The following is a 112,550-nucleotide window of genomic DNA, read 5'->3' on the forward strand; positions in this document are numbered from 1 at the left end:
CGGCGACGCGATCTGAGCGTCGACTACCGCGCGCTCGGCGCCGCGGCGTTCATGGGCCTGGGTGCGGTGTGGGCACTGGGCATGTCGTCGTCCGCGGCGCAGCTCCAGGCCACCGCGAGCTCGCTCCCGCCGGCTCTGCTCCGGATCACCGGAGTCCTCGATTTCGGCACCACCATCTTCACGTGGCAGTCACTGGTCATGTGCGTGATCATCATCGTGCTGACCGTGATCATCGCGCACTTCTCCGCGCCCACCGGTGCGGCGATCAAGACCGCCGAGGCCTTGAAGGTCGACCTCGACGACACGATCTCCGAGCCGCCGACGCGCACCCGTCCGGGCGAGTGGCTCGAGTACAGCCGCATCCTGCCGATCCTCGCCGGGGCGATGACGCTGGGTTGGCTGGTGTCGCAACTGCTCTCGAAGCCCGTGCTGTCGGTGGTGAGCAGCCTCAACGGCTACTTGCTGGTGTTCCTGATGCTGGGACTCGTGCTGCACGGCACACCGCGGCGGTTCCTCGATGCCGTCGCCAAGGCCGTGCCCGCCACGGCGGGCATTCTCGTGCAGTTCCCGCTGTACGCCGCGATGGCCGCGATTCTGACCAAATCCGAAGGGCGGGGCGGAGTCACGGTGTCCGAGCACCTCGCCACGTTCTTCACCGAGGTCGGTGGCGGCGGAGCCTTTGCCGTGGTCATCGCCGTCTACACCGTGATCCTGGGGCTGTTCGTCCCGTCGGGCGGTGGCAAGTGGTTGGTCGAGGCGCCGTACGTCATGCAGTCCGCGACGGACGTGCAGATGAACCTCGGCTGGACGGTGCAGATCTACAACGTGGCCGAGGCGCTGCCCAACCTGATCAACCCGTTCTTCATGCTGCCGCTGCTCGCCGTGCTGGGTCTGCGGGCACGCGATCTCATCGGGTTCACGTTCCTGCAGTTCCTCTTCCACTTCCCGGTGGTGTTGCTGCTCGTCTGGTTGCTCGGGATGACGTTCACCTTCGAGCCGCCCGTCATCCCGGCCTGAGCGCTGCCGGCCGCGTCGCGCTCCCGCGCGCAGCGAGTCGTACGCTGATCGCCATGTCGGAAATCCTGGTGACCGTGTCGGAGTTGTCCGCAGCGCTGACGTCGCCGCGCCCGCCGGTGCTGCTCGACGTGAGGTGGGCACTCGGTGATCCCGACAACCACCAGCACTACCTCGACGCGCACATCCCCGGCGCCGTCTTCGTCGACCTGGGCTCGGAACTCGCCGGTCACGGAGAGCCCACGGACGGGCGACACCCCTTGCCCGAACTCGACGATCTGCAGATGCATGCGCGGCGATGGGGCATCGACGCCGACTCGTTCGTCGTCGTCTACGACGCCACCGGCAACATGGCTGCGGCTCGGGCGTGGTGGCTGCTGCGCTGGGCGGGCGTCGAGACCGTGCGCATGCTCGACGGTGGACTCGGCCTGTGGCGGGCGGCCGAACTACCCACGCGGTCGGGCGAGGAGACGGCGCCGCGAGCTGGGGACGTGACGCTGTCCGAGGGCCATCTGCCGACGGTGACGGCGGACGATGCCGCGACATTCCCCGGCCGTCTCCTGGACGCACGTGCGGGGGAGCGGTACCGCGGCGAGGTCGAGCCCGTCGACCCCCGTGCCGGCCACATTCCCGGTGCTGTCAGTGCGCCGACCTCGGACAACGTGACCGGCGACGGAGCGTTCGTAGCGCCTGATGTACTGCGAGATCGGTTCGCGACCATGGGTATTCGGCCCGGCGACGAAGTGGCCGTCTACTGCGGTTCCGGTGTGACCGCGGCGCACGAGATCGCAGCGCTCGCACTCGCCGGTATCGATGCGGCCTTGTTCCCGGGATCGTGGTCCGCGTGGTCGTCGGACGCCAGGCGACCGGTCGAGACGGGACCGGGCGACTCCTGAACGGCCCGCGATAGGCTGGCCTCGAGCTGGCCCCTATAGCCCAATTGGCAGAGGCAGAGGACTTAAAATCCTTGTGTTCCGGGTTCGAGTCCCGGTGGGGGCACCGACGTCCTCTCGGCACGCCACGTCGATGCGCTCGTGGTGTTTACGGCCCCTCCCTACGGGTATCGACGTGTCCCCGCGCGGTCGATGCTCCGAGCCGCGAGCTCGTTCCCGGCCGCTCGACGGCCGAAGACCAGGTATCGGCCCGACTGTCTCACGACGCGTCCGGTGCCGGAAAGGAAGAACGCCATGGTGCCGAGAGCAGACGACATGGACCGGACGGCCGACGTGGACTACGTGGTGGCGATCGTGCAGAAACGACGCGCTGCCGTACGGGAGAACGCCCCCGCCGAAGAGGTGTTCAGACTGATGGCACTCGAGCGACTGCTCGCCGAGCGCCGTCGACAGGGCGGTGGACGGCCCGCGACGCTGAGCGATGCGTCATGACCGGGGACATCGGCGTCGAGGTGGACCAGGTGTTCGAGGCCCGGCCGTCACGGGGATCGATGTACATCCCGGTCGACCTCATCCCGTTGCTCAGCGCCCACTTCGCATCGCAACGCACCAGATTGCTCGAGTGCGGTGACACCTGGCGCGCTGCGCGAGCGGAGCGCGTGCTCGACGAGTTGACGAAGGCCTTCACCGTGGGCGTGGCCCGATCGGACACCGGAGACGCGGCAACCGACGAGCCCTGAAGGGACTCGTGAAGTCCTGTCCGGGAAGCAATTCGATGACGCTGCGCGGCCGGGGAGGTCCACCGAGGCGTCGGCGCGCTGGTCGAGCGGGTTGGCGTTCCGCCTCGTCGGGTACGCCGGTGGCATGGCAGAGCGCGCTGGTCCTGATGTCGTCGTCTTCGATGTGGTCGGCACACTCGCCGATCTCGAGATCGTCCGCGACAGGTTCACGGCGGCGGCGCCGACATCGTCGTTCGACGGATGGTTCGCGCACCTGTTGCGCGACGGCATGGCGCTGACCCTGTCCGGTGCGTACGAGCCGTTCGCCACAGTGGCATCGTCCGCTCTGCGGGCGTACACCCGTGGGTCCGTCTCCGATGCTGACATCGAGCACATCATCGGAGCGTTCGCGGAGACGACACCGCACCCCGACGTTGTCGCGGCACTCGACGCCGCCATCGCCGGTGGTGCGCGAGTGTTCACCCTGTCGAACGGGAGCGCGGACTCCACAGCAGGGTTCCTCGACCGGGCCGGTGTGTCCGATCGGGTCGAACGAGTGCTCAGCATCGACGACGTCCGCGCGTGGAAGCCGGCAGCAGCGCCGTACGAGCTGGCGGTGTCGAGCGCCGGAGTCACCGCGGACCGGTGCGCGATGGTGGCGGTGCACTCCTGGGACCTTCAGGGCGCCGGACGCGTGGGAATGCGCACCGGATGGTGCCGCCGTGAGGAGAAGGTGCCCACGGCCGCATTCCGCGAGGCGGACGTCTCGGCGCAGACGCTCGACGGTGTGGTGCGCGCACTGTTCGACTCGACCGACGAGTGACGAGTCCGCGGATCACCGACCGCGTCGCCGGCGGATGACGATCCCGACCCACACACCCGCAGCAGCTCCGATCACGGCGCCGGATCCGACGGTGAACAGCCATTGCCAGTCGACGACGAACAGCGGCTCGCGCCCGGAGACGAATGCGTAGTTCACCCGCTTCGGGGGCATGAGAATCGAATACAGCACGGTGGCCGTGAGCGCCCCGATCGCTGCGCCGAGGCATGCCGACAGAAACCTCACGTGTCGTTCCTCGGGATGGGTGCGAGTACGACGCGCCAGCCGTCGGGGTCTTCGAACGTGACGGCGTCGATAAGCGTCCAGTAGGGATTCGACGCGGCCACCGGTGCGCTTCCGGTATCTCGACAACGCTGATTCACGACCTCGAGCGCGGCGCGAGAGTCGAAGTACAGAACCAGCAGGTTGTCGTCCGATGGAGGCGGGCAGGGGCCTTCGTCGACGTGCGATGTGAATTCCAGTTGATACCCGGCGTCGGGCATTCCGAGGATGACACCGTCGTATCCCGCGTGGTCGGCGAAGTGGGCCACTTGCGGGAGGCCGATTGCGTCCCGATAGAAGGCGACAACCTCGGTGAGGCGACCGGTCGGACGTGCGACACGCACTCGAGCGACGGGAAGGTCGCGGGGCCACCGCGCCGGACTCGTCACTTGTCGGACCACACCATCGTCGTGATGCAGAACGGGTGTCCGGCCGGATCGAGGAGAACAGCCCACCGAGAATCGAACTGCGGTTCGGACGGTCGCGCGCCACAGGTTTCTGCGTACTGCACCGCACCGGCCAGATCGTTGCCCGCGTCGATGTCCAGATGCACCACGGCGGTTCCGGGCCACTCGGGCGGTGTGCACTTCTCGACCTTCTGTGCCACCAGGACGAGCCCCTCATCGGTGCGCATCCCGCACGCCTGTTCGTCGCGCCAGAGTCGACGACCACCGAGAAGGGCCAGATAGAACCGAACGAGTTCTTCCGGATCCGCACAATCCAGGGAGATGCCCGCGGTGCGTAACGGCCCGCTCGTCGTCGGGGTGGGTGCCTCACCGCGCGCTCGCTCCACGACATATCGCCGTTCGATGCCCGCCGTCCGTGTGCCCCACTCACTCGACGTGACTCGGTCCTGATGTCGCGCGAAGGCGGCCTCGTCGGCGAAGTACTCGTCCACCAGCCACACGAGGGGATTACCGCTCTGGTGGACGTCGAAGGACACGCAGCCGGGTTCGGCCCGCGTCAGCTCGACATGACGGGGCAGGCATTCCGACACGACGGCCAGCTCGGCATCGTCCCGACAGACCAGCTGACCGCTGAGGTGGACGTACGGGCTCATGCGTGGCTCCTCGTCGACGTGCCGATGAAGGGTGTACGACGACCATCCTCTCCTGCGGGCGCTGAAATCCCGGTGTTCGCGCACCCATCCTTGCGAGCCGCACGCGTGTTGCTCGGCGTGGTTGCGTGCGAGGGCCGAGAAGCAGTGCGGGAACCCAGCCCGCGGGTCACCGGGCGGCGCGGTCCACGGGCTCGAACCCCTACAGTCGACAGGTGCTCGAACCCCGAGACCACCTCGACCCGCCACCGCGACGCATCCTGATCGGGGCGCCGGCGGGTGCCGGGAAGACCACGCTGGCGCGAGAGATCGAGAACCGCACGGGTCTGCCGCACACCGAGATCGATGCGCTCTTCCACGGACCGGGATGGACTGTGCGACCGCGCTTCCACGCCGAAGTCGACGCGTTCACGGCCCGCGAGCGGTGGGTGACCGAATGGCAGTACACGACGCTACTGGGCCCGCTGCTGCCGGAGCGCGCCGACACTCTGGTGTGGCTCGACCTTCCCGTTCACGTGCACATGGTGCGGCTCGTCCGTCGTACGCTGCATCGCCGCCGACATCGAGTTCCGTTGTGGAGCGGCAACATCGAGCCGCCGCTGCGGACGATCCTCACCGACCCGGAACATATCGTCCGGTGGGGCTGGAAAGGCAGAAAGAAGATGCGCGGGCGCGTGGTCGACGCAGTGAGTGTGTACCCGCATCTTCGAGTCGTCCGATTGCGATCGAGCCGCGAGGCGATGCTCTGGGTGCGGGGTCTGCCGAGAGCTCAGGTCTGACCCGTCGGCACCGAGCGACTCACCCGCGCCGCCCGGACCTTCCCGCACCCATCGTCGCGTTCCGCACGCGTGTTGCTCGGCGAGGTCGCGTGCGGGAACCGAGAAAGGGTGCGGGCGAACATGGTTCACCGGTGTCAGGGCAGCGTGTGCCCCGCAGCGCGGAAGAGGCGGTACCACTGCTCTCGGCTCAGAACCACGTCCGAGCCGGCGGCAGCTTCGCGCACGCGGCCGGGGTTCGTGGTTCCGAGCACCACCTGAATGTTTGCCGGGTGCCGGGTGATCCACGCTGTGGCGATCGCGGTGGGCGTGGTTCCGAACTCGGAGGCGAGCTCGCGGAGCGCGTCGTCGAGTTCGGGGTAGTTCTCGCGATCACCGAGGAACACGCCGTCCGACGTTCCCTTCTGGAACGGTGACCACGCCTGCAGAGTGATGCCGTTCAGTCGGGCGTGGTCGAGCACCCCGTTATCGCGGTCGACCGACTGCTCGAGCCCGGCGATGTTCGCCGCGAGACCGGCAGCCACGAGCGGCGCATGCGTGATGCTCAGCTGTACCTGATTCACGATCAGGGGCTGTCGCACCGCGGTCTTCAGCACCTCGATCTGTCCGGGAGTGTGGTTGGAGACGCCGAAGTGTCGTACCTTGCCCGCCGTGTGCAGCGTGTCGAAGGCCGCCGCGACTTCGGCCGGCTCCACGAGGGTGTCCGGCCGGTGCAGCAAGAGGACGTCGAGGTGATCTGTACGCAAGGCGGCGAGAGACTCGTCGACGGTGGTCAGGATGTGCTCGGACGAGAAGTCGTAGAACCCTTCTCGGATGCCCACCTTGCTCTGGATGATGACGTCGTCTCGATCCGACGCGAACGACACGGCGTCGCCGAACCTGCGCTCGCAGGCGTGACGCTCGCTGCCGTAGATGTCGGCGTGGTCGAAGACCGACACTCCCGCATCACGCGCGGTGCCGACGAGGGTTCGGATCTCCTCGTCGCTCAGCGTCTCGATGCGCATGAGGCCGAGAACAATGCTCGACGCTCGAATGTCGGTTCCGGGGAGCTCGTAGGTCTTCATCTGCACCTGACTACCCGCCGCGAACCGTCCCGCGCAACCGCATCGTCAGAAACCGCCACCCGACGGCGGGGTTCCTCCACCCCGACCTGCGCCGCCGCCCATGCCGGTCGATTCCTGCTGCGTGACGCTGCCCGCGTAGTCGTTGCTCGGGTCGCGGTAGATGGTGTGGACGTGGCCCCAGCCCGAGGTGGTGACGCCCGCGACATCTGCCCCGGCCGAGCCCTGCTGTGCTGCGAACTCGACGTAGACGTCCGGTCCGCTGATCTGGAAGTAGATTCCGTCGCCCTGGCTCATGTCGTAGGTCGTCGCGCCGGACCAGTTCACGTAGGTCGTGTCGAGCGTCGCCCCGATGGCCGCGAGTGCGTCGGCGGTGGTCTCCTCGTCGGCCATACCGGCCCAGTTCGCGATGACCTGGAGGAGCAGCTGCCTCTGCTCGTCGGTGAGGTCGGCACCGGAAAGCCCAGTTCCGGTGGGGAAGTCGCAGGTGCTGCCGGGCGCGCACACCATGGTTGCGACGTCCGATCCCTGGTACAGCGTGGCTTTCTGCTCGTCGGTGAGGCTGTCGTAGAAGGTGAAGGCGTCGGTGTAGATGCCGTCGAACGGCTGCACGTCGGTGCCGTCGGCAGTGGTGTACTCGGCGGGTTGGACGCCGAGGTGGGTGGGGGCGAAGGTGACGGCGTCGGCGGCGCCGTCGAGGGTGGCGTTGATGCCGAGGTGGTGTCCGCCGAACTGGATCTCCCAGGGGCTGGTGTCGGACGGGTCGCCGAAGAAGGCGATGGAGTACTGGCCGAGTGAGTCCTCGGTGGAGGTGCTGTTCTCGTGGAGGTACTCGTCGCCGCCCATGATGCCGGTGACGGTCGCGTAGGCGTCGTCGCTGAGCAGCGACTCGAGCACGGCCATGGCGGCGGCGCGCTGCTCGTCGGTGAGGTCGGCGAGGTTCAGTCCGGCGCGGTCGACGAACGTGACGGGGAAGTTGGACCAGGACGTCGTCTTCGTCTCGTCGTCGTAGGCGTAGGTGACTTGCTCGCGTTGTTCGTCGGTGAGCGTCGCCAGGAAAGCGTCGGCGGCCGCGGCGCTGTCGCTGATCGTGGCTGCGGTCGTGGTCGCCCCCTCGGTGACGGAGGCAGTGGACACTGCGGCCTCCTGGCTCGTGGTGGTGGAGGCCGGTGTCGCAGTGTTCTCGGCCGCGGCGCTGCAGCCGCCGAGCAACAGGCTGCCGGCCAGGAGTACCGAGGCGAGTGCTGTACGGCCACCTCGTGGGTAGCCGGGGGGTGTGGGAGTTCGGTAGAAGAACATGAGACGGACAGTAAGCAGGGTGTCTGCATCCCCGGTGCGAGGATGCTGGACGTTTCCTGTGAACACTCTCGGCAGGCGACCTCGGACGTCAGCGATTTCCGTTCCCGTTGTTCCCATTGCCGGAGTTGCCGTTCCCGCTATTGCCGTTCCCGGAGTTGCCGTTCCCGGAGTTCCCATTGCCGGAGTTGCCGTTCCCGGAGTTGCCGTTCTCGGACGGAGCGGGTTGCGGGACGACGGGCGCGGGAGCAACCGTGGTCGTCTCCGCGACGGGCGGAGCGACCTCCGGGACCGTCTCGGGAACAGGGACGGGGGTGGCCGTCGGCGCCGGTGTCGTCGCCACCACAGCGGACGTGCTCGATGGCGGTGGCTCCGTTGTCGGTTCACCGTCCGACCCCGCTCCGCGGACAGCGAGCGCGGTGACGAGCACCGCGCAGATCGCCAGCGCGGCGAGTACCCACGGCACGGGGGAGCGCCGACCGGACACGGCTGCGGACGGCGTCGCCACCGGGGTCGCGAGAACAGCGGTGTCGGTGTCCTCGGTGAGGATGTGCAGCCGGCGAGCCACGTCCGCGGCGGTGGGACGGTCGGCCGGTGCACGGGAGGTCATGTCGGTCAGCAGTGCGACCCACGCGGGCCCGAGCCCGTCGGGGATCACCGGGTCGCGGTGCAGACGAGCTATCGCGGCGGCGATCGCGCTGCCCTCGAACACCATTCGTCCCGTCAGGCACTCGGTCAGGACCAGGCCCAGCGAGTAGACATCCGAGGCCGGCCCCGTCGGCTCGCCCGTCGCCTGCTCCGGGCTGAGGTAGTGCGCCGTCCCGACGGCGGTGCCGTGCTCGGTCAGCGGATCGGAGTCGACGATGCGCGCGATGCCGAAGTCGGTGAGCTTCGCTCGCAGTTCCGCTTCGTCGTGGGTGATCAGGATGTTGGCAGGCTTGACGTCGCGGTGGACGATGCCGACTGCGTGGATGTGTGCCAGTGCCTGCGCCACCTGGTGCCCGATCTGCCGGACCACCTCGGGCGGTAGGGCGCCGCCCGCGCGGAACGTGGACAGCGTGGCGCCGTCCACGAATTCCATCACCAGGTAGGGGCCGTCGTATCCGACGACATCGGACTCGGCGCCGGCGTCGTGCAGCGTGACCAGCCCGGGGTGGGTCAGTGAGGCGAGGGTGCGCATCTCGCTCTCGATGCGTCGACGGTCGTGCGGCGTGTGGTCGTCGCTGCGGAACAACTTCACCGCCACGGCCCGACCCAGCGTTCGATCGGTCGCCCGGAACACGTCGGACACACCGCCGCGACCGAGCACGGGCCCCAGGGCGTAGCGACCGGCGACGAGGCGCGGTGTCCCCGACTGCGGGGACGTCACCTGCTCAGCCATTCCCCGCGCCTTTCACTCGATCGACACTGCACACCGATCCTAGGGTGGCCGCGCCCTTGTTCCCGCAGCGCCGCGATGTCCGACCGGAACGGAACTCGAGGCACACTGTGTGGCCGGGTGGGGACGTCGGACGCAGTTGTGGATCGGGAAGGACACGTGGTGGACGCACCCCCTCTTCTTCCCGGCCCGATCGACACCGTCTACCAACCCATCGTCGATCTGCGGGATCGGTCGATCGTGGGCTACGAGGCCTTGACCAGGCCGGCGTCCGGGGGCTCGCCCGAGGAGTTGTTCGCCGAGGCCGAGCGCCGGGGTGTGACCGCCGAGTTCGATTGGCTGTGCCGCGTGTCCGCTGTGCGCGGGGCCGTGGCGGCGGGACTACCGACTGAACTGGCGCTGTTCGTGAACTCCGAACCTGCCGCCCTCGACGCCCCAGCGCCGGACTTCGCGCTCGCCGCACTGGCGGACGCCGCCGAGCAGTCCATCGTCGTGGAGATCACCGAGCGTGACCTGATGGCGGATCCGGCCGGGGTCCTGAGCGCGGTCTCGCACGCCCGCGACCTCGGGTGGCGTATCGCCGTCGACGACGTCGGGGCGGATTCGTCGAGCCTCGCGCTGCTGGCGTTGCTGCGACCGGACGTCGTGAAACTCGAGATGCGCTTGATCCAGCAGCCGCCGACGCCGGAGACGATCGCGCTCCTCGCCGCGGTGGCCGCGGAGACCGCGCGCACGGGATCCGTCATCGTCGCCGAGGGGATCGAGAATGCTGCGCACGAAGCCCGTGCGCTCGAGCTCGGTGCCTCGTGGGGGCAGGGGTGGTACTTCGGCGTGCCCGGCCCGCTACCGCGTTTCGACGCCGCGCGGCGCCGACCGCATCGGGGACTCGCCGGGCCGGCTCTGACGGTGCGTGCCCCGGTGGCCGTGACACCGTTCGGGCTCACCCACGGACGCGGTGCCGCGACGCGGACCACACCGGCCGCGCTGAACGACGTGGAGGAAGATCTCCTCCGTCGTGCGCTCGCGTGCGGGCCGGCGTCGCTCGTGCTCGCCACGGTCCCGCAGCCGGAGACGATGACCGAGGCTGTGCGTCGCCTGCTCGATCAGGTGGCCGAGCGCAGTGCTCTGACCGTGCTGTTCACCGCGGGGGACCCGCGATCACTGGCCGGCCGTCATCGCGTCGTCGTGATCGGCCCGGGCGAGCCGCTGGCGAGAGAGCATTCGGTCGTGGTGGTGGACCCGGCGTTCACCGCGGCGCTGACGGCTGTTCCGTGCACCGCGGACGGCGCGCCGTGTGTGGAGTATCGGCTCACGCACGACCGCGATCAGGTGCTCGACGCCGCGACGCTGCTACTGCACCGGGTGCCGCCGCGCTGAGCGGTGTCGTCACATCTGCACGCCGGCGATCTTCTCCACGCCGCCCCGGCCGTCGAAGGCGAGTTGGCGGAACGCGACCTTCTCGATGAAGAAGCGGTCGTGGCTCACCACCACGACGGCTCCGGGGAACGCCGTGAGCGCCCGCTCGAGGATCTGCGCACTCGGCAGGTCGAGATGGTTGGTCGGCTCGTCCAGCACGATGACGCCGGCTCCGAACAGGAGACACTGCGCCAACGCCACGCGTGCCCGTTGGCCTCCGGACAGTGTTCCGATGCGCTGCTTCTGTTCGGCCTCGGAGAACTGCAGCAGAGCGAGGAAGCGCGCCACGTCCTTCCTGGTCGCCGTCAGTGCCAGACTGTCCGGCATCGCGTTGACCGCGTGCGTGACGGTGTCGTCCGGATCGAGGTTCTCGAGCACCGTGTTGTAGTGAATGAACGCCGGCGCCTTGACCTTCCACTTCACCGTTCCGGAGTCGGCGGGTGCGAGCCCGGTCAGCACGTCGAGGAGCGTGGACTTTCCGCAGCCGTTCGGGCCGGTGATCGCGATGCGGTCGCCCCGATGGATCTCGAAGGACAGATCCGCGAACAGTGGATCCCCGCCGTGCCCCTTCGTGACGCCGTCGACGACGCAGAGGTCGTCGTGCACGTGCAGTCCGCCGTAGATCGACGTGATGATCTGATCGACCGGGCGAGGGGTCTTGCTCTTCTTGATCGACGCCAGTCGCCGCTTCAGTACGCCGCTCGGATTCTTCGCGGCCTCTTTCCGGTCGGTGATCGCGTCCTGCTCGTAGGCCAGCAGTTGCTGCTCGGTGCTGAACTCCTTCTCGAGGTTCTTCAGTCGGAACTGCTTCTGCTGCACGTACTCCGAGTAGCTCCCGTCGTAGGTGTGCAACCGGTTGTTCTCGATCTCGACGATGGTGGTCACCACCTGCTCGAGGAAATGGCGATCGTGGGAGACGAGGAGCAGAGCGCCGCGGAAGTCACGGAGCCACCGCTCGAGCCAGGTGATCCCGGCGACGTCGAGGAAGTTGGTCGGCTCGTCCAGAAGGAGGACGTCGGGCGATTCGAGGACGATGCGGGCCAGCGCGGCTCGGTTGCGCCATCCACCGGACAGCTTGTCCACCGGCAGTTCTCGACGCTCGGCGTCGAAACCGAGCATGGACAGGGCGGTGTCGATCTGCTGGTGGTACGTCCATCCACCGCCGACCTCCATCTGCTCGAGCAGCTCGGCCTGTCGGTCGACGAGGCGGTACATCTCCTTCTCGTCGATGTCGCCTCCGAGCGACGTCTCGACCTCGGCCAGTTCGCTCTCCACCGCCCTGATGTCCCCGAAGAGCGACTCGAGCTCGGCGGTGATGCTGCGATCGCCGTCGAGCTCGGAGAACTGGGAGAAGTAGCCGATCCGAGCGCCCTCGGTGACGTCCACCGTGCCGGAGTCCGACGCCACGCGTCCCAGGAGCAGCTGCAGGAGTGTGGTCTTGCCTGACCCGTTGCGGCCGGTGAGGCCCACCCGGTCGCCCTCGGAGAGACGAAAGAACACTTCGCGGAGAACGACTTTCTGTTCGTAGCCGGCGGTGACGTCGTTCATGCGAATCCAGCTCATCGCGACGACGCTACCGGCAGCCGCCGTCGATCAGTCGACGGGAAGGGTGGCCACGATCTTTCCGCGGTTCCCGCCGGCGGACATCGCCGACAGTGCCCGGGGGATCTCGTCGAAGGTGATGGTGCGGCCGACGACGGGACGAAGCGCCCCGTTCTCGATCAGGGCGGCGATCTCGCGGAGCTGACCGCCGTCGGCGTGCATGAACAGGAACTCGTACGACACATCGGCCTTCGCCGCGTGTCGACGAATCTTCCGGCTGATCACGGCGATGGCCGTGCGGACGACGATGTTCAGGCCGGCGTCGGAGGCGAAGGCGGGATCCGGCGGGCCGGTGATCCCGATGGCCTTGCCGCCCCGCTTCAGGACGCGCAAGGACTTCTCGACGGTGTCGCCGCCGACGCTGTCGAGCACGAGGTCGACACCGGACAGAGTCTCGAGATCGTCGGTGCGGTAGTCGATCACGACGTCGGCACCGAGTTCCCGCAGGAAGTCCGCGTTGCGAGCACTGGCCGTGGTCACCACGGTCGCTCCCAGATGCTTCGCCAGCTGGATGGCGACAGTGCCCACACCGCCGGCCCCCGCATGGATCAGCACCGTCTGGCCGGCCTGCAGACCGCCTCGCTCGACCAACGCCTGCCATGCGGTGAGCGCGACGAGGGGCAGCGATCCGGCCTCGGCCATGCTGACGCCGGCCGGCTTCGGTGCCACGTCGGACTCGGGGACGGCGATGCGCTCGGCAAAGGTGCCGATGTGGTCGGTCGGTGGCCGCGACCAGACCTCGTCCCCCGGTGCGAAGGACCGCACTGCCGCGCCGACCGCGAGAACGGTGCCGGCGACGTCGTGGCCGAGTGTGCGGGGAAGGTCGTACGGAAGGATCTGCTGGAACTCGCCGAGACGGATCTTCTCGTCGAGCACGTTGAGACCTGCCGCCTCCACTCGGATCAGGACATCGTGATCACCGACGATCGGCTGCGGAACATCCCGTTCGACGAGAGGGTCCTTGTAGCGGGTGAGGACGAGTGCGCGCATCGTGAGTCTCCCGAGTTCTGTTCGGTCGGTCGAATCAGACTGTGGTGGGGCGAGATCCGGGGTACAGGGCGTCGAGTGGTCCGGCGAGTGCGGCCTTGGTGCCGACGGTCAGCTCGTCGGCGAGCACCTCCGTCTCACCCGCCTCGACCCCGTCGAGAACAGCCGCGACGAGTTGCTCGGTCGTCAGCTTCGGCCCGTCGGCGTCCGCCGCCATCGCGGTGTCGACGTACCCCATGTGCACACCGGTGACGAGCACGCCGTGGGGCGCCAGTTCGAGGCGCAGAGAATTGGTGGCCGCCCAGAGGGCCGCCTTGGACACGCTGTACGCGCCACCGAAGTGGTACCAGCTGGCGACCGAGTGCACGTCGATCAGCACGCCCGCGCCGTGGGCGATCAGTGCCGGCGCGAATGCTCGCGCCACGAGCAGGGGACCGAAGAAGTTCACCTCCATGGTGGCGCGGATGTCGGCGACCTCGACGTCGAGCAGGCTGGCGCCGGGCGGAAGTGCGCCCGCGTTGTTGACCAGCACCGTGACGTCCGCGGCCTGTGCGGCGGCGGCCTCGACGGACGGGGGGTCGGTCACGTCCAGAGTGAGGGGAACGATGCGCTCGTCCTCCCAGTAGCGCGGCGAACGGGCGCTCGCGTACACCTTGGCGGCGCCGCGGGCGAGGGCGTCGTGGACGAACTGCGTACCGATGCCACCGTTGGCTCCGGTGACGAGGACGACGGATCCGGCGAGAGTGGTCATGACGAGCTCGATTCTGTGCGGTTTATATGACTGTACTCAGAACCGAGCATAGTCATGTTTTGTCCCGCGCTGCGGCACCGTCGTCTTTCCCGCGTGACGCGACTCGCACCCCCCTCGGAGGTAGTTCGTGCCGGTGCGGGGTACACCCCGCTGGTGACGAGACGAGTGACGTTCAAGCGATCCGTCGCGCAGGCGATGGCCTTGTTCGCGGTGCTGGGCCTGTTCTGGGCGCTCGTCGGTGCACGCCTCGACCAGGACCATCCGTTGCGCACCATGGTCGTGGTCGGCTGCAGTGTGATCGGCGCCGGGTGGTTGTTGCTCGCCGTGGTCGTCGTCGTTCGTCTCCGGCGTCTCCGCGCGCGTCGTGATGCGGTGAGCGACACCTGACACAGCGACGTCAGGGCGCGGTCGTGAGATCGCGTATCAGGGCGTCGACGATGCTGCGCCGCGCGCTCGCCCCCTCGGGTGTGGGAAGCAGGGGGTAGACGTGGATCGCCCCGGGACACTCGGTGCTGCGGATGTCGACGCCCGCTGCGCGCGCCTCGTCCACGAACGCCCGGACGTCGGGCAGGAACAGATCTCGATCCCCGATCAGGACGTGAACGGGCGGCAGTCCGCGCGTGGGCCCGCGCAGTGGACTGACCGCGGGATCGTCGAGGTCTCGACCGTTCGACCACGTCCGCGCCACGTGTCGCAGGCCGACGCTCGACAACCACGGGTCGCGTGCCTCGACATCGGGGATCGCCGGGTTCGTCAGCGCGAGATCGAGCCACGGGGAGATCAGGCAGAGATGAGACCCCGGTCTGCCGGCCGCCGCGAGCCGTTGCGCGAGCCCGAGGGCGAGGGTGCCGCCGGCGGAATCGCCCATGATCGCGGTGTGGTCGATCCCGTGCTCGGCGACCATCCGTTCGTGGACCGACGTCAGGAGGGGGTAGGCGTCGTCCACGGTGTGATCCGGAGCCAGACCGTAGTGCGGTACCGCGACAGCGAGCCCCGCCTCGGTGAGCTGATCGACGAGCGACCAGTGCTGAGCGGCGATCTCGCTGACGAACGCTCCGCCGTGGAGATACAGGACGCCGCCGATGCAGGGTCGGTCGCACGGACGCACCACGTCGATGGGCCGTCCCGCGACCTCGAACCGCTCGATGTCGTGCCGTCCCGCCATGCGCGTCGGCCGAGTCGGAGAGTCCTTCGGCCGCCGCATCCGGCGGTCGGCACGAGCCTCGGACGCCATCGTCCGCTTCGCCGTCGCCCGCATGTACAGCGCCACCGCGCGCATCTGCCACGTCGCCATGAAAAAGTCTCCTGGTCGGTGATCGTCCGGCGGCCATCGTGTCACGAGAGGAAAGCCCATGAACGTCACCCGAACTCCCGTCGCGGTCACCGGATCGACCGGCGCGCTCGGCGGCGCCGTCGCAGCGTCGCTCGCCGCCGCGGGCGCGTCGCAGCGCCTGCTGGTGCGCGACGCCGGCCGCGCGCCGTCACATCCGGGTGCCGACGTCGCGCAGTGTTCCTACTCGGACACGACCGCCGCGGTGCAGGCGCTCGCCGGTATCGAGGTGCTGTTCATGGTCTCGGCCTCCGAGAGCGCCGATCGTGTCGACCAGCAGAGGACGTTCGTCGACTCGGCCGTCGCCGCCGGCGTGCGCCACATCGTCTACACGTCGTTCGTCGGCGCCGCGCCGGACGCCGTCTTCACCCTGGCCCGCGATCACCACGCCACGGAGAGTCACATCCGGGCCACGGGTGTCGGGTTCACGTTCCTCCGGGACAACTTCTACCTCGACGTCATGGAGCACTTCGTCGGGGAGGACGGTGTCCTGCGCGGACCCGCGGGGGAGGGACGTGCCGCGCTCGTCGCCCGCGTCGACGTCGCGCGTACCGCCGCGGCTGTGCTGAGTGACCCCGCGCGGCACGTCGACCGGACGTACGATCTGACCGGCCCGCAGGCGTTGTCGATGACCGAGGTGGCCGCCACACTGGCCGAGGTCCGGGGAGTCGACGTGCGGTTCCACGACGAGACGGTGGCGGAGGCCTACGAGTCGAGGGCACGGTGGGCGGCACCCGACTGGCAGAACGACGCGTGGGTGTCGACGTACACGGCCATCGCCTCGGGTGCTCTCGCCGACGTGTCGGGTGACGTGGAGGCGATCACCGGGCGCCGACCGCTCTCGTTCCGAGAGTTTCTCACCGTCGGCTGAGCATCCCCCTGGTCGGTATAGTGCGGTGCATAGAACGAGAGGATTCCCATGCCCAGACAGAGCACCGCCCGTACCGACATGTTGCGCAGCGCGGCGCTGCTGTTCCGGGAGAAGGGCGTGGAGGCGACCTCGGTGGCCGACGTCATCGAGCACGCCCATGCGCCCCGCGGATCGATCTACCATCACTTTCCCGGAGGGCGCCCGCAGCTCGTCGAGGAAGCGACACGCGGCGCGGGTGATTTCATGGGATCGCTCATCTCGGCGGGTCTCGCGTCGCAAGGACCCGAGCGCACCATGGCCTCCATCATCGGCTCGTTCCGCGAAGGGCTGGTCGCGACGGATCACGCTGCGGGGTGTCCCGTCGGAGCGGCAGCCGTCGAGGGTCCCAACACCCCGGGTGCGCGCGACGCGGCGGGTGCGGCCTTCACGTCGTGGGAGGAGACCATCGCGGCGTCTCTGTGCGAGCGTGGGGTGGCTCGTGACGACGCGGAACGTGCTGCGACCCTTGCTCTGTCGGCCATCGAGGGCGCCCTCCTCATGTGCAAGGCGCAACGCAGCACGCGGGCACTCGACGTCGTCGAGGAGTGGCTCGGCGGCATGATGACCGACCTGCTGGGCACCGCCTCTCGGTGAATCGCGCCGCGCGGCCCGGAGCCTTGTTACTGTCGGTCGAATGTTCGTCCCGTTCGGTGTCACCGACTTCCTCGACCGCGCCGCGACCGTCTACGGAGACCGGATCGGATTCGTCGACGAGCCCGATCAACCCGCTCCGAGCCTCGGATCACCGACCTATGCCGAGATCGCGGACCTCGCCCGGCGGCAGGCCGCGAAACTGGACGAGTGGGGGATCGGTACCGGAGATCGGGTGGCGATCGTCAGCCACAACGCGGGCCGACTGCTCACGTCGTTCTACGGGATCAGCGGCTGGGGCCGCGTCATCGTTCCCGTCAACTTCCGGCTCCGCCCGGACGAGGTGCGGTACATCGTCGCGGACTCCGGGGCGCGCGTGCTCTACATCGATCCGGAGCTGAAGGACACGCTCGGTGATGTGGAGTGCGAACACGTCGTCGTTCTCGGTGACGACGACGACCTGTACGCCCCGCCGGGGTCGACTCCGCGGCCGTGGGATGCGGACGAGAACGCGACTGCCGCGATCAACTACACCTCGGGGACCACGGCTCGCCCCAAGGGTGTCCAGATCACGCATCGCAACATCTGGGTCAACGCGGTCACCTTCGGCATGCACGTCGGTGTCAGCGATCGCGACGTCTACCTCCACACTCTGCCCATGTTCCACGCGAACGGCTGGGGGCAGCCGTTCGCGATGACGGGAGTCGGTGCGCAGCACATCGTTCTACGCAAGGTCGACGGCGCCGAGATCCTGCGCCGGGTGCGTGATCACGGCGTGACGGTGATGTGTGCGGCCCCCGCCGTCGCGGCGGCCGTGCTCGAGGCCGCGCAGTCGTGGGAGGGCGAGATCCCCGGCCGGGATCGGGTGCGCATCATCATGGCCGGTGCGCCGCCACCGACGAAGACCGTGGCGCGCGTGGAGCGTGAACTGGGGTGGGAGTTCATCCAGATCTACGGGCTCACCGAGACATCGCCTCTGCTGACCGTCAACCGCACTCGCCGGGAGTGGGACGATCTGGAACCCGAGGAGCGTGCCGCGAAGCTCACTCGGGCCGGCGCCCCCGCACTGGGTGTCCGGCTCGACGTCGACCCGACCGGCGAGGTGCTGGCGCGATCCAACGTCGTCATGGAGGGCTACTGGGGTCGGCCCGAGGAGAGCGCCAGGACGCTGGACGGCGGCTGGTTCCACACCGGTGACGGCGGCGTCATCGGCGACGACGGGTATCTCACCATCGCCGACCGCAAGAAGGACGTGATCATCACCGGCGGCGAGAACGTCTCGTCCATCGAGGTCGAGGACTGCCTCTTCTCCCATCCCTCGGTGAGCGAGGTCGCCGTCATCGGGGTGCCGAGCGAGAAGTGGGGCGAGACCATCAAGGCGTTGGTGGTGCTCGCTCCGGACGTGGATCCCGGCCCGGAGACGGAGGCCGACCTCGTCGCGTGGTGCAAGGAGCGACTGGCCGGGTACAAGGCGCCGACCACCGTGGAGTTCCGGGACGAGCTGGCGCGCACGGCCACCGGCAAGCTGCAGAAGTTCAAGCTCCGCACCCCCTACTGGGACGGGATGGACCGCGAGGTCAACTGACTCGCCGGAGCCGATCTCTCTCAGGGAGGCTGTTTACACTCGGGGACTCGACCACTCTCCGACTCTCCGACTTCCGACTCTCCGACGGGATCTCACGATGACGATGTCCTCGCTGTCCGACGACGACGTCGACGTGGACCGTCCGTCCCGCGGCACCCCCGCCCGCGTGCTGCCGTGGGTCCTGCTGATCGGCGGGGTCATCGGATTCGCGGCCGCCTGCGTGCTGACCTACGAGAAGATTCGTCTGACGGCGGACCCGTCGTACGCGCCGACGTGCAACCTCAATGCCGTGGTCAACTGCGGCTCGGTCATGGCATCGCGCCAGGCGGCCGTCCTCGGATTTCCCAACTCCTTCATGGGGGTGGGCGGCTTCGCCATCGTCGCCATGGTGGGCGTGGCCCTGCTGATGCGCACGCGTCTCGACCGGTGGTTCTGGGCCGGGCTGCAGGTGGGGGTGACGGCTGCTGTCGCCTTCGTGCACTGGCTCATCGTGCAGAGCCTGTACGAGATCGGGGCACTGTGCCCGTACTGCATGGTGGTGTGGGCCGTCACGGTGCCCGTCTTCTGGTACGTGACGGTGGTGAACGTGTCGGCTCTGGCGGGGCCGGGCCGGACGAGGGACCTGCTGACGCGGTATCACGCCGTCCCACTCGGCTTGTGGTACCTCGTGCTGGCAGGGCTCGTCGTGCAGAGGTTCGTGCTCGGCTGACCGCGGTCGGTGCGCTACTCTGCGCGCAGTGATCTCTTCATGACGTCCTGACCAGGCCCTGTCGCTCCGACCGAACGCACCCCGTGTGTTCGGTGGTGACTGCGTGCGTCCGTGTCGGCGGACCCTTCCGAGGGTTCCGCCGCCTCCGGCCCCTGTCGCTTCGTCCCGGAGTACCTCATGAACGAGCCGTTCTCGGCCCCTGTCCCCGATCCGTCCACACTGCGTGCCGACTGCGCGCGGTGTACCGCGCTGTGCTGCACCGCCCTCGGCTTCTCGCGATCGGTGGAGTTCGCGACCGACAAACCGCCGGGCGTCCCGTGTGTCCATCTGGACACGACGTTCCGGTGTTCGATCCACTCCGCGCTGCCTCGACGTGGTTACCGCGGCTGCGTGTCCTTCGACTGTTTCGGCGCGGGACAACTCGTCAGCACGACGATGTTCCCGACCACGTCGTGGCGGGAGGGTGGCGCGACCGCGCGCACCGTCTTCTCGACGTTCGAGGTCGTCATGGACCTCCACGAGATGCTGTGGCACCTGACGCGTGTGCGCACGCGCTGCCACGACTGCGAGCTGACCGACGAGATCGACCTGCTGTGCGCCGAGATCGGTGGCGTCGTCGACGCCGGCGCCGCATCGGTTCTCGCGGTCGACGTGGCGTCCGTGCGAGGACGCGTCCGGCAGGTGCTCGACGAGGTCAGCGACGACGTGCGCGCCGCCTACTTCGCGGACGGGGCGAGGACGGACGCTCGACTCGTCCCGCGAGCGGATCTGGCGGGTGCCGACCTCCGCGCCCTGCGGCTCTGCGGCGCGAACCTGCGTGGGTCGTCTCTGGTGGGTGCGGACCTGCGCCGTACCGATCTGGCCGGGTGCGACCTTCTCGGGGTCGATCTCCGTGGCGCCGACGTCCGGGGCGCGGACCTGCGTGACGCGCTGTTCCTCACCAGGACCCAACTCGCGTCCGCGCGCGGGGACCGGGACACCCGCGTTCCCCTCGATCTGGAGGGCCCGTCCGGGTGGTGACCGGCGGAGCCGCCCGTCAGGCGGGGCCCGCGCCCGTCATCTCGGCCGGCGCCACGTCCGTCACCGACGACACGAACTCGCGGGCGATGTCACGCAGTCGGCGGTTGGTGCGCTGCGACTCGGTCGAGAGCACCTCGAACGCCGCGGCGTCGTCGATGCCGCGCAGGGCCATGAGAATGCCCTTCGCCTGTTCGATGGGGGCGCGGTGCGCCATGGCATCGCGGAGGCCGTCGACCGTGGTCGACAGGTCGCGGTGCTGGTCGTCGCGCTCGAGCGCGTCGGAGACGGCGCCGACCAGCGTGCTCAGGACCTGGCGGTCCAGGTCGTCGAACGAGTGCGGGGTGTGGGCGAACAGCGTGAGGGAACCGATGGTGCGGTCACCCACCCGCACCGGGGTGCACATCATCGCGGCGATCCCCGCGGCGCGCGCGGTGATGCCGAACTCCGGCCACCGGGCATCTCCCGCGAGGCAGTCGACCAGCACGGTCTCGCCCTCGCGTGCGGCGTGCAGGCACGGACCGCTGTCCGCGTCGTACTGCTCGAGGTCGATGGCGGACACGGTGGCCGACGACGTCGCTGCGGCGAAGGGCGCGCCGTTCAGCTCGACGGTGACTCCGCACATGTCCGTGTCGGGGATGCACGCGCATGCGGCGTCCACCAGACGGTGCATCAGCTCCGCAGCATGGTCGTCGTCGGTGCCCGACGCGCTCAGCGAGCGCACGGCATTGCCGATCACGACCGCGAGCGGCAGGGAGTCAGAGGGATTCACCGCACCATTGCACCACGTCGGCACGACACATCTTTCCGACGACCATCTTCCGACGACGAGGTTCGAGGCGTCATCCGGCCAGTTCGTCGAGAACAGTCGACAGAATGTCGACGTACCGCCTGTGCTGCGGAACGGACACCGCAGAGGTGAGCACGCCGAACGCGATGGTGTCTCCCAGACCGAACACCGTGTGGTTCAGACCGTCGGTGGGAGAGAGTGCGGCGAACGCCGTCATGAAGAGGGAGTGCCTGTCCGCGATCTCCAGGTCGTTCGCCCCGCACCTGACACTCGAGACCGTGGTGTGCGCCGAGGCCGTCGAACGGTCTGGTTCACTCCGTCGGATGCCCCACCGAAGCAGCGGTGCCGGAAGGTGATCCGCCACTCGTACCGCATCGAGAACGGCGGGGTGTGTTCCTCGAACACGTTCGGCTGCAAGGCTCGCGGCGATCCCGTCGGTCTGTTCGCGCGGCCCGGTCGCCAGAGGGCAGAGATCCACGTTGGCGGCCGCCAGTCTGTTCACGCCCGACCAGCTCGCGTTCGGTGGCAGCGCCATGGTCACGTGAGCGCCGAGGTCTCGCGGAACGTCGAGGCCTTGTTCGCGGAGGAAGAGGGCCATCGCGCGGGCGACCACGGTGAGACTCGCCGCAGTGACGGAGACTCGGGTGCCGGCCACCGTCGTGACAGCGTCCCGCGACCTGACCACGACGTGCGCGACCCGATCGTTGCCGGGATCGTCGTTGAACATCGTGGGCCGACGGGCCGGTGGGCGAGCGGTCACCGTGCCGACCGCGAGTCGGCGGCTGAAGTCGCGGCTCGACCGCAGGCTGCGGACGACGTCCGAGACGATGCCGACCACCTGCCCGGGCACGCGGCCGACTCCTCGCAGTGCTGCGACGGCTCGCGAGTGTGGCTCGCCGATCTCCGGGGCGGGGACCTCGTCGAACGACGCGTCGTCTCCCAGCAGGAATCGAGTCAGTGCCACGGCCCCGGATCCGTCGGTCAGACAGTGCGAGATCTGGACGACCACCACGTCCGCCGATCCCGAGGAGCAGGGCACGCCCTGGAGTTCGGGCAGGACGTGCACCCGCCACGACGACCGTTCGGAGTCCAGAGGACTCGCGAGGACGGACCCGAGCACGGATGCGGCCCGGCTCCAGGTGCCACCCGGTACGTCGTGGACGACGACGTCGTCGTCCAGCGGTGCCGTGCGGTGCACCCACGAGGGATAGTCGAGATGCAGAGCAGGTGCCGAGAGACGGGCTCGCAGAGCGACGACACGCGAGACGCGCGAGCGGATCTGTGCTGTCAGGTCTTCCGTCGTCGAGCGGCCGTTCCCGTGCTGGAGCGCCGTGGTGATGTAGTGGTCGGTCGAGTGTCCTGGACGAGACGCGTAGAAGAACGCGGAGTCCTTGGGGTCGATCGTCGTCGTTGCCATCGCTCACGAACGATAATCGACCGAGTTCACCCCCGGTCGACCGCAGGCGTACGGATGAAGAACGAGGCGCCCACAGCCAGCAGAGACACGGCACCGCCGCACAGGAACGCGGTGTGGATGCCCGACTGCTGCGCCGCCACGTCGCCCACTCCACCGGCCAGTCGGGACGCTGCGGCGCGCGACATCACGGTCACGAACAGCGCGGTTCCGGCCGCTCCCGCCAATTGCTGCACGGTGTTGAAAATAGCACTGCCGTGCGAGTACAGCTGCGGCGGAACCGAACCCAACGAGGAGGTCATCAGCGGGGTCATGATCAGGGCGAGTCCGACACTGAGCAGCGAATGGATCGCGACCACCACGGGCAGGGCGGTGTCGGCCGTGAGGATCGTCATCGACCACAGCGCAGCGCTGACGACGATTGCGCCGGGGACCACCAGTGGCCGCGGACCGACACGGTCGAAGACCCGTCCGACGACGGGGGCGAGGCCACCCATGATCAGCCCGCCGGGGAGAAGCATCAAGCCCGTGGTCAACGTGTCCAGCCCGCGAACGTTCTGCAGGTACATCGGCAGCAGGATCAGTGCTCCGAACAGCGCCATCATGCTGATGGACAGCATGCCCAGGCCGATGCTGAACGTGGGGGTGCGCAGCGGACGCAGGTCGAGCAGCGCGCGGCCCGAGTCCTGCCGGGCGATCTGCCGGAGGACGAACACGATCAGTGCGACGACGCCGACACCCAGCGGGATCCACACGGGGACCGAGGATCCCTCGGCGGCGTGGCCGAGGCTGCCGAGTCCGTAGACGATGCCGCCGAACGCGAACGCGGACAGCACCACCGAGACGGCGTCGAACGGGGCGACCGCGCTGGACGCGGTGGCGTTCTCCACCAGGCGGGATCCGATCGCGAAGGCCAGCAACGCGATCGGGAGTACGAGCCAGAACATCCACCGCCAGTCGAGCGCGCTGAGGATGACGCCCGAGATGGTCGGCCCCACTGCCGGAGCCACGGCGATGACGATGGAGATGACGCCCATCATCCGGCCGCGTCGATCGGCGGGGACCAGTCGGAGCACGGTCGTCATGAGCAGGGGAAGCATGATCGCGGTGCCGCCGGCCTGCACGACGCGACCGGCGAGCAGTAGCGGGAAGCCGGGAGCCGACGCGGCGAGGACGGTGCCGACCGAGAACAGCGTCATCGCCGCGAAGAAGACCTGGCGGAGAGTGAAGCGCTGGAAGAGGAAGCCCGTGGTCGGGATGACGATGGCCATGGTCAGGAGGAAACCGGTGGTGAGCCACTGCGCGGTACCGGCGTCGATGGCGAGATCGACCATCAGGGTGGGCAGTGCGACACTCATGATCGTCTCGTTGAGGATCATGACGAACGCCGACACGACGAGCACCGCGATCAACAGCCGACTGCTCCGTGGCAGAGGCCCGTCCGTGACGCGTGGCGCGTCCACCTCTGTCTGCTGAACCTGCATCGTCGTGGGACCTCTCTGTCGTTCGGTGTGGTAACAGTGTCTTCCTGCATGACAGTCACTGTCAAACTGGTTGTTGATGTAAGGTTGCGGCCATTCGGAGAGGAGTGATGTCGTGAGTGAGGACGGTCCGGCCGAGGCCGCGGCGACCCGAGCGCCCGATCTGCGTGAACGTCGGCGCCGCGACATGTGTTCCGAGATCTCGCTGGCGGCGCTCGAACTCTTCGAGCGACAGGGTTTCGCCGCCACCACGGTCGGCGACATCGCGCGCGACGCGGGCATCTCGCAGAGCACGTACTTCCGGCACTTCCCCACGAAGGAGCAGTCCGTCGTGGGCTTCGACGCCGGGCTCGAGCGCGAGATCCTGGCGTGGGTGACGGACGCCGAGCCCAGTGATGTCGGTCTGGCCGGGATCGAGACCATCGTGGAACGATTCCTGGCGCGCATGAGTGCAGCGAACACGGCGTCGTCCGAACTCGTGATGCGCATCCGTCGGCTGATCGTCTCGGACGCGCACCTACGGTCTGCGGCGATCGCTCTCGACGAGGTGGTGATCGCACGCCTCGCCGCCGCGCTGGCAGCGCGAGTTCCACGATCACCCTCCCGACTGACCGCCGAGACCGCGATCATGACCGTCCGGATCGCGTTCGACACGTGGGCGGCGCGCGTGGACGACGGGGATCGGAACGCCGACCTGGCAGAGATCTATCGCGTCGCGTGCCGTGATCTGCGGACCGTCGTGACCGGTGTCGCCCCGGACGTCACGACGTAGCTCTCGGTGCGCCGGTGGTCGACCGTGGTACCAGGCTGGGCGTCAGTACGATGCTCGGCGCACTGTCGTCGACGGTGAGGGCGAGTGCGGTGTCCACCGCGGCGCCGGCCAGGCTCTCGGCGTCCTGGGACACCGTGGTGAGTGCGACGTGGTCCAGTCCGGCGACGCGCGAATCGTCGTACCCGATCACCGACATGTCCCGCGGCACGGCGAGTCCGCGAGCGACCAGCGCGGCGAGAACGCCTGTGGCGCAACGGTCGTTGAAGGCGATCACGGCGGTGGGAGGGTGCTCGGTGTCGAGGAGTCCCTCGACGGCTCGCGCGCCGTCGTCCTCCGTGAGGCCGCCCCGCACCACCTCGGCTCGGGCGTCGTCGATGTGGGACAGGGCATCGAGGAAACCGGCGGATCGGTCCTCGCTGCCCGGTGCGCCGTCGCCGTCGACGAAGGCGATGCGCCGATGGCCGAGCTCCGCGAGATGCCGTACCGCCAGCGTGATGCCGGCGACGTCGTCGCTGCGCACCGTCACGGTGTCCGGGGTGTCGACACGGCGAGCGACGACGACGGTGGGAACGGTGCGGGCGAGCGCGGCCAACTCGTCCTCCGGCAGTCGGCTGCCGAGGAGGATGGTCGCCTCGCAGCGATCGTGCCGTAGGGAGTCGATGGCCGCCGTCTCGTCTCGGCTGGGCGCGACGGCGCTGAGCGCCACCTCGTATCCCCGTCGGGCCGCGGCCGCGTAGACGTGCTCGACGAGATCCCCGTGGAACGGTTGTTGCAGTTCGAAGACGACCCCGAGCAGCCGGGAGTGCGACTGCCGCAGACTGCTCGCCCGTCGATCGCGGACGTACCCCAGCTCGTCGGCGATCTCGCGGACCCGCGCGCGGGTCGTGTCGCTGGCGCCGGGGGAGTCGCGGAAGACGATGGACACCAGTGCGGTGGAGACGCCCGCCGCCCGCGCCACGTCGCTCATCGTGACGGGACGTTCGATTCGTCTCCTGGTGGCCACACGCCGATCGTACGGGGGTGTTGACGACGGCGTCTAGTACGTTCTAGCCTCTGCGAGCAGCATAACTAGAACGTACTAGTAGGAGGCGTCATGGCAGTCGATCGTCCGGAGGTGGTGGGCATCGCGGTGCTCGGTGCGGGCAGGATCGGCGCCAATCACGCCGAGATCGTCGCGCGCAGGGTTCCGGGGGCCGCGCTGCGGGCAGTGGCGGATCCGGTGCCCGGCGCCGCGGACAGGCTCGCCGGAGAACTCGGTGCGCCGACGGCGTCCACCGACATCCACGAGACCCTGCAGCGTGACGACGTCGACGCGGTCGTGATCTCCGCCCCCGCGCGGAGTCACACCGATCTCGTCGTCGCCGCCGCGGAGGCCGGGAAGCACGTGTTCGTCGAGAAGCCGATGGCCGTGACCCTCGAGGACGCGGACCGTGCCATCGCCGCCGCACGGGCCGCGGGAGTGACACTCCAGGTGGGCTTCAACCGCCGTTTCGCGCCGGGATTCGCGGCGGCACGTCGGGCCGTCGACGAGGGCAGGATCGGTACCCCCCAGCTGCTGCGCTCGCTCACCCGTGATCCCGGCCCGTGGGGTGGAGATCCGAGCCGAGTTCCGCCGTGGACCATCTTCCTGGAGACGCTGATCCACGACTTCGACACGCTGTGCTTCCTCGATCCCGGAGCCGCTCCGGTGCGGGTGCACGCCATGGCCGACACGTTGATCCGGCCCGAGGCCAGGGACGACGGCTTCCTCGACACCGCCGTCGTCACCATCGCGTTCGACAACGGCGCCCTCGCGACGGCCGAGGCCAACTTCTCCGCGCTGTACGGCTACGACGTCCGCGGGGAGGTGTTCGGATCCGGCGGCATGATCACTGCCGGCACCGCGGCGTCGAGCGACATGACGCTGTACGACGCTCGCGGGATCACCGTGGACACCGCCCGTCGCGACACCGATCTGCTGCGCGAGGCCTACGTCGGCGAGTTCATCGCGTTCGTCTCCTCGGTCCGCGACTCGACGCCCGCGATCGTCGGTGGTTCCGACGCTCGGGTCGCCCTGTCGATCGCGCTCGCCGCGATCGAGAGCGTGCGGTCCGGTGCCGCGGTCGCCGTCGCGGACCTCGACGCGGACGTCGTCCGATGACGTACACCCTGGCGGCCAGCGCCGAGATGCTCCATCTTGATCTGCCGTTCGTCGATCGGGTGCGACGGATCGCCGACCGCGGCCTGGAGGTCGAGATCTGGAACTGGTCGACGAGGAACATCGACGATCTGCGCGCCACGGGCGCCAGGTTCTCCTCGATGACCGGGTATCTGACCGGGAGCCTCACCGATCCGGACGGCATCGACGCGTTGCTCCGCACGGCCTCGGAGTCGCTGCGCGTGGCCGATCGGCTCGACTGTCCGCGCCTCAATCTGCACGGCACCGGGCTCGATTCCGAGGGTTTGCCGGTTCGTCCCGAGCACACGGTGACCCCCGACATGTGGCTCCGAGCGGCCGACACACTGCGCCGGGTCGCCGAGTTGGGCGAGCGTGCCGGACGCGTGTTCACCCTGGAGAACCTCAACACCGCGGTGGATCACCCCGGCACACCGTTCGCCACTGCGGCGGACACACTCGCTCTCGTGTCCGCGGTGGACAGCGAGGCGCTGCGCTTGAATCTGGACCTGTACCACGCTCAGATCGGCGAGGGGAACCTGATCGAGACCGTGCGGCGCTCGCTTCCCTGGATCGGCGAGATCCAGGTGGCCGACGTTCCCGGGCGGTGCGAACCGGGCACCGGAGAGATCGCCTATCCGGTCGTCGCCGCGGCACTGCGGGAGATGGGCTACGACGGCGTCGTCGGCCTCGAGGGGTGGGCGCGCGCCGATCCCGACGAGGCACTCGACGCCTTCGAGGCGGCGTTCGCGGCGCCGTGATCGTCGGTCAGCTGTCCTCGGTGATCCGGCGGGCCACGTCGACGAGTGGCAGTTCCGCTGCGGCAGAGGCTTTCTCGAGTAGTGCTCGGGCCTCGCCCATGTCGAGATCGTCCCGCACCATGAGGATGCCGACCGCGATGCCGACGACCCGGCGGTCCGCCATGGCCGCACCGATCCGTCGGACTCCGGCGTCGAGGTCGCGCCCGCGGCCGTAGGACCACAGGGCGGTGTCGAGGTGGTCGACGAGGACGCAGACCAGATCGTCCTCGGCCTCGACCTGCGCGGAGGTCAGGGGTGGACCCGCGGCGTACAGGTTGACCGACCCCGCAGCCGCTCCGTCGACGGTCAGCGCGGACGCGTGCACCCGCTCCACCCCGGCTCGCGCAGCCAGCGCAGCCAGGGGAGGCCAGAGCCGGGCCACCTCGTCGTGCGAGAAGCGCAGCGCGGAGTGTGTCCGCAGCGCGCGCAGACAGGGGCCGTCGTCGAGGTCGTACTGCTGGGCGTCGAGCGCGAACACGACCGCATCGGTGGGGGACACGGTGAACGGGTGCCCGTCCACCGTGGCGGTGATGCCGGCGTGCGCCACGCCCTCGAGTGATCGGACGGCCGCCGCCGCGCCCTGCTCGAGCACGACGAGCAGAGCGGCGTCGTCGTCCACCGAGCCGGTGAGGAAATCGGAGACCGTGGTGGTCGCCGTCGCGTTCTGTGCGAGGGCGCGAAGGAAATGGGGGAGGCCGCGCAGTGCGAGAAGACGTCGCGCGAGTTCGTCGTCCATGGTCGCGCTCCTCCCGCTGATGTCGAGTCGTCCGGGGACGAGACTACGCGGCCGAGGTGGTTCAACCGAGGTGGTTCAACCGGGGTGGTTCAACCGGGGTTGCGCGGATCGATCTTGTAGTAGGCCATCTTTCGGTAGAGCGTGGCGCGGCTCATCCCGAGTTGCCTGGCCGCCTGGCTCATCGTGACCTTGCCCGAGGCGAGCACCCGGACGATCTCACCGTGCTCGAAGGCTTCGATGCTCGACAATCGGCGGGTTCGGCCCGCCAGCAGTTCGGCGGGCAGCATCGCGACGTCGACGACGTCCGCCCGTGACGCGACCCGGGTGACGACGTCACGTAGCTCTGCCGCGCCCTGTGGCCAGTCATGATGCTGCAGAGCGCGTTCCGCCGCGTAGGTGATGCGTACGTCGCGGCCGCGCACCGCCCGCGCGAACTCGTGAGCCAACGGCACGACGTCGTCCGGTCGGTCCGACAGCGGGGGCAGCGACACGACCGACGCGACAGCGGAGGCGAGAGCGGCCGGGATGTCGTGCAACCGTTCGGCGGTGACCGCGAAGGGCATCCGAGCCTCGGCGGACCGCAGCAGGTCGACGAGAGACTGGGCGGCGAAGTCGGGAAGCGTGTCGACGTCGCGCAGGACGACGACCGTGTCGGTGCGATCCGCCTCGTACGTCCAGAGATCGAGCCACGTGTCGACGTCGTCGGGTGCGGGGGCCGCTGCGGACAGGATGCGGTGGCGCGGGAAGGCGCGCCGCGCAGCGTGCGTCACCAGCGCGGAGCGGCCGGAGCCGGGGCGGCCGATCACCGCGACGGTCGATCCCGCCGCCATGGCGGAGTGGGCGTTTGCCTCCAGTCGCGACCACTCCGCGCCGAGTCGAACACCGGTGCCGGTGGAGCCGTGCTCGATACGGAAGAGGCTGCGCCGCGCGGTCGGCCGCTCCCGTCTACCGGTCGACCGCGCCGACATCGCCAGCGAGATGGTGCTCGCGGCCGACCGTGCGAGTGTGAGCAGGAGGTCGCTCGACGTCCGAGACCAGGTGGTGAGGTTCACGGCACCCTGCAACCGACCCGTCGCGGGATCCAGCACCGGGGCGGCTGCACAGGTGAAACCGGTGAGGCTGTGGGAGTAGTGCTGCTCCGCACGCACCAGGGTGGGTGCCAGGTCGGCCAGCGCGAGACCCAGACCATTGGTCCCCACCTCTCGTTCCGAGTAGCCGAAGCCGGGGGCGAGGTGGACGTCGTCGAGCGCGCGCAGCAGGGTGTGGTCACCGCTCAGGCGGGACAGCACGAGGCCGTCCGCGTCGGTGAGCATGAGGCCGACCGGCTCGGTCGTGAGAGTCCGCTGCAGGTCGGCGAGCACCTCGTCACCGCACTGCAGAAAGAGCGATTCCTGCCGCTCCGTCCCGGCGAAGACCGGCTCGACGTGGTCCACCGGGATTCCGTAACGCCGGCTCCGGAGCCAGGAGGCGCGGAGCCGAGGAGGTACCGCACCGGCGATCGCGTCCACCTCGCGGCCGGACCCGGTCCGGTGTTCGGGCAGTGATGCGGGCACGGGCGTCCTGACGGTGGGCGGGATGGTTGTGATCCAGATTACAGCGTGATGCGAAGTCCGACCGTCTCAGATTGAGACGCCGGGGTCTCTCGAGCCATGCCCGCCGCGCCCTACCGTCGAACCAGTGAAGGTGACGCCAGTCACATGACGAAGGGATTCTCGATGTACACCAAGGGCGACAACAGCTTCTTCATCGTCGATGCGCACGTCGCGCTGTGGGACGCGAGGGCCGAGAACCAGCGCAACATCCACGGCAAGCAGTTCATCGACTGCTTCTACGACTACCACCGCAACCTGTCGCCCGAGAGTGAACTGTGGCCCTACGACGAGTACCTCTACCAGGGCGGCGACCGGTTGATGAAGGATCTCTTCGAGGACGGGTACGTCGATCACGCGATCTTCCAGCCGGCCCACCTCGGGGAGTTCTACGTGAACGGGTTCGGGCAGACGGAGGAGGCCTGGGCCCTCACGGCACAGAATCCCGACAAGCTCACCTACAACCACCATTTCGATCCGCGCAACGGTGAGCGTGGGCTCGATCAGCTCCGCGCCGATGCCGAACGGTTCGGACTCAAGGGCGTCAAGCTCTACACGGCGGAGTGGCACGGAGACTCGCGTGGCTACAAGCTCGACGACGACTGGACCCGTCGCTACCTGGAGGTGTGCCGCGAGCTCGGGATCACCAACATCCACGTCCACAAGGGACCGACCATCAGGCCGCTCGATCGCGACGCCTTCGACGTCGCGGACGTCGATCATGTCGCCACCGACTTCACCGATCTGAACTTCGTCGTCGAGCACTGCGGCCTCCCGCGGCTCGAGGACTTCTGCTGGATCGCCACCCAGGAGCCGAACGTGCACGCCGGCCTCGCCGTCGCGATGCCGTTCATTCACTCCCGGCCGAAGTACTTCGGCCAGATCATGGGTGAACTGCTCTACTGGCTCGGTGAGGACCGGATCCAGTTCTCGTCCGACTACGCCCTGTGGACACCGCGCTGGCTGATCGAGTCGTTCGTCGACTTCCAGATCCCGGCGGAGCTGAGCGAGTACCCGGAGATCACGATGGACCAGAAGCGCAAGGTGCTGGGCCTGAACGCGGCGAAGATGTACGACATCCCGGTTCCGGCCGAGCTGCAGATCGCCGATGCGGACGAGACCGCCACCGGCCCGCGCGGTGCCGACCGGGCGGCAGACGACGTTCTCGTGGGTGCGTGAGATGACCACCCGCGCCGACTCGGCCATGCGGGCCCTGGACGTGGTCATCGATCCCGAGCTCGACCAACCCATCACCGACCTCGACTTCGTGCAGTCGCTCACCGTCTCCGAGGACCGAGACGTCGTGGTGCACCTGCGCTTGCCGACGTCCTTCTGCGCGCCGAACTTCGCCTACCTCATGGCCTCCGACGCGAAGGACGTGCTCACCGGCCTGCCGTGGACGCGGAACGTGACGGTGGAACTCGACGACCACCACGACTCGCCGATCATCAACGCGGGACTCGCCGCGGACGCCGGGTACCGGGGCACCTTCGCGCACGAGGCGGAGAACGACCTGGAGGAGCTCCGGACGACGTTTCAACGCAAGGCTCACGTCGCGGCGATGGAGCGATGCCTGACCGCACTGCTGAAGCGGGATCCGTCCCGCCGCATGGAGGACATGGGAACCGTTGTGCTGGGGGATCTCCCGGACGACGAGACGACCATGGCGCTGCTCTCGCGGCGCCGGTCCCTCGGCCTGGACGAGGCGCCCGGCAGCATCGTCATGGTCGATCACACCGGAGCCTGCTACGCGCAGCTCGACGTGCCGCTCGCGCTGCGTCGGGCTCGATCGACCCGCATCTCGATCGACGGCAACGCCCACTTCTGCCGTGGACTGCTCCGTACCCGCTACGACGATCCGGACCGTACGACGGTCGACGCCTGACCTTTCCGAGAACCGAGGAGACATGACATGAGCACCATGCGCGCAGTCCAGGTCGTGGGGTACCACGAGAAACTCCGAATGACCGAGGTGCCCGTTCCCACCCCGACAGGGCCGTTCGACGTCGTCGTCCGGATCGGCGGAGCGGGGGTGTGCCGTACCGATCTGCACATCCTCGAGGGGCAGTGGGCCGAGAAGTCGAACGTGACGCTGCCGTACACGATCGGCCACGAGAACGCCGGGTGGGTCCACGCCGTCGGCTCCGCCGTGACCAACGTGCAGGAGGGCGACAAGGTCATCGTCCACCCGCTCATCACGTGCGGGCTCTGCCGCGCCTGCCGATCCGGCGACGACGTGCACTGCGAGATCAACCAGTTCCCCGGCATCGACACGAACGGCGGCTACGCGGAGTACCTGAAGACGTCGGCACGCAGTGTGGTCAAGCTCGACGACTCGCTGGAGCCGGCGGACGTGGCTGCCCTCGCCGATGCGGGACTCACCGCGTACCACGCTGCCGCGAAGGCGTCGCGACATCTCACCCCCCGCGACCGCGTCGTGGTGATCGGTGCGGGTGGATTGGGCCACATCGGCATTCAGGTGTTGAAGGCTCTGACCGCGGCCGAGATCGTCGTCGTCGACCGTAACGCCGACGCGGTGAAACTGGCACTCGCGATCGGCGCCGATCACGGTGTCGTCGCCGACGGTACCCACATCGAGCAGGTGCTCGAGCTCACCGGCGGGCAGGGCGGCGAAGCGGTCATCGACTTCGTCGGTGAAGGCGGCGCGACGGCGGAGGGCATCGCGATGTTGCGGCAGGCGGGCAATTACCACGTCGTCGGATACGGCGAGAACATCGACGTGCCGACCATCGACATCGTGTCGTCGGAGATCAACGTCATCGGCAACCTGGTCGGGTCCTACAACGACCTGTGCGACCTCATGGCTCTCGCGGCCCGCGGGTCCGTGGTTCTGCACACCGCGAAGTACGCACTCGACGACTTCCAGAGCGCCATCGACGATCTGGACGCGGGAACGGTGCGGGGGCGGGCCATCCTCACGCCGTGAGAACGGCCCGCCGCCGGTCAGTGCGTGACGAGGTCGTCGGCGTCGGTGAGGGTGGCGCCGGTGGCGTCGTGCACCTGCGCGGCCGTGACACCGGGCGCGGTCTCCCGTAGGACGAGGGTGCCGTCGCCGACGACGTCGATGACGGCGAAATTGGTGATGACTCGGTCGACGACGGCCTGACCGGTGAGGGGGAGGGTGCACGCGTCGACGATCTTGGGGTTGCCGTCCCGGTCGGTGTGCTCCATGACGACGATGACACGCGCGGCGCCGTGGACGAGATCCATGGCGCCGCCCATGCCCTTGACCATCTTGCCCGGGACCATCCAGTTGGCCAGGTCGCCGGTCGACGAGACCTGCATGCCGCCGAGCACGGCGGTGTCGATGTGGCTGCCGCGAATCATGCCGAAGGACAGCGCGGAGTCGAAGAACGCCGCGCCGGGCAGGGTGGTGACGGTTTCCTTGCCGGCGTTGATGAGATTCGCGTCGACCTCGTCCTCGGTGGGGTAGGGGCCGGTGCCGAGGATGCCGTTCTCGGAGTGCAGCGTGACGCGGATCGCGGGATCGAGGAAGCCGGGAATCAGTGTGGGCAACCCGATCCCGAGGTTGACGTAGTCACCGTCGCGCAATTCGGCCGCCGCGCGCCGGGCCATGTTCTCGCGGGTCCATCCGGTGTCGGTGCTCATCGTGCGTCTCCTGCGGGTCGGGTGGTGCGCTTCTCGATGCGGGGTGTCTGCGGGCCGGTCTCCACGATGCGCTGGACGAACACGCCGGGCAGGTGTACGTGCGCCGGGTCGATCTCACCCGGCTGCACGAGACGCTCGACCTGAGCAACGGTGATGCGGCCGGCCATGGCGGCGAGGGGGTTGAAGTTCATGGCTGCCTTGTCGAAGACGAGGTTGCCGTCGGTGTCACCCAGATGCGCGTGCACGAGCGCGAAGTCGGCGCGGATGCCCTCCTCGAGGACGTACCGCTTGTCGCCGAAGACACGAGTCTCCTTCGGGGGTGAGGCGAGTGCCACGGATCCGTCGGCGGCGTAGCGCCACGGGAGCCCACCATCGGCGATGGGGCTGCCCACCCCGGCCGGGGTGAAGAACGCCGGGATGCCCGCTCCGCCGGCACGAAGACGCTCGGCCAGAGTGCCCTGGGGGGTGAGTTCCACCTCGAGTTCACCGGAGAGGTACTGCCGGGCGAACTCCTTGTTCTCGCCGACGTAGGACGCGGTGACTCGGCGAATGCGATGGGCCGCGAGCAGGATGCCGAGACCGTGGCCGTCGACACCGCAGTTGTTGGAGTAGACCTCCAGGTCGGTGATGTCGGTGGCGACGAGCGCGTCGATCAGCGCGTCGGGGATGCCGCACAGGCCGAAGCCGCCGACGGCCAGGGTGGCGCCGTCCGTGACGCCGCGGACCGCGTCGGCGGGGGTGGACAGGACTTCGGTGGCCACGAGTTCCTCCTGAGATCGAGTACTGATCGGACGCGCGAGTCCGGTGAGTGGACGCGCACACTCTCTGCATTCGACCAGGGATGCCGTGTCTGCGCAGGCGATGAGGGGTTTGGGTCACGAACTGCTCGACCGGTGGAACGATCAGCGGCGCGGCGTTCACTGAGTGGACAACCGCCGAGCACTAGACTGCGGTGATGGCGGAGGCAGCGAGGTCGGTCATCGCGCGAGTCGCGGCGGTGATGCGAGCCATCGGTGATCACGAGCCGGACGGCGCATCGACCACCGACATCGCCAGGACCGCCGGGTTGGCCAGACCCACCGTGCACCGAATGGTCACCGCGCTGGCGGCGGAGGGCTTCGTCGATCGGCACGAGTCGGGCCGGTGGGCGCTGGGGCCCGAGACCTTCCTTCTCGGATCGATGGCAGCGGAGCGGTACGACATCACGTCGAGTGCGGGAGACATCCTGCGCGATCTGGCCCGAACGACGGGGGAGAGCGCCTTCCTGTCGGCACGTCGGGGCGACGAGACGGTCTGCATCGCGAGCGAGGAGGGCAGTTTCCCGCTGCGCTCGCACGTCCTGCAGATCGGCCTGCGCATGCCCCTCGGAGTCGCGTCCGCCGGGTTGGTCATCCTCGCGCACCTGCCCGAACGTGAGCGGGTGGAGTACCTCGACCGTGCAGATCTCGGCGGCTGGGGGAAATGTCACGCGCCGAGCGAGATCGCCGAACGGGTGGAACAGGTTCTGGTGCAGGGATACTCGGTGAATCCCGGGTTGTTGGTGGAAGGTAGCTGGGGGCTCGGGGCCGCGGTGTTCGATCGACGGGACGCCCCGGCGTGGGCGCTGAGTCTGACGGGCGTCGCCGGCCGTTTCGACGATGCCCGGCGTCCCGTTCTCGGCGAACAGCTGCTGCGGGCCGCACACGCGTTGACCTCGCGTCTGCGGTGATCGGAGGTCGATGCGGCCGGTCGGACAGAACTCGGGCGGTACATCCAAGTTATTCGCCCGTTATATCGTGAATGCATGCCCGATATCGTATCGATGTCGATATCAAAGTCCGAGAATTGTTGTCGCACAGTGATGTCAGGCGTCCATCACATGATTGTCCGGACTGGACACATGGCGCAATTCCGGCATGCATTGACATTACCGTTATCGTCCTGTTCACTCTCGTTTATGCCGTAAATCTACGTCGCATTCGACGGAGTCGGCTCGATCTCACACCTGCCCCCGCCACATCTCGGCGCCGTGGTCGTCTCTTCGGACGGTCACCGACGCGCCGGCGTCGCCGGGGCTCCATCGCACCGCTCTGCGTCGTCGGGGACAGAGTCTGCGCACCACACGTGCCGCATCTCGGATGCGGCACATTCACCACATCGCGCAAGGAACCGCATGACCAGGACACACCTCGACCATTCTCCCTTCGATGCCGCCAAACGAGGCCGTCTCCCCGCACTGGGTACCGTCGCCGTCGCCACGGCGGCTCTGATGATCGTCGGCGCGAGCACCGCCGACGCCGCCACTCCGGTGGGACTCGGCACCGCTGCCAGTTACGCGGTCCTTGCCGGTGCGGGCGTGACCAACACCGGCCCGTCGGTCATCTCGGGTGATCTCGGAACCAGTCCGACCGCGGCCGTCACGGGGTTCCCGCCCGGTCTCGTGAACAACGGCACGATTCATGCCGCCGACGCGGTTGCGCTGCAGGCGCAGTCGGACCTCACCACGGCATACGACCAGGCGAGCGCGGAGCCGATCTCGGCGAACGTCGCTGCCGACATCACCGGCAGCACCCTCGCCCCCGGGGTCTACAAGGCTTCCAGCGCACTGGCCCTGAACGGCACCGTCACGTTGGACGGTGGATCGGATCCCGACGCCGTCTTCGTCTTTCAGGCGCCGTCCACATTGATCACGGGCTCCGGCAGCAGAGTGGCACTGATCAACGTGAACCCCTGCAACGTCTTCTGGCAGGTGGGCAGCTCGGCGATCATCGGTACCTCCACGACGTTCGTCGGAACGGTACTGGCGCTCACCTCGATCAGCGTGCAGAACGGTGCGACCGTCTCCGGACGTGTGTTGGCGCGCAACGGCGCGGTCACCCTGGACAACAACGTGATCACGGCGAACGACTGCTCCCCGCGGACGACCACCACCCCGGTCGGCGACGGGGGAGTCGTGGTGCCTCCCATCGTGATTCCGATCCCGTCGATCCCGGGACTGCCGTCGATCCCCGGTGTCCCGCCCGTGATCACCATCCCGGGTCTCCCGAGTGTGCCGGGTACACCGCCCACCTCGTCGGTGCCCACCGCACCGGTGGTCCCGCCCACCTCGGACACGCCCGGTACGCCGGGAGCCCCGAACACGCCCGGTACCCCGAACACGCCCGGTACCCCGAACACGCCCAGTACCCCGAACACGCCCGGTACCCCGAACACGCCGGGAACCCCGAACACACCGGGAATCCCGATCACGCCCGGAACTCCCGATGTCCCAACAGGTCCGGACGCTCCCGGTCAGTACTCGCCGGGCAGCCAGATCACTCAGGTTCCGGGTGGTGGCGTCGACACGGGTGACGGCAGCACCGTCCGGTCGGCAGACCACTGGCAGCCCGTGTCGGTCGGCCTCGCGGCCGCGGCGATCATCGGGTCTGTCCTGGTGCTGCGTCGTCGAAAGAGCTGACATGCCCCAACGTTCCGCCGCCACCGCGGCGCGCGCACTGTGCGCTGCGGTGCTGCTCGCGCTGGCGCTTGTCTCCGGATGCTCCACTGTTGCCGGCACGCCGCCGCCGGCCGCGACCGCGCAGGCGGACGTCGGCGCGGTCGACGAGGGCGCCACCGGTGTCTCCGATGCCGAGGCCGTCTCGTCACCGCCGATTCGCATCGACGTGCCCGCCATCGAGGTGAGTTCCGACCTCATGGGCCTGGGTCTGCAGCAGGACGGGACGATGGAAGTACCGCCCGGCGCGTTCCCGGCCGGGTGGTACACGGGTTCACCGACTCCCGGCGCGATGGGGCCGTCGGTGATCGCCGGTCACGTCGACTGGAACGGTGCGCCGGGCGTGTTCTCCCGGCTCGGTGACCTCACCTCGGACGACGACGTGATCGTCACCCTGCAGGACGGCACCACGTCACGCTTCCGGGTCACTCAGGTCGAGCAGTATCCGAAGGCGGAGTTCCCGACGACGACGGTGTACGGCGACATCGATCACCCGGGTCTCCGGCTGATCACGTGTGGGGGCCTGTTCGACAGCGGTGCAGCCAGTTACGACGACAACATCGTGGTCTACGCCGATCTGATCAGCTGATCCCGTCGCGGATCCGGTCGATGATCTCCAGGGTCGCGACCGCGTCGGCGAGGGGATGGACGGCGGACTCGACCTCGCCGACGGAAATCCTTCTCGCAGCCTCCACCGCGGCGAGATGCAGTCCGTCGACCTGGAGGCCGGGGGTCTCGTCGTAGGCGAGGGTGATGCCGTCGCGAAGCGCGACGGTGAACGGCCCCGGCATGAAGAAGGGCCCGGCGATGGTGAGTGTGCCGTCCCGGCCGCACACGACCGCCGTCGTCGGCGTGTTCGTCAGGATCGTGGTGTTGAGCACCGCATGTCCGGACTCGCCGGTGAGAAGGGCCGAGATCTGACCGTCGATCTCGCCGTTCGCCGGCTGACTCCGGGCATCCACGGTCTCCGGGGCACCGAGAACCGAGTGGGCGAAGGACGCGACGTACGTTCCCAGATCCAGGAGCGGGCCACCGGCCAACGCCGGGTCGTAGATGCGGTGATCGGTGGTGAAGAACTCGCCGTGATCCGCGAGCACCGTGTGGATCGGTCCGAGGATGCCACTGCCGAGCACCTGCTCGATCACGTCGAACTTCGGCAGGAACCTCGTCCACATCGCTTCGCCCGCGAACACCCCCGCAGCCCGTGCTGCCTCCGCGATCCGGGCCGCGCCGGCCGCGTCGACGGCGAGCGGCTTCTCCACGAGCACGTGCTTTCCCGCGGCGATGGCGTCGACGGCGTTCGCGAGGTGCTCGGTGTGCGGCGTGGCGATGTACACGATGTCGACGTCGTCGTCGGCGAAGACGGCCTCGTACGTGCCGTGCGCGCGGTCGACGCCGTGCTCGTCGGCGAAGGCGCGTGCGCGCTCCGGTGAGCGGGATCCCACCGCGACGACGGACTGGGTCGTGTGCCGGTGCAGTGACTCGACGAACCGGTGCGCGATCCACCCCGGCCCGAGGACTGCCCATCGGAGCACGGGCGCGTCACGGGGATCGGGAACTCGTGACAGGGGGAGGGAGGCGCTCTGCGTCATGTGGCAGAGCCAATCAGACGAAAGCGCATTTGTCAGGACATTAAGATGTAATACTTCCGATCATGACTGTGCGGGTTGGAATCATCGGTGTCGGCGTCATGGGGGCGGACCATGCCCTGTCCCTCGATCGGCGGGTGTCGGGCGCGGCGGTGACCGCTGTCGCCGACTTCGACGCAGCACGGGCGAGTGCAGTCGCCTCCACCCTGCGCGGCGCCACCGTCGCGGCGGACGGCCCGGCGCTGATCGAGCGTGACGACGTCGACGCCGTCGTCATCGCCTCGCACGATTCGACCCATGCCGAACTGGCGCACCTGGCGCTGGCCGCGGGCAAGCCGGTGCTGTGCGAGAAGCCTCTCGCACCCACGGCGGCGGAGTGCCGCGAGATCATCGCCGCGCAGGGCGATCGCACCTTGATCACGGTCGGCTTCATGCGTCGGTTCGATCCGGCCTACGTGGAACTGAAGCGCGTGGTGTCGTCCGGCGCACTGGGTGCACCCCTCGTCGCCCACTGCGTGAGTCGCACGGTCGAGGCCTACCCCGGCGGCACGTCCGCGTCGACCATCACCAACTCCGCGATTCACGAACTCGACATCGTGCCGTGGTTGCTGTCGTCGCCGATCACGGAGGTGAGTTGGCACGCGGGTCGCACGTCCGCGCACTCCGGAACGCGGCAGGATCCGCAGATCATGCTGTTGCGGACCGAGTCCGACGTTCTGGTGACGGTCGAGATCTTCCTCAACGCCCGCTACGGATACGACACGAGGTGCGAGGTGGTGGGCGATATCGGAGCGTCCGCGCTCGTGCTGCCCACTCACGTGATAACCGACAGCGACCGCCGGCGGTCCGTGGCCTACCCGGCCGACTGGATCCCCCGATACGCCGACGCCTACCGCCTGCAACTTCAGGAATGGGTGGATTCCCTCGAGGCCGGCCGGGTGTCGGAACTCGCCGACGCGGACGCGGGACTGCGTGCGGGGCTCGTGGCCGACGCTCTCGTCGCCTCGATGAACGACGGCGGCCGAACCGTCGTCGTGGAGTGAGCTCGGCGATCCTCGCCCGCGTAGGGTGACCGCGTGGCCCATTCCGACGCAGCGCACGCCGGAGCGGCCGCGCCTCGGAACGCGGCCATGGACGTCCGCCGACTCCCCGTCTACCGCTCGGGAGAGCTGGACGTCCCGTTCGTGATCGCGGGCACCCACGAGTCGGTGGTGCGAGAAACCCTGTGGGAGAATCACTCTCACCCCACTCACGAGTTGCTGTGGAACGACCGAGGTGCTTCGACGGCGACCGTGGGGACCCGGACGTGGACCGTCACGGCCACCACCGGCCTCTGGATCCCGGCGGGGTTGCTGCACCGGGGACGGATGTCGGCCGGAACCGTCTCCCGCGCTGCGCAGTTCAACGTGTCCGAGGCCCAGCCTCTGTCGGATCGACCGGTCGCGGTGGACATCACCCCGTTGCTCCGACTGTTGCTGGATCGCGTCTCCGAGGAGGCTCTGTCGCCGCGGTCGCGTGCGACGACGGAGGCGATGATCCTGGACGTGCTGGTTCCGTCGCCGCGGGAGGTGGTGCTGCGAGTGCCGTCCTCGCATCGGCTGGCTCCGCTCGTGGCCACGATCCTCGAACGTCCCGACGACACCACGACGTTGGCGCAGTGGTCGATTCGACTGAACCTCAGTACCCGGACGTTGACCCGGATGTTCCACTCCGAGACGGGAGTGGGATACACCCGATGGGTCGCGACCGTGCGAGCACAGCGTGCGATCGATCTCCTTGCCCGCGGTGAGGACATGCACGACATCGCCACAGCGGTGGGATTCGCGTCGGCCAGCTCGTTCGGTGCTGCGTTCCGGCGGGTCACCGGAGTGAACCCCGGAGCGTTTCGCGACATGTGACCCGGAGCGTTTCGCGACATGTGACCCCCAGCGTTTCGCGACGTGTGACCCAGAGTGTGCTGCACGTGACCGTCGTCACGGTATGTCGCTTTCGATGGTCGGTACGTCCTGTTCGCACGATTGCGAAAGCCCTACCGGTCCTTTACTGTCCCAAAGGTAAGGCTACCCTGTGTCTGTCGACGCCTGTCGGACACCGATTTGAGGAATACATGTCTCGCATAGCGCATTTCGCCGTCCTGTCCGCTGCGGCGGTGCTCACGACCGGTCTGGTGGCCTGCTCGTCCGACTCGACCGGCGGCGCCACCACCGAGTCGTCCACGACGGCCGACTGGACGCCCGTGACCATCGAGCACGCTCTCGGCACCACGGTGATCGAGTCCCGGCCGGAGCGAGTGGCGACCGTCAACTGGGCCAATCACGAGGTGCCCCTCGCTCTGGGCATCGTGCCCGTCGGCATGGCCGCCGCGAACTTCGGTGACGACGATGACGACGGCGTGCTGCCGTGGGTCGACGAGAAGCTCCAGGAACTCGGCGCCGAGACGCCGGTCCTGTTCGACGAGACGGACGGCGTCGACTTCGAGGCCGTCGCCGACACGGACCCGGACGTCATTCTCGCCGCGTACTCCGGTCTGACGCAGGAGGACTACGACCAGCTCAGCGAGATCGCGCCCGTCGTCGCGTACCCGGAGACCGCGTGGGGAACGCCGTGGCGCGACATGATCGAGGTCAGCAGCACGGCTCTCGGCAAGGCCGACGAGGGGCGGCAGTTGATCGCCGACCTCGACGAGCGTATCGACGCGGCGGTGGCAGAGCATCCCGGAATCGCGGGCCGCTCTGCCATGTTCCTCACCCACGTCGACACGACGAATCTCAGTGAGGTGAGTTTCTACACCACCCACGACACCCGCACCATGTTCTTCGAGGACCTCGGCATGACCACGCCGCCGAGTGTGGCGACTGCCTCTGCGGCGACGGATCGCTTCAGCCTGAAGCAGAGTGCGGAGCAGGCCGACGCGTTCGGGGACGTCGACATCATCGTCACCTACGGCGGCGACGAACTGGTCGCCGCTCTCGAGGCGGATCCCCTGCTCTCGCAGATGCCGGCCGTGCAGAACGACGCCATCGTCGCGCTCCCCGGCACGGGGCCGCTGGGAACGGCGTCCAACCCCACGCCGCTCTCCGTCGACTGGGTGCTGGACGACTACCTCGACCTGCTCGACGGCGCCGCTGCCTCGTCTCGGTGATCACCGACACCCGAGCGTCGGCTCCGCCTGCGTCGAGCACCGCGGGCCGCGTCCTCGTGAAGGGTGCGGCGCTGCTGGTCGCCTGCGGGGCGTTGCTGGCGCTCGTGGTCGCGTCGGTCATGATCGGGTCGAGGAGCGTCGGAGTGTCGGACGTCCTCCTCGCCCTCGGAGGTGGAACCGACGGATTCGATCAGGCGGCGGTGGCCACGAGACTCCCGCGCACGCTGCTCGCGGTGGTGGCGGGCGCCGCTCTGGCCGTCGCAGGCACCGTCATGCAGGGCGTGACCCGTAACCCGTTGGCGGACCCCGGAATTCTCGGTGTGAACATGGGTGCATCCCTCGCGGTCGTCGCCGGAATCGCCTTCTTCGGACTCGCCGGCGCCACGAGCATCGTGTGGGTGGCCATCGGGGGCGCAGCTGCTGCCGCCGCGTTCGTGTACTCGGTCGGCTCGCTGGGCCGGGGCGGCGCGACCCCTCTGAAACTGGCACTGGCCGGCGCGGCGACCTCGGCGGCGCTGGTGTCGTTCGTCAGCGCCATCGCGTTGCCGCGCAACGACATCGCGGGCGGTATCCGCTCGTGGCAGATCGGCGGGGTCGGGGGAGCCGTCTTCGATCGCATCTGGATCGTACTGCCGTTCCTCGTCGTCGGCTTCGTGGTCTGTCTCCTGTCCGCCCGCGGTCTGAACACCCTCGCGCTGGGCGACGACCTGGCGGCCGGTCTCGGTGAACGCGTGGCCGTGGCCCGCGCCACCGCCGCGATCGGTGCGGTGGTCCTGTGCGGCAGCGTCACCGCGGTCACGGGCCCCATCGCCTTCGTCGGACTGGTCGTCCCGCACGTGTGCCGCCTGCTGGTGGGCGTGGACCACCGCTGGACGCTGCCGTTCTCGGCCGTGGGCGGGGCGATCCTGTTGACCGGCGCCGACATCCTGGGCCGCATCGTGGCGCGGCCTGCCGAGATCGACGTGGGGATCCTCACCGCCGTCGTGGGTGCTCCGTTCTTCATCCACATCGTCCGTCGTCGAAAGGTGTCGGCGCTGTGATCACCCACGCTGTGGCCACCGGCTCGGGATCCGGCACGGTCACGACGGTGGTGCAGGGCCGGCGCCGCCGGGCCGCACGTCGACGCACGGTCGTGGCGCTGTTGTCGATCGCGCTCGTGGCGGTCTTCGCTCTGTCGCTGATGGCCGGGAGAACGTTCTACCCAGCGAGCGACGTGCTCGATGTCGTTCTGGGTCAGGATGTTCCGGGAGCGTCCTACACCGTGGGCCGGTTGCGCCTGCCACGCGCCGTGCTCGCGGTGGCCGCGGGTCTGTGCTTCGGGATCGCCGGTGTGACGTTCCAGACGATGCTGCGCAACCCGTTGGCGAGTCCCGACGTGATCGGCATCAGTGCGGGAGCGGGAGCCGCCGCGACCTTCGCCATCGTGACGTTGTCGTGGACGTCGACGCAGGTGTCCGCATTCGCGATCGTCAGTGGGCTGGCCGTCGCGCTGGTGATCTACGTGCTCTCGTTCGAGGACGGCGTCGTCGGTACCAGGCTCATCCTGATCGGTATCGGCATCGCGGCCGTGCTCGAGAGCGCCACCGCGTACATCCTCTCTCGCGCCGCCGAATGGGATCTGCAGGAAGCGACACGCTGGCTCACCGGCAGTCTGAACGGATCCTCATGGGACGCCGCTGTTCCCGTGCTCCTCGCCGCGGTGATCCTGACGCCCGTTCTGATGCTCCTCGACCGTGACCTCGCGATCACCCGCCTCGGCGACGACATGGCTCCCGCCCTCGGGGTCCGCGTGAGCCGCACCCGGCTCCTGGCGATCGTCGCCGCGACAGGCCTGATCGCTTTCGCCACGGCAGCAACCGGGCCCATTGCCTTCGTCGCATTCCTGTCCGGTCCGATCGCCGCCCGCATCGTCGGCCCCGGTGCGTCACTGCTGGTCCCGTCTGCTCTCGTCGGTGCGCTGCTGGTGCTCGTGGCCGACTTCTGCGGCCAGTACGCCTTCGACACCCGCTACCCCGTGGGCATCGTCACCGGTGTGCTGGGCGCGCCCTACCTGGTATACCTGATCGCTCGTTCCCATCGTGGGGGAGGCTCCCTGTGACATCGACCCACTCTCTCGCCGTCGAGGACCTGACGCTCGGCTACGGCGACCGCACGGTGATCGAGGGGCTCACTCTGACGGTCGTCCCCGGAGCGATCACGTCGATCGTGGGCGCGAACGCCTGCGGCAAGTCGACCCTGCTGCGGGCGATGTCCCGATTGCTGAAACCGAGGGTCGGCCGGGTGTTGCTCGACGGGCGGGACGTGCACCGACTTCCTGCCAAGGCGGCCGCCCGCACGATGGGACTGTTGCCCCAGTCTCCGGTCGCGCCGGAGGGGATCACGGTGAGCGATCTGGTCGGTCGAGGTCGGCACCCCCACCAAGGGCTCTTCGCGCGCTGGAGTGCGCAGGACGATCTCGCGGTGGCCACCGCGCTCGACATGACGGACACGGCCGCGCTCGCCGACCGCGCCGTCGACGAGCTGTCCGGCGGCCAGCGTCAACGAGTGTGGATCGCGATGGCTCTGGCGCAGGACACCGACCTGCTGCTGCTCGACGAACCCACGACCTTCCTCGATGTGAGTCATCAGATCGAGGTGTTGGATCTGCTGACCGACCTCAACCGCGCCCGCGGTACCACCATCGTCATGGTGTTGCACGATCTCAACATGGCAGCGCGGTACTCCGACCATCTGATCGCCCTCGCCGACGGTCGCGTCCACGCCGGCGGTGTCCCGACCGAGGTGCTGACGGAGGAGACGGTGCGTGCCGTCTTCGGTCTGGAGAGTCACGTCATCGTCGATCCGTCGTCGGGTGCGCCCCTCATGCTCCCCCTGGGGCGGCATCACGTCCGGTCGACGATCGAGTCGAGCTGACCCGGGTCAGATGATCGTTCCGACGTCCGTGGCCACGATGCTGTCGAGAGCGTGCTCCGCGACGGCAGCGATGGTCATCGACGGATTGCAGGCCGCGCAGTTTCCGGGTATCAGGGCACCGTCGAGAACGTAGAGGCCACGCTGTCCCTGGACACGCCCCTCGAGATCACAGACAGTTCCCATGTTCGCCCCGCCGAGCGGATGCCAGGTGGAGGGGAACACCGCGTTGGTGTCCACGACGAGGCTGTTCGGTCCGGCGATCGCGCGCACGCGCGGATCGATGTGACTCTGGATGGCCGCATCCCCCTCGTGCGGCCAGCGCAGAATCGCATCGTCCCGCGCACCGTCGTAGACGAAACGCCCACGGGCGTCGCTGACGCCGTAGCCGACCAGAACGGTGGTTCGGGCATCCACCCCGAGAGGGGGGAACGACGCCTGGATGACCGTCATCGCGCGGGACGGGTCCGCCCAGTCGAGACTGCCGAAGACCACCGGACCGCCCTGAGCGGGTCCGAAGTCCTGGTCGAACGTCGTCCACGAGTAGATCCTGTCCGCATTCGTGCCCCAGCCGTCGCCGAGCGCGTCCGGCATGTCCGGGATCCGGCCGGACGCTGCCGCCCGCATGAGCAGTCGCGTGGTGTTCATGCTGCCCGCAGCCATGATCAGGGTCGGCGTGGTGAGGATCTTGTTCTCCACGACCGCACCGGAGGTGTCGATGCGGTCGACGTACACCGTCCATCGGCCGTCGGGCGCGCGCTCGACGTCGGTGACCTGGTGCAGTGTCCGGACCGTCGCCAGGCCGGTCGCCTCCGCCTCGGCGATGTACGTGACGTCGACGGAGAACTTGCCGCCGTTGTTGACGCCGATGGCACCGTCGCCGTTGGTGTAGGACGGGGACATCACTCCGCGGAGCTCGTCGAGGGCGAAGTTCCAGTCGATGGGCATCGGGATCTTCGACACGGGGAGTCCGAGTCGTCGTGCGCTGTCCCGGAATGCCCGTGGAGCAGCGTAATTGGGGCTGTCTACCAGCGCGTCGGGTGCGACCGCGAGGTGCAGCATCCGGGCGACCCGCGGGTAGTGGACGCGATCGAGCAGGCCCCAGTCCAGTGCGCCGGGGAACTGCGACGCGAACACCGCCTCGGCCGGCTGCAGCGTCATCCCCTGATAGACGAGGGACCCGCCGCCGACCCCGGCCGCACACAGCGCGGTCATGTTCTCGCCGGGAACCGCCTCGACGAGGCCGGTGTACGCCGGGACGTCGATCGGACGTCCGAACACGTTCTTCGCGGATCCGTACCAGAGGAAACGACCGTCGGGTGAGCGAGCGTGCGGAAAGGTCTCGGCGTTCGGACCGGTCGGCCATCGCAGACCGCGCTCGAGCACGGTCACCGGAACGCCTGCCTGTGCGAGGCGCAGTGCGGCGACGCCGCCGCCGAACCCGGAGCCGACGATCACCACGCGGTGATCCTCGCGGGAGAGCGGAACTCGTTGTGTGCGTGCGGCGATGCCGTGAGCAGAGGCGCGGGCGGCGTGGTTGCCGGCGATCAGCGCACCGCCGGCCGCGGCGGCGCCGGAGAGGAACGTGCGGCGAGTGAACGGTGACATGCGGCTTCCCCCGGATCGTTCGTGGAGTCCGCCGATACCTGTGGGTACCCCCCGGCGAACACCCGATCTCGATGCCGGGTGCTCAGAACCTAGACAGTTCTGTCCACGAGTGTCAAGGTTTCGTCCCGACTAGGCTCGAACGATGGCTACCAGACGCATCGCAGTGATCCCGGGTGACGGCATCGGCAAGGAGGTGGTTCCCGCCGGTATCGGAGTACTGGACGCCGCGGCGGCGGCGTTCGACCTCCACCTCGAGTACGAGTACTTCGACTACGCCAGCGCCGATTACTACGTCGAGCACGGAAAGATGCTTCCCGACGGCTGGTTCGACGAGCTTCGACCGTTCGACGCGATCTTCTTCGGAGCGGTGGGCTGGCCGGAGGTGGTGCCGGACCACATCTCGTTGTGGGGCAGTCTGCTCCAGTTCCGACGGCACTTCGACCAGTACGTGAATCTGCGCCCCATCCGGCTCATGCCGGGCGTCACCAGCCCACTGGCGGGACGCGAGGTCGGCGACATCGATTTCTACGTCGTCCGTGAGAACACCGAGGGTGAGTACACCGATCTCGGCGGCCGGATGTTCGCGGGGACCGAGCGTGAGACGGTGATCCAGGAGACGGTCATGTCGCGCATCGGCGTCGATCGAATCCTGAAGTACGCCTTCGAACTCGCCGAGACCAGGCCGAAACGCCACCTGACGTCCGCGACCAAGAGCAACGGCATCTCCATCTCGATGCCGTACTGGGACGAGCGGGTCGCCGCCATGGCGTCGCATCACCCCACGGTGGACGTCGACAGCTATCACATCGACATCCTCACGGCGAACTTCGTGCTGCACCCGGACTGGTTCGACGTGGTCGTCGCGAGCAATCTGTTCGGGGACATCCTGTCCGATCTCGGACCGGCGATCGCAGGCACCATCGGCATCGCCCCGAGTGGAAACATCAACCCGGAGGGACTCTTTCCCAGTCTGTTCGAGCCGGTGCACGGATCGGCACCGGGCATCGCGGGCAAGAACATCGCCAACCCGATCGGGCAGATCTGGAGCGGCAGCATGATGCTCGATCACCTGGGCGAGCCCGATGCCGCGCGCACGGTCCTGACCGCGGTCGAGAACGTGCTCGCACGGGGCGGCGCTGCGCTCACCGCCGACATGGGCGGAACGTCGGGGACCGACGAGTTGGGCCGGATCATCGCGGACGAGGTGACCGCTCTCGCCCGCCGGTGACGTCTCGACGCCGACGGCCGGGCGGTTCGTCCCGGCCGGCCGTCTCCTCCGGTCTCAGCGAGGAATGATCCGCGCGTCTCGGTACCGGGCGAGGTTCTCCGCGAAACTCTCACTGGTCGAGCGGAATCCGAGGAACCCCGCCTTGCGGCTCTTCGTCATGTCGGTCAGGCACTCCATGTCGCGGCCGAGGTCGCCGTCGGTGTGCCACCACGATGCGAGTCGAGTCACGTCCGACTCGACGAGGTCGTACTTCTCGGCGATGCGCCGCCACGCATCGGGTGCATCGTCCATTCGCGTCGCCAACGGTCGCGGTTCGGTGTCGAAACCGACGGGTTCGATCCCGAAATGGTCGGCGATGCGCGGCCACAGCCATCGCCACCGGAACACGTCACCGTTCGCGACATTGAACGGCTCGTTCGCGCCGTTCTCGTTCGTCGCAGCCCAGATCATCTGCTCGGCGAGCAGGTCGGCGTCGGTCACATCGGTCAGACCGTTCCACTGGGTCTCCGACCCCGGGAAGACGAAAGGTTGCCCGGTCTCCTTGCAGAGAGTGGCGTACACCGACAGTGTGAGTGCCATGTTCATGGCGTTGCCCACGGCGAACCCGAAGATGGTGTGTGCCCGGTGCACGCTCCAGGTGAAACCCAGTCGCTCTGCGCCGGAGAACAACTCGTCCTCCTGGGCGTAGTAGAAGTTCGGTGTGTCGAGGCGCTCCTCGCTCTCGTGGAACGGGGTCTCCGCCGTCACCGCGGCGCCGTAGGCGTCGAACGGGCCGAGGTAGTGCTTCAGACCCGTCATGAGCGCGACGTGCTTCACCGAGTTCTCCGGTGCCAGCGCGTCAAACGTGTTCCGGAGGGTGGCGGTGTTCACCTCGATGTTCTCCGCCTCCGAGTCCTGCATCATCCACGCCGTGAAGAACACGAGGTCGGGCGCCGTTCCGCGCAGTGCCTCACGCAGCGCATCGGCGTCGAGAAGGTCGGCCGTCACGGGTGTCACGCCGTCGACCGGCAACTCGGTCTTGCGCGACAACCCGTAGGTGCGCCACCCCGCGTCGACGAGTCGTCGACAGATGGTCTGGCCCGAGATGCCGGTGGCTCCGACGACGAGCGCCGTGCCCGGACTTCGTGCTGCCATGTGTGTCATGCCTCCGATCGGTGATCGTGTCTCGATCCTGCATGGGCTACCCGTGGCGGCGACGGAGCAACCAGTGGGGGGTGAGTGGCGCGGCGCACTGGTCCGCTACGACGTGGCGCCGGAACAGCTCGAGTGGTGCGGCGCACTCGTCGACGTCACGGCCGATCGCCTCTCATCGAGCCGGGCGAAGTGGACAACTTACCGGCGAGTAAGGAAGCTTCAGCGCATCCGCTGCCCGTCCGCGACACCCGCGATCACCTGCACCGGGTGGAGAGAAGCGTCGAGATGCAGTGGTCGAGGAGGCAGTTCCTGGGCGCAGTGGGCGTCACGGGTCTGATCGGGTCGACGGGACCGGGAGCGGTGTCCCGCGCGGCTCCGGTGCTCGACGGTCTGTACCGGTCGGCGGTGCCCGAGCTCTACGCACCGATCGATCCGGCGCCGGCACATTCCGAGGCCGTGGTGGTCGGGTCGGGCTTCGGTGCCGCGGTCACCGCGCGGCGCCTCGCCGAGGCCGGCGTTCGCGTCACCCTCCTGGAGCGCGGGTCGCAGTGGCCCACGGATCCGCGTCGACAGATCTTCGCCAACGACTTCCTGCCGGACGGGCGCGCGTTCTGGCGTCGCGGTGGCACTGCTCCGCTGACCGGACTGCCCACGGTTCCCACCGACCGCTTCGGCGGCATCTTCGACGTGAGTGAACACGGCACCATCGACGTGTGGTCCGGAGCCGCGGTCGGCGGTGGTTCGTTGGTGTTCACCGGCGTGATGATCGCCCCCGAACAACGGTTCTTCGACCAGCTCTTCACCGGGCTCGTCTCGTACGACGAGATGCAGGCTCTGCACTACCCGCTCGTCCGTTCCGAGCTGCGGCTCGCACCGATGCCGGAGGACGTCTATCAGTCGCTGCCGTTCACGCATTCACGGGTGTGGGATCACCAGGTCCGCCGCGCCGGGTACACACCACAGCGCATCGACGGCATCTGGGACTGGGACGTGGTGCGCGGAGAGATGGCCGGTCGGTCCCGTCCGTCCGCGATCATCGGGGAGTCGAATCTCGGCAACTCCAACGGCGCCAAGTTCGAACTCAACCGCAACTATCTGGCCGCTGCTCGCGCCACTGGCCGGTGCACGATCCATGCGCGTCACGAGGTCACCGCCGTGACCAGGGAGGCGGACGGTCGCTACGCGCTGACCGTGGATCTGCTCGACCCGTCCGCCGAGGTCCTCTCCACCCGCACGGTGACCTGCGACGACCTGTTCCTGGGCGCCGGGTCGATGGGAACGTCGCGGCTTCTCGTGCATGCCCGCGACACCGGATTGCTCCCCGACCTGAACGAACACGTCGGTGAGGGATGGGGCACCAACGGTGACGCGGCACTCGTCCGGGGCATGAGCCCGGAGGGCAACGGCATCGTGCAGGCGTCGCCCTCGGCGTCGAGGATCTCCGACGACTCGGGCGCCCCGCTCACCCTCGAGAACTGGTTCGTCCCCGGATCGCCCGTCGATCTGACGCTGATCGGCTCGTTGGGCATGGTCATGGACCCGACGAGAGGGCGGTTCGTGTGGGACGAGTCGACGCGGTCGGTGCGGCTCGACTGGCCGGAGGCCGGCAACATCGCCGTCTCGGACGCCCTGCGACCGGTGCACGACCGCATCGCGGAGCGCTCCGGAATCGGTGTGGGGTATCCGCCCCTGCGGGTACCGGACGTGAACACCTCGTTCACGGCGCACCCGTTGGGAGGGGTGGTGCTGGGCCGAGCCACGGACGCGCACGGCCGCGTCCTCGGCCACGACCGGTTGCACGTCGTCGACGGAGCGCTGATCCCGGGCAGCACCGGCAGAGTCAATCCGTCGCTCACCATCGCGGCGCTCGCCGAACGCAACATCGCGACGGTGATCGCCGATCGCTGAGCGCCCCGTGGAGCGAATGACGGGAATCGAACCCGTGTGCACGGCTGTGCAGGCCGTTGCCTCACCACTCGGCCACATCCGCAGTGAGTTCCACGCCAGGGGGTGCGGACCTGCCGGAACATGTTTGCGCTCACGGTGATTCTCGGGCGAGCGCGCTGAGGTACCTCCCGGCCGCCGTCGGGTCCTCGTCCGCCAGCGATGCCAGCGCTCGACACAGTGCGCCGAGTGAGGTTCCCTCGGCGTGCGCGGCCGACTGCAGGAGTGCCGCCGCGGTGTCCCGGTCCACCGCGAGGTGTTCCATCGCCATGCCGATGCTCTGATCGAGCGCGGCCGCGGAGCGCAGTGCCGCGGAGTATCGATCCGAACGGGACGTCGTCGCCACGTCCATCTCCGTCTCGAGGCGCCGAGACAGCATCGCGAGTCGGACGGCCGTGTCTTCAGGCCCGTGTCCGCGGGTCTGGAGCGCGACGAGGGTGGCAGCGACCGCCGCGGCGGCCTCGGTGCGCGCGCGTCTCTGCACAGCCTGCCGTCGACGGGACCGGAGGTGCTCAGACGACCGTGCTCGCAGCAGTGACGGCGGGCGGAACCGGGTCGTGTCGCCGTGCTCGACGCGGTCACGACCGAGACGCTTCGCCCGGTACATCGCATCGTCCGCGCAGGAGATGAAGGAGTCGAGCGTCGACTCGACGTCGCCGAGGGCGAGCGCGGCGCCGTCGGGAGCCGTGGCCACGGCCGTCGTGGTGCCGATGCTCACCGTCACCGAGCACCGTGTGCGCACCGATCGCAGGACACGGTCCGCGAGATCGGCCGTACGCGCACCGCGGGCGACGACCAGGAACTCCTCGCCGCCGAGGCGGGAGACGACGGCGCCCGCCGGAGTCGCCAGCACCACCGCTCGCGCGACGGACTGCAGCGTCCGATCACCGTGGGTGTGTCCGTGGGTGTCGTTGACGGCCTTGAAGTTGTCGATGTCGATGACGAGGGTGGTGACCAATTCGTGCCGCGACGCCGCGGCACCCAGCAGTTCTGTCAGACGGGGGAGTACGCCCCGGCGGTTCAACAGGCCGGTCAGGACGTCCGTGCGCGCGAGCACGTCGAATCGGTGACTCACCCGCACCATCGACCGCCGCAGGCCCCACACCAACACGACGGGGACGACGACGATGGTCAGAGACGCGCCGGCACTGATGAACGCGATGGCCGCAGACCCTGCCGAGGCGAACGACACGACGACGGCGGCTCCACCGGCAGCCACGGTGAACGACCACGCGGTCGCGGGCGGCGACGCGGCCGCGGAGAGCACCGGGACGATGGTGAGCAGCGCGGCGATCGCGAGGGAACCCGCCGGATCGGTCACCGCCACCGCGGAGAACGTCGTACCGCACAGCATCACCATGCCCATGGCGACGAACTGGCGTTCGGTCAGCAGCCCCGAGCGCCAGATGATGCCGGCTCCCACCACGGCCGCAGCGACGGCGAGAGCGGTGGCGAGCATCGGGGCGATGCCGGGGAAGAACAGCCCGGGCACCACCCAGCCCGCTCCCAGTGACAGGGCGGAACCGGTGATCGCCGTTCCCATCGCGATCGACCGGATGTCGAGCACCTGCCGTGCGGGTGTCTCGAGAGGCGACTCGGTGGGCGACGTCCGCGCGCCGCGGTGCGCTCTGTCGATGTGTGGCGTCACGCGAGCACCCCGGTCCCCGTCACCGGTGATCCGTCGTCGGCTGACCTCCACCGTGTACCCCGTGAATGTACCGACCGGGACGGTTCCGTCGCGGCGATCCGGCGCACGTCCGGCCGTGAGACCTCGGGCGCGTGACCACCGCGAACACGCGGTCGGTGCGGTTGTCACCCTTTCCGGTCATCGTGATTCGAACTCGACATGGACGAAACCACGGGCGAGTGGTCGAGTCCGGGTCGGCGGAGGACGTGTTCAATCGACCGCAGCACGAGTACACGAGGGAACTGCGCAACGCCGTTCCGGGAACGGGAGTCGACGCACGACCGTCGTGACCGTCGGATCACGCCGAGCAGATGTGTCTCCACGCGCCGCGCGGCTCCAGCGTCGGGCCATGACCTGGAACTCGATCATCGATCCGATCCGTCACTGGGTGTCCGACTGGAGCGACGAGTCTGCCGCCGGCTGCGTCGAGGCAGCGGTGCGCACCTCTGAGGGCGCGCGACGACGCGGTCAGCGTACGGCTCTCGGCCGGGTCGCCGCGACGACCGCGGCCCCCAGCGCGGTGATCGCGATGACGACGATCACGGCGTGGTTCCAGCCGTCGAACACCGCGGACGGCGCGGTGCCGGCCGACAGGACCACCACCGACACCACGGTCACGCCGATCGCCGAGCCGAGATAGCGCGCGGTGTTGTTCGCCCCGCTTCCCATGGCGGCGCGCCCGGCAGGGACGCTCGCGACGGCCTCGCGGCCGAGGGCGGCGTTGACTATTCCTGTCGCGGCGCCGGCCAGGACGAGACCCGGCACGAGGCGCAGGGGCGACGACGTCTCGGACAGTCCGAGTAACAGCCCCGTCCCGACGGCGACACCGACGAGGCCCAGGGCCAGTTGCGTTCGGCCGGAGACGGACGCGGGTATGCGCCGCGCGAGCAGGGCGGTGATCACGCTCGTCGCGGACCAGCCGAAGAGCAGGAGGGCGCTGTGGAGTGCGTCCAGACCGAATGCGGCGCCGACGAATCCGGCCATGTACGACATCAGCGCGATCACCCCGGCTCCGGTGGCGAGTGCGGCGACGGTGGCGGCGAGGAAGGCGGGTTGGCGCAGCAGCGTGAGATCGAGCATGGGCGACGCGGTCCGGCGTTCGTGCAGAACGAAACCCGCGAGCAACAGCGCGGCCACGGCGAGCAGGACCAGGGGTAGGGGTCGCGTCCACCCGGCACGGCCCTCGACGAGCGCGGCGAGGAGGGCCGACAGACCCCCGGACAGGGCGACGGCGCCGATCAGGTCCAGCCCGCGCGGTGTCTCCGTGCGGGATTCGGCGAGGAGGCGCCCTGCGACGACCGCGGCGACGAGTGTCAGCGCGGTGAGCAGCCAGTACCCCTCGCGCCACGTGGCGAGACGATCCGAGGTCGCGGACAGCAGGGGCCCGAGGGTGATGCCCGCGCCGACGGCCGCGCCCCAGATGCCGCTGGCACGGGCGCGCAGCGGGCCGGGTTCGAAGGCGTGCGCGATGACGCCGAGACTCGACGCCAGCACCGCGCCCGCCCCGACGCCCTGGACCACGCGGGCGAGGACGAACACGAGCGTGGACGGCGCGGCCGCGCACACAGCGGACGCGAGGGCGAGGACGACGAGACCGAGAACGAAGGTGCGGCGACGGCCGATGTCGTCGGCGAGTGCGCCGGACACCAGCAACGCGGCACTGAGTCCGATGCTCATCGAGCTCAGGATCCAGGTTCGGCCCGACGCGTCGCTCCCGAGCGTCGCGGCGGTGCTGCCGATGGTCGCCAGGGGAAACGTGAACGCGGCCAGGGCGAGGAGGGTCCCGAACGCGGCGACGGGCAGGGGACGGGCGAGAGGCGGTGCGGATCGCTGCTGAGTCATGCCCGTCCTTCGGTTCGGTGAGCGAACCGTAACCCGCCGATACGGTTCGGTCAACAGACCGTTCGAGGTAGGCTCGAGCCATGGCGATGGGAACGGATTACGCCGCGCAGGACTGCTCGCTCGCTCGCGCCCTGGAGATCGTGGGGGAGCGGTGGACACTGCTCGTCGTGCGGGACTCCCTGTTCGGTGTGCGCCGGTTCTCCGACTTCCAGCACCACCTCGGCATGTCGAAGGCGGTGCTGTCGCAGCGCCTGTCGGCTCTGGTGGACCACGGGTTGCTGAGCAGGGAACGTGTCGGTGGGCGTGAGGAATACCGTCCCACCGAGATCCTCGTCGACCTGTGGCCCGCGCTGCACGCGCTGACGGTGTGGGGTGAACGAGCAGCGCCCGCGCAGGACGGCCCCCGTCGGGTGTTCCGACACGAACCGTGCGGCGGTGAGCTCGACGATCACGGCAGCTGCCCGCAGTGCGGGACTGTGCCCGCTGCCGGTCGGGTCGTCATGTCGCCGGGGCCGGGTGTGACCGCGACCCCGCGGCCGAACACCGTGTCCCGCGCGCTCCGCGCACCTCGTCGGTTGCTCGAGCCGATCAGATGACGGCGACGCCCGGCGCGAGGTGAGGGGGGCGGTCGCGCGACGGCCCCCGGCCCTCGCTCTATTCTGGACCGGGTCGGAAACACAGGTCCGCGACACGGTCGGTTGTCATGGGCGTCGAGAGTGGGGAACACATGACGGTGCCGTACAGCGATCACGGCGACATCGTCCGCACCATCGGTGAGGACGCAGAGATCGATCGGAACGCATCCGCGTTGGGCGACATCGCCGAGATGGCCCGCACCCTGCGGGGAACCCGTCGATCGGTGGACGACACGCTGACGGCCCTGGTGCGGTCGGCCACGCAGCTCATGCCCGGCGTCGACCATGCGTGCGTCACCGTGATGACCGGTGCGCGGCGCACCATCCACGCCCGCACCGACGACGTCGCTGCCGATCTCTGCCGTGTGCAGTTCGAACTGGGTGAGGGGCCAACCGAGAACGAGATCTGGCAGATCGACACCGTCGTGGCCGAGAACCTCGGAAGCGAGCGGCGGTGGCCCTCCTTCGCCGCGGCCGCGCGCGACAGGGGAATCGAGTCGATGGCGGCGTTCCGCCTCTACACCGATCCGTCGGCGCGTGATCTCGGCGTGTTGCTGCTGTTCAGCAGGACTGCCGACACCTTCGATGCCGACGCTCAGATGGTCGGATCGGCGCTCGCCGCCCACGGCGCGGTGGCGCTGCTCAGTGCCCGCGACGACCAGAACTTCCGAGACGGCCTCGCGAGTCGCGACATCATCGGCCAGGCCAAGGGCATCCTCATGGAGCGATTCGACGTCGATGCCGTGCAGGCCTTCACGATGCTCGCCCACATCTCCCAGTCCGAGAACCGCCCGCTGCGGGAGGTCGCGCTGTCTCTGATCGAGGAGTCGCATCCCACGAGGTCCGTCGAGGTTCCGCCCGTCGCGTGACGGCCCGCCGGAACTGCCCGTCGGAACTGCCCGTCGGAACAACGCGGTGCGCGCGGACGTTGTCGGAACAGAGTGTTACTGCGACAAGAGGAGACACCATGGCGGACAGCACACAGGCAGGTTCCACGACCGAGACGGCCATCCTGGCGGGTGGATGCTTCTGGGGTGTCGAGGAACTGATCCGCAAGCAGCCGGGCGTGCTCTCCACGCGCGTCGGGTACTCGGGCGGAGACGTGCCGAACGCGACGTACCGGAACCACGGCACGCACGCCGAGGCGGTCGAGATCGTGTTCGACCCGACCCGGACGACCTACCGCGACATCCTGGAGTTCTTCTTCCAGATTCACGACCCGTCGACGAAGAACCGTCAGGGCAACGACCGCGGAGTGAGCTACCGCTCGGCGATCTTCTACACCTCCGACGAGCAGAAGCGCGTCGCGCTGGACACGATCGCCGACGTCGACGCGTCCGGTATCTGGCCCGGAAAGGTGGTCACCGAGGTCACCGCGGCGAGCGAGTTCTGGGAGGCCGAGCCCGAACATCAGGACTACCTGCAGCGGATCCCCAACGGATACACCTGCCACTGGGTCCGCCCCGACTGGAAGTTGCCGCGACGGAACGCTGTGGCCAGCTGAGCCGTTCGACCATCGACGCCCGTCGTCCCTCAGGGGCGGCGGGCGTTTCTCGTCAGCTCGATCGTCGCGGCACGGAGATCGTCGAGTGACGCCAACGGCGACGTGTAGCCGACTCGCGTGTACGACACGCCTCTCGGTGTGGTGACCGTGATGTCGAGTCCGTAGCGGTCGGCGCCGGTGCACACAGCGGACGTCGCATCGGGGAATCCGCCGAATGCCGCGGTCATCGCGGTGAGTGCGTCCGCGTGGTCGGCGTTCAGGTGCTCCACCGCAGGCCCGCTGACCGGCCGTACCGGATCCGGTACGGCGGCTGCGTAGTCCGCCGCCGTGGCCGAGTCCATGCGGCCGTAGCCGCCCACCCATCTGACCCGGTCCACCGACAGGATCCAGACGGTGAAGTCGCTGTAGTCGATGTAGTACCGCGCCGCCGGGACGGCCGCCAGGTGCGCCTCCCGCGCAGCCTCGACGTCCGAGCCCGACGGCCGAAGCACGGTGCCCGCTAGCGTGATACGTCCGCTCGCGAGCGGATCACTGTTCTCGCCCGGAGCGACGACGGACAGACTCACCCGTGGATCCGCCGCGAGATTGCGACCGTGCTCCGCCATGTGGGACACACAGAGCACAGGGTTCCCGCCCAGGAGGCCGTACGTCACGTAGGACGCCCACGGATGTCCGTCGGCCGAGAGGCTCGCGAGCGTGGCCGTATTGGTCGACGCGGCCACCGTGCGCGCCTCCTCCGCCGCGGACGGCCGGCGAGGGTGGGTGACGGGAGCGGTGGGCGTCGGCATCGACGGGGCGTCGCCGGGGTCGCCGTGATCGAGAGTGGCCATGGGCGAACACTACCGGCGCCCGCCGCCGACCGGTGGCGCCGGAATGCCCTAGCGGACGGGGGGTCGCAGCAGGAGGGCAGCGCCCGAACCGACACCGACCACCATGAACAGCAGCAGCATGACGACGTTGGCCATCTCGTTCTCCGTCTTCCGGGCGGGTACGTCCATATCGCGACCCGTGTGGACAGTTCTCTACCCCCGGCCGTGTGACCGCAAACACTCACGCGTGAGCGTGCATCTCCCACACCAGGATCTCGGCCGACGACGTCGTGTGGACGACATGTCCGCCGGTGTCGGTACCGCGGAGCGCGTCACCGTGACCGAGTGTTCCGATGCCGTCTATCTCGACGGTGCCGCGCGCGACGAAGAGGTGGAGGAACGGCGCGGTGGGGAGGGTGACGGGCGAGCCCGGCCGCAGCCGCGCCACGTGGAGCGCCGCCTTGCTCTGGCCCAGTCCGACGGCCGTGCCACCGCGGTCACGGTCGAGTCCCGACGCGACCGTGACCAGGCGGCCGGAGACCAGTTCGCCTGCCGCCGCGTACTCCTCGTACCCGGGCGGCCGCCCGTTCTCGTCCGGCGGAAGCCACATCTGGACGACCCGGAGCGGTGTCCCGGCGGAATATCCGGCCCCGTTCCGCTCGGAGTGGACGACGCCGGAGCCCGCACTCATCCGCTGCGCCAGCCCGGGCGTGATGGTCCCCTCGTTCCCGAGCGAGTCACGGTGCACCAGTGATCCGTCCAGCACCCAGGTCACGATCTCGACGTCGGCGTGCTGGTGGCTGTCGAATCCCTCGCCCGCGTCGACGGTGTCGTCGTTGTGGACGAGCAGCAACCCGTGCGCATTCGCGGCGAGATCGAAGTTGCCCGCCACGGGGAAGGACTGCCAGGAGTCCAGCCACTCGTTGCGCCAGTGGATTCGATCGGCAGCGGGTACGACGACGTCGGGCATGACACGCAGAATACCCGGGCACATCGACGCTGCGACGCGATGTGATGACAGCTATCATCAGATGATGGTGGGACGACGGAGACCGTTGGCGGACCTCGCAGGCAAGGTGGTGGTGATCACCGGAGCCGGATCCGGCATGGGCCGCGCGTACGTGGCGGCCTACGCCGCACGCGGGGCGGTCCTCGCGCTCGGCGACATCGACGGCAACGCCCTCGCGGAGACGGTGACGAGCCTGCCCTCTGGCGGCACGGTGCTCACCGAGGTGTACGACGTGGCCGATCGCGACGCCGTCGCGGCCTTCGCCGCCCGCGTCGCCCGAGAGGTGGGCCCGGCGACCGTCGTCGTCAACAACGCCGGCATCGAGGGCGGTTTCCGGCCCGCCTGGCATCTCGACGACGCGTCCTACGACCGGGTGATGGCGGTCAATCTCGGTGGGGTGGTGCACGGGACGCGCGCCTTCCTGCCGCAGCTGATGTCGCGGCCGGCGGCTGCGCTGGTGAACGTGTCCTCCATCTTCGGACTGCAGGGCACGCCGAACCACACCGACTACTGCGCCAGCAAGTTCGCGGTGCGGGGATTCACCGAGGCCCTCGCGACCGAACTCGCCGGGTCCACCGTCTCGGTCCACCTGGTCCATCCGGGCGGCGTGGCGACCAACATCTCGCGGGCCGAGGGATCCCAGCAGTTCGCCGCGAAGTACTTCGCCACCTCGCCCGAGGCGGTGGCCGAGCGCGTGGTGCGGGACGTCGAGTCCGGACGGATGCGCATCGTCACCGGACACCGGTCGCGCCAGGTCGCCTTCGGGGCCCGGTTCCTGCCGCTCCCGCTCATGGTCCGGCTCGTCCGTCGCGACATGAACGACATCCTGGACCCCGGCGACTACGCCGTCCGAGCCTCTGCGCCGGGCGACCGCAGGACCAGTGCCCACAGAGCGGCGACGACGGCCAGCGCGATGACGAACGCGGCCATGGCCGACCAGCCGTAGGCCTGATACACGACGCCTCCCGTCCAGCCGACGATGCTCGAACCGCCGTAGTAGAAGAGGTTGTAGAGCGACGCCGCCTGGGCGCGCCCGTCCGTCGCGCGATGCCCGGTCCATCCGGACGCGATGGCGTGCGCGGCGAAGAATCCCATCGTGAACACCACCAGGCCGAGGAGTACGACGATCAGCGAGTGCGCGATCGTCAGGGCGACCCCGGCGATCATGACGCCCGTCGACCCGGCGAGCACCGCGGAGCGTCCGAACCGGCCGGCCAGCTGTCCGGCGACGCGAGACGAGACGGTTCCGCTGAGATAGGCGATGAAGATGAGGCTGATCAGCGACTGGGGGAGTCCGAACGGGGCTGCCTCGAGGCGGAAGCCCAGATAGTTGTAGACGGTGACGAAGCCGCCCATGAGCAGGAACGCCTGCCCGAACAGCGCGCGCATACCGGGGTCCCGGACGTGTGTGGTGACGCGTTTACCCAGCCCCGGGCCGCCGTCCCGCGCAGGGAGCGCGCGCCGCGGTGCGGGGGCGAGGCGCAGGAAGGCGATCGCGGCCACGGCGGCGATGATCGAGACCGTCAGTGTTCCGATGCGCCAGTTCGTGTACTCGGCGACGGGTCCGGCGACGATGCGGCCGAGCAGCCCTCCCAGCGTGGTGCCCGAGACGTAGGTGGCCGCGGCCACCGCGGTGTTCCGGCGGTGCACCTCCTCGCTGAGGTAGGCGATCGCGATGGCCGGCAGCCCGCCGAGGGCGGCGCCCTCCACGAACCGCACCGTCAGCAGCATCGGCAACGACGTGGAGAGCGGGACGACGAGGCCCAGGACGGTGGCTGTGACGATCGAGATGCTCATGGCGCGCACCCGGCCGACGCGATCGGCCACCACGGACCACGGCAGTACGGCGACCGCGACGCCGACCGTGGCGCAGCCCACCGCGAGCGAGGACTGCGACGGCGTGATCGAGAGGTTCGAGGCGATGAGCGGGAGGATGCCCTGGACGGAGTACAGCTGGGCGAAAGTGGCGACACCGGCGAGAAGCAGCCCGGCGACGAGCCTCCGGTACTCGCGGGACCCGCGGGTGTGTCCGTCCCAGTCGGTGTCGGTCGCCTCGTCGATGGTCACGAGATCCGACGGTAGGCCGGACGCGACCTATTCGTCCAATGCATTGCATCTCCTGGAATCATGATCGAGGCGTATCGTTCGCGTCATGCGTGAGGAAGCCGAGGCTCTCCTGCCCCTGATACCGACACTGCTCGCTGTGGCGGAGACCGAACACATCACCGAGGCGGCGCACGTCCTCGGTGTGCCGCAGCCGACCGTGAGTCGGCAGCTCGCCCGCGCGTCCGCCGCCTTGGGCGTGGCGGTGGTCGAGCGTCGAGGTCGGGGCATCGCCCTCACGCCCGCGGGACGTGCACTGATGCCCTTCCTCGACCGGGCGGTCCGCGAACTCGAGGCCGGGCTCGACGCCATGACCGAGCAGGACGCCCGCACTCGTGGCCGCATCTCGGTCAGCTTCCAGAACACGGTGGGCGAGGGCGTGCTCCCGCTGCTCATCAAGCGCTTCCTCGCCGATCATCCCGCCGTCACGTTCACCCTCGACCAGGGCGCGCGGGCCCGATGCCTCGACAGATTGGAGGACGGGAGCGCGGATCTCGCATTCGTGGCGCTCGGCACCGAACACGGCACCGACACGTCCTTCGGGCTGTACGACGAGAGGCTCGTGTTGGTCGTCCCGTCCGATCACCGACTGGCGGGCCGCCGATCGGTGGACCTCGTGGAGACGGCGGACGACCCGTACGTGGCGATGGAACACGGGTACGGCATGCGTTCTCTCTGCGAGACACTGTGGGCCGCTGCGGGAATGGCCCCGACCATCGCCTTCGAGGGGCAGGACATCCACACCGTGCGCGGGCTGGTCGGGGCGGGGCTCGGCGTCAGCGTCCTCCCTCGCACGACCGCTCCCGCCGGCCCGCTGCCCACGGTCGACATCGCGGTGAACGACCCCGCGGCGCGGCGGCGCATCGGCGTGGTGTGGCCCGCACGCACCCTGCCGGCGCAGGCCCTCGCCTTCCGCGACATGGTGGTGCGGCGAGGGGCCGCTGTCCTGGCGCGCTGACGATCGGCCTCAGGAGCGAGCGCGACCGTCGGTTGCCATACCGCGGTGCATCACCCGGTCGCCGACCACTCCGCTGTGGTCGGCCCGGTGCATGACGCACCGGTTGTCCCACAAGACGACGTCGCCCGGCTGCCACGTGTGACGGTGCACGTTGTCCTCGGCGGTGGAGTGGTCGTAGAGGAACCGGACGGTCTCGGCGGTCTCGTCGGGCGACATCCCGCTGATCGACGCGCATCGCGCGGGAGTCGACAGGTAGAGCGAGCGCCGTCCGCTGATCGGATGGGTCGCCACGAGCGGATGCACTGCGGACGACTCGGCATCGTCGGCGAGATCGAGACCGGTCACGACGTGCGTGAGCGTGCGATCGACGAGGTCGTCGCGAAGGTCGTCGGGCAGTGTGTCCCACGCGCGGTACTGGTTGCTGAAGACGGTCTGTCCTCCCTCCGACGGCACGGTGACCGCACGGAGGGAGGTGTACGCCGGTGGGTGTGCCACGTAGCTCGTGTCCACGTGGAAGGTGGAGCGCGGCGTCGTCGTCCGGCCGACGTTGCTGATGACGTTGAGATCCGGGTGTCCGGGGACCGGTGTCTCGCCCTCGGTGAACACGAGGTCGCCGAACGCACGGAGAAACTCGGTGAAACGGTCGTCGTCGAGCGACTGCCCCCGGAAGACGACGACGCCGTGATCTGCTGCGAGGCGGCGTGTCTCGTCGATCCCCGCCGCGTCGAGGTCCTCCACCCGGACGTCCTCGACGAGTGCGCCGACGGGTTCGAGGGTGGTGTGTCGCATCATCGTGCTCCTTCGATCGAGAGTTCGCGCAGTCCTGCGGCGAACAGGTCCTCGAGAGTCATTCCCGCGGCCGCGGCCATCACCGCGACCACGCTGCCCCGCGCGTAGGAGCAGTACAGGCCGGCCTCGAGAAACCACGGTCGACCGTCGGGGTCCACCCGGAAGTCGAAGAGGCTGTAGTGCCGACACCCCAACGCTCGGTGGCACTCCAGGGCCACCGCGTGGACCCGTTCCGTGATCGGATCGTCCTCGGCGACGATCCAGGCCTTCGTGGCGTTCTTGGCCACCAGGTACAGCGCGCCGTCCTCGTCGCGGGACAATTTGTCCTCGCGTGTGCGGATCGGCCGATCGTCCGCGTCCACGGCGTACTCCTCGAGCGGCAGGCACACCGGTTCACCGTCCACAACGACGATGCCGCAGCGCACCTCACGTCCCAACTCGACGTAGCGCTCCACCAGCACCCGGCGGGAGAACCGCGCAGCGTCCGCGAGCGCGTCCGTGTACTCGTCGGCGGTACGCGCGAGCGACACCCCGACCGAGTTGTCGGAGTCCACCGGCTTGACGACCACCGGTAACGGGACGGGCGACCGCGTGCCTGACTGTGGTGCGTCCGGGGGCACGACGACTACGTGGCCCTCCGGCACCGGAACGCCCGCCGCAGCGACCACCGCTCGGGTCAGCGCCTTGTCCGCCGCGAGTGCCATCACGTCGGCGGTGTTGCCCAGCAGAGCGAGACCCGCGACGTCGACCAGCGCCCGGTAGGACGTCATGCCGGGCAGGCAGAACATCTGCGGCACGACGACGTCGACACCCAGAGCCTCGATGTGGTGCAGCGCGTCCGCGAGCGACAGAGGCGGAGCCGCCGCCACCGCGTCGTCGGTGAGATCGACTGGGAAGCGCCACGTGCGGTCGGGCGAGACCAGTGCGACGTGGAACTCGTACCGTGCGGGATCGGCGAGCGCGGACAGCGCGTCCGAGGCGTACACCCGCGACAGGTCCGAGTGGAACTCGTCCTCGGCGGACCCCGCGAGGTGCAGCACGGTCACCCGTGCGGTCGGGTGGACGAAAGCCGTGTCGTCAGTCACCGCCGGCCTCCACGAGTTTGCCGATGTTGAAGTCGATGCGGCTCCACGAGCGACCGGCGCGAAGGTTCGCCCAGATCAGCGACGGCATGTGGAGGTGGTGAAGCATGAAGTAGGGCAACGGATCCCACCGCGTGAACACCGCGTCCTTCCCGGTGGCGATGGTGCGGGCGCGGGCGAGGCGGCCAGGCTGGGTGAGCAGCCGCCAGATCTCGTGGTAGATCCAGTAGGTCGGCCGGGCGGACGGGAGCGGCGTGATGACGGGGTGCCCGTCGTCGAGGTACGCGGCCGCCACGTCCGGGTGATCGTGGAACATCGTGATGGCCGAATGCGTACGCGGATTGCACTCGATGGCGTAGGCGTGGCCGTCCGCCGCCTCGATGAAGTCGAAGGACACCTGGCCCGTGAGCCCGAGCTCGCCGACGAAATGCTCCACCCACGACCGGATCTCGGGCTTGTCCACCATGGCGTAGTTGATCTGGAACGCCGACGACTCGCAGCACCCGTACACCTGCACGCGCCCGTTGCGGACAGTCGAGTGGGTGCAGTACTCCTGACCGGTGACGAACTCCTGCATGATCCACGGATCCTCGTCCGAGATGTCGAGCCGGGAGACGAACGCGGCATTCGCCGCGCGGTCCCGTCCCGTCAACGGCGTGAGGTCCATACGACCCACCGGGTTGTACGCGATGCGCTTGAGGATGTAGGTACGGCCGTCGGGGAAGTCGAAGTCCTCGACCTGCCGACGGTCGGTGACGAGGTGTGATTCCGGCACGCGCAGACCGAGCGACTCCGCGACCTTCGAGAACTGCACCTTGTCGTCGAGCATGCGCACGGTGGCCGAGTCGACGTGGACCACGTCGCACCGGCCGTCGAGCAGACGGCCGACCTCGGCGTCCGGCACGCTGGACGCCGGGCTCGACACCGGCACGAACACGTCCGCACTCTCGCTCAGCACGATGTCGGCGATCGCGCGCGCGTATCCGGGTTCCGACGCCTCGGGGACGGTGTGGAACACGTCGACCGCTCGGGAGAACCGATGCGCGGTGTACCGGTACTTGGCCGATTCGACCAGTACCACCCGATGGCCGGCGCCGTGGAACGATCTCGCGAGTTGCAGCGCCTTGGTCATCTTGCCGCCGTTGATCACGACGGTCCTACGCTGTGCGGCAGGCGAGCCGGGTGCCGTGCGCGGTCGGGCGAGTGCCGCCAGGACGGGTACGAGGTCGAGCGGGACGGTGACGAGCGAGCCGACGAGGACCGCCACGGACCGGCCGACGCTCGTCACGATGCGCTCGATCGACGGATGAGCGTCAGTCCGTCCCGCAGAGGGACCAGGACCTGCTCGACGCGAGGGTCCGCCGCCACGGCGCGATTGAACTCCGCGATGGCGGAACCGTTGCTGGACATGGCCGTACCGAGGTACGGCTCGGCCTGCAGGAGTGTGTTGTCGACGGCGACCACGGCGTCCGGCGTCAGCAGCTCGGAGTCGAGAAGCGCCGTCAGGTATCCGAGGTACCCGGCCTTGTCGGCGTCGATGAACACCAGGTCGAACCGGCGTCCCTCCTCGGCGAGACGGGTGAGGGACTCCGCCGCAGGACCGACGAGAATCTCGATCGCGTCGCCTGCCGGCGAAGCGTCGAAGCACTGGCGGGCGAACGCCGCGACGGGTTCGTCCAGTTCACAGGCGACGATGCTTCCGCCGGGTGGAAGTGCCTCGGCCATGGCGAGAGCGGAGTACCCCGTGAACATGCCGATCTCGAGGACCGACGTGGCGCGGGTCATCCGCACGAGGAAGTCGAGGAAACGTCCCTCGACGTGGCCGGACAGCATCTCCTGCTCGAGCGCGCTGCCTGACCATTCCGCGGATCGGGTGCGTGCGGCCAGATCCGCGAGAGCGGGTGATTCCGGGGTGGTGCACTCGTCCAGGTACGGGTCGAGGCCCGCGATCACGTCACGCGCACGCCGAGCGCGGCCGAGAACGGCTGCCGGGACCCCGAGGTCGTCGAGGTCCCGGCACAGCTCCGTCAGCTCGGCCGCGGCGATGGTGGTCGGTGTGACCGGCCGTGCATCACTCATCGTGGGACGAACCGACCGCGACCTCCGGTTGTGGCGCGGTGAACATGTCCACGCCGTCGCCGTCGCGGTCGTGCTCGAGGCAGATCTTCTTGTGCAGGGTGAGCGTGTCCGACAGCTCGTCGACGGTCACGTCGTTCAGGAACTCGCAGGACCCGATGGGCGCCGGCACCGCCGCGCGGAGAATCCCGTCCCGGGTCTTGAGGATGGACGACGTGGCCTCGGCGAGCAGGTCGGCCGTCAGGTACGAGCTGTCGAGCGCGAGCCCGATCCCGCTCATGACGCCGAGCACGCGGTCGCGGTCGTCGGCCGTGATGTGGCCGCGCTGTTCCGCGAGGGTGGTGGACAGCGCCATGTCGATGTTGATGGCGTGTCCGTGGAAGAACGGCGCGGGCGGGGTGAGCTCGAGCGTCGGACTCCAGGTGTGGCCGAAAGCGATCACGCGATCGAGGTCGATCTCGTGGAGATTGGGCGCTTCCAGGTCCAGCATGGTCGCGATGGCCTTGTAGGTGAGGCGGTCGGCGATCTCGCGCAGTTCCGCGGTGCCGTTCAGGTGACCGAATCGCGTCGCCAGCAGCTCCGGGCCGTGCTTCTCGAGCATCTCGAAGATCTCGAGGTTGCCCACGACGGAGATCTTGATCAGTTCCGCCATGCCGTTGCGGACCTGGTCCTCCGGCAGGGTGCCCAGGAAGCTGAAGTCCAGCAACACCTTCTGCGAGGCGTGGTACGCGCCGAGACGGTTCTTGTGCTTGCCGTAGTTGACGGCGACCTTGATGCTGACGCTGGCGTCGATGAGACCGATCAGTGTCGTGGGGATGCGGATGTACGGCGTGTTCCGGCGGTAGCTGGCGCACGCGAAGCCGGCGACGTCCGTCGTGAGTCCGCCGCCGACGACCAGAACCGGCTCGGTGCGCACCAGGCCGAAGCGATCGAACTCGCCCACGATCCGTTCGAAGGTCTCGATCGACTTCGCCGTCTCCCGGATCTGCACCGGGACGATGGTGAGCGCGATCTCGTGATGGCGGAAGTAGGTGTGGATCGCGTCGCCGTACAGCGCGAGAACACTGTCGTCCACCACCATGAGACACCGGCCGTACGGCCGGTAGCTGTCCGCGAGCTCGGTGTTCGCGGTGTCGAAGACACCGTCGACGTACACGAGGTCGTACTCGATCTTCTCGTATCCCTCGACGTGGAAGGTGCGATCGTCTGCGGTGACACGTGCCTGGAGGTTGCTCACTACTTCTCTCCCGAGGAAAACGGTTCGCGAGCGTCGCGCTCGACGGGTGAACCGGGGTTGGCGTGGATGTGACTCGACAGGGTGTGGAGTCGACCGGTGAGGGTCACTGTCGAGCCGTCACCAGAGATTCGATGCGAGCGGGGTCGAGGGATTCGACCGTCTCCGATGCCGAGGAGAAGTCGCTGCCGGCCGTGTTCTCGTTGGGGAACGCGACGCAGGTGATGTCGGCTGCGGCTGCGGCGGCCACACCACCGGCGTTGTCCTCGATCGCGACACACGCGGACGGCTGTTCGCCCAGCTTGTCGAGGGCGAAGGCGTAGGACGCGGGGTCGGGCTTGCCCTGCTCGACGTCGTCCGCGTCGACGAGGACGTCGAACGAGTCGCGAGAGACCTCGGGGGACAGCGCCTCGAGCACGGCGCTGACGTTCTCCTTCGACGTGGTCGTGACGAAACCGAGCTTGGCGCCCGACTTCTTCGCCGCGGCGATGGTGTCCACGACGCCGGGTCGCGGGCTCACACCGGCCGAGGAGAGGAGGGACCGGAAGATCTCCGACTTGGTCGCGTGCACCGCGGAGGCGTCGACCTCGACGCCCTCGGACGCCGCGAAGTCCTCGATCCGGTTCGCGCCGCCGTTGGACCCGAGCATGGACCGGTAGTCCTCGCGTGACCAGTTCCAGTCGAGCCCGTGCGAGGAGAACGCCTCGTTGAAGGCGCGTCGCTGGAGCTCGGACGTGTCGGCGAGAGTGCTGATGGAGCCGAAGAGGATGGCAGACATCGGTGTCCTTCCGTGGACCGGCCCGACGCTGTGCTGCGCCGAGGCCCGAGGCGACGGATGACCCGTCGCGAATGATGGTGGGGGAGTTCGCGGTCGAAATGCCGTGCACGAAGCTGGTCCAACAGTACAGTAATGAACATTTAGTTCAATAGGTCTGTACCCGACAATCGCGTAACTTCAACCCTCGAAGTTCGATGCCCGAATTTCGAAGCACAGCGACCGAGGAGGTGAGTGACGCGATGAGTCATACCCCGTCGGACGTGAACGGAACCGGATCAGATGTCGTGGCAGAGGACGCCCGCGTCGCTCGCACGCGCGGGGACGTCGCGCGCGCTGCGCTCGAGGTACTCACGGGTGAGGGGTGGGAGGCGGTGACCCATGCGCACGTCGCGCGGGTGGCCGGATACTCCAAGACCACGCTGTACACGCATTGGCCGTCCCGGTCCGACCTGCTCACCATGGCTCTCGAGGCGATCGGCGACATGCCGCATCACGACCTGGTCGGGGATGTCCGCACGGACCTGATCGGTGAGCTCCGGATGCTGCGCGACGCCATTGCGACGCAGCGACTCGATCGCGTGCTCATGGCGATGGCGCAGTGGGGGGCCACCGTCGCCGAGATCGGCCGAGTGCGCCGCCGCATCGTCGACGACGGCGAGAAGCACACTCGGCAGATGCTCGGTGCGGTGATCCAGGGCCCGGAGCTCGAGGCGGCGGTGTCCATGCTGTCCGGCTCCGTGGTCTGCCCGACGCTGATGTACGGGACGCTGCCCGACGACGCCACCATCGAGGCCGCCGTCGACATCCTCCTTCGGGGCATCGAACGTCGGGGCATCGAACGTCGGGGCATCGAACTTCGGGGCATCGAACGCTGACTCAGCGGCTGCTGTGCACCAGGTCGGCCAGGGACTGCCGCGACTGCGCGGACTCGGCCAGTGCCGCCGTCAGTTCCTCCCATGCGCGCTGGACGCGGAGTTCGTCGCGGACGAGACGTGCGCGGGCGCGAGCCACGCGCCGGTGCTCGGCGTCGCGGGTGAAGGTCGCGTGTTCCTGCCGTCGGACGAGCAGGAACACGTCGGGATCGGTGGGATACATGCGCGAGTCCTCGTGTCGTGGTCGGTGTCAGCACCACTGAAACACCCGAGGGGGGACCGCGTCGACCGAATTACTCCGGCTCGGCCGCACCGACCACCGCGGCGAGGAACCGGGCGGTCCCGTGAACGAGATCGGTTCTGTCCGCTCGGTATCCGTCCATGAGCCAGGTCATGGCGGTGTGGCTGATGCCGCCGACAGCGGCGGTGGCCAACCTGTCGAGGGAACTACCGACGGCAATGTCCGGCGTGTGGCGACCGAGGAGCCCCACCATCAGCTCACCGAATCCGTGCATCGTATCGAGATACGTGCGGTCCACCCGCGGACTCACCCCGAGCACCTCGAGCCACACGATCCGTGCGAGCTCACGGTCCTCCACGGCGCGGAAGAAGCCGTCGAGGCCGTGACGCGAGAGCGTCAGCGGGTCCGTCCCGGCGGGCAGGTCGTCGACCGCCGCCGTGGTGGATCGGGTCAGGGTGTCGATACATTCCCGGTACACCGCGACCAGAAGGTCCTCGAGTGTCGGAAACAGCTCGTAGAAGTAGCGGTCGGCGACGTGCGCGTCACGACAGATGCCGCGCACTGTCGAGGCTCGGAAACCCACCGATCCGAAGGACGCGCGCCCCGCGTCGAGCAGTTGGCGCCGGCGACGAGCCGTGCGCTCCTCGGCGCTCTCCCCGCCGTAGGTACGTGCGGGCGATGGATCGGTCACGCCCCCATTCAACCGGTCGACGCGAGGCCGCGCGCCGTTCCCCCGTCCACAGCGACGCAGTGCCCACCCGATCGCTTCGCCCGGTACATCGCGGTGTCACCCCGATCGACGAGTTCGGTGAGTGTGGCCGACAGGCGGCGGCGGTCGTGCAGCAGTGCGGTGGTGCTCGCCATCGCGAGCCCGACGCTCGCGGTGACCGCCGGCCCCGGGATCCTCTCCGCCACCGCGTCGCGGACGGCGCGGGCGGCCCGGAGCGCCGCGAGCGCGTCGTCGTACAGATCGAAGACGAGGAACTCCTCGCCGCCGTGGCGTGTGACCACGGCGGTGGATCCGGCCGCGCGCACCAGGCTGCGTCCCACGCGTACGAGCACCTCGTCACCGACGTTGTGTCCGAGTTCGTCGTTGATCGCCTTGAACTTGTCGAGGTCGAGCACGATCACGGCGGCCACGGGACGGGCAGCGGCGGCGCGGGTGGTCGTGGAACGCATGTCGTCGGCGAGAAGCATCAGTCGCGACTCGAGCCCCCGGCGATTGCTCAGACCGGTGAGCGGATCGGTCAACGACTTGTCCGCGTCGACGCGGATGAGATGGACACCCAGTTCGATCACGATGGGGACCACCACGCCGACGACACTCAGCATGATCGCCTTGGCGGCGGCGATCGCCAGGTCGTACTCGGGGTCGAGCGCGACCTTGACGGCGAGCACCGCGATGGTGAATGCGCACCACACGACGTGCGCGAGTAACACCCGTGGCCCCAGCAGGAAGGTCGCGTAGGTCCCGAGGAGCACCAGCAGACCGGCACCGCTCAAGCCGGCGAGCGAGCTCGAGTCGAGGAAGCAGACCACGGCGATGGCGACGTCGGCGTAGGCGAAGAAGACGACCGATTCGCGGAAGGACGGCCAGTGCGCGACGTTCCAGCGCACGGCCCAGCCGATTCCACCCACGATGGTGACGACGACGACGGCTCGATCCGCGAGACCCTGGGCTCCGGACGGCGATCCGAGCGACAGGACAGCGATGGCCGTGACGACGAGGGTGAGGCAGGAGATCAGCCCACGCATCCATCGCGCGAGGCCGCGCGACTCTATGAAGAGCCGCAACTGCTGCGTGTCACGCTGGGCGGACCAGCATTCCCTGAGCAGAGCGGCGAGCATCATGCATCGGGACAGTACCCGTGAGAACGGACACGGTCGGTACCAATGACCAGTGTGCGGGTCACAAACCGGGAAATAGCCGAATCAACGGCTGCGGCGCTCGAGCCGCGCGACCAGGTTTCGGGTGGTCGGATCTTTTGCCAGCGCGAGATCGGACAGCGGGTTCGCGATCCCGCGCATCGCCGAATAGGCCCGCCACCTTCCCGGAAGCTGGATCCGTGCTGCTCGTCGCTCGATACCGTCCACCGCTCCCGCCGCGAGAGCCTCGGGGGAGATGGGCGTGAGAAGGGGTGCGGGGAAGGCTCGCGCCACCAGAGCGGTCGCGATGTCGTCGGCGCCGAAAGCCACGTCCGCGATGGGGGTCGCGACCCACCCCGGGTACAGGACTCCCGCGGTCGCGCCCGTGTGAGCGAGCTCGGCACGCAGGGCGCGACCGATCTGCTCCACCGCGGCCTTGGTCGCGGCGTACGGAGCGTTCGCCAGGCCGTTGAGATAGGCGTAGGTCGACGACGTGATCAGCACGTGGCCGCGGGCGGCGACGACGTCCGGCAGTGTCGCCCGGATCGTGTTCCACACTCCGTTGAGGTTGACCGAGACGACGCGTTCGAAGACGCCGTCGGGAACGGTCGACACGGTGTACGCGGTGTCGCCGCTCGAGATGCCCGCGTTGGCGTGCACCACGTCGATCCCACCGAACCGATCGCGGACGGTGACGACGGCCGCTCGCAGTTCGTCGGGGGACGTCACGTCCACACGGAGGGCGATCGCCCGGTCGCCCAGGTCACGGGCGACGTCGTCGACGGACGGAGCGACGTCGAGCAGCGCGACCGCCGCGCCGCGGGAGACGAGTTCGCGTGCGACGGCTGACCCGATGCCGCCGCCGGCCCCCGTCACGACGGCCACGCGCCCCGCGAGGCGTAGTCGGGGGGACCTTCGGAACCTGCCGGGGGTGCTAAGGGTCATGATGCTGCCACTCTCTCGGTGTCGGTCGATGCGGGCCGCAGGACGTGGTCGTCGCCTCGGAACGAGCCGGCCAGTCTGCGGTAGGTGAAGCTGAAGCCGGGAAACATGGCGATCACGCGTCCGGACGCGGATTTGTACCAGCTCGTGCAGCCGCCGTTCTGCCACACCGTGCGTGTCATCTCGTCGTGGATCATCGCCGTGTAGCGCTCCTCGGCGGCGCGGGTGACCTCCACCGTGCGCGACGACGTCCGCCGAGCGTGCTCGATCGCCGACATGACGTACCGCATCTGGGCCTCGATGACGAAGATGGCGCTCGTGTGACCGATCCCGGTGTTGGGCCCTGTGACGATGAACAGGTTCGGGAAGTCGGGAACGGTCGTGCCCAGGTAGGCCCTCGGGTAGTCGGACCACACGTCCCGCAGCGCGGTGCCGTCCCGACCGATGACCGGGTAGGAGATGACGCCGTCGGTGGCGTCGTACCCGGTGGACCACACGATGACGTCGAGAGGGATCTCGCGCCCCGTCGCGGTGGTGATGCCGGTGGGGGTGACCTCGGCGATGCCGTCGTCGCGGTCGTGCAGCGTCGTGTTCGGGGAGCTGATGGCGGGATACAGCGTGTTGGACAGGATGATCCGCTTGCACCCGATCGTGTAGTCCGGTGTCAGCCTGGCCCGGAGATCGGGGTCCGCCACCTGCGTGCGGAGCAGGTTCCGTGCGTGACGCTCGGCGAACAGCCAGAGGCCGAGCTTCGAGTACTTGAAGCCGATGATCCGGGCCTCGAGCTTCCAGTAGATGGCCGCGCGCAGTGCTCGACGCACGAAGCCCACCCGCAGGGCACGGCGTTCCCAGGGTCGAAACTTCCGATCGGGTCGGGGCATCACCCAGTGCGGGGAGCGTTGGAAGACGTGGAGCTCGCCCACCTCGGGCTGAACGGCCGGGATGATCTGTGCCGCGCTCGCACCACTGCCGACGATGGCGACACGTCTGCCGGCGAGGGGGACGTCGTGGTCCCACGCGTTGGTGTGGAACTGGGCGCCCGCGAAACTCTCGCGACCCGGGAAGGGCGGAACGACAGGCGTGCTGAGCGGACCGGTCGCGTTGACGACGAACTGCGCGCGATAGTCACCCGCCGTGGTGGTGACGTGCCACGAGTCGTCGACCCACTCGATGCGTTGCACCTCGGCACCGAGCACGGTGAGATCGTCGAGACCGTGCTTGTCCACGACATGGCGGGTGTAGTCCTCGAGCTCGCTCTGCACCGCGAACATCTGCGACCAGTCGTACGGCTCGGACGCGATCGAGTAGAGCGGGCTCTGCACGTCGACGGCCGCTCCGGGGTAGGAGTTCTGCCGCCACGTTCCGCCGGCGAACTCGCGTCGTTCCAGGACGACGATGTCGTCGATGCCGCGACGCAGCAGTTCGATGGCGGCGCACTGCCCACCGAATCCGCTGCCGATGATGACGACCGTGACGCTGCGCATCGCGCTCCCGAGGGGTGGGGCGCCCGTGTACGGCCGCCGCGGCAAGTGATGACAGCTATCATCACACCACATCTGGTGTACTCCGGGGAACGGATCCACCCACCCGAGCACCCATTCATCCGACGAGGGGTTCCATGCCTGACGTGTCGCTGTCCACACCGCTGACGTTGCCCAACGGACAGGTGCTGCCCAACCGGATCATGAAATCCGCGCTCAGCGAAGCGCTCGGGACCCGCGACAACGCTCCGGACGAGAGGCTGTCGCGTCTCTACCGTCGATGGGGCGACGGCGGCTACGGACTCCTCGTCACCGGGAACGTCATGGTCGACCATCGGCACCTGGGCGAGCCCGGCAACGTCGCGGTCGCGGACGGCCGCGATCTGGACGCCCTCTCCCGGTGGGCGAAGACGGCGCAGGACGGCGGCAGTCCGATCTGGATGCAGATCAACCACCCCGGGCGACAGGGCAATCCGGTGACGACGGTCGGCGGCACCCTGGCCCCGTCCGCGGTGGGCCTGGACATTCCCGGGATCCCCGCGCCCCGCGCAGCGACCGGCGCGGAGATCGAGGACATCCTGTCGCGGTTCGCGACGACGGCCGCGGTGGCCGAGGAGGCGGGCTTCGACGGAGTGCAGATCCACGCCGCCCACGGCTACCTCGTCAGCCAGTTCCTCTCTCCCCTGACGAACCTGCGGACCGACGAGTGGGGCGGCGACATCGAGGGCCGTGCGCGTTTCCTGCTCGAGGTGGTGCGACGAGTACGCGCCGCCGTCTCCCCGGGCTTCGCCGTCGGCATCAAGCTCAACTCGGCAGACTTCCAGCGCGGCGGTTTCAGCGAGGACGAGTCCCGCGAGGTGGTCTCGATGATCGGTGATCTGCCGGTCGACCTCATCGAGATCAGCGGCGGCAGCTACGAGTCGCCCGCGATGATGGGCACCGCGGTGTCGGCCAGTACGGCGTCGCGCGAGGCGTACTTCCTCGACTACGCCGTGACGGTGCGCGACCTCGCTCCCCACATCCCGCTCGCCGTGACCGGTGGGTTCCGCACGCGCGACGGAATGTCGGACGCGGTGCGGTCCGGTGCGTGTCAGATGGTGGGACTCGGCCGCCCGACCGCCGTCCTGCCCGGAGCGGCACGGGACGTTCTCGACGGCACCGTCACTGCACTGCCCAGCCCGTCCATCTCCGTTCCTGTGCCGGCCCGCTTCGCGACCCACCGTTCGGTCCGGTCGCTGGGGGGACTGCTCGATCTGCAGTGGCACACCGATCAGTTGCATCTGATGGGAGCCGGCAAGGATCCGGATCCGGCTCGGCCCGTGGCGAAGACGATGCTGTCGTCGTTGCAGCGCAACGGGATCGACGCCTTCACCGCGGCGCGGCGAGGATCCGGTGGCGGTGCGAGCTCCCCCGTGGGGACAGTGTTCGCGCTCGCACGCCATCGGATCCTCGATCCCGCCGTCCGGCTCGTTCGGTCACGCACCGGACGCTGATCGGCTGTCAGAGCGTCGGGATCAACCCCAGCGCCTCGAGATCACGCACGTACTTCGCGACGAGATCGCGCGACAGGTGCGGGATGTCGTCGATGTCCGCCAGTGCCGACCCCGGTGTCGACGTGTCGCGGACCGCGGCACGGAACACCTCGGCCGGCAGGGGTGACCCGGCGGTCGGCAGGTCCGGCCGCGCGTAGGCGTGCCGCAGCGGCAGCACCGAGGCGGACCGCTGCGCCGACGGCAGGGACTCGAGCGCGTCGGAGAACTCGGCGAACCACGTGTCGTAGTCGGCGATACGCCGAATCTTTCTGCCGGACTGGATGATTAAGTCGACGACGGTGTCAAGAGAGATGCCGTCGTCGTGCGGATTGAGCACGTCGAAAGTCCGGTGTCCCGACGTCGCGCTGCCACCGAGCTCGGTGATCGCCGCTGCGGTGAAATCGGCGGGGAGTCCGTCGTAGTGTGCGCGCGGCCGCCCTGCATCGTCGACGGGTGCGCCCGTGTCCTGCCGGTAGAACGTCTCCGGGGCGATTCCGGTGGCGATCAGCGACAGCACCGTGCGGGTGAAGATGTCCGGGACGTTGAGCTGACCGGTCCACCGGGGGTGCGCCAGGATCATGTCCGAACGGAAGACGGTCACGGGGAGTCCGAAGGCGTCGGAGGCGTTGCGCAGCAACACTTCACCCGCCCACTTGGAGGTGCCGTATCCGTTGGCGTACGACTCGTCGAGGGCGCGGACCGGACTGATCTCGCGGATGTCGCCGTCCTCGGAGAAGGCCTCGACGCCCGCCGCGACGGCCACGGTGGACAGGTAGGTCACCGGCTTGAGGTGATGCGTCAGGGCGAGCCGGGCGATCTCGGCGGTGCCGATCACATTGGGGCCGAACAACTGCTCGTACGGCAGCGCGTGATTGACGAGCGCCGCGGGATGCACGATGCGGTCGACCCGCTCGGCCAGCGACGCGTACTCCTCGTCGCTCACGCCCAGGTTCGCCTCGCCCACGTCGCCGACGACGACCTCGAGCGCGGTGTCGGCCAGCGTCGTCCACCGCGACCACAGGGCCGGGTCGCCGGTGTCGAACGCGGTGTCGAGACGGGCACGAGCGTCCGCCGCGGTGCGTCCGCGCACGAGGCACACGACGGTGCCGCCGACCGCGGCCTGGCGTTCGAGCCACTCCAGGCACAGGAAGCGCCCGAGGTATCCGTTGGCGCCCGTGAGCAAGACCGTCCGGGTATCGGTGCGCACCGGCCCGACATCACCTGCGGACGACAGGAACTCGTCGCCGAGGACGGCGGTCAGCGTCAGCTGGTCGGCACGGGCCTGCGTCGCGTGCGCTCCGTGCACCGAGGCGAAGGTCGGGGCTCCCGTGGAGTCCGCGGCACCGCGGCGCCGCTCGATGTGGTTCGCGATGGCCGCGAGATCCGACGATGGTGCGATGACGACCGTGACGGGGACGTCCACGTCGAAGATGTCCTGCAGCAGGGTCGCGAACGTCAACGCGGACAACGAGTCACCGCCGAGATCGGTGAAGTGGGCGTCCGGCGAGATCTCGGTGCCGGCGCATCCCAGCAGTGCCGCGGCGGCCTCACCGACGGTCTCCAGGACGGAGGCGTCGGCGCCGCGACGGCGGAGTTCGCTCATCTTCGCCGTCTGGCCCTCGTCGATCTCGCGGTACCTGCCCTCGAGCGCCTCGCCGTAGCGCGCCGTCAGCGCGGGACGCAGCTGCTTGTTGGCTCCCGAGAGCAACCCGTTCTCCTGCGTGAAGGGTTCTTCGGCCAGGACGATGTCCCGCGGAACCTCGTAGGACTCGAGCTGCTCGTCGCGCGCGAGTGCCTGCAGGGAGTCGAGCACGGTGGCGACGTCGGCTCCGTCGGCGGGCACGACCACGCCGAGAAGATAGGACCGCTCGCCGCTGCCGTGCAGATGAATCTGGTCGACGGCGTCGGCGGACGCGTAGATCGACTCGAGACGCGAGAGAGCGACGAATTCACCCTGCGCCAGCTTCAGCACGTTCTTGCGCCGGTCGACGTACACGAGATGGTCCGGCTCCGTCTCCGCGACCACGTCGCCGGTGCGATAGAAGCCGTCTGCACTGAACATCTCGGCCGTCACGTCCGGCCGCTTGTAGTAGCCGGGCACGAGGGAATCGGTCTTGAGGAGAAGCTCACCGCGCGGGTGCGGGCGGTCGGTCGTGGCGTATCCGAGCTCGGGAACGTCGTCGAGGCGGTACTCGAGCACCGGCGGCCGCTGCACGACGCCGTCGAACAGCACCATGCCGGCCTCGGTGGAGCCGTAGTTGTTCTGCACCGTCGTGTCCAGCAGTTCGGAGACGAACTCGATCACCTCGGGGGAGGTCGGCGCGGTGCCCACCACCGCGGAGAGAATGCGGCCACCGAGAGTGGTGGATCGCATGTCCTCGAGAACCTCGGCGCGGACCGCGTCCGCGCTCTCGCCGGTGCGATGCGACCGGGTCTCGATGCGTCCGAGGGCCGTCTGACGCAGCAGATCGCACACGCGGGGGACCAGCATGGCCACGGTAGGACGGGCGAGCGCGTAATCGTCGAGGAGCGTGGACAGATCGCTCGAACTCGCGAAGTACACGATGCCGCCGGCGGCCAGGGTCGTGAACACCACCGCCCGACCGGCGAGATGGCTCATGGGCAGGTAGTCCAGCGTGATCGCGCCGGGTCGCCCCGCCTGGTCGGACTCCGCGCTCTGCTCGTACCAGTGGGACGTCGACCACAGGCGGGAGACGATGCGCTGGGTGTGAATCGCGCCCTTCGGAGTGCCGGTGCTGCCGGAGGTGTAGATCAACGTGGCGATCCGCTCGGGATCGACGGCCTCGGGGCCGGCGAGACGGGGGAGGGTGCGGCCGCGCGCGATCGCGTCCCGGAGTGTCTCGATCGCGAGGACGGTGCCCGGTACGGATCGCCGTGCCTCGGCGAGGCGGTCGACGTCGTCGTCCACACGGTCGTCGTGGTCGAGGACGACGATCCGGCGGATGCTCGGGCACGCGTCGGCCACGGCAGTGGCGGTCGACAGCTGTTCGCTGTCGACGACGAGCGCGACGGGCTCGACCTCGGCGGCGATGTCGGCGAGGCGGCCGGGAGCAGCGCCGGACTGGAGAGGAACGGCGACGGCACCGGCCCGGACCGTCGCCAGTTCGGCGACGACGTAGTCCGCGCCGGCGAATCCCAGGGTCGCGACGAAGGTGTCCGGTGCGACGACGTCGCCGAGCGCGGTCGCGAGATCGAGGGCATCGGACCACAGCGACCCGTAGGTGATGGTGTCCATCCGCTGCCGGAGCCGACGCACCCGGCGACCGTCGACTCCGGCCTCGACGTCGTACGCGCGGCGACCCAGTGCGGGCCGATCGGTGTAGCGGTCCATGACCACCTCGACCATCGCGTGCAGATCGGGCGTCAGGTCCGCCACCTGCGCGGACACCGAAGGGTCGGCGGCCGCGGCACGCACCTCGGGATCGGTGTCGAACAGACGTGCCGCGCGGGCCGCGACCGCGCCGGTGCGTGTGTCTTCTGATGTGATGGTGCTGGTCATGATGTGTTTCCCCCTCTGATCGACGATGCGCGGTCCCCGTCACGCGGTATATCGTTACTCAAAGTAAGAGTAGGCCCTCGCTGACGCCAGAAAACGTGATGTGGGACATAGCGCGCCCGAGATGTCCGGTGCGCCAGAAACTTCCGAGTCCGCGGTGCCGCGATCGATCGAGCGCAGGGACGGTGCGGGATACTGAGGGCGTGCCGGAGAAGATGCCGACGTCCAGGGTGGCCCGGGGCGCCGAGGTGGGTCGCCTCGTCGCGGGTCGCACGGCGCGCAACGCCACCATGCGAGTACGCATGGCGGGTCGCACCCAGGAACTGCGTGCCGCCCTCACGGCGAAGGAGGCCGTCCGCTCGGCCGAACGGCTGGTGACCGTCCTGGGCGGTCTCCGCGGAGCGGCCATGAAGCTGGGCCAGATGCTGTCGATGCTGGACCTGTCGTTCGTCCCCGACGAGCACCGCGACGAGTTCCACCGCAAGCTCGCCGAGTTGCAGAGCCGCGCACCCACCGTCTCGTTCGGTGACGTGCGCACCGTGATCGAGGCGGATCTGGGCGAGTCGATCGAGTCGCTCTACGCCGAGTTCGACGAGAGCCCGTTCGCCGCCGCGTCGATCGGTCAGGTGCATCGTGCCCGCTTGCACGACGGCCGGGAGGTGGCCGTCAAGGTGAAGTACCCCGGTATCGACGACGCGGTGCGGGCCGACCTGAAGAATCTGTCGTTCTACGTCAAGCTGTTGCCCGCCTCGATCCCGATGCTGTCCTCCCGTGCCGTCGTCGACGAGTTGCGCCGAAACCTCGAGGCGGAACTCGACTACCCGGCGGAGGAGCGGACGCAGCGCAGGGTCGCGGCCCTGTATCGCGAGCACCCGCACTTCTTCATCCCGGACACCGTGCCGGAGCGGTGCGGCGCGGCGGTCCTGACGACCGAGTTCGTCGACGCGGTGCCGTTCGACGAGATCCGTGCGATGTCGGCGGAGGTGCGAGACCGGGTGGGTGAGACGGTGTTCCGCTTCTACATCGGGTCTCTGCACACGCTCGGCGAGTTCTGCGGCGACCCCCATCCGGGCAATGTCCTGCTGGCTCGGGACGGGCGGGTCACCTTCGTCGACTTCGGTCTGTACCTGCGGATGAGTCCGGCGGACGTGCGTTTCGAGAGGGAGTGCCTGCGAGCGGCGATCGAGGGGCGCGGAGACGATCTGCTCACCGCCATGTCCGCGCGGGGAATTCTCGACCCCGGCGCCGCCGTGACGGCGAGCGATTGTCTCGACTACGTCTGCGCAGCAGCGGAACTCAGTCTGAACGACGGGTCGGTTACCGTGACGCCAGAGATGGCGGGGGCGTGTTTCGTCCTCGCCGTCGACCCTCGATCGGGCAGTTTCGGCACCATGACCAAGCAGTGGTTGCCGCCCGAGCACGTCTTCTCCCGTCGCGCGGACTTCCTGACGTTCGGCATCCTCGGGCAACTTCGTGCCACCGCGAACTGGGGGCGGATCGCGCGCGAGTGGTTGTACGACGAACCGCCGAGCACCGCCATGGGTGTGGACATCGCCGCATGGCAGCCACCGCCCGCGTGAGGGAACGCATCCTCGCGGCGGCGGTGCGACGCCTCGAGCTCGGTGGTTTCGACGGCGTGACCATCAGTTCCGTGGCCGACGAGGCCGGTGTCTCCCGCCCGACGGTGTACGCGCACTTCGGTACCCGTGACGCCCTGGTGTCGGACGCGTTGCAAGACGTGAGTTCGCGTGTCATCGGGTCCGTCGTGTCCGCGGTCGGAGAGCGGGAGTCGGTGTCCGAGTTCGTCGTCGAGGCCATGGTCGCCGCGCGTGCGGCGTTCCGGTCGTCGCCGGCGTTGGCGCCGCTGGTGCATCCCGGCCGTGGAACGGTGATCTACGACGGATCCGCCTTCGGGATCGACGCGCTGAGCCTGACCAGGTCCTTCCTCACGCCTCTGGTGGGAGCGCCCGCCGAGGCCGGCGGCGACCTCGACGAAGTCGCCGACCTCTGCATCCGCATGTTCCTGTCCGTGGTGCAGTTCGACAGCGAGGCGACCCGCTCCGACGACGCGCTCCGGGGCTATCTGCGCCGCCGCCTCGTGCCGGTCCTCGACCTGCCCGGCGCGTGACCCACCCCCGGCCGAGACCCTCCCGGACTTGACAATCTTTACGGGTATGTCAAAGGTGTAAACCCTCCGGGGGGACAAGTAGATCCGGACTGCCCAGCAGTGCGCTCACGAGGCGTGGGGCTCACATCATCCGCATCTCGCGCATCGGGGACTCATGCCATCGCTCGACCGTCGATCCTTCCTGTCCGCATCCGCCGCCTCGGCCGTGGCCGCCACACTCGCGGGGGTGTGCAGGCCCGTGCCGGCGGGAGCCGTTCCGGCGGGTGTCGGGGAAGGCGTCGCCGCGCCACCCGACTTCCCGCCGGAAATCCCGCTGTTCCGGCAGCGATACCAGAACTGGTCGAAGGAGATCGTGGTCGACGCGGTGTGGACGTGTTCGCCGCGATCCGCCGACGACGTGGTGACGCTCGCGAACTGGGCTCACGCCTCCGGTCACCGGCTGCGGCCGCGCGGCGCGATGCACGGGTGGACCCCGTTCACCATCGAGAACGGCGAGAACCTGGACCGGGTCGTGCTCGTGGACACCATGACCGGGCTGACCGGTGTCACCGTGGACACCGCGTCGTCCACCGTCACCGCCGGTGCCGGCGCGACCCTGTCCGACGTCCTCCAGGCGCTGGAGGACCACGGTCTCGGATGGTCGAGTGTGCCCGCGCCGGGGGTTCTGTCCATCGCGGGCGCGCTGGCTGTCGGGGCGCATGGCGCCGTGGTACCCGCAGTGGGAGAACAGGTTCCGATCGGTTCGTCGTCGGGATCGTTGAGCAATCTGGTGACCTCGATGACGGTGGTCGCGTGGAACGGGACCGGGTACGCACTGCGGACCGTCGCCCGGTCGGAGGCCGACGCGCCGGATCTCGCGGTCCATCTCGGCCGAGCGTTCGTCACCGAGGTGACGTTGCAGGCGCACCCGGCGATTCCTCTGCGATGCGAGAGCATCACCGACATCGGTTGGGCGGAGTTGTTCGGAGCGCCGGGGGCACCGGGGCGTACGTACGTCGATTTCCTGGACCGGTCCGGCCGCGCGGAGGCGATCTGGTACCCGTTCACCGACACTCCGTGGCTCAAGGTGTGGACGCCGACTCCCGTGCGACCGCCGTCCTCCCGGGAGGTCGACGGACCGTACAACTACACGTTCTCCGACACCCTCCCGGAAGCGGTGTCCGACGCGAACGGTGCTGTCGTGTCCGGGCGGACGGAACTGACGCCCGCGTTGGGTCAGGTGTTCCTCGCGACGACGGTGGCGGGGCTCGCGGCCACGGGGTCGTCGGACATCTGGGGAGCGCCGAAGAACACGCAGTTCTACATCCGTCCGAGCACTCTGCTACTGACGGAGGGCGGCGGTGCGGTGATCACGGCTCGCGCGAACGTGGCTGCGGTCCTGCACGACTTCACCCGCTGGTTTCGAGAGCGCACCGAGCACTACGCGTCCCTGGGGCAGTTCCCGATCAACGGCCCTGTGGAGATCCGGTGCTGTGGTCTCGACCAGGGCTCGGACGTCCTCGTCGACTCGGCCGGCCCGCCGACGATCTCGGCCATGCGTCCGGTGCCCGATCGTCCCGAGTGGGACACGGCGGTGTGGCTCAACGTGCTGGGCGTCCCGGGAACGCCCGGGATGTTCGCGTTCTATCGCGAGATGGAGCAGTGGATGCGAGAACGTTTCGACGGTGCCGATGCGGTGTTCCGGCCGGAGTGGTCCAAGGGGTGGGCGTTCGACGAGGACCGCCCCTACCGAGACGTGCAGGCGCTCACGGCCGCCATCCCCGACTCGTTCCGCGACGGGTACTCGGGCGAGCGGGACTGGGACTCCGTCGTCGGCACCGTCGACAGACTGGACCCACACCGCGTGTTCGGCAGTTCCTTCCTCGACCGATTCGTCCGGTGACGTGGTGATGCGGGCCACAGGAGCCGCTGAGAACGTTGACGTAGGTAACGATCGGTGCCTAGTTTAAAACAGCTGTTTCACACTAGCTGAGAAGAGATGCCTTTCATGTCCTCACCCATCGCTGCCCCGGCCGAGACGGACGAGGCCGGAACCGGTCGCATCGTCGCGGTTCTGGCCTTCGCGGGCATCACGGTCGCCTTGATGCAGACGCTGATCATCCCGCTGGTTCCCCAACTCCCCGGCCTGGTGAACGCGTCGGCCGCGAACACCGCGTGGGCCATCACGGCCACCCTGTTGGCGGGTGCCGTCGCCGTTCCCGTGACCGGCCGCCTCGGCGACATGGTGGGCAAGCGGCGGATGCTGCTGGTCAGCCTCGCTCTGCTCGTCGCCGGATCGGTGGTCGGTGCCCTCGCGAACAGCCTCGTGCCCCTCGTCGTGGGTCGGGCTCTGCAGGGTCTCGCCGCCGGTGTGATTCCCCTCGGTATCAGCGTGATGCGGGACGTGCTGCCTCGGCACAAGCTTCCCGGCTCGATCGCTCTGATGAGTGCCTCGCTCGGAGTCGGGGGCGCCCTGGGTCTTCCGGCCGCGGCGATCATCGCCGAGTACGCGGACTGGCACTTCCTGTTCTGGACCGCGGCTGCGCTCGGCGCACTGGTGGCGGTCGCCGTGGTCGTCGTCGTTCCCGAGTCGACTGTCCGCACGGGCGGCACGTTCGACATCGGCGGAGCGGTCGCCCTGTCGGTTGCCCTGGTGACCCTGTTGCTCGGCGTCTCGAAGGGCTCCGACTGGGGGTGGAGCAGCGTGTCGATACTCGGCCTGCTGCTGGTGTCGGTCCTCGCGTTCGCGGCGTGGGTCGTGTGGGAACTGCGCACTCCCCAGCCGCTGGTGGACCTGCGGGTCTCGCTGCGGCGGCAGGTGCTGTTCACCAACGCCGCGTCGATCATGCTGGGCTTCGCGATGTTCGCGCTCAGTCTCGTTCTGCCGCAGATCCTTCAGCTGCCCGCCGAGACCGGTGTCGGCCTCGGACGGTCGATTCTCGTCGCGGGTCTGGTGATGGCACCGTCCGGCCTGATCATGATGGCCGTCGCGCCGCTGTCCTCCCGGATCACCACCACGCGCGGACCCAAGATCACACTCATGGCCGGCGCGGCGACGGTCGCCGTCGGCTACCTGATGGGCATCGTGATGATGGGTGCGGTGTGGCAGTTGGTCGTGGTCTCGCTCGTCATCGGGGCGGGCATCGGACTGGCCTACGGAGCGATGCCGGCGCTGATCATGTCGGCGGTCCCGGCGTCCGAGACGGCGGCGGCAAACAGCTTCAACACGCTGATGCGTTCTCTCGGAACGTCGTTCGCCAGCGCGGTCGCGGGCGTCATCCTCGCGTCGATGACCGTGTCGTTCGGATCCACCGCGGTGCCGTCCGAGGCCGCCTTCCGGGTCACCATGGCCGTCGCCGCCGGCGCGGCGATCCTCTCGGTCGTACTCGCCTCCTTCCTTCCGCGTCACCAGGACGGCGAGGGTGAGGCGTCGGAGATCGTCGGGGGGTCTGTCACCGACCGCGCGACCGAGACGGTGGAATGACCGAGTACCGGTCGGCGGGGGCTCGTTCCACGCGAGCCCCGTCCGCGCGCTCCGAGGCGACGCGCGAGGCGATCCTGGGCGCCGCCGAGCGGTTGTACGCGGAGAACGGTGTGGTGTCGGTGTCGAACCGTCAGGTCGGCGACGCAGCAGGGCAGAGCAACAGCGCCGTGGTCGGCTACCACTTCGGCAGCAAGGAGGACCTCGTCCGCGCGATCGTCGTGCGCCGGACGGGGGGCGTCGAACGTGTCCGGGCCGGCCACGTCGCAACGATCGGAGAGGACGCCGACCTGCGAGCATGGGTGTCCGCGCTGGTCCTGCCGTCGACCCGGTACTTCGCCGAGCTCGGCGCCCCCACCTGGTACGCGAGGTTCGCCTCCCAGGTGATGACGGATCCGGTGTTGCGACCGATCCTCGTGGACGAGGCTCTGTCCTCCGCGACGCTGCAGGGGACGGTCGCCGGGATCACCTCGTGTCTACCCCCGATGCCCACCGACGTCCGCTCGGCCAGAGGGGCCATGGCGCGCATTCTGCTGACGCACGTGATGGCCGAACGAGAGGCCGAGTTGGCCGCGTCGGGCGCCGATCCGACGGCGTACTGGACCGCGTGCGGCATCGATATCGTCGACGCGATCGTGGGGATCTGGTCCGCTCCCGTGTCGCGGTGACGTCGTGACGCACCGCACCGAAGTCGCCGCGCCGACGATCGAGCATCCGCCGACCTAGACTTTCCGGATGCAGACTGCCGGGAACAGGCTCGAGCGACGGAAGGCGCGCACGCGCCAGGCTCTCGTGGACGCCGCACGCGCGATGATCGCCGACGGGCGCTCCTCCACGGCGAGCATCGCCGACATCACGGCCGCCGCCGACGTCGGGTTCGGGAGTTTCTACAACCACTTCGAGGACAAGCCCGCCCTCTTCGCCGCCGCCGTGGCGCAGGTCCTCGAGCAGATGGGGGACACGCTCGACGGAGTCTCGCCCCGGTCGGACGATCCGGTGCAGATCTTCTGCGACGCGGTCAGGCGAACCGGCCGCGCCGCCGTCTCGCATCGTCAGGCCGCCGAGATCGTCGACCGGTCGGGATTCGCACTGCTCGACGCGCCCGGTGGTCTCGGGCCGCGGGCCCGGCGGGATCTCGCGGCGGCCGTGGATGCCGGGCGTCTCGAGATCGAGGACCTGTCTCTCGCGACGGCGATGACCGCGGGTGTGCTGTTCGCTCTGGTGCACCGGTGGCTCGAGGACCCGGACTCCGTGGACGACCGCCGGATCGACGACGCAGCCGAGCGTCTGTTGGTCATGCTCGGAACGGACCCCGACACGGCGCGCGCAGTGGCGCACACGGAGCTGGAGATGCCGCAGATCTCCTGACGCCTCGGCACCGTCCGACCCCGCGACATCTTCCCGTGACGGCGAGTACCTGATAACCTCTGTCACAGTTAGTCACGGAGATGTACCCGCCCACGGAAGGACGACGCCATGACCAGCACACTCGAACCGGAACTCACCGTCTCGGACGAAGAGGACGTGTCTGCTCGGCTGCTCGATTCCGTCGCAGCGCTCTCGTACGACCCCATGCAGGAGGTCGACTGGGAGGCTCCCCTCGACCCCGAGCAGTTCGGTCTCAATCCCGAGTGGAGCACCCTCTACGGCACCGATCTGTGGAAGGAGATGACGCCCGAACAGCGCGTCACCCTCACTCGCCACGAGGTCTGTTCCATCATGAGCACCGGCATCTGGTTCGAGATGATCCTGCAGCAGATGGTGCTGCGTGATCAGTACTGCGGCGACTCGTCGTCCTCGGACTTCCAGTTCGCGCTCACCGAGATCGCCGACGAGTGCCGCCACTCCCTGATGTTCGCCAAGGCGTGCCGCACCATGGGCATCAAGGCGTACGTCCCGCGCCGGCTGAGCGTCGAACTCGGTCGTGGCTTCAAGACCCTCGCCGTGTCCGAGGCCGCGTACGGCGGCATCCTCGTGGCCGAGGAGGTTCTCGACGTGATGCAGCGCGACTGGATGCGCGGCGAGAACGTGCTGCCCCTCGTGCGTACGACGAGCAAGATCCACGTGGTGGAGGAGTCGCGACACATGACCTTCGCGCGTCAGCAGATGCGCGAGCACATGGAGGGCATCTCCGTCGGCCGTCGGAAGTCCGCCGCTCTGCTCATCGCGATCGCGGCGCGCGTCATCGTGTCCAACATGGTGAACAAGGACGTCTACGCCGCGGCCGGCCTCGACCGGGACCGCGCCGTGCGCGAGGCGAAGAACAACACACACCACCACGTCATGATGCGCACGAGCAGCCAGCACCTGATGGCGTTCCTCAGCGATTGCGGCCTGCTGACCAAGCCCGCAGCGGCCGTCTACCGCACCATCCACATGGTCTGAGGCTCCCATGGCCTTCGCGATCACCCAGAACTGTTGCAACGACGCATCGTGTCTGTCGGTGTGTCCCGTCAACTGCATCCATCCCACGCCGGACGAGCCGGACTTCGGTAAGACCGACCTGTTGTACATCGACCCGCGGTCCTGCATCGACTGCGGCGCCTGCGCGGACGCCTGCCCGGTGGATGCGATCACGCGGGTGTCGCGGCTGTCGCCCGCCCAGGCGATCTACGCGGACCTGAACGCCGACTACTACCGCGACCGGCCGGTCGATCACGCATGGGGCGCACCGACGTTCCCGCCCGCAGACATCGGCTCCGTGTCGCTGCGCCGGGTCGCCGTGGTGGGCACCGGACCGGCCGCCTGCTACACGGCGACCGCGCTCCTGCGTCAGACCGATGCCGAAGTGACCTTCTTCGACAAGCTGCCCGTCCCGGGTGGTCTCGCGAGATACGGTGTGGCGCCCGACCACACGAGCACCCGACGTATCGGTGAACATTTCCGGTCCCTCTTCGTGCACTCGCGAGTGACGATGCGCCTCGGTGTCGAGGTGGGCGTCGACGTCACGGCGGAGGAACTCTCACGCACCTTCGACGCCGTGGTCTACGCGGTGGGTGCCGATCAGGACCGGCAGCTCCCCCTCGAGTCCGAGGTCGTCCCCGTGAGTGCCCGCACCCTCGTGGGCTGGTACACCGGTCACCCCGACGTCCCCGCCGACGCCGTGGACCTGCGCGGCGTGACGCGAGTCGTCGTGATCGGCAACGGAAACGTGGCGCTGGACGCGGCGCGAATTCTGACAGCTCCCGTCGAGGACCTGGTCGGCACCGAGATCTCGGCCCATGCGCTCGCGGCCCTCCGGGACAGTGTGGTCCGGGAGGTCACCGTGCTCGGTCGACGTGGTCCCGAGGTCGCCGCCTTCACCCGCTCCGAGTGCCAGGCACTCGTCGATCGCAGGTCGGTGCCTGTGCTGGTCGCGGGCGACGACGATCTCTCCTCCGTGCTGGCGGCTCTGCCCCTGTCCGCCTCCGCCTCGCCACTCGCGGCGGTCCCGCTCGTCGACGGCGCCGAGGTCGACGACGACGCCCGGCGGATCGTCTTCTCGTTCGGCCGCGCACCGGTGGCGGTGCGCGACGGGGGGCTCGAGGTCCGTGATTCCTCGCTCGCGTCCGAGGCAGTGCAGACCCTTCCGGCCGAGCTCGTGCTGCAGGCGACCGGGTACCGGGGCTCCGCCCTCCCCGGGCTTCCCTTCGACACGGATCGCGGAACAGTACGCAACGTCGACGGCCGCGTCGTGGACTCCGACGACCACCCGGTGGCCGGGGCGTATGTCGTGGGATGGGCCAAGCGTGGAGCCACCGGCGGCATCGGTGACAACAAGCTCGATGCCGAACAGACCGTCGAACTCATGCTCGCGGACTCCCTCGCCGCAGCCACGTCCTCGCGTCGCGAGACCACCGGACGACGGCCATTGTTCGGCCGCACGCGCCGATAGGCGCGCGCGGCGAGCGACCGTTCCCGCGGTCCACTCCCGGGTCTCCACCAGCAGCCCCGGACCACCCCTCTCGGAGGTGTCGTCCGGGGCTGACGGCGTTCCGAGGTGTCGGTGTATCCCTGTGAGAGCGCCCGAGTCGCCGTCGTGAGGCGCGAATTCGCCACGAATCGCCGACCCGACCTTCGTGGTTTTTCACGAAATTCAGTCTGCTTCATCGGTGCATTTCTACGAAGAGTCACCAAAGCGACCCGGAATACGAACGGGTAACTCGGATATAGGTTGTCGTAACGGGTCAATGACCTGCGGTTCGTTCTCGGGCCCTGAAAAGGGCAATTCCGTTGCACATCCCCTATTTCGGGGCGGAATCCACTTTTCGTGCGGGAAGCGGGACAATAACTGTGTGGATTCGTCGTCCGGCGAGTCCGTGGTCTGTTGGTCGGGGCGCCGGACGGCGATCCGACAACTCTGTCCGAGAGGTGTCCGATGTCGACGACTCTGCTCGCCCCCACCCGCCTGATCACGCAGGGGAGCACACGCCTTGCCGACCGTGATAGTGGGACCGTTCTGGTGATGAGTTCGCCGGCCGCCGATCGGGGGCTCTGGGACGAGTACCTCGAGTGCGCCGCGCGGTCCTACGAGCGCCACGGGGTCGGTGTCGCGCTCGACATCGACCGCGTCGTCGACGGCGCGGACACCGCCGTGTTCTACGCGGCCGTCGACCGTGCGGGGCAGGTCGTCGCGGGAGTGCGCGGCCAGGGCCCGTACCTCACCGCTGACCAGTCGCATGCCCTGGTGGAATGGGAGGGCAACGCCGCTCGACCCGACGTCGCCGAGCTCATTCACGGTCGACTTCCCGACGGTGTGGTGGAGATGAAGACCGCGTTCGTCTCCGCGGACGCCGAGCATCCCGGCGCCCTCTCGGCACTGCTGTCCCGCACGGCGCTGCCCACCATGGTGTTCACCGGCGCCCGCTACGTCATGGCCACGGCGGCGGATCACGTGTTGCGACGGTGGGAGTCCGGCGGTGGCCGCGTGGCCGAGGACATCGCCCCCGCCGCGTACCCGGACGAGCGCTACCGCACCCGGATGATGTGGTGGGACCGGTTCTCGATCATGGACGACGTGACCGAGGACGTGTGGGCACGCATCACCCGCGAGACGGAGGTGCTGACCGGCCGCGATCTGATTCTGGCGGCGTGATCGACGGCGTCACCGGCACCAGTCGGCGAGCCACCGAGCGCAACGTGGCCGCCGCCGCGAGAGGCAGGACCGCCGCGGCTGCCCACGGAACCGCCTGGCCTGCAGGCGATTCGGGCATCGCGTCGATGATCGCGCCGAGCGCGACCGATCCCACCAGCACACCGATCCCGCCCAGAGAAGCCAGCAGGCCGTAGTACGAGCCCGTGCTGTGCTCACCCGCCATCCGGGGGACCAGGTCGCGTGCGAACGGCATGGCGATCATCTGACCGGCTGTCAGCAGCAGGACGAACGCGGCCGGTCCCACGAGCCCCGCCGCACCCACTGCGCCGTGCAGGGCGGCCACGGCCGCCGCGCCGAACGCGATCGCCATGACGGCGAAACCCAGTGGCAGCACGTGCACCAGCGAGAACCGACGCAGTACTCGGGTGACGCCCATCTGCCCGACGACGACGAGCGCCGAGGCCGCGGCGAAGAACCATCCCAGTGGGGCCTGCGATCCCCACACCTGCTCGACTCGCAGCGGCAGCAGAAGGTAGAGCTGGTTGTACGCGACGAGCTGCGCACTCATCGCGGCGGCGAAGACGAGGAAGAGACGGTTGCGGGCGATCTCTCGCCAGTCGTCGAGCCAGGACGCCGTGGTCGACTCGGAACGTCGCGCCGGCAGCAGCACCACGTGCGCGAGCGTGATGACGACGAACACCCCGGCAGCGACGAGGCAGGTGAGTCGGAAGTCCACCGCGAGCAGCGCGGAGCCGAGCAGCGGGCCGGTGAACGCGCCGATCTGGCCGAACACGGTGAACAACGCGAACGCGTCGAGGCGTGACTGGCCGCCTGCACGTTCACCCTCGCCCGCCTCCAGCGCCACCGCGCTCTCGACCGCCGGCGAGAACAGCGCCGCGGCCACGCCGGTGAGCGCCGTGGCCGCGAGAACGGTCGGAAGGCTCTGCGCGGACGCCAGTCCCACGAATCCGAGCACGCGCAGGACGCAGCCCGTCAGTACCACCGGTTTGACACCGAGCCGGTCGGCCATCGTTCCGCCGATGACGAAGAGGCCCTGTTGCGAGAAGGTGCGGACTCCGAGCACGACACCGACCACCGCGGCGCCGAGACCGAGATCGGACGTCAGGTGGACGGACAGGTACGGCAACACCATGAAGAAGCCGATGTTGAACGCCATCTGCGTCAGCACGAGCAGTCTCACCGTGGGAGTGGCCGCGCGGAGGTCGTGCCAGGGGAGCATCCGACCGCGGCGGGACGTCCTCAGCACGCGGTGAGCGCGGTGGGACGGTCGGCCTGCGGGTCAGGACCGCCGGTCTCGGGGGACCGGCGGCCACGGCGGGATCGGACGGCACTCGCCAGGGAGACCGCTGTGACCGCGAGCAGCACGAGACTGATCAGAGGTGCGAGTGCCACCCAGGGCGCCCGCTCCACCGTCGCCACTCCGTCGGCGAGTACGAGGCCCCAGTCAGGACTCGGCGGTTGCGGTCCGAGCCCGAGGAAACCCAGGGCCGCGAGCGCGAGGGCGATGCCCGGCAGCCGTAGCACTCCGTGACGGAGAACGGCGGGGCCGACCGCCGGCAGCACCGATCCGAACAGCACGCGGAGGCGGCCCGCACCGAGGGTGGGCAGTACGGCGACGTACGGCCTGGCCGACACCTCCGCCGACAGCGCCGCGGTGTGCGCGGCGAGAGGTGCCCAGGAGACCAGCAGGACGGCGATCGCCGCTGCCGCGGCGCCGGGGCCCGCGACGGAGGCGACGATCACGCCGGCGATGATCGGTGGGGCGGCGTTGGTCACCTCGATCGGACCGGTGAACACCCGTGCCGCCGAACCGAGAACCAGACCCACGAGCACACATCCTAGAGCGACCGTCGCGGACACCGTCATGGTGTGTGCCGCTCCGTGGGCGACGCGGGCCAGCACGTCGCGCCCCGAGGCGTCGGTACCGAAAGGGTGCGCGACGGAGGGCGGGAGGAACTTGCCTCGCGTGGTGGCGAACGGGTCGCGGGGCAGGCCGGCGAGCACGATGGCGCCCAGCACACTCGCCGCGACGACGGGCACGACGAGCGCGAACCGGCCCGCGGCGATCCGTGCGGTGGGCACGGGGACGGCGCGATCGTGCACCGACCGGCCGAGCAGTGCCCGGCGACCCGCCTGCGCGAGGACCCCGATGAGGATGCTCACCGCCATGAGCAGCAGGATGTCGGCCTGCAGGGCCGGAAGGTCCTGCGACTGAGCGTTTCCCAGCATGGATCGGCCGATTCCGGGAATGGCGAAGACGCGTTCGACCGCGACGGCCCCGCCGAGGAGACCCACCATGACGAGGGCGATCTGGGACGTGAGCGACGAGGCCGCTCGGCGCAGCACCGCGCGGGCGAGCGTGCCGCGTCCCACGTCGGCGACCGTCCACGTGGTCACCCACGCCTCGGTGAACGACACCGACACCGCATCGGCGAGCAGACGGCCCAGCAGACCGCCGGCCGGGAGGCCGAGTGCGAGGGCCGGGAGGATCGCCGAGGTCGGACCCGCCCAGCCGTAGGACGGGAGCGACAGCCACACACTGCCGACGATCACCGCGACGGAGGCCAGCAGGAACTCCGGCACCGAGGTGAGAACCGAGGCACCGATGCCCGACGAGCGGGACGGCCGTCCCCGGAGCCCGGCGCGGAGTGCCGGAGCCACGATCACCGTCGCCACCGCACAGGCCACCGCGAGGGCGAAGGCCATCAGGGTCGTGGAGACGCCGAGCGCGTCGAGGGCGCCGGGGAGGACGGGCCTGCCGGTGTTCCACGACGTGCCGAGATCGCCTCGCAGCACTCCGCCGAACCACCGGAGCAGCATCGTGATCGGACCCGCATCGAGTCCCAGATCGGCACGGATCGCGGCGAGTGCAGCGGGCGTCGGTTCCTGGTCAGCGGAGCGCGCACGCAGGATCGACAGCGCCGGGTCGCGGCCCGAGAGCCACGGCAGCAGTGCGACGACCACGATCACGCCCGCGACGGACAGCAGGCGAGAGGCGGAGACGAGGACGCGGCCGGACGTCATCCGACCGTGGTGTCGGTGGTGACCAACATCCGTTCCCGCGGATCGCGCGCCGCGCCCGACACCGCCGCGGCCTCACCCTGCACGACGCGTTCGTGCAGCATCGGCACCACCGCATCGCGCTCGAGGATCAGCCGTTCCGCCTCGAGGACGGCGGCGCGGCGTGCTGCTCCCGGCTCGGTCGCCGAGGCGGTGGTCAACGCGGCGTCGACGGCGGGGTCGCAGAACTGCGCGATGGTGAAGGATCCGGCACAGGCGAAGTCGGAGTACATGTACGCGACCGGATCACCCGAGTCGAGCACCGTCGCACGCGAGAGTATGAACGCGTCGAACGCGCCCGCGAGAGCATCGGCCTCGATGAACTGGTACTCCCGGACCACCTGCTCCACCACGAAACCGCGGGCTTCGAGCTCCTGCTGCAACAGCACCGCCACCTCGGGGAGTTCGGCGCGATCGGTGAATGTGCCCAGCGTGATTCGTCGTCCCGCGGGATCGGCGGCCGGGGCGGTGGTGCGTGCGGGCCGGTCCGCCGTCCACGGCAGAGCGGGTCCCAGCAGTCCGCGGGCCACGTCGGCGCGGCCCTCGTAGACCTGGTCGACGAGTCGGTCGGCGTCGACGGCCTCCCGCGCCGCGGCGCGCATCGACGGGTCGGCGAAGGCGCCCGTCCTGTTGTTCAGATACAGAGTGTTGGTGCGCGGCATGGGCACCTCGTGCACGAGTGCGGGATCGACCAGCGCCGCCTGCGACACCGGCACGGCCTCGACGATGTCGGCGGTGCCGTTCCGCAGCGCCGCGGCCCGCGCCGTGCCGTCGGGGACGAAACTCACGTCGATGCCCGACGCCTTCGCCGGACCACCCCAGTAGTCGTCGTTGCGATCGAGCGTCGCCGTGGACGTGCCGTCGACCGCGGTGAGCACGAACGCACCGGTGCCGTGTCCGACGGGGCCCCCGCCCGCGTACGCGTCCGGCGAGAGAATGGCCAGCTGTGGACTCGACAGTCGCTGCGGCACCAGTGGATCCACGATCGCCGTGCGCACCGTCACGGCGTCGTCACCGTCGGCCTCGACGGTCATGTCGACACCGTCGAGAATGCGGGGCTTCGGCGACGCGGTGGTGGCAGCGGTGAGCGCGGTGACCACCGCGGCGGCGTCGAGCGGGGCGCCGTCGTGGAACCGGACGTCCGGCCGCAGGTCGATGCTCCAGGTCGTGTCGTCCACTCGGGTCCACGCTGTGGCGAGTGCGGGCTGCGCCTCGCCGAGATCGTCCAGCACGACGAGGGTCTCGGCCGTCGACCACCGGGACAACTTGAACGCGTCGTCGCTCAGCGGTGTCAGTCCGGAGCGCGGCGGTTGCAGCATCGCCACGCGCACTCGGCCGCTGCCGTCGTCGTCGCTGGACGGTGATGCCGCGAAACAGCCGGACAGCGCGAGCGCCGACACGGTGAGGACGGCGGTGAGGGGCAGAACTCGGCGGGGGGACCGCATCATGGGATTTCTTTCGAGTGGGCGGACCGGACGTAGCGAACTACAGGTGCGAGACGACGGGAAGACGCGGTACCGCATCGACCAGGGCGCGGGTGTGGGTGTGCCGCGGGGATCCGAGAACGGCTGAGGTGGAGCCACTCTCGACGATCCGGCCGTCGGCCATGACCAACAGACGGTCACTCGTGCGGGCGGCGACGGCGAGATCGTGTGTCACCAGCAGGGACGCGGTGCCGTCGCGGGTGCACACGGTGTCGAGAACGTCGAGAACGAGATCGCGCAACGGGAGGTCGAGGCCACTGACGGGTTCGTCCGCAATGAGGTAGCGGGGCCGGCACGCGAGGGCGCGAGCGATGGCCACCCGCTGCTTCTGGCCGCCCGAGAGCTCGCCGGTGCGGGCGTCGGACATCGACTCGGCCACCTCCACCGAGTCCAGAGCCTCGAGGGCGCGAGCGCGGTGGTCGCCGTCGTACCGCAGCCAGCGGAGCGGTGCGGCCACCGAGTCGAGCACCGTGCGACGCGGATCGAGCGACGAGCCGGGATCCTGTGGGACGTACTGCACCGCGCGGCGGAACCACCGGGTCGAGCGGGCCGGACCGGGGCGGATCACGGCTCCGTCGAGGGTCACCTCACCGGTGTCGGGTGCCTCCACCGCCAACAGCATCCGGAGCAGAGTGGACTTGCCCGATCCGGAGGCGCCGACGAGCGCGACTCGCTCGGACGGAGCGACGGAGACGGTGACCTGGTCGACCGCGGGCGAGGCGTCGTCGTACCGGCGCGTCAGTGCGCGTCCGTGCAGGCCGGGGGAGTACGAGGTCATGATGCGACCGGGTCGGAGTGCAGCATCGCGTCGACGGATCGCGCGCGTGACACGAGCTGTGCCGTGACGGGGTGCCGCGGTGCTCCGAGAATGTCCGTGACGGAACCGGTCTCGATGATCGCGCCCTGGTGGGCGACCACGATGCTGTCGCAGAGTGTGGCGGCAACGGCGAGATCGTGGGTGATGAACAGCAGAGCGGGCCCACGATCGCCGCCGGTCGCGGTCCTCAGGGTCGTGACCACGGTGTGCTGACTGACCACATCGAGTGCAGTGGTGGGCTCGTCCGCCACGATCACCGAGGCGTTCGACGCCAGGGCCATCGCGATGCAGACACGTTGGCGCTGCCCGCCGGACAGGTGGGCGGGGCGCGCATCCGCGATGCGCTCGGGATCGGTGAAGGCCATGCCCCGCAACAGCTCGTCCCGGTCGGCGCGCCGACGAGGCGCCTCGCCTCGATGCCGCAGTGCCAGATCGAGTTGCCGTCCGACGGTGAGGAAGGGGGCGAGCGCGGCCGACGAGTCCTGGAAGACCATCGCCGCCCGGGCGTCACGGGGTCGCCGGGGCACGGGTGTACCCGCCACGTCGTGCCCGCCGATGCGGACGTGGCCGCCGACGACCAGGTCCGCAGGAGTGACCCCCACGACGGCGGACGCGATCACCGATTTCCCGGAGCCGGACGCGCCGACCAGTGCGACACGGTGTCCCGCAACGACATCGAAGGACACTCCGGACACGAGTGTGGTGTCGCCGACTCGGACGGTCAGGTCCTCGACCTCGAGCACGGTGGTGTTCCTTCGCCTTCTGTCGATACTGATAATCGTTGTCGTCCAGAGAGTAGGGGTTCGCGACAGTGAGGGCAAACCGGTCACGATCGCGGCTGACCCGACAACGGTTGTCGGTAACGCTATGCTCTGTCCACGTCGTCCTCGCAGGCGATCCATCGTCACCGATCCGCGTCTGCTCGCAGCGCGGTGCAGAGGGAGTCCCAGCATGGTGTTTCCAGTCATCGCGAAAGCGGCGTCCACCGTCGTGACCGGGGTCGTGGGTGTCGCGGCCTACAACGGCGTGAAGAAGGTCGTCGAGCGTGCGCCACTGCGCGAGGCCGCCGTGCGGGTCACCGAGGTGAGCCTGCGTGGAGTGCGCAAGGCGGAGGTCAGAGCCGAGTCCGCACGTCTCGCGGTGTCCGACGTGGTCGCCGAGGCGAAGGATCGCATGGGCGAGGAGGCGCGGCCCCCGGCGGCGTCCGACGTCGGTCACGGCCACGACCACTGATCGCCGACATGACCACTGCGCTCGCCGACGAGGTGTCCACGGTCACCGCTGACGAGACGTCGTTCGTCACCCACGAGGTCCTCTCCGACGGTGCCGGCAGGATGCGCGTCCGCCTCGACTGGATCGCCGGCAGTGATGTCCGCGCGGTCGCGGTCGAGGACTTTCTCGACGCCGTACCCGGCGTCCGGGCCGTGCACGCGTTCCCTCGGACGGCGTCCGTCGTCGTCTGGTACTCCCGTTCTCGCACCGACTCCGCGTCGGTTCTGACCGCGCTGACGTCGGTGCCCGCAGCGACCGCGCCGGCCCCGGGCCAGGTCGCGGTCCGCACACCGCGGTCGGCAGACGTCGGCACCGGTGAACTGTTGCGCATGACCGTGGGCGGAGCGGCCCTCGTCCTGCTCGGCCTGCGCCGGTACGCACTGCGCCGACCCCCCGTTCTGGGACCCACCAGCCGGCTCGTCGCCACCGGGGTCACCGTCTTCACCGGCTATCCCTTCCTGAAGGGTGCCGTGCGGTCCCTCACGGGAGGCCGCGCCGCCGGAACGGATGCTCTGGTGTCCGCCGCGACCGTCGCCAGTCTCGTCCTGCGGGAGAACGTCGTCGCCCTCACCGTGCTGTGGCTGCTGAACATCGGTGAGTACCTCCAGGAGTTGACGCTGCGCCGCACCAGGCGCGCCATCTCGGATCTGCTCAGCGGCACCCACGACACCGCATGGATCCGGACCGGTGACGGTGCCGAGGTGTCCGTGGACATCGACTCGCTCGAGGTCGGCGACGAGGTCGTGGTGCACGATCACGTCGGAGTCCCGGTGGACGGCACCGTGATCGAGGGCGACGCCGTCGTGGACCAGTCGGCCATCACCGGCGAGACGCTGCCGGTCACTGTGACCGTGGGGACCCGGCTGTCGGCCGGATCCGTCGTGTTGCGCGGCCGCGTCGTCGTCCGCGCGTCGGCCGTGGGCCGCGACACGGCGATCGGCCGCATCATCGCCCGGGTCGAACAGGCGCAGGAGGATCGTGCGCCCATCCAGACGGTGGGCGACAACTTCTCCCGTCGCTTCGTGCCCGCGTCGTTCCTGCTCTCGGCCGCCACGCTGCTCGTCACCCGTGACGTCCGCCGGGCCATGACCATGCTGCTCGTCGCGTGCCCGTGCGCGGTCGGACTGTCCACTCCCACTGCCATCAGCGCCGCCATCGGCAACGGTGCCCGGCGCGGAATCCTCATCAAGGGCGGGTCCCACCTCGAGCAGGCGGGCCGCGTCGATGCCGTCGTCTTCGACAAGACGGGAACGCTGACGGTCGGGCGCCCGGTGGTGACCAACGTGATCGCGTTCCACGACGCCTGGGAGCCGGAGCAGGTGCTCGCCTACGCGGCCAGCTCCGAGATCCACTCTCGGCATCCCCTGGCGGAAGCCGTGATTCGCAGTACCGAGGAACGTCGTATCGAGATTCCACCGCACGAGGAATGCGAGGTGCTCGTCGGGTTGGGCATGCGGACCGTCTCGGACGGGCGGACGCTGCTGCTGGGCAGTGCGTCGCTGCTGCGCAGAGAGAACGTCGAGGTCTCCGAGGAGGCGTCCGACTGGGTGTCCCGTCTGCAGCACCGTGCCGAGACGCCTCTGCTCCTCGCGGTCGACGGCGTGCTGGTCGGGCTGGTCAGTCTGCGCGACGAGATCCGCCACAACGCCGCCGAGGTACTGCGCGCGTTGCGGGCCGACGGTGTGCACCGCATCGTGATGCTCACCGGGGACAACCCGGCCACGGCCGCCGCGGTCGCGGCCGAGCTCGGTATCGACGAGTGGCGCGCCGAGGTCATGCCCGAGGACAAGCTCGACGTCGTCCGCGCCCTGCAGGCCGAGGGCCACATCGTCGCGGTCGTCGGCGACGGCACCAACGACGCGCCGGCGCTCGCGGCCGCGGACATCGGCATCGCGATGGGCGCCGCCGGGACCGACGTCGCGGTGGAGACCGCGGACGTGGCTCTCGCCGGGGACGATCTGGCACGACTGCTCGACGTGCGCGCCCTGGGGCGGCGCTCGGTGGCCGTCATCCGCCAGAACTACGGCATGTCGATCGCGGTCAACGCGATCGGACTGGCCGTCAGTGCCGGCGGAGCGCTGTCACCGGTACTCGCGGCGATCCTGCACAACGCGTCGTCCGTCATCGTCGTCGGAAACAGCGCGAGACTCATCGAGTACAGGCCCGAATCCGGGTAGGTTCGACAGGATGACGACCACCGCACCGCGTACCACCGCAGCACCCGTCGGACCACTCGATCTCTTCGCCGCCGACTCCCTGCTCGACGAGGACGAGCGTGACATCGCGGCCACGGTCCGCGCATTCGTGGACAAGCGGCTCAAGCCCGAGGTGGGGGACTGGTTCGAGGCCGGCACGCTGCCGCGCGAGCTCGCCCGCGAGTTCGGCGGCATGGGTCTGATGGGCATGCACCTCGAGGGGTACGGCTGCGCCGGGACCAACGCGGTGAGCTACGGCCTCGCCTGCATGGAACTCGAGGCGGGCGACAGCGGGTTCCGGAGTTTCGTCTCCGTGCAGGGCTCGCTGTCCATGTTCTCGATCCACCGGTACGGGTCGGAGGAGCAGAAGCAGGAATGGCTCCCGCGTCTCGCCACCGGGGAGGCCATCGGATGTTTCGGACTGACCGAGGCCGACTTCGGTTCCAACCCGTCCGGGATGCGCACCCGTGCGCGACGGGACGGCGACGACTGGATCCTCTCCGGCTCCAAGATGTGGATCACCAACGGCACCCTGGCCGACGTGGCGACGGTGTGGGCGCGGACCGACGAGGGCTTCCGTGGGTTCGTCGTGCCCACGGACACACCGGGATTCGCCGCGCACGCCATCGGTAAGAAGCTGTCGCTGCGCGCCTCGGTGACAGCGGAACTCGTCTTCGACGACATCCGGCTCCCGTCGTCGGCGATGCTGCCCGGTGCCACCAGCCTCGGAGCTCCGCTCTCCTGCCTCAACGAGGCGCGGTTCGGCATCGTGTTCGGCGCTCTCGGCGCAGCGCGGGACAGCCTCGAGACCGCCATCGCGTACGCGAATTCTCGCGAGGTGTTCGACCGGCCGCTCGCGAGTTTCCAGCTGACGCAACAGAAGCTGGCCGACATGACACTCGAGCTCGGCAAGGGGTTCCTTCTCGCCGTCCACCTCGGCAGGATCAAGGACCGCGGTGAGATCACGCCGGATCAGGTGAGTCTGGGCAAGCTCAACAACGTCCGCGAGGCCATCGCCATCGCCCGCGAGTGCCGCACGATCCTGGGCGGTAGCGGCATCACTCTGGAGTACTCACCTCTGCGGCACGCCAACAACCTGGAGTCCGTGCTCACGTACGAGGGGACCAGCGAGATGCACATGCTGTCCATCGGTAAGGCGCTGACGGGACAACAGGCGTTCCGCTGACCTGTCACCGCTTCTTCGCGGTCTGCTTCCTGTTCTCCTTGTCGATGGCGTCGACCAACTCGTCCTTGTTCATCGTCGAGCGACCGTGAACGTCGAGGTCGCGAGCGACCTCCTCGAGATGCTTCTTCGACGCGTTCGCGTCGACGCCGCCCGCGCTGCGGCCCTTCGGATTCGGGCCGCCGCTCTCGGCGCGCTCGTCGGAGGGGCCTTTCTCGTCCTTCGGCTCCCAGTGGTCGCCCACCTTCTCGTAGCTGTGCTTCAGCGAGGAGTAGGCGACTCGGTGCGCCCGCTGCTCGTCGTCGTATTCCTCCTCCGCGGAGTCGAGTGTCTTCGCGAAGGTGCGCTGCGCCTTTCCGTCCGACTTCTGCAGGGTGGAGGGCAGTTCCGACTCGATGGGCTTGCCGTCGTCGTCCGTCGTGGGCACGACTGCCTCCTTCTCTCGGGTCCGAGACGTCAGGTCTCGCGTGCAGGGGGCCTACCCGCGTCCGGCGGCGCGAAAACCCCGCCGATCTCACCGTCTCAGCGGCACCGTCTCGCCGCGCCCGACGTAGGTGATGCGATCACCGAGACCTCGCGCGCGCATCTCGCGGGAGAAGTCGGACAGGGGAGACGCGAAGACGCCGTAGTCGTCGAAGTGCACGGGCAGTACCTGCGCCGGATCCACGAGTTCCACGGCGTCGGTGCCCTGGCTGCCGTCCATCGTCACCATCGCTCCCCAGCGCGGGTTCTGCCCGAACGGGAGAGTGGTGCCACCGAGGTGCACGACACCGGTGTCGATGTCCGGGTAGCGCGTGGGGATCTCCCGGAGTTCGTCGACCATCAGGGTGTCGCCGGAGACGTACACGCGCAGGTCGACGGTGTCGGAGTCCGCGGACCCGAACTCGAGCATGGTGCCCATCACCGGCGGAAGCACCCGCAGACGCTGTGCCCAGACGGGGCCGTGCCGACCGGGCATCGCCGTGATCGTCACGACCTGCTCTCCGACTCGCAGGCGTCGTGATTCCCACGTCGACAGTCCGGTCGCCGCCTCGAAGCCGCGACGGGTCAGTTTCGAGGCAGCGTGACCCGTGGTGAACACCGGCAGCGACCGGTCGAGCCCGCTCTGTGCGCGCCGGTCCCAGTGGTCTCCGTGCATGTGCGACAACACGATCGCGGACAGCGGTGGCAACTCGTCGATCGAGACGGCCGGATCGAGACGGCGTGTGGAGAACAGACCGTGACCGAGATAGGCACGCTCGCCGGCGTGCAGGAAGTTCGGATCGGTGAGCAGCGTGATATCGCCGTAGCTCACCAACCCGGTCGCGTTACCGATGAACGTGTAGCTGCCGTGGGAGACCATGCCGGCGGCTTCCCTGCCGACATGGTCCCAAACGACCTGGTTCTACTTGGACAGCGTGAACTGCATGATGTCGATGGTTCCGCGGCGGAACTGCTTCGCACATCCGCCGAGGTACTTGATGTAGCGCTCGTAGACCTCGTCGCCGGCGATCGCGATGGCCTCGTCCTTGCGGGCCTCGAGGTTCTCCGTCCAGATCTCCAGCGTGCGGGCGTAGTGCTGCTGCAACGAGTGCACCCGGTCGACCGAGAATCCGACCGACGTGGCGCGTTCCTGGATGGTCTCGGGGCGCTCGAGCTCTCCGCCGGGGAAGATCTCCCGGAGGATGAAGCGCATGAAGACGGCGTCGCGCTTGTCGACGGCGACACCCTTCTCCTCCAGATCGTCCAGTCCGTAGCCGACGATGGTGTGCAGCAACATGACTCCGTCGGAGGGGAGCAGCGAGTGCGCCTTCTCGAAGAACGGGACGTGGCGCGCGCGACGGAAGTGCTCGAAGGCGCCGATGCTGACGATTCGATCGACCGGCTCGTCGAACTCCTCCCAGCCCTGCAGGCGTACCTCGGCCTTGCGGTCGCCCGTGAGGTCGTCCAGACGGGACTGGACGCGTCCGAACTGGTGCTCGCTGAGCGTCAGGCCGACCACGTCCACATCGAACCGCTCGCGGGCGCGGATCATCGCGGTTCCCCATCCGCAGCCGACGTCGAGCAGGCGCATGCCCGACTCGAGGCCCAACTTGTCCAGGGCCAGATCGATCTTCGCGAGCTGTGCCTCCTCGAGCGTCATGTCCTCGCGCTCGAAGTACGCACAGCTGTACGTCCACGTGGGGTCGAGGAAGAGCGCGAAGAAGTCGTCGGACAGGTCGTAGTGCGACTGAACGTTCTTGAAGAAGGGCTTCAGGTCTGTCATGTGGTCTAGCAACCTCACACTCGACGGGCAGGAAGGAGCGACGGCACACCCTCCCCCGGGGATGTCTGTCATGCGCGAATCTACGGTCTTCCCAGTCGATCCGCGCTCGGAACCGCCAGGTCGACGCGCTAAACGAACCTGCGGTCCGAGTCTCGCGCGTCCGTCGTGGTCGGCCCCGGTTCTCGGCTCCCGCAGGTCGTCGAAGGTCCGTTTCGAGGCTGTCACTCGGTGATGTCGCGCTCCTCCAGGATCGTGGTCGCCAGGGTGCGGTAACCGTGTTCGGGAAAGTGCACGGTGACGCGCTCCGCCTCGGCCGACACCACGTTCCCCGCGCCCCAGTCGCGGTGATGCAGCGTGTCGCCGGGCCGGTAGCTCGTGTCACCGCCGTTGACGTCGGACTCGGCCGCGGTGCCGGACTCGCAGGTGTCGCACCGACCACAGAGTTGCTCCGTCACCTCGCCGAGGTACTCGAGGAGCACCTGTCGTCGGCATCGCCGTGTCTCGGCGTAGGTCCGCACCATCTCCACCCGCGATCGCGCCGCCGTCTCCTGCCGGCGAGCCGCCTCCAGTGCGCGCTCGACGGCCTCGGTCGTCGAGAGGCTGCCGGGCACCCACCCGGCGTCCGTGTGGTGCACGGCGTCGACGTGATCGAGCAGCTCCAGGGCGGTCTCCACAGCGCGCGGTGACAGGCCGGGCAACCCCGTGAGCGACTCGGTCGACATCGGTTCCGTGGCGGACCGCAGCGCCCCCTGCACCGCCTCGAGTACCCGCGAGTGGGCGTGCGAATCCTGCGCGGCCGCACCGTCAGAAGCGGCGCGTCAACCGCAGGCGCAGTGGTCGGCCGTCGGGGTCGACCACCAGCCGGTAGAGGAGCGAGAACACCCGCTGCTTCCACAGCGGCGGCACCTCGATGGCATGCATGCGCAACCGTCCTCGCGGGCGATCACCGTCGCGGCCCCCGTCGTGCCACGCGTCGAGCTCCCGGACCTGATCGGCGACCGCGTCGAAGCAGTCGTCCGGGTCGACGAGGTCGGCGACGTCGGCGTCCGCGCCGCTCCCACGGGACAGGTGTTCGGCGAGGAGTTCGAGGCGGAGGTCTCGCGCGAACACCCGTGCACCGTCACCCAGGCCACCGGGGTCGACGGGCTCGCGAGTGTCCCGTTCCTCGTCGACCACGGCCGCCGTGAGCTCCGAATCATGGGTCCAGGAGCGGCGATTGAAGTTGTCGCTGCCGACGGCCGCCCATACGTCGTCGACGATGCAGACCTTCGAGTGCACGTAGACGGGCACGCTGTCGTCGTTCTCCACATCGAGGACGAGCACCCGGTCGGCGCCCGCGTCGCGGAGCAGATCCAACGCGGCGGCGTGGCCCAGGAGCGACGGCGGGATGGTCATCGCACTGTCGTCGTCGAGGTGCCGGGGTACCACGATGATCATGCGGAGGCGGGGCGAGCGTCGCAGAGCACGCGCGAAGACCCGCGCGACGTCCACGGACCACAGGTACTGGTCCTCGATGTAGATCAGTCGCTCGGCGCGACCGAGGGCCTTGGCGTACGCGCGGGCCGCACTCCTCTCGCCGTCCTGCGCGAACGGGTAGGACGGTCGACGACGCGGGTAGGTGCGCAGCAACTGCACCGAGCACGTTCCCGTGGCCTCAGGGTCGGGGAGGGCAGCGGGCAGTTCGGACGGTTCACGCCGGTGTCGGCGGACGACGTCGCTCACCACGTGCCACGGCAACCGGGACAGCGCCGCCGGATCCTCCCAGCGCTCCCGGAAGGTGTCCTCGACGTCGCGCACGGCCGGACCGCGCATCTCGAGCTGCAGGTCGTGCCAGGCGGGGGTCTCCCCGTACTCCGGCGGGAACGGCCGGCTCAGGGCGTCGCCGTGATGGTGCGCATCGTCCCGTCGCGACCGGGCCAGATCGATACCGCCCACGAACGCGACGTTGCCGTCGCGACGCGAGGAGGAACGCAGCACCACGAGCTTCTGATGATGGGAGCCGAAGGTCAGAACGCGCTGATCGAGAACGCACTCACCGCCCGCGTCCTCGAGGGCGGTCGCGAGGGCACTGTTCTTGCCGCCGGTGTATCCGAGGCCCTCCGCGTGCGAGCGCCACAACAGGCCTCGGACGACGACACCGCGCGTCGCGGCGCCGGTCAATGCGTCCTCGACCGTGGGACCGCGGTCGGTGAGCACCTGCTCCGGGTCGCCGCGCCAATCGGTGAACATCACCAGATCGTCGGGTTCCGCGTCGGCGAGGTGCTCGTTCAGCACGCGGAAGTAGGTGTCGCCGTGCACCAGAGCGACGCAGCGATTGCCCTCCGTCCAGGCGCGGATGCGGGTGTCCGGGTTGGCGCGCTCTTCCTCGGACAGGAACCAGGGATGTGTCTCGTCGTCGAAATCGACGTCCGCGAAGATCGACGATCGACCGAGAGCATGGGAGATCCGATCCACCGCCGTCATCAACACGTTGCCGCGAGGTGGTGCACCTCTCTCGCCGACGCTCGGTCCCGACCCGTGCGTCACGCGACGCGCGCGGCGGGTGGGAGGGACTCGGTGCCGCCGGTGGGCCAGGCCAGGGGATCGGACCCCAGGGCGTGCAACTGCCGGACCTGGTCCTGACACCACGGCGACAGATCGCTCTCGCCCGCGAGCACGGTCGCGACGAACTCGTCCCACGGTTCCCAGCGGTAGTCGGCCACCTCGTCCGGTCTCGGATCCACGGTCCTGTCGTCGTGCAGAACGAGGAAGACCGGACAGATCTCGTACTCGACCACGCCGTTGTCCATCACGGCGCGGTACCGGAACGACGGCAGCACGGGAGCCGCGCTGTCCGCACCGATGCCCAACTCGTGGTCGAGGCGCCGCAGTACCGCGGAGTCGAGACGTTCACCGGGCGCGGGATGTCCACAGCACGTGTTGGTCCAGATGCCGGGCCAGGTGCGCTTGTCGTGCGCCCGCTGTGTCACCAGGACCTCGCGCTCGCGGTTGATCACGTAGCTCGAGAACGCCAGGTGCAGCGGTGTGGCGTCGTGATGCACAGTGGCCTTGTCGTGGGTGCCGATGGCACGGCCGTCCTCATCGAGCAGTACTACGAGTTCCACACGTGTCCCTTCCGGATGTACGACCGGCCTCCCGTCCAGAGTAATGGTCGCTCAGCGGGGCCGAGACCGGCGGACGGACACCACGTCGTGGGTGCGCACCGGTCCGGCGACGCGGGCGTGGCACGTGGTGAGGATCGGCGCCGACAGAGTCTCCTGGAGAACCACCTCGACGGTGTCCCCGTGGTGGTCGAGGAGGACGTGTCGCCGACCGTCCGGGCCCGGGGCCTCCGAGAGTGGGTGCAGGGTGTCGATGGCGAAGTCCTGCAGAGCGGCGCGCGCCGCGTGCTGGGCCACCTGGACGGCGCCCGAGAACGCGCTGCGGCCACGCAGGAACTGCGGGGTGACGAGCCCGTCGTGGTGGCGCCGGAGGATGCGGACGACGTCCGCGTCGTCGACGTTGCCGTAGTAGAGACCGTGCGGCAGGAGGATCATCGTGCCGGCGAACCGATCGCCACCGAGGTGCGAGCACTCCCACACCTCGCCGGGGTACGCCGCCACGGCCGGGGCGAGGATCGTGCGACCACGGACGGCGCAACAGCGGTCGTGCCTGCCGTGGGTGCACACGGCCACGATGGTCTCCGTCGACGCGGTACCCGACGATCCGTCGAGCGGGACGTCGAGCAGATCGGCGGCGTCGGTCACCTCGCCCCGGCGCACGCTCTCGTGGCCGGGCCGTGCGTCGACCAGAGCCCACCGCCACCGACCTCGGCCGCGGCGACGGCCGGGCTCACGCACGGCCAGCGGGCGGAGTCCGGCACCCTCGATGCGGCGCACGAGGGCTCCGCCGAGCACGGGATCGAGGACCGACGGGGAATCGAGGAACGCCGACGGGCCCCAACTGCCCGCGAGCTCGACGAGGAACCACCGATCGCCGCGAGAACCGCTGCCCTGCAACGTGTCACCGCGATCGCGCGCCGTATCGCTGCACGGGCGCCACGCCGCGGTGGTGGTCACCGGCGTCGTCACGGTCGCGCGACGACGAGACCCTCGCGGAGCAGGCGACGCACCACGACGACCGCGTCCTGATCGTCGAGACCCGTGAGATCGCGGACAGCGCAGTCTTTTCCGCTGTGCAGCTGCCGAACGGCGTCCGCCGCGATCGCCGGCAGCGTGATCGTCTTGGTCCGCGTCGTGACGGCGACCGCCTCGGGCGACTGCGTCACCCGCGCGGCGAGCCCGGGCCGCCACACCACCACGGTGGTCGCGGACAGGCCGGCCATCGTCCGCACGGTCTCGAGAGGGCGCACCGGGGCGGGCCGCGTGACCTCGACGAAGCGACGTCCGACACGGTCTGCCGCCGTCCGTGCTCGACCGTCGCTCTCGGCGAGGGCCGCGGTCAGATCTGCGATCAGTGCGCGCACGTGCGGTGCGACCGCGTCCGGATCGGTGAGATCGAGGCCCACGGGCAGCGGGGCGCGGAAGCTCGCGTCGTCCGCCAGGGTGCCCAGCACGTGATGCAGCAGGTCGTACCGGGTGAAGGCCGACATTCCGACGGTCAGATGGATCGAGGTGTCGCCCAGGGCCTCGGCCGAATGGATCCAGCCACGCGGAACGTAGAGCGAATCGCCCTCGCGCAGAACGACGTCGAGGGTCGGATCGTTGCGCGCCATGGCGGCGACGTCGTCCCTGCGGTCCGACCACGGCTGGTTCGACAGCGGGTGCTCGTGCACCGGGGGGTGCAGGATCCAGCGCTTCTCGCCGGCGATCTGCAGGACGAAGACGTCGTGCACGTCGTAGTGCGGATCGAAGCCTCGCGACGATGCAGGGGTGATGTACGAGTTGACCTGCACCGGGTGGCCGAGATCGGAGACCAGCTCGCCGGTGAAGTGGATGAGGGGAGGCCACAGTCGATGGAGCCCCTGCAGGACCAGGGTGTGGCCGTCCGCGAAGGCCGCCAGGATCCCGGCGGAGTCGAGCTGATCGGTCACCTCGGCCCCGAAGCCGCCCGAATCGGTGAACTGACCGCGGTCGGTCAGCGCGCCGTTCTTCGCCATGCGGGCGAACGGGGTGCGTACACCGCGCTCGGACACCAACTCGTCGACGGCGTCCGTCGACAGCAGATCGGTGAACGGTGCGGGAAGGTCTGCGGCGCGTGTCAGCAGCGGCGCGCGTCCCCAGTGATCCTCGGCGAAGGCGCGCGGCTCGATGCTCAGGAGACGACGCAGCGCGGACCGGTCTCCCGGTCCGCGCTCGTCATCGGTCGGTCGGCTCAAGCCGTACCGTCCGCACCGCCGTCGTGGCCGTCGGGGTTGGAGCCGCCGTCGGCCGGGCCCTCGCCGCTGGCAGCGGAGCCGTCCGCGCCGCCGTCGTGTCCACCCGGGTTCGAGCCGCCGTCGGCGGGACCCTCCGTGCTGGACGCGGTGCCGTCGGCGCCGCCGTCGTGACCGTTCGGGTTGGAGCCGCCGTCGGCGGGGCCTTCGCCGCCTGCTGCTCCGGAAGTGGTGATGTCGTCGTCGTTGATAGCCATCGTCTACCTTTCAGTCGTCACGACCGGACGCCGGAATTCCGGCGTCGGACACACATCGAACGTCCCCGTTCTACAGGAGACAGGTCACGTGTTGACGATTTCGGGACTTCTCAAACTCCGTGTCCACCGCATCGCCGCGTAGAGCACGCCGCCGACCAGGAGCAGCACGCCGGCACGCAGCCACGTCTGCGCGGTCTGCTGCGTCGCGAGCACGCCGCAGCTGATCAGAGCGAGCACCGGAAGTATCGCCGGGGTGCGGAAGTGCGGGTGGTCCACCTGGTCCTTGCGCAGCACCAGCACGGCGAGGTTGGTGCTGACGAACACGATCAGGAGCAGCAGGACGACGGTCTCGGCGAGCGCTGCGACGGTTCCGGTGGCCGCGAGAATCATCGCCACCACCGTGGTCGCGACGATGGCCACCCAGGGGGTCTGCCGACGTGGCAACACCCGGCCCGCGACGGCGGGCAGCAGTCGCTGTCCGGCCATCCCGTAGGTGAGTCGGCTGGCCATGATCATGGTCAGCAGGGCGCCGTTGGCCACGGCGATCAACGCCACGAGTCCGAAGAGCCTGTCGGGGACACCGACGTCGGCCGCCGAGACGACGGCGAGCAGGGGCGCCGAGGTGTCCGCGAGGTCGCTCGCGGGCACGACCGCGCTCACCGCGAGTCCGACCGCGACGTAGACCGCACCGGCCGTCGCCAGCGAGAGGAAGAGCGCGCGAGGGTAGACGCGGTGCACGTCCCGGACCTCCTCCGCCATGTTGGCCGAGGTCTCGAACCCCACGAACGAGTAGAAGGCGAGCAGTGCCGCCGCGAGGACCGCCACGGCAGGGTTCACGGCATCGGTGAACTCGAGGGTGCGGCCGAGATCGCCGTCGCCGCGACCGAGCACGATGCAGGCGAGGACGACGACGAGGACGAGTCCGCTGACCTCGACGACGGTCATGACCACGTTCGCCCGCATCGACTCCTTGATGCCACGCGCGTTCAGGAGAGCCACGACGGCGAGGAACACCAGCGCGGCAGGAACCGTCGGGACGTCGAGGAAGGCGCCCAGATAGTCACCGGCGAAGGCGACGGACAGCCCGGCCGCGCTCGTCACACCCGCCGCCAGCATCGAGAACCCGACGAGGAACGACACCACCGGCCGTCCGAAGGCTCGCTCGGCGAACACAGCGGCGCCACCTGCGCGCGGGTACTTGGTCACCAGCTCGGCGTACGAGGCCGCGGTGAGCATGGCCATGGCGAGTGCCACCAGCAGCGGCACCCACACGGCACCGCCGACCTCGCCGGCGATCTCGCCCACGAGTGCGTAGATACCCGCTCCGAGAACATCACCCAGGATGAAGACGAACAGGAGTTTGCCGGTGACGGCGCGACGCAGACCGGGGGAGTCGCCCGGTGCCGCAGGGTCGTTCAGGTCGGTGCTCATCGCAGCGGGTTACCCGTTCGCGGGGCCGTTACCCACGCGCACGACCCGGCGATCCGGGTCGTTTGTCGGGTCCGCCTCCGGGTAGCCGGGGCGCGACAAGAGCACGACCCCCCCGAGCACTGTCAGGAGCCTTCATGTTCCGTCACACCGACCACCTCCAGTTCGACGTGAAGCCGGAGAAGCCGGATCCCGTCTACGCCCGCAAGCTGCAAGAGTTGATCGGCGGCGCGTACGGCGAGATGACCGTCACGATGCAGTACCTGTTCCAGGGATGGAACTGTCGCATGAAAGGCAAGTACAAGGACCTCATCATGGACATCGCGACCGAGGAGATCGGTCACGTGGAGATGATCGCGACCATGGTCGCGCGGCTCCTCGAGGGCGCACCGGCCACCGAGTCCACCAAGAACGCTGCCGCCGATCCCGTCGTCGCCGCGGTGCTGGGCGGGATGGATCCGCAGCAGGCCATCGTGTCCGGTGGCGGACCCACCCTCGCCGACAGCAACGGTGTCCCGTGGAACGGGCGCTTCATCGTCGCCAGCGGCAACCTGCTGGCGGACTTCCGCGCCAACGTCGCGGCCGAGGCGCAGGGCCGCGTGCAGACCGCACGTCTGTGGCACATGACCGACGATCCCGGTGTCAAGAACATGCTCAAGTTCAACCTCGCCCGCGACACGTATCACCAGAACATGTGGCTCGCGGCCATCGAGGAGTTGCAGGCGGACGGTCTGGAGGGCGTGGTGGCGCCGAACGACCTGTTCGACGAGGAGTACGACGAGCACGCGAGCACGCTGTGGCATCTGTCGGACGGCACCGAGTCCGACAAGGGCCGGTGGGCGCACGGCACCGCACCCGACGGCCGCCACGAGAACAGGTTCCTCGCCGATCCGCAGCCGCTGGGCAACAAGCAGAGTGGACCGCCGCCGGACCCGAAGCTCTACGCCACCTACGACGGCGGACTCGGCGAACCGTCGAACGCGGCTCTGGGCACGGAGAAGGGCGTCATGGGCAAGATCAAGGAGACGTTGGACCCCAACGCCGGCTGATCGGCCGACCCGGACGACGAAGAACCCCGGCGCCGTTTCGGCGCCGGGGTTCTGTCAGGTTAATGTGGATGGTGCGAGAAGATCCGGAGAGCAGGCTCCGCGTGATCGTCCTCGCGTCGGAATGAACACGTGTCTCGTCGTCACCGTGTTGATACGCACCACCTGCCTCGAGTTCGTCCTACGACCTGTTCGGCTTGCATCTTCGACGATAGCCCCGCGGTGTGACGCTGTCCACACTTGCGTCACTGCGACGTCACCCGGCAGTCGTCGCGCGTTCGTTCGGGACGCAGTGCGTCATCTGCAGGTCGGCGACGTCGCGGGGGCCGTTCTTCCCGAGATTCGCGCGCCGCTGGTCCTCCTCCTCCGACAAGGTCTGCGATGCGAGCGGTTCGAGTCCGCGGACGTCGTCGGCCGAGATGCCCAGCCCTTCTCCCACGCGGGCGCCGAGTTCGTCGTCGGCCATGAAGAAGTGCCAGACCATCCGCTCCTGTACCTCGTGCGTCGCCTCCGAGATGTTCGCGACGAGATTCGCCACGAGGTCGTCCTTCTCCCACTGGTCCATCAGCTGGTACCGCTGACCGGCCTGCTCGTAGTCGTTGGTGCGATCGATCCGCTTGCGGGTGAGGCGGCCGTGGATCTCCGGACCCTGCTCGTCGTGCGTCGGGTACTCGGCCTCACGGAGGCCGCCCGTGATGGAGGGCTCGTAGTTCACGTGCGGATTGCTGCCGGTGTTGTCCACCGAGTACTGCATCTGGCCGCCCTGCTGGTTCGTGGACACCCGCGCGTTCTTCGCCTGGTTGACGGGCAGCTGCAGGTAGTTCGGCCCCACGCGGTAGCGCTGGGTGTCCGAGTACGAGAAGGTCCGGCCGACCAGCATCTTGTCGTCGGAGAAGTCCAGGCCGTCGACGAGCACACCGGTGCCGAACGAGATCTGCTCGTTCTCGGCGAAGTGGTTCGAGACGTTGCGGTCCAGCACCATGCGGCCCACCACCTTCGGCGGGAACTCGTTCTCCGGCCACACCTTCGTGTCGTCGAGCGGGTCGAAGTTCAGCTCGGGATGCTCGTCGTCGCTCATCACCTGCACGCGCAGTTCCCATTCGGGGAAGTCGCCGCGCTCGATGTGCTCGTACAGATCCTTGCTCGCATGGCCCAGATCGTTCGCCTGGATCGCGGCGGCGTCCGCCTCGGTGAGCGACGCGACTCCCGCCTTCGGGATCCAGTGGTACTTCACCAGGTGAGTCTCGCCCTCGGCGTCGACCCACTTGTAGGTGTTCACTCCGAAACCCTGCTGCGTCCGGTAGTTGGCCGGAATCCCGCGGGGGGAGAACAGGTTCACGAGCATGTGGGTCGCCTCGGGTGTCTGCGACATGAAGTCGAAGATGCGCGCGGGCTCCTGCCGGAACGTCACCGGATCCGGCTTGAGCGAGTGGATGACGTCGGGGAACTTGATGGCGTCACGGATGAAGAAGACGCCCAGGTTGTTCCCGACGAGGTCCCAGTTGCCGTCCTCGGTGTAGAACTTGATCGCGAAGCCGCGGGGGTCACGCGCGGCCTCGGACGAATCGCGCCCGCCGATCACCGTCGAGAATCTGACGGCGAGGTCCGTGCGCTTGCCGGCCTCGGCGAACAGCTTCGCGCGGGTGTACCTCTCGATGGGTTCGTCGCCCCACTTCCCGGTGGCCTCGAAATAGCCGTAGGCGACGGCTCCGCGGGCGTGGACGACGCGCTCCGGGATGCGCTCGCGATCGAAATGGCTGACCTTCTCGAGGAACTGGTAGTTCTCGAGGGTGGCCGGACCGCGTGAGCCCACGGTGCGCTGGTTCTGGTTGTCGTGGACGGGATGCCCTTGACGATTGGTGAGGATGTCCCGGTCGTCTGCCGGTGTCGACCCTTGCGACGCGACGTCTGTCATGTGTCGGCTCCTTGACTGCTCTGTGGAACGGAGGCTTCGTGCAGCGGACCGCGTACCCGACACGATCGCGAGAAAACGTGATCGGACAGAATCCCGGAATGAGGACGAGTGCCGGTGTGCTGCTGTTCCGCGGGGGTGGGGGCGAGCTGGAGGTGCTGCTGGCCCATCCCGGCGGACCCTTCTGGGCGCGCAAGGACGCCGGCGCCTGGTCGATACCGAAGGGCGAGTACGACACCGACACCGAGGATGCGCGCACAGCGGCGGCCAGAGAGTTCGCGGAGGAACTCGGGTCCCCGGTGCCCGACGGGTACTGGATCGATCTCGGCACGGTCGCGCAGTCCAGAGCCAAGTCGGTTCGTGCGTTCGCCGTGCGCGGCGAACTCGACCCCTCGACCGCCGTCAGCAACAGTGTGGAGATGGAGTGGCCACCCAGATCTGGGCGACGGCTGGTGTTTCCCGAGGTCGACCGCGTGGAGTGGTGTGATCGGGAGTCCGCGCGGCGTCGGCTGCTGAGCGGGCAGGTTCCGCTACTCGCCGCCCTCGACCGCCACCTCGAGCAGCTCTGAGGGCGGAAGCCCGACGTGTTGCGGCGGACCGCTCTGGTGTGTCAGGCGGCGCCCTGACCTCCGCCGCCGCCCTCGGTCATGCCCTCGTCACGGTCACCGTCGGCGTTGCGGAACTCGTCGAGTGTCGCCTCCGCCGCGTCGCCGGTCTGTTCGGCGGCACCGTCGGAGGAATCGTGGAGATCGTCCTGATCCGGCCCGCCCTCACGCCGCTCGGGGATGTCTCCCGCCGCCTGCTTGGCCTCGTCGATCTTCTCCTGCACGGAGTCGAGCATCGTCTCGTCCAGTTCGTCGGCCATGAGAACTCCTTCGATCGCGGGGAATGTGCCTCGTCACACTGCGTTTTCCCCGTTGTACCGGCGGGTAACCACGATTTGTCACCGAATGACACGGAGCGGTCGTTCCGGCTGCTCTTGCACCGAGACTCAACTTCCATCACAGGGGGCACATCACATGGTCAGCACCACCGCACACACCGAACGGGCGACGCTCGTCGCCCAGCTTCGCGCTCTGCTCGCGCTCACCAACACCGAGGTTCAGGTGGCCGAGACCCGCGTCGCACAGGCTCGGACGGAAGCTGTCCGCGAGGAACTGCTGCAGAACGCGTCGAACGGACGCGATCGCGCTGCTCGCATCGATGCCGCCATTCGTGAACTCGGCGGCTTCCCCGGCGTCGTCGCACCCGTCGTCGGGCGCCTCACCGCGCTGCTCAAGGCCATCGGCGAGCAGGCGCAGCCGTTCGACGAGGCACTTCTCGGCGATCTCGCGCTGGAGCACCAGCTGCTCGACCGCGCCCGTTACGTCAAGGCTCTCGCCACGACCGCGTCCACGCCGGGCGTCGTGTCGCTCGCAGACGATCTCGTGACCGCCCACACCGCGACCGTCGAGTGGCTCACCACCGTCCTCGCCGAGGACGCCCTCGGTGGACCGGCCGCACTGCGCCGCACGCCGATCCAGGCCGCCACCGGTGCTGCTGTGCGTCTCATCAACACGCCGGTCACCTGGTCGTCGCGAGGTGTCGACCGCGTCGTCGGTACGGCGAAGGACGTTCCCGCGAAGGTGTCCACCCTCATCGGCCGCGGCCAGCGCGCGACCGAACTGGCCGTCGACACCGTCACCGCGAGCCGCGACGCGGCACTCGAGACGGCCGAGGAGGTCACTCGTGACGGCGGCGCGACCGGTGTCGCCGACGCTATCCACCGCACCCGTGCGGCCGGCGGGACGCTCGAGGAGCACGAACTTCCCATCGCCGACTACGACGGTCTGAACGTCGCCGCAGCAGTCGCCGAGATCAAGGAGCTGACCGATCCGGCAGATCTGCGCACCGTGGTCGCCTACGAGGAGCGCAACAAGAACCGCCACTCGGTGGTCTCCGCCGCGCAGACGCGCCTGGCGGCGCTGGCGAAGGACATCGTCGGCATCTCCTGATCCACTCACACGGAAGCCCCCGAGGATCATCGATCCTCGGGGGCTTCGTCGTTCGTCGGTCGCGCGTTCTCCGCACCGCACCGCGCCATCACGGCCTCCCACCATTCCTGCCGCG

General features: G+C 68.9%; 108 protein-coding genes and 2 tRNA genes (2 of these 110 running past the window's edge). 53 read left to right on the top strand and 57 right to left on the bottom strand.

Translation table 11 applies throughout. The annotated features are described in order from the left end of the window. From HQ325_RS07025 to HQ325_RS07050, 6 genes are all read left to right on the top strand, one after another. On the top strand, positions 1 to 1,017 hold the 3' portion of the coding sequence (locus tag HQ325_RS07025) for a short-chain fatty acid transporter (protein WP_222627610.1). 417 nt of this gene lie to the left of the window's left edge; the window shows 1,017 of its 1,434 coding nt (coding positions 418-1,434); the start codon falls outside the window, past its left edge; the stop codon is at positions 1,015 to 1,017. Between the two features lie 53 nt (positions 1,018 to 1,070). Beyond that, positions 1,071 to 1,910, top strand: a complete 840-nt coding sequence (locus HQ325_RS07030) for a sulfurtransferase (RefSeq protein WP_261777719.1) — start codon at positions 1,071 to 1,073, stop codon at positions 1,908 to 1,910. A 29-nt stretch (positions 1,911 to 1,939) separates the two neighbouring features. Continuing rightward, positions 1,940 to 2,013 (top strand) — tRNA-Leu (locus HQ325_RS07035). A 188-nt stretch (positions 2,014 to 2,201) separates the two neighbouring features. Further along, on the top strand, positions 2,202 to 2,399 hold the full coding sequence (locus HQ325_RS07040; protein ID WP_222627613.1) for a hypothetical protein: 198 nt from the start codon (positions 2,202 to 2,204) through the stop codon (positions 2,397 to 2,399). Continuing rightward, positions 2,396 to 2,647 carry a hypothetical protein gene (locus tag HQ325_RS07045; protein WP_222627614.1) on the top strand — a complete coding sequence of 84 codons (252 nt, stop codon included), beginning with the start codon at positions 2,396 to 2,398 and terminating at the stop codon, positions 2,645 to 2,647. Before HQ325_RS07040 ends, HQ325_RS07045 begins: the two co-directional genes overlap by 4 nt. A 124-nt stretch (positions 2,648 to 2,771) precedes the next feature. Beyond that, positions 2,772 to 3,449 carry a haloacid dehalogenase type II gene (locus HQ325_RS07050; protein ID WP_222627616.1) on the top strand — a complete coding sequence of 226 codons (678 nt, stop codon included), beginning with the start codon at positions 2,772 to 2,774 and terminating at the stop codon, positions 3,447 to 3,449. 12 nt (positions 3,450 to 3,461) lie between these two features. Here HQ325_RS07050 and HQ325_RS07055 read toward each other — a convergent pair whose 3' ends face one another. The 3 genes from HQ325_RS07055 to HQ325_RS22380 are packed head-to-tail and all read right to left on the bottom strand — an operon-like array spanning position 3,462 to position 4,788. After that, positions 3,462 to 3,692 (bottom strand): hypothetical protein, encoded by a 231-nt coding sequence (locus HQ325_RS07055; RefSeq protein WP_222627619.1) that lies wholly within the window; start codon positions 3,690 to 3,692, stop codon positions 3,462 to 3,464. After that, positions 3,689 to 4,072, bottom strand: a complete 384-nt coding sequence (locus HQ325_RS07060) for a VOC family protein (protein WP_308014287.1) — start codon at positions 4,070 to 4,072, stop codon at positions 3,689 to 3,691. The genes HQ325_RS07055 and HQ325_RS07060 overlap by 4 nt, the downstream gene beginning before the upstream one ends. Before the next feature lie 41 nt (positions 4,073 to 4,113). Next, positions 4,114 to 4,788, bottom strand: a complete 675-nt coding sequence (locus tag HQ325_RS22380; RefSeq protein WP_261777720.1) for a VOC family protein — start codon at positions 4,786 to 4,788, stop codon at positions 4,114 to 4,116. A gap of 212 nt (positions 4,789 to 5,000) precedes the next feature. Here HQ325_RS22380 and HQ325_RS07075 point away from each other — a divergent pair, with 212 nt between their 5' ends. Beyond that, on the top strand, positions 5,001 to 5,564 hold the full coding sequence (locus HQ325_RS07075; protein ID WP_222627623.1) for an AAA family ATPase: 564 nt from the start codon (positions 5,001 to 5,003) through the stop codon (positions 5,562 to 5,564). Positions 5,565 to 5,698: 134 nt separating this feature from the next. Here HQ325_RS07075 and HQ325_RS07080 read toward each other — a convergent pair whose 3' ends face one another. The 3 genes from HQ325_RS07080 to HQ325_RS07090 all read right to left on the bottom strand — a co-directional run bounded on the left by HQ325_RS07080 (position 5,699) and on the right by HQ325_RS07090 (position 9,299). Beyond that, positions 5,699 to 6,625 (bottom strand): aldo/keto reductase family oxidoreductase, encoded by a 927-nt coding sequence (locus HQ325_RS07080; RefSeq protein WP_222627625.1) that lies wholly within the window; start codon positions 6,623 to 6,625, stop codon positions 5,699 to 5,701. Positions 6,626 to 6,670: 45 nt separating this feature from the next. Next, complete coding sequence (locus tag HQ325_RS07085; RefSeq protein ID WP_222627627.1) at positions 6,671 to 7,921, bottom strand: DUF3500 domain-containing protein; 1,251 nt, start codon at positions 7,919 to 7,921, stop codon at positions 6,671 to 6,673. Between the two features lie 88 nt (positions 7,922 to 8,009). Beyond that, entirely contained in the window at positions 8,010 to 9,299 is a 1,290-nt protein-coding gene (locus tag HQ325_RS07090) for a serine/threonine-protein kinase (RefSeq protein WP_222627629.1), read from the bottom strand. Positions 9,300 to 9,458: 159 nt separating this feature from the next. Between HQ325_RS07090 and HQ325_RS07095 the strand changes: the two genes are divergently transcribed. Then, complete coding sequence (locus HQ325_RS07095; protein WP_308014288.1) at positions 9,459 to 10,673, top strand: EAL domain-containing protein; 1,215 nt, start codon at positions 9,459 to 9,461, stop codon at positions 10,671 to 10,673. A 9-nt stretch (positions 10,674 to 10,682) separates the two neighbouring features. On the opposite strand, the gene HQ325_RS07100 is transcribed toward HQ325_RS07095, so the two are convergent. From HQ325_RS07100 to HQ325_RS07110, 3 genes are read right to left on the bottom strand one after another with little or no spacing between them, the layout of a single operon-like run. Further along, positions 10,683 to 12,275 (bottom strand): ABC-F family ATP-binding cassette domain-containing protein, encoded by a 1,593-nt coding sequence (locus HQ325_RS07100; RefSeq protein ID WP_261777722.1) that lies wholly within the window; start codon positions 12,273 to 12,275, stop codon positions 10,683 to 10,685. Positions 12,276 to 12,305: 30 nt separating this feature from the next. Further along, complete coding sequence (locus tag HQ325_RS07105; RefSeq protein ID WP_222627633.1) at positions 12,306 to 13,304, bottom strand: NADP-dependent oxidoreductase; 999 nt, start codon at positions 13,302 to 13,304, stop codon at positions 12,306 to 12,308. Between the two features lie 34 nt (positions 13,305 to 13,338). After that, entirely contained in the window at positions 13,339 to 14,052 is a 714-nt protein-coding gene (locus HQ325_RS07110; RefSeq protein WP_222627635.1) for an SDR family oxidoreductase, read from the bottom strand. A 153-nt stretch (positions 14,053 to 14,205) separates the two neighbouring features. On the opposite strand from HQ325_RS07110, the gene HQ325_RS07115 reads away from it, so the two are divergent. Then, on the top strand, positions 14,206 to 14,439 hold the full coding sequence (locus HQ325_RS07115) for a hypothetical protein (RefSeq protein WP_155956902.1): 234 nt from the start codon (positions 14,206 to 14,208) through the stop codon (positions 14,437 to 14,439). 10 nt (positions 14,440 to 14,449) lie between these two features. Here HQ325_RS07115 and HQ325_RS07120 read toward each other — a convergent pair whose 3' ends face one another. Then, complete coding sequence (locus HQ325_RS07120; protein ID WP_222627637.1) at positions 14,450 to 15,346, bottom strand: alpha/beta hydrolase fold domain-containing protein; 897 nt, start codon at positions 15,344 to 15,346, stop codon at positions 14,450 to 14,452. A gap of 58 nt (positions 15,347 to 15,404) precedes the next feature. Here HQ325_RS07120 and HQ325_RS07125 point away from each other — a divergent pair, with 58 nt between their 5' ends. From HQ325_RS07125 to HQ325_RS07145, 5 genes are all read left to right on the top strand, one after another. Then, positions 15,405 to 16,253: an SDR family oxidoreductase gene (locus HQ325_RS07125; protein WP_222627639.1), complete on the top strand. Its 849-nt coding sequence runs from the start codon at positions 15,405 to 15,407 to the stop codon at positions 16,251 to 16,253. Between the two features lie 48 nt (positions 16,254 to 16,301). Next, entirely contained in the window at positions 16,302 to 16,886 is a 585-nt protein-coding gene (locus HQ325_RS07130) for a TetR/AcrR family transcriptional regulator (RefSeq protein ID WP_261777725.1), read from the top strand. Between the two features lie 40 nt (positions 16,887 to 16,926). Beyond that, positions 16,927 to 18,468, top strand: coding sequence for an AMP-binding protein (locus HQ325_RS07135; RefSeq protein ID WP_222627641.1), 1,542 nt, complete (start codon positions 16,927 to 16,929; stop codon positions 18,466 to 18,468). 97 nt (positions 18,469 to 18,565) lie between these two features. Beyond that, positions 18,566 to 19,177 (top strand): vitamin K epoxide reductase family protein, encoded by a 612-nt coding sequence (locus tag HQ325_RS07140; RefSeq protein WP_222627643.1) that lies wholly within the window; start codon positions 18,566 to 18,568, stop codon positions 19,175 to 19,177. Between the two features lie 177 nt (positions 19,178 to 19,354). Then, the gene (locus HQ325_RS07145; protein ID WP_261777726.1) at positions 19,355 to 20,197 is read left to right on the top strand and encodes a pentapeptide repeat-containing protein; all 843 of its coding nucleotides are present in this window, start codon (positions 19,355 to 19,357) and stop codon (positions 20,195 to 20,197) included. 16 nt (positions 20,198 to 20,213) lie between these two features. On the opposite strand, the gene HQ325_RS07150 is transcribed toward HQ325_RS07145, so the two are convergent. The 3 genes from HQ325_RS07150 to HQ325_RS07160 form a co-directional block, all read right to left on the bottom strand. Then, positions 20,214 to 20,966, bottom strand: a complete 753-nt coding sequence (locus HQ325_RS07150) for a GAF and ANTAR domain-containing protein (RefSeq protein ID WP_222627645.1) — start codon at positions 20,964 to 20,966, stop codon at positions 20,214 to 20,216. Positions 20,967 to 21,036: 70 nt separating this feature from the next. Then, positions 21,037 to 22,401 carry a wax ester/triacylglycerol synthase domain-containing protein gene (locus HQ325_RS07155; protein ID WP_222627647.1) on the bottom strand — a complete coding sequence of 455 codons (1,365 nt, stop codon included), beginning with the start codon at positions 22,399 to 22,401 and terminating at the stop codon, positions 21,037 to 21,039. 26 nt (positions 22,402 to 22,427) lie between these two features. After that, positions 22,428 to 23,882, bottom strand: coding sequence for an MDR family MFS transporter (locus HQ325_RS07160; RefSeq protein ID WP_222627649.1), 1,455 nt, complete (start codon positions 23,880 to 23,882; stop codon positions 22,428 to 22,430). Between the two features lie 112 nt (positions 23,883 to 23,994). Between HQ325_RS07160 and HQ325_RS07165 the strand changes: the two genes are divergently transcribed. Further along, on the top strand, positions 23,995 to 24,651 hold the full coding sequence (locus tag HQ325_RS07165; protein WP_308014289.1) for a helix-turn-helix domain-containing protein: 657 nt from the start codon (positions 23,995 to 23,997) through the stop codon (positions 24,649 to 24,651). On the opposite strand, the gene HQ325_RS07170 is transcribed toward HQ325_RS07165, so the two are convergent. Then, the gene (locus HQ325_RS07170; RefSeq protein WP_222629025.1) at positions 24,641 to 25,618 is read right to left on the bottom strand and encodes a LacI family DNA-binding transcriptional regulator; all 978 of its coding nucleotides are present in this window, start codon (positions 25,616 to 25,618) and stop codon (positions 24,641 to 24,643) included. The genes HQ325_RS07165 and HQ325_RS07170 overlap by 11 nt on opposite strands. Positions 25,619 to 25,744: 126 nt before the next feature. On the opposite strand from HQ325_RS07170, the gene HQ325_RS07175 reads away from it, so the two are divergent. Both HQ325_RS07175 and HQ325_RS07180 read left to right on the top strand, forming a co-directional pair. Then, entirely contained in the window at positions 25,745 to 26,791 is a 1,047-nt protein-coding gene (locus HQ325_RS07175) for a Gfo/Idh/MocA family oxidoreductase (RefSeq protein WP_222627651.1), read from the top strand. Beyond that, positions 26,788 to 27,567 (top strand): TIM barrel protein, encoded by a 780-nt coding sequence (locus HQ325_RS07180; protein WP_222627653.1) that lies wholly within the window; start codon positions 26,788 to 26,790, stop codon positions 27,565 to 27,567. The genes HQ325_RS07175 and HQ325_RS07180 overlap by 4 nt, the downstream gene beginning before the upstream one ends. A 7-nt stretch (positions 27,568 to 27,574) precedes the next feature. On the opposite strand, the gene HQ325_RS07185 is transcribed toward HQ325_RS07180, so the two are convergent. Together HQ325_RS07185 and HQ325_RS07190 are read right to left on the bottom strand one after the other, a co-directional pair. Then, positions 27,575 to 28,342, bottom strand: coding sequence for an ANTAR domain-containing protein (locus HQ325_RS07185; RefSeq protein ID WP_222627656.1), 768 nt, complete (start codon positions 28,340 to 28,342; stop codon positions 27,575 to 27,577). 89 nt (positions 28,343 to 28,431) lie between these two features. After that, complete coding sequence (locus tag HQ325_RS07190) at positions 28,432 to 29,895, bottom strand: helix-turn-helix domain-containing protein (RefSeq protein WP_308014290.1); 1,464 nt, start codon at positions 29,893 to 29,895, stop codon at positions 28,432 to 28,434. A 162-nt stretch (positions 29,896 to 30,057) separates the two neighbouring features. On the opposite strand from HQ325_RS07190, the gene HQ325_RS07195 reads away from it, so the two are divergent. From HQ325_RS07195 to HQ325_RS07205, 3 genes are read left to right on the top strand one after another with little or no spacing between them, the layout of a single operon-like run. Then, positions 30,058 to 31,110 carry an amidohydrolase family protein gene (locus HQ325_RS07195; RefSeq protein WP_222629029.1) on the top strand — a complete coding sequence of 351 codons (1,053 nt, stop codon included), beginning with the start codon at positions 30,058 to 30,060 and terminating at the stop codon, positions 31,108 to 31,110. Position 31,111: 1 nt separating this feature from the next. Next, positions 31,112 to 31,816 carry an iron-sulfur cluster assembly protein gene (locus HQ325_RS07200; RefSeq protein WP_222627658.1) on the top strand — a complete coding sequence of 235 codons (705 nt, stop codon included), beginning with the start codon at positions 31,112 to 31,114 and terminating at the stop codon, positions 31,814 to 31,816. A 36-nt stretch (positions 31,817 to 31,852) separates the two neighbouring features. Then, entirely contained in the window at positions 31,853 to 32,878 is a 1,026-nt protein-coding gene (locus HQ325_RS07205; RefSeq protein WP_222629031.1) for an NAD(P)-dependent alcohol dehydrogenase, read from the top strand. Positions 32,879 to 32,895: 17 nt separating this feature from the next. Here the strand turns inward: HQ325_RS07205 and HQ325_RS07210 are convergent, their stop codons facing one another. Beyond that, positions 32,896 to 33,561: a 3-oxoacid CoA-transferase subunit B gene (locus HQ325_RS07210; RefSeq protein WP_222627660.1), complete on the bottom strand. Its 666-nt coding sequence runs from the start codon at positions 33,559 to 33,561 to the stop codon at positions 32,896 to 32,898. Then, positions 33,558 to 34,322: a CoA transferase subunit A gene (locus tag HQ325_RS07215; RefSeq protein ID WP_222627662.1), complete on the bottom strand. Its 765-nt coding sequence runs from the start codon at positions 34,320 to 34,322 to the stop codon at positions 33,558 to 33,560. The genes HQ325_RS07210 and HQ325_RS07215 overlap by 4 nt, the downstream gene beginning before the upstream one ends. A 194-nt stretch (positions 34,323 to 34,516) precedes the next feature. On the opposite strand from HQ325_RS07215, the gene HQ325_RS07220 reads away from it, so the two are divergent. The 3 genes from HQ325_RS07220 to HQ325_RS07230 all read left to right on the top strand — a co-directional run bounded on the left by HQ325_RS07220 (position 34,517) and on the right by HQ325_RS07230 (position 37,622). Beyond that, a complete protein-coding gene (locus HQ325_RS07220) occupies positions 34,517 to 35,269 on the top strand; it encodes an IclR family transcriptional regulator (RefSeq protein WP_222627664.1) in 753 nt (250 codons plus the stop codon). Between the two features lie 444 nt (positions 35,270 to 35,713). After that, complete coding sequence (locus tag HQ325_RS07225) at positions 35,714 to 36,997, top strand: ice-binding family protein (RefSeq protein ID WP_261777728.1); 1,284 nt, start codon at positions 35,714 to 35,716, stop codon at positions 36,995 to 36,997. A 1-nt stretch (position 36,998) separates the two neighbouring features. Beyond that, positions 36,999 to 37,622 (top strand): class F sortase, encoded by a 624-nt coding sequence (locus tag HQ325_RS07230; RefSeq protein ID WP_222627666.1) that lies wholly within the window; start codon positions 36,999 to 37,001, stop codon positions 37,620 to 37,622. Here the strand turns inward: HQ325_RS07230 and HQ325_RS07235 are convergent. Next, positions 37,615 to 38,625 carry a Gfo/Idh/MocA family protein gene (locus HQ325_RS07235; protein ID WP_222627668.1) on the bottom strand — a complete coding sequence of 337 codons (1,011 nt, stop codon included), beginning with the start codon at positions 38,623 to 38,625 and terminating at the stop codon, positions 37,615 to 37,617. The genes HQ325_RS07230 and HQ325_RS07235 overlap by 8 nt on opposite strands. Positions 38,626 to 38,687: 62 nt before the next feature. On the opposite strand from HQ325_RS07235, the gene HQ325_RS07240 reads away from it, so the two are divergent. From HQ325_RS07240 to HQ325_RS07265, 6 genes are all read left to right on the top strand, one after another. Next, entirely contained in the window at positions 38,688 to 39,665 is a 978-nt protein-coding gene (locus tag HQ325_RS07240; protein ID WP_222627671.1) for a Gfo/Idh/MocA family oxidoreductase, read from the top strand. A 33-nt stretch (positions 39,666 to 39,698) separates the two neighbouring features. Continuing rightward, on the top strand, positions 39,699 to 40,520 hold the full coding sequence (locus HQ325_RS07245) for an AraC family transcriptional regulator (RefSeq protein WP_308014291.1): 822 nt from the start codon (positions 39,699 to 39,701) through the stop codon (positions 40,518 to 40,520). A gap of 209 nt (positions 40,521 to 40,729) precedes the next feature. Then, positions 40,730 to 41,764, top strand: a complete 1,035-nt coding sequence (locus HQ325_RS07250) for an iron-siderophore ABC transporter substrate-binding protein (protein WP_222627673.1) — start codon at positions 40,730 to 40,732, stop codon at positions 41,762 to 41,764. A gap of 56 nt (positions 41,765 to 41,820) precedes the next feature. Beyond that, positions 41,821 to 42,804: an iron ABC transporter permease gene (locus HQ325_RS07255; RefSeq protein WP_308014350.1), complete on the top strand. Its 984-nt coding sequence runs from the start codon at positions 41,821 to 41,823 to the stop codon at positions 42,802 to 42,804. After that, the gene (locus HQ325_RS07260; RefSeq protein WP_308014351.1) at positions 42,804 to 43,862 is read left to right on the top strand and encodes an iron chelate uptake ABC transporter family permease subunit; all 1,059 of its coding nucleotides are present in this window, start codon (positions 42,804 to 42,806) and stop codon (positions 43,860 to 43,862) included. Before HQ325_RS07255 ends, HQ325_RS07260 begins: the two co-directional genes overlap by 1 nt. After that, a complete protein-coding gene (locus tag HQ325_RS07265) occupies positions 43,859 to 44,677 on the top strand; it encodes an ABC transporter ATP-binding protein (RefSeq protein WP_222627675.1) in 819 nt (272 codons plus the stop codon). Before HQ325_RS07260 ends, HQ325_RS07265 begins: the two co-directional genes overlap by 4 nt. 6 nt (positions 44,678 to 44,683) lie before the next feature. On the opposite strand, the gene HQ325_RS07270 is transcribed toward HQ325_RS07265, so the two are convergent. After that, a complete protein-coding gene (locus HQ325_RS07270; RefSeq protein WP_222627677.1) occupies positions 44,684 to 46,282 on the bottom strand; it encodes a GMC oxidoreductase in 1,599 nt (532 codons plus the stop codon). Between the two features lie 142 nt (positions 46,283 to 46,424). Here HQ325_RS07270 and HQ325_RS07275 point away from each other — a divergent pair, with 142 nt between their 5' ends. Next, positions 46,425 to 47,510, top strand: coding sequence for a tartrate dehydrogenase (locus tag HQ325_RS07275; RefSeq protein WP_222627680.1), 1,086 nt, complete (start codon positions 46,425 to 46,427; stop codon positions 47,508 to 47,510). A 54-nt stretch (positions 47,511 to 47,564) separates the two neighbouring features. Here the strand turns inward: HQ325_RS07275 and HQ325_RS07280 are convergent, their stop codons facing one another. Next, positions 47,565 to 48,644, bottom strand: coding sequence for an SDR family oxidoreductase (locus tag HQ325_RS07280; RefSeq protein WP_222627682.1), 1,080 nt, complete (start codon positions 48,642 to 48,644; stop codon positions 47,565 to 47,567). A gap of 285 nt (positions 48,645 to 48,929) precedes the next feature. Between HQ325_RS07280 and HQ325_RS07285 the strand changes: the two genes are divergently transcribed. Next, complete coding sequence (locus HQ325_RS07285; protein WP_222627684.1) at positions 48,930 to 50,552, top strand: GMC oxidoreductase; 1,623 nt, start codon at positions 48,930 to 48,932, stop codon at positions 50,550 to 50,552. 8 nt (positions 50,553 to 50,560) lie between these two features. Here the strand turns inward: HQ325_RS07285 and HQ325_RS07290 are convergent. The 3 genes from HQ325_RS07290 to HQ325_RS07300 form a co-directional block, all read right to left on the bottom strand. Further along, positions 50,561 to 50,634, bottom strand: a tRNA-Cys gene (locus tag HQ325_RS07290). Positions 50,635 to 50,682: 48 nt separating this feature from the next. After that, positions 50,683 to 52,236, bottom strand: a complete 1,554-nt coding sequence (locus HQ325_RS22765) for a GGDEF domain-containing protein (RefSeq protein ID WP_222627686.1) — start codon at positions 52,234 to 52,236, stop codon at positions 50,683 to 50,685. Positions 52,237 to 52,743: 507 nt separating this feature from the next. Then, positions 52,744 to 54,117 (bottom strand): MFS transporter, encoded by a 1,374-nt coding sequence (locus HQ325_RS07300; protein WP_222627688.1) that lies wholly within the window; start codon positions 54,115 to 54,117, stop codon positions 52,744 to 52,746. 80 nt (positions 54,118 to 54,197) lie between these two features. On the opposite strand from HQ325_RS07300, the gene HQ325_RS07305 reads away from it, so the two are divergent. From HQ325_RS07305 to msrA, 3 genes are all read left to right on the top strand, one after another. Continuing rightward, on the top strand, positions 54,198 to 54,713 hold the full coding sequence (locus HQ325_RS07305; protein WP_027504011.1) for a helix-turn-helix domain-containing protein: 516 nt from the start codon (positions 54,198 to 54,200) through the stop codon (positions 54,711 to 54,713). 107 nt (positions 54,714 to 54,820) lie between these two features. After that, entirely contained in the window at positions 54,821 to 55,621 is an 801-nt protein-coding gene (locus HQ325_RS07310) for a GAF and ANTAR domain-containing protein (protein WP_261777731.1), read from the top strand. Between the two features lie 98 nt (positions 55,622 to 55,719). Next, positions 55,720 to 56,256 (top strand): peptide-methionine (S)-S-oxide reductase MsrA, encoded by a 537-nt coding sequence (gene msrA, locus HQ325_RS07315; protein WP_222627690.1) that lies wholly within the window; start codon positions 55,720 to 55,722, stop codon positions 56,254 to 56,256. A gap of 29 nt (positions 56,257 to 56,285) precedes the next feature. Here the strand turns inward: msrA and HQ325_RS07320 are convergent, their stop codons facing one another. Both HQ325_RS07320 and HQ325_RS07325 read right to left on the bottom strand, forming a co-directional pair. Then, positions 56,286 to 57,086, bottom strand: a complete 801-nt coding sequence (locus HQ325_RS07320; RefSeq protein WP_027504009.1) for a HugZ family protein — start codon at positions 57,084 to 57,086, stop codon at positions 56,286 to 56,288. A 220-nt stretch (positions 57,087 to 57,306) separates the two neighbouring features. Further along, positions 57,307 to 58,035: a pirin family protein gene (locus HQ325_RS07325; RefSeq protein ID WP_222627692.1), complete on the bottom strand. Its 729-nt coding sequence runs from the start codon at positions 58,033 to 58,035 to the stop codon at positions 57,307 to 57,309. A gap of 85 nt (positions 58,036 to 58,120) precedes the next feature. Between HQ325_RS07325 and HQ325_RS07330 the strand changes: the two genes are divergently transcribed. Then, on the top strand, positions 58,121 to 59,020 hold the full coding sequence (locus HQ325_RS07330) for an SDR family oxidoreductase (RefSeq protein WP_222627694.1): 900 nt from the start codon (positions 58,121 to 58,123) through the stop codon (positions 59,018 to 59,020). Here the strand turns inward: HQ325_RS07330 and HQ325_RS07335 are convergent. Then, a complete protein-coding gene (locus HQ325_RS07335; RefSeq protein WP_222627696.1) occupies positions 58,915 to 60,141 on the bottom strand; it encodes an MFS transporter in 1,227 nt (408 codons plus the stop codon). The genes HQ325_RS07330 and HQ325_RS07335 overlap by 106 nt on opposite strands. 85 nt (positions 60,142 to 60,226) lie before the next feature. On the opposite strand from HQ325_RS07335, the gene HQ325_RS07340 reads away from it, so the two are divergent. Then, a complete protein-coding gene (locus HQ325_RS07340; RefSeq protein WP_222627698.1) occupies positions 60,227 to 61,135 on the top strand; it encodes a LysR family transcriptional regulator in 909 nt (302 codons plus the stop codon). 9 nt (positions 61,136 to 61,144) lie between these two features. Here the strand turns inward: HQ325_RS07340 and HQ325_RS07345 are convergent, their stop codons facing one another. The 6 genes from HQ325_RS07345 to HQ325_RS07370 form a co-directional block, all read right to left on the bottom strand. After that, a complete protein-coding gene (locus HQ325_RS07345; protein WP_261777732.1) occupies positions 61,145 to 61,927 on the bottom strand; it encodes a TauD/TfdA family dioxygenase in 783 nt (260 codons plus the stop codon). Continuing rightward, complete coding sequence (locus HQ325_RS07350; RefSeq protein WP_308014292.1) at positions 61,924 to 63,009, bottom strand: D-alanine--D-alanine ligase; 1,086 nt, start codon at positions 63,007 to 63,009, stop codon at positions 61,924 to 61,926. The genes HQ325_RS07345 and HQ325_RS07350 overlap by 4 nt, the downstream gene beginning before the upstream one ends. Next, entirely contained in the window at positions 63,002 to 64,294 is a 1,293-nt protein-coding gene (locus HQ325_RS07355) for an ATP-grasp enzyme (RefSeq protein ID WP_308014293.1), read from the bottom strand. Before HQ325_RS07355 ends, HQ325_RS07350 begins: the two co-directional genes overlap by 8 nt. Beyond that, positions 64,291 to 65,085 (bottom strand): O-methyltransferase, encoded by a 795-nt coding sequence (locus HQ325_RS07360; protein WP_222627700.1) that lies wholly within the window; start codon positions 65,083 to 65,085, stop codon positions 64,291 to 64,293. Before HQ325_RS07360 ends, HQ325_RS07355 begins: the two co-directional genes overlap by 4 nt. Then, positions 65,078 to 66,319 (bottom strand): sedoheptulose 7-phosphate cyclase, encoded by a 1,242-nt coding sequence (locus tag HQ325_RS07365; protein WP_222627702.1) that lies wholly within the window; start codon positions 66,317 to 66,319, stop codon positions 65,078 to 65,080. The genes HQ325_RS07360 and HQ325_RS07365 overlap by 8 nt, the downstream gene beginning before the upstream one ends. A 103-nt stretch (positions 66,320 to 66,422) precedes the next feature. Then, positions 66,423 to 67,094, bottom strand: coding sequence for an HAD-IA family hydrolase (locus HQ325_RS07370; protein WP_222627704.1), 672 nt, complete (start codon positions 67,092 to 67,094; stop codon positions 66,423 to 66,425). A gap of 239 nt (positions 67,095 to 67,333) precedes the next feature. Between HQ325_RS07370 and HQ325_RS07375 the strand changes: the two genes are divergently transcribed. Then, positions 67,334 to 67,969 carry a TetR/AcrR family transcriptional regulator gene (locus tag HQ325_RS07375; protein WP_222627706.1) on the top strand — a complete coding sequence of 212 codons (636 nt, stop codon included), beginning with the start codon at positions 67,334 to 67,336 and terminating at the stop codon, positions 67,967 to 67,969. Position 67,970: 1 nt separating this feature from the next. Here the strand turns inward: HQ325_RS07375 and HQ325_RS07380 are convergent, their stop codons facing one another. The 5 genes from HQ325_RS07380 to HQ325_RS07400 all read right to left on the bottom strand — a co-directional run bounded on the left by HQ325_RS07380 (position 67,971) and on the right by HQ325_RS07400 (position 72,499). After that, the gene (locus HQ325_RS07380) at positions 67,971 to 68,189 is read right to left on the bottom strand and encodes a hypothetical protein (RefSeq protein WP_222627708.1); all 219 of its coding nucleotides are present in this window, start codon (positions 68,187 to 68,189) and stop codon (positions 67,971 to 67,973) included. Between the two features lie 70 nt (positions 68,190 to 68,259). Then, complete coding sequence (locus HQ325_RS07385; protein ID WP_222627710.1) at positions 68,260 to 68,898, bottom strand: TetR/AcrR family transcriptional regulator; 639 nt, start codon at positions 68,896 to 68,898, stop codon at positions 68,260 to 68,262. An 8-nt stretch (positions 68,899 to 68,906) separates the two neighbouring features. After that, positions 68,907 to 70,058, bottom strand: coding sequence for a diguanylate cyclase (locus HQ325_RS07390; RefSeq protein WP_222627712.1), 1,152 nt, complete (start codon positions 70,056 to 70,058; stop codon positions 68,907 to 68,909). Between the two features lie 81 nt (positions 70,059 to 70,139). Next, positions 70,140 to 71,018, bottom strand: coding sequence for an SDR family NAD(P)-dependent oxidoreductase (locus HQ325_RS07395; RefSeq protein WP_222627714.1), 879 nt, complete (start codon positions 71,016 to 71,018; stop codon positions 70,140 to 70,142). Next, a complete protein-coding gene (locus tag HQ325_RS07400) occupies positions 71,015 to 72,499 on the bottom strand; it encodes an NAD(P)/FAD-dependent oxidoreductase (protein WP_222627716.1) in 1,485 nt (494 codons plus the stop codon). The genes HQ325_RS07395 and HQ325_RS07400 overlap by 4 nt, the downstream gene beginning before the upstream one ends. 134 nt (positions 72,500 to 72,633) lie before the next feature. Between HQ325_RS07400 and HQ325_RS07405 the strand changes: the two genes are divergently transcribed. Next, entirely contained in the window at positions 72,634 to 73,989 is a 1,356-nt protein-coding gene (locus tag HQ325_RS07405) for an NADH:flavin oxidoreductase/NADH oxidase family protein (protein ID WP_222627718.1), read from the top strand. A gap of 7 nt (positions 73,990 to 73,996) precedes the next feature. On the opposite strand, the gene car is transcribed toward HQ325_RS07405, so the two are convergent. Further along, entirely contained in the window at positions 73,997 to 77,548 is a 3,552-nt protein-coding gene (car, locus tag HQ325_RS07410) for a carboxylic acid reductase (protein WP_222627720.1), read from the bottom strand. Between the two features lie 200 nt (positions 77,549 to 77,748). Here car and HQ325_RS07415 point away from each other — a divergent pair, with 200 nt between their 5' ends. The 9 genes from HQ325_RS07415 to HQ325_RS07455 all read left to right on the top strand — a co-directional run bounded on the left by HQ325_RS07415 (position 77,749) and on the right by HQ325_RS07455 (position 88,207). Continuing rightward, on the top strand, positions 77,749 to 79,125 hold the full coding sequence (locus HQ325_RS07415) for an AarF/ABC1/UbiB kinase family protein (protein ID WP_222627722.1): 1,377 nt from the start codon (positions 77,749 to 77,751) through the stop codon (positions 79,123 to 79,125). Continuing rightward, positions 79,104 to 79,673, top strand: coding sequence for a TetR/AcrR family transcriptional regulator (locus tag HQ325_RS07420; protein WP_056447269.1), 570 nt, complete (start codon positions 79,104 to 79,106; stop codon positions 79,671 to 79,673). Before HQ325_RS07415 ends, HQ325_RS07420 begins: the two co-directional genes overlap by 22 nt. Positions 79,674 to 79,827: 154 nt before the next feature. Continuing rightward, a complete protein-coding gene (locus HQ325_RS07425) occupies positions 79,828 to 81,555 on the top strand; it encodes a cholesterol oxidase substrate-binding domain-containing protein (protein ID WP_222627724.1) in 1,728 nt (575 codons plus the stop codon). 105 nt (positions 81,556 to 81,660) lie between these two features. Next, positions 81,661 to 83,136, top strand: coding sequence for an MFS transporter (locus HQ325_RS07430; RefSeq protein ID WP_222627726.1), 1,476 nt, complete (start codon positions 81,661 to 81,663; stop codon positions 83,134 to 83,136). After that, the gene (locus HQ325_RS07435; protein WP_222627728.1) at positions 83,133 to 83,801 is read left to right on the top strand and encodes a TetR/AcrR family transcriptional regulator; all 669 of its coding nucleotides are present in this window, start codon (positions 83,133 to 83,135) and stop codon (positions 83,799 to 83,801) included. Before HQ325_RS07430 ends, HQ325_RS07435 begins: the two co-directional genes overlap by 4 nt. Positions 83,802 to 83,868: 67 nt before the next feature. After that, positions 83,869 to 84,501: a TetR/AcrR family transcriptional regulator gene (locus HQ325_RS07440; protein WP_222627730.1), complete on the top strand. Its 633-nt coding sequence runs from the start codon at positions 83,869 to 83,871 to the stop codon at positions 84,499 to 84,501. A 108-nt stretch (positions 84,502 to 84,609) separates the two neighbouring features. Beyond that, complete coding sequence (locus tag HQ325_RS07445; RefSeq protein ID WP_222627732.1) at positions 84,610 to 85,518, top strand: diiron oxygenase; 909 nt, start codon at positions 84,610 to 84,612, stop codon at positions 85,516 to 85,518. A 7-nt stretch (positions 85,519 to 85,525) separates the two neighbouring features. Further along, complete coding sequence (locus HQ325_RS07450) at positions 85,526 to 87,007, top strand: 4Fe-4S binding protein (RefSeq protein WP_222627734.1); 1,482 nt, start codon at positions 85,526 to 85,528, stop codon at positions 87,005 to 87,007. 483 nt (positions 87,008 to 87,490) lie between these two features. After that, complete coding sequence (locus HQ325_RS07455; protein ID WP_222627736.1) at positions 87,491 to 88,207, top strand: hypothetical protein; 717 nt, start codon at positions 87,491 to 87,493, stop codon at positions 88,205 to 88,207. Here the strand turns inward: HQ325_RS07455 and HQ325_RS07460 are convergent. The 5 genes from HQ325_RS07460 to HQ325_RS07480 are packed head-to-tail and all read right to left on the bottom strand — an operon-like array spanning position 88,155 to position 94,332. After that, positions 88,155 to 89,474 carry an MFS transporter gene (locus HQ325_RS07460; protein WP_308014294.1) on the bottom strand — a complete coding sequence of 440 codons (1,320 nt, stop codon included), beginning with the start codon at positions 89,472 to 89,474 and terminating at the stop codon, positions 88,155 to 88,157. The two genes, HQ325_RS07455 and HQ325_RS07460, sit on opposite strands and share 53 nt — an antisense overlap. Continuing rightward, a complete protein-coding gene (locus HQ325_RS07465) occupies positions 89,468 to 91,252 on the bottom strand; it encodes an ABC transporter permease subunit (protein ID WP_222627738.1) in 1,785 nt (594 codons plus the stop codon). Before HQ325_RS07465 ends, HQ325_RS07460 begins: the two co-directional genes overlap by 7 nt. Beyond that, a complete protein-coding gene (locus HQ325_RS07470) occupies positions 91,249 to 92,736 on the bottom strand; it encodes an ABC transporter substrate-binding protein (protein ID WP_261777740.1) in 1,488 nt (495 codons plus the stop codon). Before HQ325_RS07470 ends, HQ325_RS07465 begins: the two co-directional genes overlap by 4 nt. Positions 92,737 to 92,773: 37 nt before the next feature. Beyond that, positions 92,774 to 93,550 carry an ABC transporter ATP-binding protein gene (locus HQ325_RS07475; RefSeq protein WP_222627740.1) on the bottom strand — a complete coding sequence of 259 codons (777 nt, stop codon included), beginning with the start codon at positions 93,548 to 93,550 and terminating at the stop codon, positions 92,774 to 92,776. Beyond that, a complete protein-coding gene (locus tag HQ325_RS07480) occupies positions 93,547 to 94,332 on the bottom strand; it encodes an ABC transporter ATP-binding protein (RefSeq protein WP_222627743.1) in 786 nt (261 codons plus the stop codon). The genes HQ325_RS07475 and HQ325_RS07480 overlap by 4 nt, the downstream gene beginning before the upstream one ends. Before the next feature lie 208 nt (positions 94,333 to 94,540). On the opposite strand from HQ325_RS07480, the gene HQ325_RS07485 reads away from it, so the two are divergent. Genes HQ325_RS07485 through HQ325_RS07495 form a run of 3 tightly spaced genes read left to right on the top strand, consistent with a single transcriptional unit; the run spans position 94,541 to position 98,242 of the window. Next, positions 94,541 to 94,822 carry a DUF1490 family protein gene (locus tag HQ325_RS07485; protein ID WP_222627745.1) on the top strand — a complete coding sequence of 94 codons (282 nt, stop codon included), beginning with the start codon at positions 94,541 to 94,543 and terminating at the stop codon, positions 94,820 to 94,822. Positions 94,823 to 94,830: 8 nt separating this feature from the next. Next, positions 94,831 to 97,038: a cation-translocating P-type ATPase gene (locus HQ325_RS07490; RefSeq protein WP_222627747.1), complete on the top strand. Its 2,208-nt coding sequence runs from the start codon at positions 94,831 to 94,833 to the stop codon at positions 97,036 to 97,038. A 10-nt stretch (positions 97,039 to 97,048) separates the two neighbouring features. Further along, positions 97,049 to 98,242, top strand: coding sequence for an acyl-CoA dehydrogenase family protein (locus HQ325_RS07495; RefSeq protein ID WP_222627749.1), 1,194 nt, complete (start codon positions 97,049 to 97,051; stop codon positions 98,240 to 98,242). A gap of 4 nt (positions 98,243 to 98,246) precedes the next feature. Here the strand turns inward: HQ325_RS07495 and HQ325_RS07500 are convergent, their stop codons facing one another. The 10 genes from HQ325_RS07500 to HQ325_RS07545 all read right to left on the bottom strand — a co-directional run bounded on the left by HQ325_RS07500 (position 98,247) and on the right by HQ325_RS07545 (position 107,486). After that, complete coding sequence (locus HQ325_RS07500) at positions 98,247 to 98,666, bottom strand: ChaB family protein (RefSeq protein WP_222627751.1); 420 nt, start codon at positions 98,664 to 98,666, stop codon at positions 98,247 to 98,249. Positions 98,667 to 98,753: 87 nt separating this feature from the next. After that, entirely contained in the window at positions 98,754 to 99,581 is an 828-nt protein-coding gene (locus HQ325_RS07505; protein WP_222627753.1) for an MBL fold metallo-hydrolase, read from the bottom strand. A gap of 42 nt (positions 99,582 to 99,623) precedes the next feature. Then, positions 99,624 to 100,484, bottom strand: coding sequence for a cyclopropane mycolic acid synthase family methyltransferase (locus HQ325_RS07510; protein ID WP_222627755.1), 861 nt, complete (start codon positions 100,482 to 100,484; stop codon positions 99,624 to 99,626). Positions 100,485 to 100,705: 221 nt separating this feature from the next. Beyond that, complete coding sequence (locus tag HQ325_RS07515) at positions 100,706 to 101,206, bottom strand: DUF3553 domain-containing protein (RefSeq protein ID WP_222627757.1); 501 nt, start codon at positions 101,204 to 101,206, stop codon at positions 100,706 to 100,708. A gap of 82 nt (positions 101,207 to 101,288) precedes the next feature. Next, positions 101,289 to 102,947, bottom strand: a complete 1,659-nt coding sequence (locus HQ325_RS07520) for a phospholipase D family protein (RefSeq protein ID WP_222627759.1) — start codon at positions 102,945 to 102,947, stop codon at positions 101,289 to 101,291. Between the two features lie 59 nt (positions 102,948 to 103,006). Continuing rightward, positions 103,007 to 103,588 carry an isopentenyl-diphosphate Delta-isomerase gene (gene idi, locus HQ325_RS07525; protein WP_056447305.1) on the bottom strand — a complete coding sequence of 194 codons (582 nt, stop codon included), beginning with the start codon at positions 103,586 to 103,588 and terminating at the stop codon, positions 103,007 to 103,009. 51 nt (positions 103,589 to 103,639) lie between these two features. Next, the gene (locus HQ325_RS07530) at positions 103,640 to 104,542 is read right to left on the bottom strand and encodes a sucrase ferredoxin (protein WP_222627760.1); all 903 of its coding nucleotides are present in this window, start codon (positions 104,540 to 104,542) and stop codon (positions 103,640 to 103,642) included. An 8-nt stretch (positions 104,543 to 104,550) separates the two neighbouring features. After that, positions 104,551 to 105,801, bottom strand: a complete 1,251-nt coding sequence (locus HQ325_RS07535) for a cupin domain-containing protein (protein ID WP_222627762.1) — start codon at positions 105,799 to 105,801, stop codon at positions 104,551 to 104,553. Then, entirely contained in the window at positions 105,798 to 106,055 is a 258-nt protein-coding gene (locus HQ325_RS07540) for a hypothetical protein (RefSeq protein ID WP_027503975.1), read from the bottom strand. Before HQ325_RS07540 ends, HQ325_RS07535 begins: the two co-directional genes overlap by 4 nt. Before the next feature lie 84 nt (positions 106,056 to 106,139). After that, complete coding sequence (locus HQ325_RS07545) at positions 106,140 to 107,486, bottom strand: APC family permease (protein ID WP_222627764.1); 1,347 nt, start codon at positions 107,484 to 107,486, stop codon at positions 106,140 to 106,142. Between the two features lie 134 nt (positions 107,487 to 107,620). Here HQ325_RS07545 and HQ325_RS07550 point away from each other — a divergent pair, with 134 nt between their 5' ends. Next, a complete protein-coding gene (locus tag HQ325_RS07550; protein WP_222627491.1) occupies positions 107,621 to 108,532 on the top strand; it encodes a manganese catalase family protein in 912 nt (303 codons plus the stop codon). 253 nt (positions 108,533 to 108,785) lie between these two features. Here the strand turns inward: HQ325_RS07550 and HQ325_RS07555 are convergent, their stop codons facing one another. Continuing rightward, entirely contained in the window at positions 108,786 to 110,444 is a 1,659-nt protein-coding gene (locus HQ325_RS07555; RefSeq protein WP_222627766.1) for a catalase, read from the bottom strand. Positions 110,445 to 110,542: 98 nt separating this feature from the next. Between HQ325_RS07555 and HQ325_RS07560 the strand changes: the two genes are divergently transcribed. Continuing rightward, the gene (locus tag HQ325_RS07560) at positions 110,543 to 111,010 is read left to right on the top strand and encodes an NUDIX domain-containing protein (RefSeq protein WP_222627768.1); all 468 of its coding nucleotides are present in this window, start codon (positions 110,543 to 110,545) and stop codon (positions 111,008 to 111,010) included. A 41-nt stretch (positions 111,011 to 111,051) separates the two neighbouring features. On the opposite strand, the gene HQ325_RS07565 is transcribed toward HQ325_RS07560, so the two are convergent. After that, the gene (locus tag HQ325_RS07565; protein WP_027503971.1) at positions 111,052 to 111,306 is read right to left on the bottom strand and encodes a hypothetical protein; all 255 of its coding nucleotides are present in this window, start codon (positions 111,304 to 111,306) and stop codon (positions 111,052 to 111,054) included. Between the two features lie 154 nt (positions 111,307 to 111,460). On the opposite strand from HQ325_RS07565, the gene HQ325_RS07570 reads away from it, so the two are divergent. Beyond that, positions 111,461 to 112,435, top strand: coding sequence for a hypothetical protein (locus HQ325_RS07570; protein WP_027503970.1), 975 nt, complete (start codon positions 111,461 to 111,463; stop codon positions 112,433 to 112,435). A gap of 26 nt (positions 112,436 to 112,461) precedes the next feature. Here HQ325_RS07570 and HQ325_RS22390 read toward each other — a convergent pair whose 3' ends face one another. Further along, on the bottom strand, positions 112,462 to 112,550 hold the 3' portion of the coding sequence (locus HQ325_RS22390; RefSeq protein ID WP_261777743.1) for a hypothetical protein. Its footprint extends 37 nt past the window's final position; 89 of the gene's 126 nt are visible here — the last part of the coding sequence; its start codon lies beyond the right edge, outside the window — the gene reads right to left on this strand; its stop codon occupies positions 112,462 to 112,464.

Origin of the sequence: Rhodococcus sp. BP-349 (assembly GCF_019835845.1) — a bacterium.
Lineage (GTDB): Bacteria > Actinomycetota > Actinomycetes > Mycobacteriales > Mycobacteriaceae > Rhodococcoides.

Coding starts and splice junctions, on each gene's coding strand:
- HQ325_RS07250 (WP_222627673.1), top strand. CDS start 40,730: ATGTCTCGCATAGCGCATTTCGCCGTCCTGTCCGCTGCGGCGGTGCTC.
- HQ325_RS07275 (WP_222627680.1), top strand. CDS start 46,425: ATGGCTACCAGACGCATCGCAGTGATCCCGGGTGACGGCATCGGCAAG.
- HQ325_RS07515 (WP_222627757.1), bottom strand. CDS start 101,206: ATGTCGACCGAGTCGCTCACGGGGTTGCCCGGCCTGTCACCGCGCGCT.
- HQ325_RS07240 (WP_222627671.1), top strand. CDS start 38,688: ATGACTGTGCGGGTTGGAATCATCGGTGTCGGCGTCATGGGGGCGGAC.
- msrA (WP_222627690.1), top strand. CDS start 55,720: ATGGCGGACAGCACACAGGCAGGTTCCACGACCGAGACGGCCATCCTG.
- HQ325_RS07045 (WP_222627614.1), top strand. CDS start 2,396: ATGACCGGGGACATCGGCGTCGAGGTGGACCAGGTGTTCGAGGCCCGG.
- HQ325_RS07340 (WP_222627698.1), top strand. CDS start 60,227: ATGCGTGAGGAAGCCGAGGCTCTCCTGCCCCTGATACCGACACTGCTC.
- HQ325_RS07180 (WP_222627653.1), top strand. CDS start 26,788: ATGACGTACACCCTGGCGGCCAGCGCCGAGATGCTCCATCTTGATCTG.
- HQ325_RS07125 (WP_222627639.1), top strand. CDS start 15,405: ATGAACGTCACCCGAACTCCCGTCGCGGTCACCGGATCGACCGGCGCG.
- HQ325_RS07300 (WP_222627688.1), bottom strand. CDS start 54,117: ATGACTCAGCAGCGATCCGCACCGCCTCTCGCCCGTCCCCTGCCCGTC.
- HQ325_RS07490 (WP_222627747.1), top strand. CDS start 94,831: ATGACCACTGCGCTCGCCGACGAGGTGTCCACGGTCACCGCTGACGAG.
- HQ325_RS07475 (WP_222627740.1), bottom strand. CDS start 93,550: ATGACCTCGTACTCCCCCGGCCTGCACGGACGCGCACTGACGCGCCGG.
- HQ325_RS07310 (WP_261777731.1), top strand. CDS start 54,821: ATGGGCGTCGAGAGTGGGGAACACATGACGGTGCCGTACAGCGATCAC.
- HQ325_RS07145 (WP_261777726.1), top strand. CDS start 19,355: ATGAACGAGCCGTTCTCGGCCCCTGTCCCCGATCCGTCCACACTGCGT.
- HQ325_RS07520 (WP_222627759.1), bottom strand. CDS start 102,947: ATGACGGCGGTGGATCGGATCTCCCATGCTCTCGGTCGATCGTCGATC.
- HQ325_RS07050 (WP_222627616.1), top strand. CDS start 2,772: ATGGCAGAGCGCGCTGGTCCTGATGTCGTCGTCTTCGATGTGGTCGGC.
- HQ325_RS07160 (WP_222627649.1), bottom strand. CDS start 23,882: ATGCAGGTTCAGCAGACAGAGGTGGACGCGCCACGCGTCACGGACGGG.
- HQ325_RS07110 (WP_222627635.1), bottom strand. CDS start 14,052: ATGACCACTCTCGCCGGATCCGTCGTCCTCGTCACCGGAGCCAACGGT.
- HQ325_RS07545 (WP_222627764.1), bottom strand. CDS start 107,486: ATGAGCACCGACCTGAACGACCCTGCGGCACCGGGCGACTCCCCCGGT.
- HQ325_RS07510 (WP_222627755.1), bottom strand. CDS start 100,484: ATGACAGACCTGAAGCCCTTCTTCAAGAACGTTCAGTCGCACTACGAC.
- HQ325_RS07135 (WP_222627641.1), top strand. CDS start 16,927: ATGTTCGTCCCGTTCGGTGTCACCGACTTCCTCGACCGCGCCGCGACC.
- HQ325_RS07540 (WP_027503975.1), bottom strand. CDS start 106,055: ATGGCTATCAACGACGACGACATCACCACTTCCGGAGCAGCAGGCGGC.
- HQ325_RS07130 (WP_261777725.1), top strand. CDS start 16,302: ATGCCCAGACAGAGCACCGCCCGTACCGACATGTTGCGCAGCGCGGCG.
- HQ325_RS07370 (WP_222627704.1), bottom strand. CDS start 67,094: ATGTCTGCCATCCTCTTCGGCTCCATCAGCACTCTCGCCGACACGTCC.
- car (WP_222627720.1), bottom strand. CDS start 77,548: ATGACCAGCACCATCACATCAGAAGACACACGCACCGGCGCGGTCGCG.
- HQ325_RS07320 (WP_027504009.1), bottom strand. CDS start 57,086: ATGGCCACTCTCGATCACGGCGACCCCGGCGACGCCCCGTCGATGCCG.
- HQ325_RS07555 (WP_222627766.1), bottom strand. CDS start 110,444: ATGACAGACGTCGCGTCGCAAGGGTCGACACCGGCAGACGACCGGGAC.
- HQ325_RS07440 (WP_222627730.1), top strand. CDS start 83,869: ATGCAGACTGCCGGGAACAGGCTCGAGCGACGGAAGGCGCGCACGCGC.
- HQ325_RS07305 (WP_027504011.1), top strand. CDS start 54,198: ATGGCGATGGGAACGGATTACGCCGCGCAGGACTGCTCGCTCGCTCGC.
- HQ325_RS07505 (WP_222627753.1), bottom strand. CDS start 99,581: ATGGTCTCCCACGGCAGCTACACGTTCATCGGTAACGCGACCGGGTTG.
- HQ325_RS07170 (WP_222629025.1), bottom strand. CDS start 25,618: ATGAGCGACGTGGCGCGGGCGGCGGGCGTCTCCACCGCACTGGTGTCC.
- HQ325_RS07205 (WP_222629031.1), top strand. CDS start 31,853: ATGCGCGCAGTCCAGGTCGTGGGGTACCACGAGAAACTCCGAATGACC.
- HQ325_RS07155 (WP_222627647.1), bottom strand. CDS start 22,401: ATGGCAACGACGACGATCGACCCCAAGGACTCCGCGTTCTTCTACGCG.
- HQ325_RS07285 (WP_222627684.1), top strand. CDS start 48,930: ATGCAGTGGTCGAGGAGGCAGTTCCTGGGCGCAGTGGGCGTCACGGGT.
- HQ325_RS07040 (WP_222627613.1), top strand. CDS start 2,202: ATGGTGCCGAGAGCAGACGACATGGACCGGACGGCCGACGTGGACTAC.
- HQ325_RS07470 (WP_261777740.1), bottom strand. CDS start 92,736: ATGATGCGGTCCCCCCGCCGAGTTCTGCCCCTCACCGCCGTCCTCACC.
- HQ325_RS07030 (WP_261777719.1), top strand. CDS start 1,071: ATGTCGGAAATCCTGGTGACCGTGTCGGAGTTGTCCGCAGCGCTGACG.
- HQ325_RS07200 (WP_222627658.1), top strand. CDS start 31,112: ATGACCACCCGCGCCGACTCGGCCATGCGGGCCCTGGACGTGGTCATC.
- HQ325_RS07395 (WP_222627714.1), bottom strand. CDS start 71,018: ATGACCCTTAGCACCCCCGGCAGGTTCCGAAGGTCCCCCCGACTACGC.
- HQ325_RS07210 (WP_222627660.1), bottom strand. CDS start 33,561: ATGAGCACCGACACCGGATGGACCCGCGAGAACATGGCCCGGCGCGCG.
- HQ325_RS07380 (WP_222627708.1), bottom strand. CDS start 68,189: ATGTATCCCACCGATCCCGACGTGTTCCTGCTCGTCCGACGGCAGGAA.
- HQ325_RS07375 (WP_222627706.1), top strand. CDS start 67,334: ATGAGTCATACCCCGTCGGACGTGAACGGAACCGGATCAGATGTCGTG.
- HQ325_RS07360 (WP_222627700.1), bottom strand. CDS start 65,085: ATGAGTGATGCACGGCCGGTCACACCGACCACCATCGCCGCGGCCGAG.
- HQ325_RS07450 (WP_222627734.1), top strand. CDS start 85,526: ATGGCCTTCGCGATCACCCAGAACTGTTGCAACGACGCATCGTGTCTG.
- HQ325_RS07495 (WP_222627749.1), top strand. CDS start 97,049: ATGACGACCACCGCACCGCGTACCACCGCAGCACCCGTCGGACCACTC.
- HQ325_RS07565 (WP_027503971.1), bottom strand. CDS start 111,306: ATGGCCGACGAACTGGACGAGACGATGCTCGACTCCGTGCAGGAGAAG.
- HQ325_RS07435 (WP_222627728.1), top strand. CDS start 83,133: ATGACCGAGTACCGGTCGGCGGGGGCTCGTTCCACGCGAGCCCCGTCC.
- HQ325_RS07465 (WP_222627738.1), bottom strand. CDS start 91,252: ATGACGTCCGGCCGCGTCCTCGTCTCCGCCTCTCGCCTGCTGTCCGTC.
- HQ325_RS07445 (WP_222627732.1), top strand. CDS start 84,610: ATGACCAGCACACTCGAACCGGAACTCACCGTCTCGGACGAAGAGGAC.
- HQ325_RS07090 (WP_222627629.1), bottom strand. CDS start 9,299: ATGGCTGAGCAGGTGACGTCCCCGCAGTCGGGGACACCGCGCCTCGTC.
- HQ325_RS07455 (WP_222627736.1), top strand. CDS start 87,491: ATGTCGACGACTCTGCTCGCCCCCACCCGCCTGATCACGCAGGGGAGC.
- HQ325_RS07120 (WP_222627637.1), bottom strand. CDS start 15,346: ATGGCGACGTGGCAGATGCGCGCGGTGGCGCTGTACATGCGGGCGACG.
- HQ325_RS07325 (WP_222627692.1), bottom strand. CDS start 58,035: ATGCCCGACGTCGTCGTACCCGCTGCCGATCGAATCCACTGGCGCAAC.
- HQ325_RS07175 (WP_222627651.1), top strand. CDS start 25,745: ATGGCAGTCGATCGTCCGGAGGTGGTGGGCATCGCGGTGCTCGGTGCG.
- HQ325_RS07140 (WP_222627643.1), top strand. CDS start 18,566: ATGACGATGTCCTCGCTGTCCGACGACGACGTCGACGTGGACCGTCCG.
- HQ325_RS07085 (WP_222627627.1), bottom strand. CDS start 7,921: ATGTTCTTCTACCGAACTCCCACACCCCCCGGCTACCCACGAGGTGGC.
- HQ325_RS07485 (WP_222627745.1), top strand. CDS start 94,541: ATGGTGTTTCCAGTCATCGCGAAAGCGGCGTCCACCGTCGTGACCGGG.
- HQ325_RS07220 (WP_222627664.1), top strand. CDS start 34,517: ATGGCGGAGGCAGCGAGGTCGGTCATCGCGCGAGTCGCGGCGGTGATG.
- HQ325_RS07430 (WP_222627726.1), top strand. CDS start 81,661: ATGTCCTCACCCATCGCTGCCCCGGCCGAGACGGACGAGGCCGGAACC.
- HQ325_RS07560 (WP_222627768.1), top strand. CDS start 110,543: ATGAGGACGAGTGCCGGTGTGCTGCTGTTCCGCGGGGGTGGGGGCGAG.
- HQ325_RS07405 (WP_222627718.1), top strand. CDS start 72,634: ATGCCTGACGTGTCGCTGTCCACACCGCTGACGTTGCCCAACGGACAG.
- HQ325_RS22380 (WP_261777720.1), bottom strand. CDS start 4,788: ATGAGCCCGTACGTCCACCTCAGCGGTCAGCTGGTCTGTCGGGACGAT.
- HQ325_RS07270 (WP_222627677.1), bottom strand. CDS start 46,282: ATGTCACCGTTCACTCGCCGCACGTTCCTCTCCGGCGCCGCCGCGGCC.
- HQ325_RS07225 (WP_261777728.1), top strand. CDS start 35,714: ATGACCAGGACACACCTCGACCATTCTCCCTTCGATGCCGCCAAACGA.
- HQ325_RS07345 (WP_261777732.1), bottom strand. CDS start 61,927: ATGATGCGACACACCACCCTCGAACCCGTCGGCGCACTCGTCGAGGAC.
- HQ325_RS07570 (WP_027503970.1), top strand. CDS start 111,461: ATGGTCAGCACCACCGCACACACCGAACGGGCGACGCTCGTCGCCCAG.
- HQ325_RS07235 (WP_222627668.1), bottom strand. CDS start 38,625: ATGACGCAGAGCGCCTCCCTCCCCCTGTCACGAGTTCCCGATCCCCGT.
- HQ325_RS07550 (WP_222627491.1), top strand. CDS start 107,621: ATGTTCCGTCACACCGACCACCTCCAGTTCGACGTGAAGCCGGAGAAG.
- HQ325_RS07230 (WP_222627666.1), top strand. CDS start 36,999: ATGCCCCAACGTTCCGCCGCCACCGCGGCGCGCGCACTGTGCGCTGCG.
- HQ325_RS07420 (WP_056447269.1), top strand. CDS start 79,104: ATGGCAGCCACCGCCCGCGTGAGGGAACGCATCCTCGCGGCGGCGGTG.
- HQ325_RS07105 (WP_222627633.1), bottom strand. CDS start 13,304: ATGCGCGCACTCGTCCTCACCCGCTACAAGGACCCTCTCGTCGAACGG.
- HQ325_RS07400 (WP_222627716.1), bottom strand. CDS start 72,499: ATGCGCAGCGTCACGGTCGTCATCATCGGCAGCGGATTCGGTGGGCAG.
- HQ325_RS07280 (WP_222627682.1), bottom strand. CDS start 48,644: ATGGCAGCACGAAGTCCGGGCACGGCGCTCGTCGTCGGAGCCACCGGC.
- HQ325_RS07080 (WP_222627625.1), bottom strand. CDS start 6,625: ATGAAGACCTACGAGCTCCCCGGAACCGACATTCGAGCGTCGAGCATT.
- HQ325_RS07100 (WP_261777722.1), bottom strand. CDS start 12,275: ATGAGCTGGATTCGCATGAACGACGTCACCGCCGGCTACGAACAGAAA.
- HQ325_RS07425 (WP_222627724.1), top strand. CDS start 79,828: ATGCCATCGCTCGACCGTCGATCCTTCCTGTCCGCATCCGCCGCCTCG.
- HQ325_RS07390 (WP_222627712.1), bottom strand. CDS start 70,058: ATGATGCTCGCCGCTCTGCTCAGGGAATGCTGGTCCGCCCAGCGTGAC.
- HQ325_RS07185 (WP_222627656.1), bottom strand. CDS start 28,342: ATGGACGACGAACTCGCGCGACGTCTTCTCGCACTGCGCGGCCTCCCC.
- HQ325_RS07195 (WP_222629029.1), top strand. CDS start 30,058: ATGTACACCAAGGGCGACAACAGCTTCTTCATCGTCGATGCGCACGTC.